Genomic DNA, 98,476 nt, shown 5'->3' on the forward strand with positions numbered 1-98,476 from the left:
AGGTGTCATTTGTGCGAGACGTTTCTCGCTTGCGGGTCGCAAAGATACGCTCCCAATCACCACCCTTGCAAGTGTTTCTCAACTTTGATTCAATCTTTTTTCAACTTTGATGAAAAGTTGCGCGATCACCGATTTTCGCCAAACTTTTACAAGGTGTTTCGACTGGTTTACAGAACCGCTCAAACCAACTGATTCAGATTCATTGCAGAAAGCAGGCTTTGGTCGCTTCAGAAAACTCTCGGAGCTACCCAAATCAGAGCAATATCCGGGTAAAGCAGATGATTCTTTGACTTGATACCATATATACAGGTGTATTACTTCACGAAGTCATGGAATTGAAGACCCTGTACTTAGCTCTTTCTGCATAGGGTATACTTACGCCAACGCCTAATCCAGTCGCTACTATTGGTTTTCGCTCTTACTATCCGCTAAGTTTTCGCATTACGTTGTGCACGCCTACGGCTTAGCAAGGAGAAACCAGGAGGGCCCCGGCATGATGGCTAATGGCTCAACAGAGCTCTTCGGGGCTTTATGGATATTTATAGTACACGAGAAAAGGAAAGCCCCTACCCTGCTTACAGTAGAGGGAGGATAGGTAAGAGATCATCCCGGGTTACGCTCAACCTTCTTTGCACCTGCGTCCGCGCCGCTGCCTTATGTTACGCTATCCTGATGATTATTGGAATATTAATGGTTGCCAGCAGATATGGCGTTATGGGTGTCTGATTCTGGCTCCCTGGCCGCGCGAAATCGTATACCATATATATAAGGTCTCTCAGAAAACAAAAAACCGGGCCGCCAATTAAGGCGACCCGGGCAAATCCATGTCCCGCGGACCGCGCGGAACCTGAGCTGATTTAACCTTCTTACATACTTTGCAGGAAGCTTAAATCCTCTTTCATGGGATTGCAGGAGTTGCAAAGTCTGCAACTCCTGCAACACATTTATACAGAAACCGGCTTAACGGTTTTCACGATCCGTGCAGCAACCTTGTAGGGGTCTGCAGCGGAGTTAGGGCGACGGTCTTCCAACCAACCTTTCCAGCCGCGCTCAACGGTAGCAACCGGAATACGGATGGAGGCACCACGGTCAGAGATACCGTAGCTGAACTCGTGAATGCTCTGTGTCTCGTGAAGACCAGTGAGACGGAGGTGGTTATCGTGGCCGTAAACCTCGATGTGTTCCTTAGTGACAGGGCGGAATGCTTCACATACCTTCTCATAGTCTTCCTTCTTTCCACTTTCGCGGAGGAAAGAGTTGGAGAAGTTAGCGTGCATACCGGAACCGTTCCAATCACCGGGTACAGGCTTACATTCGTAGTTGATGACGACACCGTACTGCTCGGCCACGCGGTCGAGAAGGAAACGTGCGAGCCAGATCTGGTCACCTGCTTCTTTTGCGCCTTTGGCGAAGGTCTGGAATTCCCACTGACCAGGAGCAACTTCGCAGTTGATACCTTCTACGGTCAGGCCTGCGTCGAGACAAGCATCAAGGTGCTCCTCGATGATCTCGCGGCCGTATGCGTTGGCTGCGCCAACGGAACAGTAGTACTGGCCCTGGGGAGCGGGGTCGCTGCCGTCTGCGGGGAAGCCGAGAGGCTTATTGGTCTCGGGGTCCCAGAGGAAGTATTCCTGCTCGAATCCAAACCAGAAGTCTTTGTCCTCATCCTCGATGGTAGCACGAGCGTTGGATGGGTGCGGGGTGCCGTCGGCACTGAGCACCTCGGTAAGAACGATGTAGCCGTTCTTGCGCTGAGGGTCGGTGATGATGGCAACGGGCTTGAGCAGACAGTCGGAGCTGCCGCCGGAAGCCTGTTGGGTAGAAGATCCGTCGAAGGACCACATCGGACAGTCTTCGAGCTTACCGCTGAAGTCTTCGATGATCTGGGTTTTGCAGCGCATCTGCTGCATGGGCTCGGAACCGTCGAGCCAAACGTACTGTAGCTTATGTTTAGTAGCCATAGTTAGAAAGGAGTTTGTGAGGTTAAATCAGAAATAAATGAAATTTGGGCGAGGCCGCAGGTGCAAGGTGAGTTTTGAGAGGAGAATAGTCATTAAGGGAAGTTTCCTTTGCTGAGTTCTGCCTTAAACCGTTGCCTTGCACCCGCATCCGTGCCCGCTATTGTCGTTTTTAGAAAGTGTACACAGCAGCGAGGATGAAAGCAGCTACGCTGTTATCATCTGCGGAAGGGAAAATGCCACTGGGCTGAGAATCAAATACGACCTGATCGTTACCAGAGTCGAAGCGTACTTCAGGGATGATGGTGAGGGGACCAACCTTATAGTTGCCACTGAGAGTGAAAGCAGTGACAGAAGGAGCGTCTCCCGTAACTCCTTCGGCTAGTTTACCCGTGAAGTACTCACCGCGGAAACCGAGGTCGAAGCCATCAGAAATTCCAACGGTTGCGTAAAGTGCAGCTCCGGTGAAACCGTCAACAGTGCTGCCATCAACACTGCTTGTTTTGTCGGATACGTTCAGGCCGAGCATGAACGTTTCGCTGACTTCGTAAGTTGCGGTCAGGTCAACCTGGAAACCAGACTGATCGAGATCGTCGGTTTCACCTTCAGCCTCCTTGCCGGCAAGGAAATTGAGGTAAGCTGCGAGGTTACCCGTTTCGGCGCTGAGCTGAGCACCAATGTGCTTACCTTCTACGTCGTCGAACTTGCTATCGGTGTCATTAAAAACACCAACCATTGCACCAAAGCCCTCAGCGATGGCGAAATCAGCTTTGATACCCGTGTGGAAGAAAGGGCCGTTGCTGAAAAGGTAGCTCGTAGAGTAGTTTACATTGATCGGGTCAATGACTTCGTATCCGACGAAGGTACCAAAGTTACCGAGGGTGAAGGTAACGAAATCGGAAGGTGCGTAAGTTACGAACAACTGCTGAACTGCAGGAACGTCTCCGTTGGCTGCCTCTGCACGGGGCCCGAAACCAAGCTGAGCGACGAAGCTCACCTTTTCGAATTCCTGAGCGAGGGTAACATTAGCCATACCGATGGTGAACTCGTTAGCCCGGTCAGTGAAACTGGTTGGGAAAACGAGTGGTAGTTCGCTATCAGCTCCTTCGGTGAAGTTTTGCTGGTAGTAAACGTCAGCAAATCCACTGATTTGGAGACCTGGCGTTTCTTCTTCCTCTTTTTCTTCGTCAGCGGGTGCAGTCACCGGGTCTGCTGCGGGCAGATCGGCGCTCACCTGAGCGAAGAGAGTAGTGGAAGAAAGGAGCATGAATGCGAGCGTAAATTTGAAAATTGTTTTCATCGTTGGAGTAAAGTTTAATATCCGTGGTGATAGTGAGGTGATATTTCATTCCGGATATGGACTTAACCCCTGGGTAATTGGCAAATTGAATTCGCTGTCATACCTTTGATTCTTTACCAGTTCTCCCTTCCGGATAAGAAGAGAGAATTGATAAGAGAAAGATCCTTAGTTGGGGGCGGTTCAGTCCGTTTCCGGCGGGCCCGTTTGACGTTGCAGCGTCGGCGGGCCTTTTTTGTAGTGATGGTTTCGGCCCGTTAGCAGATCGAGGCATTTACCTCTGCTGGCTAACGGGCCAAAATCACATTTTATCCTTCAGTAAGTTGGAAGATTCCGTCCTCTTTACCGTCGGTGTAGGCGTGCATATCGTGCTCGCCGATGTCGAGTCCTTTGAGTTCCTCTTCTTCGTCTACCCGGATGCCCATGATTGCTTTGAGTGCACCCATGATGCCGAAGCTGGCGAGGAAAGAGAAAGCACCTACAGCAAGGGTACCGATAAGCTGGGTAACGAAACTGTGCTCTGGGTTAGTAGAGAAAATTCCTACCGCAAGGGTACCCCAGATACCACATACACCGTGAACGGAAGTTGCACCAACGGGATCGTCGAGCTTGAGGGTTTTATCGAAGAAGACAATGCTAAGGGGAATGATGATACCAGCGATGGCACCCACCAGGATAGCGCTGCCACCGGTGAAGCTGTCGGCACCGGCAGTTACACCTACGAGACCACCGAGGATACCGTTGAGTACCATGGAGAGATCGTAAGACTTGAACATGAAGTAAGCCACGAAGAAGGCGGCAACACCACCAGCTGCAGCAGCGAGTGAAGTGGTTACGAATACGAGTGAAACGCCGTTGGGGTCAGCACTCAGGACAGATCCGCCGTTGAAGCCGTACCAGCCGAACCAAAGGAGGAAAACACCGATAGCTGCCAAGGGCATGCTGTGGCCGGGGATCGCGGTAATGCGGCCATCACTTTTGTACTTGCCCTTGCGCGCACCGAGCAGGATGATTGCAGCGAGAGCGGCAAAGCCACCAGCCGCGTGAACCAGAGTAGAACCGGCAAAATCGTAAAAGCCCATTTCGGCGAGCCAGCCACCACCCCAGTGCCACATACCTGTGATTGGGTAGCTGATGCCAACGAAGAGCGTAGCGAAAAGCAGGAAAGGAACAAGTTTGATTCGCTCAGCTACGGCACCGGATACGATGGTGGCACAGGTAGCGGCAAACATTGCCTGAAAGATGAAGTCGGAGTAGCCCGTGTAAGCTGAGCCACCTTCAGCAGCGGCGGCGTAATCGGCTACGGCGCTTCCGGCCCAGTCGAGAGGGACGAAGAACTTCCCTACGAATCCTCCTTCGTAGCCCTCACCGGGGTACATAAGGTTAAATCCAATCACGAAGTAGGTCAGCAGACCGATACAGATGATCATCGAGTTTTTGAAAAGGATATTGACTACGTTCTTCTTCTGAACGAAGCCAGCCTCCAGGCTGGCAAAGCCTAGGTGCATAAGGAAGACGAAACAAGTCGCCACCAGGATCCAGAGGTTATTTACAGTGAATAATGCTTCCATAGCAAAAAAAGGTATTTTGTAAGAGTGTGTTAGTTGAAAAAGTCGGGCCTGGAGCCGGTTAGCTAGCGGAGAAGGAAAAGAGGTTCCATCCGCTGCCTGGCATGCTGGCTCGGTTACAATCTGGTCTTACAAGGTTGGGGCTGGGGGGGGATGGAGGGCCGGCAACGGCTCGTCCTGTGGCGAAGGTGGTTAAATCTCGCTCTTAAGTGAAAGTCTGAAAAGTAAAAATTAGATAGCGCTCTCGTTTTCTTCTCCGGTGCGGATACGTACTACGCGTTCGATGTCGAAGATGGAAATTTTTCCATCCCCAACCTTGCCGGTGCGGCCTGCGGACGTGATGGCGCCGATAATGGCGTCTACTTTGTCGGTGGGAGCAAGCAGATCGAGTTGAAGGCGCGCGATGTAATCAGCGTCGTATACACTACCCCGGTAAGTGAGTTGTTCGCCACGCTGGAGGCCAAAGCCCTTTACTTCGGAAAGAGTAAAGAACTTGACGTCGATTTCAGCCAAAGCATCACGGACGGCCTCGAATCTTGAAAGGCGAATAATAGCTTCGATTTTCTTCATTAGAATCTTTTTGTTCGATATCTCCTTGGTCAGTGGAAAAATAAACGTACAGTGAATTAAAAAGTCTAAATGGTTCGGGGGTTGGAAAAAGCGAAAATTAATCTTCCCGCTTTGTTGAAAGCAAATATGCATTGGCTTGGAGGTCCCAGTGTAGTCAGTTAAATTTACTTATCGTTACAACCAACCAAGCACTTAATCACCTTACAAGCTGATTATCAAAGACTTAAAACTTTCGATCTGCTCATGGCCACCGCAATAAAAAATCAGGTATTTAGGCTTGTCAAATCTTTGACCAAGGCTGAAAAGCGCAATTTCAAGCTTTTTGCCACCAGAGCAGGAGCGACAACAGACAATAAATTCATCCGCTTATTTGATGCGATCGATAAGTCTCCAGCTCCGGAAGACAGCCTTCTCGTGAAGCAACTCAGCATCACATCCGGCAAGTTGAGCAACCTCAAACGCCACCTTTACCAACAAGTCCTGACCAGCCTGCGGCTCATCTATATCAATAAAGAAATAGACATTGAACTCCGGCAACAAATTGACTTCACCCGAATCCTCTACGGCAAGGGACATTACCTCGACTCGCTGAGGCTCCTGGAGCGGGCTAAACTCACGGCAGTAAAGCACAATCAGGATTTGCTGCATCTCGAGATCCTCGAATTTCAGAAACTTATCGAGGCGCGGCACGTGACCCTCTCACGTCAGGTCGACAACAAAATGGACCTTTTGCTCAAAGAATCTACCGAGTGCAACCAGAGTGTTCTTAACAACAGCGAGTTGTTCAACATCAACATCCAGGTACACGGCCTTTATATAGAACACGGTCACAGCCGGACAGCAGAAGAGCTGGCAGAGAACGAAGAATTCTGGACCAACACACAGAAGCGGATGGCTCGCAAAGGCCCATCGGACTATACTTTCCACCAAAAAATCAACCGGTCTCAGGCGACAATGTGGTTTCACTACATACAGCTGGACTTCAGAGAAGCCCTGGACGACGCCGTGGAAGCCTCCAACATGTTTTACCTCAACCCTCAAATGATGGTTAAGGACCCCGATCTTTACCTGCGTTGTCTTTATTACGTTTCTATGCTGGGTTACCTCACCAAAGATGAAACGACCGTAAGGCGAAATGTAACTAAGATGGACAAGTTTCTGAACGGAGATGATGTTCTCCTGAATGGCAACTCCCGTCAGTTGGGTGAGACCTACCTCAATCTCTCCCGCTTCAATCACCTTTTTATGACCGGCGATCATGAAGAAGCATACCAACTCAGTCAGAAAATTCTTGCGCAGCACACCCTCGGGGAGTTCCTACCCTCTTCTCACCGCTGGGCGCTGTTTCTTTTCAAGTTTGCGGCAGCCTGCTTTCTGGTAAAGCGCTTCGACGAAGCGCTCGATTACCTCAACGAAATAATAAACATGCGCAGCGGAATTTTCCGTGAAGATCTGCTCATCAACACCCGTTTGCTGCACGCGCTCTGCAATTTTGAACTAACCAATTACTCCCTCGTCGATTATCACCTCAATTCTGTAAGCCGGTTACTGAACCGCAGTAAAGAGACCGCCCAGGTACATAAGCTATCCGTTTCGGGGCTGCGCCGATTGCTGAAAACACCGATTGCGGAGCACCAACAGGTTTACACCGTGTTGCAGGAAGAGATCAATAGTGTTGCCGACCAGGCTTTTGAACGTAAAGCATTGATCTACCTCGACCTGAATTGGTGGTTAAACAGCAAACAATAATATCTGGTGTTATCTTTAAGCATATACTACTGGACATTTTTGATTTTCTACCTCACCCTCCGCCCCCTCCAGCAAGCTTCGCTTTAAGGCTCAGCGGAGAGGGAACCAAAAATGTCCAGTAGTATGCTTTAAGCATTAACCTCTGATCAACTAAAGCATGAGTCTTTCTAAGTCCCGCCACCTGATGGCGCTGTTACCTTTAATTGTAGCAACCTTCTTCCTTGGTAATTCCGGTGGTCCGGCGTCCAACGGAAACTTCTATACCGGAGCGCCAAAATTCGGTGGCGGAACCGAAAGAACCTGCAGTGTTTGCCACAGCACCGGCGACTTCGGCCAACCGGAGATCAACGTATCCTTCGCGCTGGACGGTGTTCCAACAGACCTGACAACCTACACTCCGGGCGCCACTTACCGGGTTACCGTAGCAGTTGGCTACGGGGCCGCGGCTCCGGCAGCTTACGGATTCAGCTCTCAGTTTCTGACCACAACCGCCCCGGCTCCTGAAGTGGCAGGTGCCGCGGCCAATCCGGATGCGGCAACCCAAGTCATCACCGGCGACGGCGGACGCGTGTACATTGAGCAAAATGCAGCGAATCAGGACAGTACGTTTTCGTTCGACTGGACGGCTCCTGAAGCCGGGGCAGGCCCGGTGGAATACTACGTGGTGGGTAATCTGGTCAACGGTGCTTCCGGTACACTTGGCGACAACGGCAGCACCGAGCCTACTGTAATCACACTGGCAGAAGGTTCTCCCTCTGGCCTGCGCGACATTGCGGTTATTCCACACAAGTTATATCCCAACCCAACCGCAGGAGTGGCGAACCTTACCTTCGATGCTCCCGGTACCGGAGCGTACCAACTCAGCATCCTCGGCCTGGACGGCAAAGTGCTGCGCGACCAACAACTTTCGCTTTCAGCCGGGGCCAATAGCTTGCCCTTGCCGGTGGCTACGTTGAAACCAGGCGTGTACATTGTGCAGCTCAGCGGTACCGACGGCCGTCTCACGTCGCGCCTCGCCGTGCGTTGATCAGCTAACCGATTCAGGGCGCTGACGCAGGTGCAGGCAAGGTTCTCAAAAAACGTTCTTTGCACCTGCGGCCCCGCCCTGATGAACCAGCCGGGCCAAAGTATCGTTGAGTCAGAAAAACAATAACATGCCAGGATTTACCCTCACCAGCAAAGAATTTACCGGACAGGTTCCAATTGAAAACGTATACGATGATTTTGGCGCCGGCGGCGGCAACCGCAGCCCCCAACTCAGTTGGGAGAACGCTCCCGAAGGCACCAAAAGCTTCATCATCACCTGCTACGATGCCGATGCCCCCGGCCCCGGCTGGTGGCACTGGTGTGCCTTCAACATCCCCGCCGGAACGCGTGACCTGAGCACGGGAGACAGCAAAGCTTCGATGCCCGGTGCTACCGTACAAACAAAAAACAGCTACGGTAGTATTGGCTACGGTGGTGCCTGCCCTCCTCCCGGAGATACCGCCCATGCTTATCATATCACCATTTATGCACTAGATACCGAAGCTTTAGAGCTCGACGAAAACGCCAGTCCCGCCATGGTGATGTTCATGGCTGATTCCCATATTATCGGCAAAGCCGGCATTACTGCTTACTACGCTCGCTAAGCACCATGATCAACGGCGCGATGGTTTTTACCAACCATTCCGTTTAAATATACAGCTGCTTAACCTTCAGGTAAACTTTACATTCGGATCGCGAATTTTCGCTTACATGTAATTAACTTTGTGAGCAACTTAATCAACCAGGTCTTCTTCAGATCGTGGTATACGCGGTCGTTGGGATCAACATCACTAGTTTACATGAAGCTTTCTACTTTTTTTGCGCTGCTGCTCATATGCTGCGCTACGTCTGGTCTTTCGGCCCAGGCAACTACTTCGGCATTGACCGGCAGGATTACGGATTCCGACGGTACCGGGCTCATTGGTGCCACAATCAAAGCCATTCACACCCCAACAGGTACAGTTTATGGCAGTGCGGCACAAAACGACGGCTATTACACCATTTCTAATATGCGCATTGGTGGCCCGTACACCGTTACGGTAAGCTACCTTGGTTTTACCTCAAACACCACAGAAGGTATCATCCTGAAGCTGGGTGAGAAACTCACCTTCGACGTAGCCATGCTGGAAGATGGTGAGACACTGGACGAAGTTGTCGTCAGCGCCCGTAAAAACAGCGTCATCAATAGTGACCGGACCGGAGCGGCTACTCAGATTAGTTCTGATGACCTTCAGCGTTTGCCGACCATCAGCCGTTCGGCATCAGATTTCACGCGTCTGACGCCGAGTTCTGATGGCAACAGCTTTGGCGGTCGTAACGACCAGTACAACAGCTTTACACTAGACGGGTCGATCTTCAACAACCCATTCGGTCTCGATGAAGCAACTGCTGGTGGTCAGTCCAATGCTCAACCTATTTCATTGGATGCCATCGAGCAAATTCAGGTTAGCCTGGCACCTTACGATGTGACCCAGGCTGGCTTTACCGGCGCCGCAGTAAACGCTGTGACCAAGAGCGGAACCAACGAATTCAGCGGAACAGTTTACGGTTTCTACCGTAATGAAGGCCTTACCGGAGGTAAGGTAGCAGGAGATGAAATCTTCCAGCCCGAACTCAACCAGCTTCAGACCGGAATCAGCATTGGCGGTCCTATCATCAAGGATAAACTTTTCTTCTTTGCCAACTTCGAAGCAGAACGCCGTGATGATCTGGGCAGTGAGTTTTTGGCCAACCGCGCCGGTCTTTCCGGCGATCAGGTCAGCCGGGTAGAAGCCAGCGACCTCGATGCCATCTCATCTGCGCTTAACAGCCGCTTCGGTTACGAAACAGGCGCGTACGAAGGCTACACCCACGAAACCGACAATGAGAAAGGGCTCTTCAAACTGGACTGGAACATTGCCCCCGGAAATACCCTGACGGCAACTTATAACTTCCTGGACGCCAGCCGCGACCTCAACGCCAACCGCTTTGCTCTTGGCCGTCGTGGCCCGGACGCACAGACGCTTCAGTACGCGAATTCCGGCTACACGATCAACAACAAGATTCAGTCGGGCATTGTGGAATGGAACAGCCTCTTCGCCGACAAATTCAGCAATAAGCTACAGGTGGGCTACACCGACTACGAAGACTTCCGTGAGCCGGACAGCAGCCCCTTCCCCAGCCTGATCATTCAGCGCGATGGTACCAACTACATTGTAGTGGGTCACGAGCCCTTCTCGATCAACAACCGTCTTGATCAGAACGTACTTCAGTTTACCAACAACCTGCAGTACTTTGCGGGTAAACACACCTGGACCGCAGGTGTCAGCTTCGAGAAATTCCAGTTCGACAACAGTTTCAACCTCGGTGCTTACCCTGGTGTGTTCGGCCCCGTAAACGGTGCTGCTCAAAGCAGCCCTCAGGCTTTCCTCGACTCACTTAATGCTGGTGCGTTTGACGCGGCAGTTCAGGCCGCTCAGGATGCATTTGCCAACGGCAATGGTTCCGGAACGGGGTACAACGGTTCCAACTGGGCCCTGGCCGAAACAAACGTTGGCCAGCTCGGACTTTACCTGCAAGATGAGATTGCCCTCACCCCTGACCTTACGGTTACCCTCGGTCTTCGCCTCGATAAGCCGCTGTACTTTGACACCGACGAGAAGATTCAGGAGAACATTGACCGCAACTGCTGTTACGACCCGTCCATCGTTTACTACAATGAGGACAATGAGGCCGTAACCTTCAATCACACCGATCTTCCCGAAAGCAAATTCCTGTTCAGCCCACGTTTGGGTTTCAACTGGGATGTGAAAGGAGACCAGACGATGCAGCTCCGGGGCGGGTCCGGTCTGTTTACCGGCCGTTTCCCCTTCGTATGGATCGGCAACCAGGTTGCCAACCCTAACTTCTTCTTCTATAACATGACCGCACGGAACTTTGAGTTCCCACAGGTTTGGAGAACCAACCTCGGTGGCGATTTTGCCGTAGGCAATGGCTGGACGATCACTTCTGACTTTGTTTACACCAAAGACGTCAACTCCGTCCTTGTACGTAACTACGGACTGCGTACTCCCGAAGGAACCCTCCCCGGCCCCGACGACCGCCCTGTCTACCGGTCAGAGGAAGACCGCGCTCTGGTATTCGGTGCTCCGACCAACGCTTACGTATTCACCAATACCGACATTGGCCGCAGCATCAACGCCAGCGTTGAGTTGAAGCGCAACTGGACCAACGGATTGTTTACGAGCATTGCTTACAACTTCAACGACACCCGCGAGGCATCCTCCATTGAAGCAGAGATCAGTTCCGATGCTTACGAACGTAACCCGGCCCTCGGCAACATCAACCAGGCGGTACTTTCTCCAAGTCTTTACGGCAACCGCCACCGGGTAGTTGGTAGCGCTTACCGCGCCTTCAACTACGGCAGCGCTGACCAGTGGACAACAACTATCGCTGTCTTCTTCCAGTACGCTCAGGGCAACCGCTTCAGCTACACTTACAACGGCGACATCAACAACGACGGTTCCGGGCTGAACGACCTCCTTTACATTCCGACCAGCAGCGAACTTGCTGGAATCGCCTTCGTTGGCGGCGAAGAGCAGCGGAATGCATTCAATGCATTCATCGAGCAGGACGAATACCTCAACGAGCGCCGCGGCGACTACGTGGAGCGCTACGCGATCCTCAGCCCCTGGTACTCTAACTGGGATCTTCGCCTGGCACAGAAGATCAACCTGAGTGGTAAGAAGCAGATTGAATTTACGTTCGACATCCTCAACGTAGGCAATCTGCTGAACAGCAACTGGGGTGTACGTGAACTTCCGTCTACTACTCAGCCAGTAGGTGTAAGCATCCAGGAAGACGGCACCCCGCTGTACTCCTTCGATCCGACGCTGACCAGTACCTTCACCAACGACTTCAGCCTGCTGAGTCGCTGGCAGGGACAGATGGGCCTGCGCTTCCGCTTCTAAAAGAGCGTATTTTGAGCAGGATCCCGAATAATCGGGCCCTGAAACAAGAATCCCCCGGTTGCCATCAGGCAGCCGGGGGATTTCTTTTCAGTCGAGGTAACGTTGGGTGAGCCCTTGGTAGGCATCGATTCTTCGATCCCGGAAGAAAGGCCAGATGCGGCGGACATCTGCGGTCCGGCCGCGATCGATGGTGACAACGGTGGTCACCTCTTCGTCTTGTAGAGCCTGCCAGAGGTATTCTCCCTGCGGGCCGGCCACGAAGGAAGAGCCCCAGAACTGGATTCCGTTAGTAACGCTGCTCGGGTCGTCTTCGAATCCGGTTCGGTTGACGGAGACGACAGGAAGTCCGTTCGCAACGGCATGAGCGCGCTGAGAGATCAGCCATGCATCCCGCTGCCGAGCCTGCTCCTCCTTGCTGTCGGTAGTTTCATAGCCAATAGCAGTCGGGTAAATCAGCAGTTCGGCCCCGGCCAGTGCCATCAGGCGGGCTGCTTCGGGGTACCACTGGTCCCAGCAGACCAAAACTCCGAGCTTACCGACACTGGTCTGGACCGGCTTAAAGCCCATATCACCCGGCGTGAAGTAGAATTTCTCGTAGTACGCCGGATCATCCGGGATGTGCATCTTGCGATACTTACCGGCAATCGAGCCATCTTTTTCAATCACTACTGCGGTGTTGTGACAAAGGCCGGGAGCTCTCTGTTCGAACAGAGAAAGCACTAAGACGCAATCGATTTCCCGGGCGAGCTCACCGAAGTAGTCGGTGCTGGGGCCAGGGATGGTTTCCGCCTGATCAAACACGGTGGTATCTTCCGTTTGGCAGAAATACAAACCCGTGTGAAGTTCCTGAAACACGATCAGTTCTGCACCATCGGCTTTGCACTTACGAGCTTCTTCGGCCGACTTAGTAATGTTGGTGGCGCGGTCGCCGGTGTTGGATTGTTGGACTATGCCTACGTTAAGAAGGTTGGGCATAAGGCACTGAATTTTACACAAATAGTCAGGCAGTAACCTGTACTACCTGACTATTCGTATGATTAACTATTTGAGGGAACGACTTACTCTTCCCCGTCGTAATCGTAAGGTAGTCGCTTCGAATCCTTCACCGTAGAAAGTGTCATCAGCGTCTTCAGCCGCTCGATCTCGTCGATCTGCTGAAGGGTTTTGAAGAGCAGGCGTTCGTAGGTTGGGATGTCTTTACAGACAATCTTAATCAGGAAATCCGCTTCTCCGGTGATGATGTAGCACTCAGTGATTTCATCGATGGTTTCCACCTGAGAAAGAAAGCTTTCTCTGGCCTGGTTCTTCCTCCAGTCGAGAGAGACGAGGACAAAAGTTTTGACCATCAGGCCAATCGCTTCGGGAGTAACCTGAGCGTGATAGCTATTAATGACGTCGTTCTGCTCCAGCTTTTTCACCCGCTCGAGAGTAGGTGCAGGGCTGAGGCCAATCCGCTTGGAGAGGTCGAGGTTGGTGATCTTGCTATTGTCCTGAAGAATTTTCAGAATGTGAAGATCGATCTTATCTAATTTATCAGACATAACTTATGTTAGGGAAGGTTGGTGCGGCGAAGATAGCCGCACCAACTATTATTTCATAATTTCGCTTGAAAAAGTATAAAATTTCCCAAACTGCACACTATGGCCAAATTCCGAGTGCGATGTAATCGCTTGATATCTTACTGATTGCCAGTGCAAAAGCGGCCGTGCGAAGATCTTTGATCTCTGCGTTGTCGGCATACATTTTATACACCTGCTGGAAGCCGGTGATCATTGTTTCTTCAAGTCCTGAACGCACCAGGTCGATTTCATCGGCTCCGCGGACAATCATATCGCGGTCTCTGTCGCTGATTGTTTTGCCCGTTGTGGCTTCAATTTGATCAACAATCCGTCGGTAAGCGCGCTCATCAAAGCGCTTTTCCAACCGGCCGAAGCGCATGTGGCTAAGGTTTTTGAGCCATTCGAAGTAGCTCACGGTAACACCACCGGCGTTGAGGTAAATATCGGGAATTACGATTATGCCACGATCAGCCAGGATGGCAGCGCCGTCGGCAGTTACGGGGCCGTTGGCTGCTTCGGCGATAATTTTGGCGCGGACGTTGGGAGCATTCTCAGCGTCGATCTGATTTTCAAGAGCGGCAGGAACGAGGATATCACAGTCGAATTCCATCACGGCCCGGCGCTTGTCTTTGCCATAAATGCGGGCGTCCGGATAGCTCAGGATGCTTCCGTGGTGAGCACGGTGACGCAGCAGCGCGTGGATATCGATGCCGTCGGGGTTATAGATGGCACCTTCAACTTCGGATACGCCGATGATTTTGACGCCACCTTCATCCTGGCTGATGGTTGCGGTATGAGAGCCCACATTACCAAGACCCTGGATAACCATGGTTTTACCTTCGATGCCTGGCTCGAGCCCGAGCTTGTCCATCAAATCTTTGTTGTTGCACGCTTCGCGGATACCGTAGAATACACCACGGCCGGTTGCTTCCGTACGGCCACGAACACCGTTCTGGTTAACGGGCTTACCGGTTACACAACCTGCAGCGTTAATATCATCCGGGTGAAAAGAGCGATAAGTATCGTAGATCCAGGCCATTTCGCGGCTGCCGGTTCCGTAGTCAGGAGCGGGTACATCAACGGCGGGGCCGATGAATTTGCGACGAATCAATTCGGTGGTATAGCGGCGGGTGATTTTTTCCAGATCCTGTTCGCTGTACTCCCAGGGGTTGATCTTTACTCCGCCTTTCGCTCCGCCAAAGGGCACATCAACGATGGCACATTTGTAAGACATGAGCGTTGCCAGGGCAACAACTTCGTCCTGATTTACGTGGTTCGAATACCGGATACCACCTTTGGTGGGGCTCCGGTGGTGGCTGTGCTGGGCACGGTAGGCTTCCAGCACCTCCACTTTTCCGTTAATCTTTACCGGGAAGTGGATTTGGTAGACACCATTGCAAACTTTGATTTGCTTAAGAAGGCCTTCGTCCAGGCCGGTGTGCGGCGCGGCGGCGTCAAAATAGCGATTTACGCTATCAAGAAATGAAACATTTTTAGGCATGATTATCAATTTGGTTTTCTAAATCATTCAGGCGGCGGTCCAGCCGCCAGAGGTAAAAGGCAATACCCAGGAACACCACGACGATTACCGCCACTACAACGTAGAGTTTACCGATGCTGCGCAGAAAGTCCGCCGGTGGTTCAGCGGCGGATTGAGCACAGATGGTGGCAACGGCAAAGCAAAGTAATATGGTGGAAGTAATACGGGCCATAAGGTTCCGGACAAATTGGTTAGGTTAGCAAAGGTAGGTATTACCAGCGGGGCTAAATGTAGCTGTTTGACACGGAATTAAGATTGTTTACGCGAAAATGATTTTCAGCGCCCCCTTACTTCTTTTTCCGGGCGCGGCCGCAGGTGCAGAGAAAGGTAATGGCTTCGGACTGCCCTACTTACCGTTTCGCGGATGATTTCGGAGCGATCATGACCTGCAAATCCTGCCTGATCACTGCTGCTTCACGTTACCGAACGGACAGCCTGAGGCTGGCCACCGCTGCTCAATTGTAATACTGTTTGAGACTTGCTTAAGTTCAGGGATGATCCTTTCATCGAAAAGCCATCCAGGTTCATCGAATTGGTTTCGGCCAACGATCAGTTACAACGACATTAGTGACAACGAATCAAAAACACGAACTATGAAAATCGCAAGCATCAGTATCGGCAACAACGTCATCGAAACCTACAACAGCATGTGGACCGGAGTAGAAACGGTTTTCTTCAATGGTGTTCAGGTGAGCAAGCAGTTCAACTGGTTCGTTGGGATCCATGAGTTTGAGGTCGTTGCCGATGACGGCGTCAACACGGATTATTACCGCGTGGAGTTCCGGACCGATTTCAGCTCAGCTCAGTACATCAAGACCGATATTTTCAGGAACGGAGAGTGCATTCTCGATCAAACCGGCAAACACTACCGTTACGCCGCTAACGCACTGCCCGCCATTCCTAATCATCAGAAAAGACACGACGCACGCGGACGCGAGCGGGTGCCCGCTCCGCTATACCGGGAGGAGGACCTGGTTTGATCAGTCTGAGCGAAGAGCCCTATCCAATTAAGCATCAGGCCAGCAGCCCGAGCAGAAACGCCAGTGTATCGACTCCGTCTGCATAATCGGCAAGAGCTGGCTGCTGCGCCTGTCCGTAGCTGAATACGGGCAGGTCTACATTGAGAAAATCAGGAAAAGTAACCACGAGTTGAATTTCATCGCGTTGCTCTTCCAGTTTCGTGACGAGTGCCGCTACATCCGGATAGTATTCAAAGTGTAGCGTTCCGATTCGTGACGGGATGGCTTCGGCTTCGAGTACCATCAATGGCCCGGTCAGGTGAAAGCTCTCCTTGTTGAGGGTAGTAAGCGCGTAGTTGTAGTCGAAGTTATTCTTCCATTTGGTGTGGTTCTGCAGGTTCTTCCATTCGTGGAAGACGTGCAACAGCGGATCAAAATCGTATCCTTCCGGCACGTAAAGTTTACTTACGTTGCGGCACCCCAGGCCAAAATACTGAAAGACGTCGTTGCCCAGTGCCCGCATCTGTTCTTCGGTTTCCTCGCCGGAGAGCACCGCAACCGCGTTGCGGTTCTTACGGATGATGTGAGGGACTTTAGCAAAGTAAGTCTCGAAGTAGCGCGCGGAGTTGTTAGACCCCGTAGCGATTACGGCATCGTAGCCCCCGAGATTATCGACAATGTCGAAGTAGCCGGTGGCGCGTTCATCGGATTGGGCCAACAACTTGATCAGGTAAGGCAGGACGTACTCGTCTTTACTGCTCAGTTTGATCTGGGCTTTGTGCCCGGCAACGTAAACGCAGAGTATGTCGTGAAAGCCGACCAGTGGTATATTTCCGGCCAAAACCAGTCCTACTGTTTTACTTCCCTCACCGTTTGGCCCGGGTTGTGGCACAAAGCCTTCTCCGGCAATGGGGATGATCTTGTAGCCGTTCAACCAATTGTTAAGCTTTTCTTCGGAGAGGAATTCTTCGGCAATTGCTTTTACGGAAGCTTGCTGGTTTTCCAGCGTAAACCAGGCGTTGTTGAACAACGTCCGCTTTTGCAGGGCGGTCAGAAATTCGTCCTCCGGTCCGGTGAGATGAGCAGCCAATTGGTGCAGGGTGCTCAGGCGTTCTTGTAGGGTCATTGTCATTGCGCCGCAAAGATAACATGGTCGGCTTTAATCTATTCAGGGGAGCTACTGCTGTGTATATCAATGGTCCGCTATAGTTTGTAGCTAATAAGATAACTTCACTTCCGTGCTGCCAGTCTTTGCAGGGGCGTAACAGCGTCATATCTCGTCATACATCTTGTCTAACATGCCTGCCGGCGACTTTCTTTCGCTTCGCGTCTACTCCGTGGTGACGGGGCAAAGAAGCAAACCCCTCAGGCTGTGTCTCCGGCTGATCACTAATTCGGTCACTGCTGGCCTAAAAAGCAAAAACTCGCCATCAAATTTGCCCTTCGAAGTCTTGGGACCGTTGGGTTTAATAGCCTTTCGGAAATGCAGCCGCTCCGTTTTGGCTCATACAGTTTGCTTTTTTGACGGCCATCAGCAACCGAATTAGTGGCCGGAGCCAAAGCCGAAGTCGCTTCACAATGAAAATAGTCGAAAGTGTCGGTGGAGGAGTTTTACTCCGATTAAACTTCTATGTACCAATTACGCGGCCAGAGGCCGCTCATCCCCGCTGTTCACCGGAGGTGAAGGCGGCCGGGGACTATAACTTTTCCTGGATGCTCCAAGCTCCGTAACAGAAAGCAACGCACATAGCTGCGACACTCCGATTCGGCCTTGGCACCAATTTCAACGATCAGCCGGTGATACACACCTTATTCCTCCATCGTTCCTTAGGGCTGTTCTCCGAACAGTTCCCGCATCCGGGCGACGTTGCGCTCCGGAATTGCATCCACATCCGGGTAAGCCGCTACGGCATCTGCAACACTGCCCGTGCGTAGCAATTGCAGAACGGGATATGGTGCGCGGTTGGTGAGGTTACCGGGATCGTCTTGGGCTACGCCCTCGAAGCAATAATCGGGATGGAAGTGCGCCAGCTGGACCAGTTCAATAGCACCGCTGTTAGCAAGCGCGTCTTCGAAGGTGTAGACGAAATCGAGGAAGGTTTCAAAATCGGCGAGTAGCTCGCCGGGAAAAACAAGGAGACTGGTCTCCAGGGTATCCGGCTCTTTGTCCAACAAACTCTGCACCTGCGCCAGCGCCGCATAGAAAGCCTCCTCGAAATCATTCGATTTGATTTCCTTTGCTCCTACCCTGCCCTCGTTGAACGGCAATGCCGCAAAGGGGCACAGCGCGTGGCGAATGACGAAATCTTTTACCCAATCAAGGGTTTCTGCGGTTGGCCTCATGGGTGTGGATCGCTTTGCTTGCGGTTTTCGATGTAGTTGCGCCAGCGGTCAATCATCTGCTGCATATCGTCGGGCAAATCACTGTCAAACGACATCCGCTCTCCGGTTACGGGGTGCGTGAAGGCAATGCTTTTGGCGTGCAGTGCCTGACGCGGACAGAGGTCAAAACAGCGCTCCGCGAAAATCCGGAATTTGCTGTAAACGGTTCCTTTCAGGATGCGGTCTCCGCCGTAACGGGCGTCGTTGAAGAGCGGATGGCCGATCGATTTCATGTGCACCCGAATCTGGTGGGTCCGGCCGGTTTCAAGCTTAAGCTCGAGTAGCGAAACGTAGTACAATCCTTCCAGAACCTTGTAATGGGTAATGGCGTGTTTGTGGCCTTCTTCGGGCTCATCGTATACCCGGTATTTCTGCCGGTTCTTGGCATCACGGCCGATGTAGGCATCGATTGTAGCTGCCATTTCTTCCGGTTCTCCCCAGCAGACGGCCTGGTATGTCCGTTCGATGCTGTGGTCGAAAAACTGCTTGGCCAGGTGGGTCATTGCCTCGTTGGTCTTGGCAATTACGAGCAGGCCCGAAGTATCCTTATCGATGCGGTGAACCAGGCCAACCCGACTATCGTCGTTGCCGGCCAGTGTCGGTAAATCTTCCTGCCCGAGATAAAAAGTAAGTGCATTAACCAAGGTACCATCGCGGTGGCCGTTGGCGGGGTGTACCACCATGCCCGGCGGCTTATGAACGATCATTACGTGATCGTCTTCGTAGCGGATGTCGAGCGGAATATCCTGAGGCGTCGGGGTTCTGCTTTCGTCCTCCGGGCGGTAGCGGGGAATTTCGATGGTGATCAACTCTCCGGGGCTGAGTTTATGGTTGACTTTCACTTCTTTGCCATCGACCCTAATGGTTCCGCCTTTGATACCATTCTGTATCCGGTTACGGCTGACCTTGGGCAGCTTGTCGGTCAGGAACTTATCGATACGGGTCGGCTGCTGGCCGGGGTCGACGAGAATCTCCTGGGTTTCAATGTGGTCTACGGGATACTTACTTTGCATTCCGCAAAGGTACTTATAAGTGGTTTGGGAATTTATTACTTGTTGTTATCAGTGCTGGCCACGTTGAGAAGTCCCTCCGAAATATTGGTTTCGCCTGGTTTTTTCACCTGTCCGCCATGAATAGAAACTGCCAACAGACACTAATTACCGCCTTTGCACAAGACTATTTATAAACAGACCGGCAGAGCGTTTCACCCCATTCATTAAGTGTAAACACTACTTTACCTCCTCCGGCCAGAGGGACCCGCCGGAACTCCAGCTTTCGGGCGGCGACCGGTCCTGTACAGTGCAGCACTCCGACAACCTGATTGTCGTGCACCTGAACCGAAAAAGAGACGGGCTCAGCGAAGTTGTTCCTGATCAGGAGGTCGCGGTAGCCGTACACGACGGTGGCGTCTGCCCCCAACGGCGTGAAGCGCTCGTCGTCTTGGTAAATATCGGCAGAATGGTTGTGTCGTTCCAGAATTTCCAGCCCGGAAAGAAGCGACAGGTGGTATAATAAGCCGGAGAGCTGGCAGAGTCCGCCCCCGAAATCTTCTCTTAGTTCTCCTCCGATCAGGTTACGGCCGGGCAAAAAGCCACGGCGGGCCGTAGGCGGGCCAACGGCCCGCCAGAAAGAGAAAGTCTCCCCCGGCCGAACAACGTACCGCCCTACCCTCTCGCCCCCAAGGCGAAGGTTGGCCAGTTTGTTTTCGTAGAGGTAACTGCGCCGGACCGGCTGACTTAAAACAACCCGCTGCGGCACGAAAGAAGGGGCCGCAGGCTTCGCAAAGCGTATATTTTCGTTGCCCCACCGGTACTGTACAAACCTTTTGAGCAATTGCCAGCTTATTTTAACCCGGCGGGGAGTCATCTGACGCAGTGTCATCTCTTTTCGATTACGTAGACCCGGTAAGAAGCCACTGTTTTCAGCGGTGTACGGCAAAGCAGGTTATCGATACCCACGAGCGCGCCGCGTAGCCGTTTCGGGACCCGGTGAACGGGGAAAGCAGCCACCCCACGAACGGCTTTCAGCTTCCAGGTAGTCCCGAGCAACACCCGGACATCATGATCCGTGAAGGCGTTTGCGCCGTGCCAGTTGTTTTGCTCACGCCCCAGCAAAGAGCGGCGCTCCTCCGAGGGAACGTCGAAGATCAACTTGCCGCCTGGTTTAACAATGCGGGCGGCTTCCCAGAGGAGGGTTTCCAGATCAGACCATTCCAGGTGCATCATGAGGTGAAAGCAAATCACCGCGTCGAAACTCCCCCGTGCGAACCTGGTCTTGAGGGCGTTTTCCACCGCAAACTGCTTGTCCGGGTTATTGGCCCTCGCTACGGAGATCATTTGCGGACTGAGGTCGGCCCCTACGGTACAATACTCCATGAAACGCCCGGTTCCGCAGGCGAGGTTGAGCACCGACCGATCTTCGGGAGGGCCGAGATAGCGGTCTAAGACCGCAGTCTCCTGCTGGTGGATGTAACGTCCGTAGGAGTTACCGAAGCGGTCGTGATCGTAGTTAGGAGCAAGTTGATCGTAGTAAGTTTTTACGGCAGCGTTCATGAGTGGGAGTGTTTTTGTTTACTCCAAAGTTAGCCCCTCAACGAGCCGGTTTTTGGGCTGTTTAGCAAGTGTCCGTCTTTCGTGCGTATGCGCAGCCATACGCAGAATATTCGTCGGGGCGGCATTCCGGTCAGTCGTAGAAATAAGCGGCAACATAGCCTGCTCCGATCAGGAAGTTAGTGTACAACCAGTAGTTTCCAGGGGCGAATACGACGGCGGCTATTCCTAACAGAAAGAACAGTGCGGCAAAAATCAGGTAGTTCCGTTTATTGGTTTTTTCCTTTCTTGAATTCATTTGGTCAGCTTACTGAAGTCATTTCCCGTGAGGAGTTTCACGTTGTCCGTTATCCAATCAAGTGGCTGGTCCCACCATTTCAGTTCGAGGAGTTTTTCGATGGTTTCATCATCGAAGCGCTGCTTGATCTCCCGGGCGGGGTTTCCGCCTACGATGGTGTAAGGAGCTACGTCTTTCACTACGGTTGCATTGGCGGCAATGATGGCGCCGTCCCCGATAGTAACACCGCTCATGATGGTGGCGTTGTAGCCAATCCACACGTCGTTGCCGATAACCGTGTCCCCTTTTTTGGGGTAATTCCGGTCTTCCATGGCCTTTTCCCAGCCATCGCCGAAGATGGCAAAGGGGTAAGTGGATACCGCTTCGGTGAGGTGATTTGCTCCACTCATGATGAAGGTTACGTCGGAGGCGATCATACAGAACTTACCGATGATCAACTTGTCGCCTACGAAGTCGAAGTGATACTTCACATTTTTCTCAAAGTTCATCACGTCTTCAAAATCGTCGTAGTACGTAAAGTCTCCGACGATGATGTTGGGGTTGGTGATGATGTTTTTCAGGAAGCAAAGGCGATCGTAGTGCGCGAGCGGAAACTTTGTGGTAGGATTCGGCATTTTCCTTGATTTTATTTTGGCGGGAACGCAGGTGCAAAACAGGTTAAGCAGGATCCAGCCGGAAATCCGGGACCGGGCTCACGGCCCGTCCGGATCAGATTAAGAGATTTTCCTCGCTGTTTAATTCAGAGCGCCCGGACCACAGCAAAACCACCGGCAATATATCCCTCCTCAGGAGAACTAAAGGCAAGTATGATCAGAAATCCATCTTATAAAAAAGGCAATGGCGTATGTTTGCGCCGCCGGCGAGGTGCAACTTACTCTGATCAACAAGCATTTTATGCACGCAACCAACGGTAAAACCTCTTCGGCTCCTAAACTGAAACAGTCATGAGTAAAAGAATATTAACAGGTATCCAGAGTAGCGGAACCCCCCATTTGGGTAACATCCTCGGTGCCATCGGCCCTGCTATTGAAATGTCTGAACGCGCAACCGAAAAGTGCTTTTATTTCATCGCAGACATGCACTCCCTGACTTCCCTCAAAGATGCTCAGACCCGAATTGATAACACTTACTCTGTAGCCGCAACCTGGCTGGCACTGGGTCTCGACATCGAGAAGCACCTCCTCTACCGCCAGTCCAAGATTCCTCAGGTGAGCGAGCTGTCCTGGTACCTGGGCTGTTTCATGCCCTTTTCCCGGCTTTCGCTGGCGCACTCCTTCAAGGATAAATCGGACAACCTCGAAGACGTAAACGCCGGCCTTTTCACCTACCCGGTATTGATGTGTGCCGATATTCTTCTGTACGACGCAGCTTTTGTGCCCGTAGGGAAAGACCAACTGCAGCACGTAGAGTTTGCGCGCGACGTTGCGCGCAGGATCAACAGTCATTACAAGAAAGAGGTCTTTGTGATACCAGAAAGCAAAACAAGTGAAGACGTGATGATCGTTCCCGGCATCGATGGCCGGAAGATGAGCAAATCATACAACAACTTCATCAATATCTTTCTGCCGGAGAAGAAGCTCAAAAAGCGCATCAACAGCATCGTAACTTCCTCTACCCCCGTCGAAGAGCCCAAAGATCCCGACACCTGCAACGTATTCAACATCTACAAGCTGATGGGAGCTGCGGAGCAAACCGAAGCCCTGCGCGCCAACTACCTTGCCGGAGGTTTTGGCTACGGAGCCGCTAAAAAGGAGTTGTTCGAACTGGTCATGGATCGCTATGCGAAGCCACGTGCCGAATACGACAAGTACCTCAACGACCTGACGGAACTCGAAAGGCTTTTGCAGAAATCCGAGCAGCAGGCTACAGAACTTGCCGACCGGAAGCTCCTCGAAGTCCGGGAAGTTCTGGGCTTTAAGTAGGCTCAGGTACGTTTTACAAGTCGGTTTACCCTAAAAGCATGGCCCAACAGATGATCTGTTGGGCCAACTCTTTATGCTTCCACCTCTTTTAGTGGTACATTCCCATCCTGATGTCTCCACTAGCCGTGGCCTTCCTGGCCACCACTTTTCTTACCATCTTTCTTTTTGTCCGGTCGCACCGCGATCCCGGGCCGCTGGCTTTTTATTTGTCGGGTTATGCTGCGCTGCAGTACGGAATTGCTACCACTGGCTTTTACGAAAACACCGAAGTTCTGCCGCCGCCTTTCCTGCTCAACGTGGTGCCAGCCATAGTATTTGTTATCTGGTTGTTTGTTGCGCAGCGGGGAAAAGCCTTCGCGGCAGGTTTTATGCCTGATCGTTTACTATGGGTCCATTTCGTTCGCATGCCGGTAGAACTCATCTTATTTGGGCTTTTCACCGCCGGCCTGGTCCCTGAAGTGATGACCTTCGCTGGCAGCAACTTCGACATTCTGGCCGGCCTTTCCGCCCCCGTTGTCTGGTATTTGGCTTACTACCGAAAGCTGATGTCACCAGCGTTGCTGCGGGCATGGCACATTGCAGCATCCCTTCTTCTGCTTAACATCGTGGCTTCGGCTGTTCTATCCGTTCCACTTCCCATCCAGCAGTTTGGTCTCGAGCAGCCTAACCTGGCGTTGCTGATGGCTCCGTACAATTTATTGCCTGCAGTAGTGGTTCCACTTGTTATTGTCGGGCACATTGCGGGATTCCGGACAGAGCGTGGAGAAGTAGCCCAAAAACCGGCCTAAGCTTGACCCAATTCTGACCATGCCCGAGGGCGGGTAGCGTACCTTCGCAGAACGTTACGCAAACTGTATTTTATTCGCACTTTGCTTTCGTAAAACTTTCCCCTGCACCCTGCGTGCGCGCCCAAAAGATTCTTGCCATGAAAAAGACATATATCATCGCCATCGTAATGGTTGCAATTGCCGCCTTTATTGCCAGCAATGCTTTTGCAGAAGGTGGAGTTGCGCCCTACGCCAATTTCAGTAAGGCTGCCGAAACCGGAGAATCCGTGAAACTTGTCGGCACCCTCGTGAAAGACAAGCCGATGGTGTTCGAGCCCCTCAAAGATCCCAACAAATTCAGCTTCTTCCTCGAAGATCAGGATGGTACTGAACGTGAAGTCATCCTGCTTAAAGGGAAACCCCAGGACTTCGAAATGTCTGAATCCATCGTCCTCACCGGTCGGATGGAAGGCAGCCAGTTCATCGCCAAAGACATCCAGCTGAAGTGCCCCAGCAAGTATAAAGACGAAGAATCTATGATCAAAGGATTGGTAGAGTAATTCTACTGCTCCCGGGCTTGCAGTCAGTCAGTGCGCAGCCCGTTTGGTTACCTGACTATTTGAATACCTGATCGTTCGACTTTTTTGACTTTAGACTAATGGAGGAAATTACATACATCAACGAGCACCTCGGCCCGCGCCATATTGGCCATTTTGCCCTGCTGCTCGCGTTTTTTGCCGCGATTCTCGGTATGGTCAGCTACTTTATGGCCACCCACCACCGGGCCGAAAAGCTCCGTAGTGGCAAGTGGCAGCGCCTGGGGCAGTTGAGTTTCCTCTTCCACGGCGCAGCCGTGTTTACCGTAATTGGTTGCATCTTTTACGCGATGCTCAACCAGTATTACGAGTACCAGTACGTAAGCGCTCACGTAAGTGCAGACCTTCAGCAACGGTATATTTTCAGTGCATTCTGGGAAGGGCAGGAAGGTTCCTTTCTGCTGTGGATGTTCTGGCACGTCATTTTAGGCTACGTACTCATGGTTACGGCGCGCCGCTGGGAAAGCCCGGTAATGACCACGCTTTGTGCCGTTCAGGTAGTGATCGTCTCCATGGTACTGGGGGTTCATTTTGGTTTTGGTGACTGGGTGATCAAACTCGGTTCCAGCCCAATGCTACTGCTGCGCGAAACAATCAATGCCCCCATTTTCCAGCAAGCCGACTACGTTGCGCTACTGAAGGGTAACGGGCTCAACCCCAGCCTTCAGAACTACTGGATGACCATCCACCCTCCTACCCTTTTCCTGGGTTTTGCGAGCACCGTGGTACCTTTCTGCTTCGCCGTTGCCGGGCTGTGGACGGGCGAGCACAAAGCCTGGCTAAAGCCAGCTTTACGCTGGTCTTTGTTCAGCGCGGGCATCCTTGGTATCGGCATCCTGATGGGTGCAGCCTGGGCCTACGAGGCGCTCAACTTTGGCGGTTACTGGGCGTGGGATCCGGTTGAGAACACAAGCCTTGTACCGTGGCTTCTGCTCGTTGCCGGCCTGCACACCAACCTTGTCAGCCGGGCCACCGGCCAGGGAATCCGGGCAACCTACCTGTTCTACCTCTTCACTTTCGTGATGATCGTTTACAGTACTTTCCTCACCCGTTCGGGTATTTTGGGAGACACCTCTGTACACGCCTTCACCGAGATGGGCCTCGAAGCACAGTTGCTCTTCTTCCTCGGGTTCTTCGGGATCGGCAGTGCTGCACTCATGGTTTGGCGCTGGCGGAGCATTCCCGTTCCGGAAAAAGAAGAAAGCCTCAGCAGCCGCGAGTTCTGGATGTTCATCGGTAGCCTGGTGCTGTTGATGTCAGCCGTACTTATCACGGCTTCAACGTCGCTTCCGGTGTACAACGAAATCCGGGAATACCTCAACCCCGTTTTCGACGGCGTTACCCTCACTGACCCCGAAGCGCACCACAACCGCTTCCAGATCTGGATCGGTATCTTCGTCGGTATTCTTTCCGGAATTGCTCACTTTTTGCGGTGGCGCGAGAAAGACTTCTCGAAGCACTCACGGTCTTTCCTGTTGCACACACTGGGCGCGGTCGCAGGTGCAGTGGTTTGTTCATGGCTAACCCTCCTCTGGATCGATGCCGGCCCGTGGCAGTTCAAGCTTATGCTCTTCAGCGGCTGGTTTGCCATCTGGACGAATGTGGACTACCTCATTCGGTTTGCTTTCAAAGACGTCAAGGTTTTCGGTTCCGGACTGAGCCACATCGGCTTCGGTCTGATGCTGCTCGGCATTCTTGCCTCCGGAGCAAACAAGCGTGTTATCTCCCAGAATCAGTTCCTGATGGAAGGCCTCAGCGACGACGAAGAACTCGAGCGTACCACCGTCATCCTGATCAAGGACGAGCCCATGGTGATGGAAAACTACGAACTCACCCTGCGGGGAGACACCATCGATGGCTTTAACCGCACCTATTTCGTAGACTATAAGCGCAAAGACGCCGCCGGGCGGGTTGTCGAAGAATTCCAACTCGAGCCAAACCTCCTTTACGACAAGACTTTCGAGAAGATCGCAATCACCAACCCCAGTACCAAACACTATTGGGACAAAGACATCTTCACCGTAATCATGAGTCTTCCGCTGGAAGAGCAAAGCCTCGAGGAAAAACGCAAAAAAGAAGACAGCCTGAAGTACCACGTCGTTTCACTCACGCCCGGTGAAATGATCGACTTCAAGGACACCCTGAAGATCAGTCAGCCAGACACCTTCATGGTACGTGACTATCGGGTATCGCTCGAGAATTTCGCGAGAGTACCTGTCCACCCTGATTATGAGCCCGAACCGAAAGACATCGGCGTGAGCGCTACGGTGGCCATCTCCCGCGGAAAAGCAGACACGGTTTACCGCGAGCAAATCGCTCTGGTTCTGCGCGAGGGTCTTCTTTACCACTACCCCGCTCAGATCAACGAAATCAGCACACGCCTGAAGATCGACGAGGACATCTTTGAGCAACTCCTTACTCCCGAGGACCAGCTCGACTACAAAGAGTTCGTTGTTAAGCCCGGAAGTTCGTTCAGGCTGGGCGACAAGGAACTTACCTTCCGCAACTTCAAGCCTCAGCCTGAGGTAGACCACTATTTGCCGCAGGAAGGCGACATTGCGGTAAGCGCCCAGCTGGACATCACCGACGCAGCGGGTAATACCGGAACGATGGAGCCTGTCTTCATTATTCGCGACAAAACCCCCAGCCGCATTCGCGACGAGCACCGCGAGTTCGGCCTGTTCTCTAATCTGGTGAACCTCAACCCCGAGACGAGCGAAGCGACGTTGCTTATCGCTCAAGCACCTCCGCGTGATGCTGTTCGGGTTCCTATTGCTGTTGCGACCAAGAGCTCCCGCTCCGATTGGCTGGCCCTTCAGGCCATTGAGTTTCCGGGTATCAACCTGTTCTGGATTGGCTGCATCTCAATGATGATGGGGCTGCTGATTTCGATGGTGCTGCGGTTGCGGATGCGGTAGCTCAGGTTTGTCGCAGCCACCAGACCCGAAGGCAGCCTTCGCCCGCCCCACGTACGTCGCAGCCGGAGGCTGCTCTTACCGCTCGCGCTCGGAGAGCGTACTGACCAAGTTCAGCACCACTTTGGCTTTGCCGCAATCACCCGCGCGTACACCGGACACTCAGGGTCGTGCGCCCCTGGCAAGTACCCCGTGCTCATCAGGAACTCATTCGTGATCTCCCCTCCGGTAAATTTGAAGTTTTTTTTGAACAGCTTTACCCACTCGTCTTTCTTCAGCGGGTGCTGGTGGTCCAGCCAGGCTTTGAAGCTACCGAATTCCGCCTGAAGGCCAAGAATAACGTTAGCGTTATGAATGGCCGCATTCACCTTTAGCTTGTTACGGATGATGCCTGCATCAGACAAGAGGCGCTGACGGTCTTCCTCCGTGAAGTTAGCAACGGCTTTAATGTCGTAGCCAGCGTAAGCTACCCTGAAGTTATCCTGTTTGTTGAGGATGGTGAGCCAGCTTAGTCCTGCTTGGTTGATTTCCAGGAGGAGCCTGCCGAAGAGTTCGTTATCATCTTCGATGGGGAAGCCATACTCAAAGTCGTGGTATTTGCGGTGAACGTGGTCATCCGCCAGGGCTGGCATTAAAGCGCAGTAGCTGTTTTCCATAGTGCCGTAAAAGTAAGAAGCCCCGCTGACCAGGTGGTCAGCGGGGCTTCAACGTTATGTTGTTAGCCGGAGAACTAAGCTTCCTTTTCTTCAGCGGGAGCTTCTCCTTCTCCTTTAGCCTCAGCCATAGCGGCATCAAGCTCAGAAGTAGCGGATGGCTCAGCGGGAGCTTCAGCTTCAGCACCTTCAGCAGCAGCTTCTTCAGCTACTGGCTCGGGCTCCGGAGCTTTGATTTCAGGAACTTTACCGGAAAGATCACGGTGGAACTTAGCGGTTTTCTGCGCCTCTGCCTCACGGCGAGCGGCTACTTTACCCTCTTTAGCTTCGATCCACTCCTCAAACTTCTTGGAAGCTTCTTCGCGGCTCAGGGCGCCCTTCTCAACACCACGCATGAGGTGCTTGAAGTACATTACACCCTTGAAACGGAGGATGGCGCGAACGGTATCAGAAGGCTGCGCGCCTTTCACGATCCATTTGTAAGCGGCCATGCGGTCCAGCTCGATAGTGGCGGGTACGGTCATTGGGTTGTAAGTACCGAGTTTCTCGATGAACTTACCATCGCGGGGAGCGCGCGCATCGGCGGCTACGATGTGGTAAAAAGGGCGTTTGCGCCGACCGTGGCGCTGAAGACGAAGACGTACTGGCATAATGACAAATTATCTTGGTTAGTTAAGTACCGACTTACTCCCAAAAGTATGGGGCGGCCGGTTTTGTCGATTTGAGCACGCAAAGATAAGGCTTTTTTATTTACTGGAGAAGTTTTTACAGTCCAATGAAAACTTGAGCTAAAGCGATCTCCTTTATTTCGGAGCAAAGTGCCTCCCTAGTTGAAACCCGATTATCATGAACATCAAAGCTCCAACGACAATACAGGCCCTCCAGAATTCGATGTGGTTAGTTATCCCTGTTGTAGGATCTAATGGGGTGGCCCCGAAATAGAACGCGGCTCCTCCGGCAAATAATAAGGGAGCTATAAAACCTAAATTCTTTTTTGCCCTTGACATCTCCATAGTTCGCTTTCCTGGCAATTTACAACACTTTTCTTGCTAATCCAACAACTCACTTACCACCGCCCCACCAATTGCTAAGCTAGCCGTAGCCGCCGGGCTCGGCGCATTCGCCACGTTCACCAGCCGGTCGCCTTTATAGAACAGAAAGTCGTCGATCATTTCACCTTTAGGGCCGACGGCCATGGCGCGGACACCCGCGCCGCCGGTGGTAAGGTCAGATAATTGAAGGTCCGGCATAAGTGGCAAAAGACTATCCAGAAAAGCTTGTTTGCTGAAGCTACGGTGTAACTCCTTCGCGCCCTTGCGCCAGTATTTGCGCGCCAGGGCCTGAAAGCCGGAGTACTTGACCGTCTCCGCCAGCTCGCGAAGGTTTACGGTCTTATTATTATAGCCTTCGCGGGCGAAGGCGAGTACGGCGTTGGGGCCGGCCTCTACCCTACCGTCAATCATCGGCGTCAGGTGGACGCCAAGGAAGGGGAAAGCGGGGTCCGGAACGGGGTAAATCAGGTGGTTTACTTTACTGGCCGCAGCAGAACCCAATTCATAGTACTCTCCGCGAAAGGGAAGGATTTGCACTGCTGGTTGGTGACCGGTCATCTTCGTCAGCAGGTCGGATTGCAGGCCGCCGCAGTTGACAAGGTGGGTGGCGCGGAGTTCCCCGGCGGAAGTCCTTAATATATAGGTTTTGCCCTCTTGTTGGCAGCCGAGGACTTCGGTACGGAGCTGTACTACCCCGCCCCGGCTTTCGATACGGGCGCGGTAAGCTTCGCTAACGGCGGAGTAACCGATAATGCCGGCCTGCGGCACCCAAAGGGCGGCGATGCCCCCGGTGTGGGGACTGCGTTCGCGCATTTCGGCGCCGCTCATCCACTGCAAATTGGTGAGACCGTTGGCGGTGCCGCGTTCGTGAATTTTCCTGAGGCCGGGTAGCTCGGCTTCGTTGGTGGCGACGATGAACTTGCCGGTGAGTTTATAAGGGATGTTCTCTTCGTCGCAAAAATCCAGCAGCTCGCGGTAGCCCTGTACGCAAAGCCGGGCGCGCGTGCCGCCGGGCGGATAGTAAACACCAGAATGAATTACACCAGAGTTGTGCCCGGTCTGATGCGCAGCGGCGCGGTCAGCTTTATCGACAACGATGATCTTCCAGTCGGGGCGGCGTTCCTGAAGCTTAAGAGCGGTGGCAAGGCCGACGGCTCCGGCTCCGGTAATGAGGGCATCGTAGGTCATGACAGTTTTTTGGGGCGGCGGCGCGCGGGTGCAGGGAAAGGTTTCAACTCGGTCTCTAAACTCGACAGGCGAACTTTTTTGCTTCTCAGGTTGAGTAAATGACTCGTGCGGCAGTATCTAAACAGGCACTGACAATTTATCCAAATCTTCATAAGCAAAAAAGAATTCGACTGGCGAGGTTAACACAAAGAAAACCTCGACCAGAGCATCAAAGGTACAACGTCCCTAAAACCTCCCCTTGCACCTGCGGTCGCGCCAAAATTGCACCACCTGAATGCCACGCCGACATATTGTCAGCCCGGCACAAATGGCACGACCTTCGCACCTACCAACTCCGGAAGGAGGCATTAGTCCACTTTCTCATGGTTTTCGGATACTGGAAGCCAATCCAAGTCTAATTAACCAAACTTAAATATTCATCATATGAAGCCGACCAGCGATCGTGTCGTAATTAAATCAGCCCCCGCCGAAGAGAAAACAAGCGGCGGCATCATCATCCCTGATACCGCAAAAGAGAAGCCTCAACGCGGTGAAGTAATTGCCGTAGGCCCCGGTAAGAAAGACAACCCAATGACCGTATCCGTAGGTGACACCGTACTGTACGGAAAGTACGCCGGCCAGGAAGTCACCATCGATGGAAAAGACTACCTCATCATGCGTGAAGACGACATCCTCGTCGTCATCTAGTGACCGAGATTGGGCAGGCTGCTGAACCATTGCCGTTGCGCACAATACGTAAGGCACTAATTCAGCCGATCGCCAACTCAGCAACGCACTATCAACTCAACCAATAAAAAATATATAATATGTCTAAGGAAATCAGCTTTGACAGAATCGCGCGGGAGAAACTCCACGCCGGTGTAGACGCTCTCGCTAACGCAGTGAAAGTAACCCTCGGCCCTAAAGGTCGTAACGTAGTTATCCAGAAATCCTTCGGTGCCCCACAGGTAACCAAAGATGGTGTAACCGTTGCAAAAGAGATCGAACTCGAAGATCCGGTTGCCAACATGGGCGCTCAGATGGTGAAAGAGGTAGCCTCTAAAACCGCTGACATCGCAGGTGACGGAACAACTACCGCCACCGTTCTGGCTCAGGCTATGATCCAGGCCGGACTCAAAAACGTAACCGCCGGTGCCAACCCAATGGACCTCAAGCGCGGTATCGATAAAGCCACCAAGCTGGTCATCGAGCACCTCAAAAGCCAGAGCGAAGTAGTTGGAAACGACTTCGGTAAAATCGAGCAGGTTGCTTCTATTTCTGCCAACAACGACAACGAAATCGGTGCCCTCATCGCCGACGCGATGAAGCGTGTTTCTAAAGACGGTGTAATCACCGTTGAAGAAGCTAAAGGAACCGATACTTACGTTGAGGAAGTGATGGGTATGCAGTTCGACCGTGGCTACCTCAGCCCTTACTTTGTGACCGATGCCGAAAGCATGACCACCGAGTACGAGAACCCGTACATCCTGATCCACGACAAGAAGATCAGCAACATGCAGGACATTCTGCCGATCCTCGAGCAGGTAATCCAGAGCGGTCGCCCTCTGCTCATCATCGCTGAAGACATCGAAAGCCAGGCCCTCGGCGTACTGGTGGTAAACCGCCTGCGCGCCCAGCTGAAAGTAGTTGCCGTTAAGGCTCCTGGTTTCGGTGACCGCCGTAAAGCGATGCTCGAAGACATCGCCATCCTTACCGGTGGTACTGTAATCAGCGAAGAGAAAGGCTACAAACTCGACCAGACCACCATGGACCTCCTCGGTACCGCCGAGAAGATCACCGTTGACAAAGACAACACCACCATCGTAAACGGTGCCGGTGCTGACGAAACCATCAATGGCCGCATTGGTCAGATCAAGCAACAGATCGAAACCACCACCAGCGACTACGACCGTGAGAAGCTGCAGGAGCGTCTGGCCAAGCTGGCCGGCGGTGTTGCCGTACTCTACGTTGGTGCTGCTACCGAGGTGGAAATGAAAGAGAAGAAGGACCGCGTTGATGACGCCCTCCACGCTACCCGTGCCGCCGTTGAGGAAGGCATCGTAGCCGGTGGTGGTGTTGCGCTCGTGCGCGCCATCGAAGCGCTCAAAGACGTAAAAGGTGAGAACGAGGACCAGACCATCGGTATCCAGATCGTACGCAAGGCAATGGAAGCTCCGATCCGGACCATCTCCGACAACGCCGGCGTTGAAGGCTCTATCGTACTGGACAAAGTAATCAACGGTGAAGGCCATAGCTTCGGCTACAACGCCCGTACCGATGTTTACGAAGACCTCAAGAAGGCTGGTGTCATTGACCCAACCAAGGTAACCCGCATTGCGCTCGAGAACGCAGCGTCTATCTCCGGCATGGTATTGACGACCGAATGTGTCATCAACGATAAGCCCGAAGCTGAAGCTCCGATGGGTGGCCACAGCCACGGTGGCGGCATGCCCGGCGGCATGGGCGGCATGATGTAAACGACTCCGTTCGTTAGCAATATGGTCTGGTTCTTCGGAGCCGGCACCGTTCAGGGAGCACCCCGGTCAGCAGTTGTTGGCCGGGGTGTTCTGCCTTGGGCTGATGTTACACCCCAAAAATTTCACCGATCCGTAACTTTCCGCCCTAAAATCTAAACACTCTACCCACTTTCAGTCTTTAGTGAAAGCTATGCAATTACAAGAAGGAAAAGAACGATTCATTGAAGCCTGGGGCACACTTGGCAGCAGTTGGGGGGTAACCCGCACAATGGCCCAGATTCATGCGCTTTTGCTCGTCTCTACCACTCCCCTCAGTTCTGATGACGTAATGGAGAAACTGCAAATCAGCAGGGGTAACGTGAACACCAATATGCGGATGCTGGTAGACTGGACGCTGGCACACAAGAAGCTCATCCCCGGTGAACGCAAAGAATTCTTCGTTGCCGAGAAAGACATGTCTAAAGTTGTGAAGAGCATCGTCATCGCCCGTAAAAAACGGGAGCTTGAACCGATGCTTCGTTTGCTGGACGACCTCACCGAAGTTGAAGGCAAAGACGAGGAAGCCGAAGGCTTCCGTCACGTAGTCAAGGACCTCAAACTCTACAGCGACAAAGCCGACAGCGCGCTCGACGCGCTGATTAAAGTGGACAGCAACTGGTTCTTTTCTACCTTTTTGAAGATGTTGAAATAGCTACTTCCAGCCCATGTGACTAACAAAAGCTTTCCTTCTGCTACGAGCCAACGGGATTTCATCCCCGTTTCTGAGAATTACGCAGTAATTCCCTTGCTGGTCGCGTGCACGTACCCCGGCAACGTACTTCGAGTTGACGAGGTAACTCTGGTGGATGCGGTAAAAAGAGGGGGAATCGAGCAGGCGTTCGTAGTGCGCAAGGTTTCGGGACACCAGCACATTTTCTTTCCCGTAGTAAAAGGTGGTATAGTTCCTGTCTCCGGCCATGTATCTTATCTCATCGTGGTGAAGAACGATCATCTTCTCCTTCGTAGTTAGAAAAATACGATTATCGAATTCGGATGGGGCATCGAACTGGAGATTCGATCTTCGGATGGCTTGCTGGAGCAATTCCGGATCAACAGGCTTGAGCAGGTAATGAATCGCTTCGGTCTGGAATGCTTCGACGGCGTATTTATCGTACGCCGTTACAAAGATTATGTTGGGGCAGTAGCGGCTAATCTGCTTTGCTACGTCGATCCCGCTTTCACCGTTCAACTGAATATCCACGAAGGCGAAGTCGAACTTTCGGCTGCTCACCATTTTGAGGGCTTCCTCGCCATCTTCGGCCTCCAACATCAGGGAAATTTCCGGGCAAAAAAGCTCCAGCAATTTCCGCATCACGTTGCGGGCATCGGCTTCATCATCAATTACCAGTGCATTATACATTGTGTTTCAATTTTAAACTCCTCCCCTGTTTGGGGTGACACAATTGTGCCTTTCTGTAATTTGGTGTTTCAGCGATCCGGCTTCCTCATTGTTTCCAGCGGCGCGGACGCAGGTGCAGTGGTGGTTAATGGGCAAATGAACAGCGTAACCCGGGTACCCTGCAGGCTCCCATCTTCCGACAGGAGTGACTCTATCTCCATACCGGAGGTATGGCTTCGCCCCCGGCCCAGCATTTTAAGACGCCGGCGGGTTATGTCCATTCCTAAAGATTCAGCCTTATCGGCTTCAGCGGGCTCATAGCCCTTGCCATTGTCCTCGATTACTACCATTAGTTGTTCTGCTGTCCCGGTGAAATGTACCGATATTTTGCCACCTTCCTTTTTGCCCTGAAGGCCATGAATGATCGCGTTCTCCACAAAAGGCTGGATTAGTAGCGGTGGCAGCACGATGTTCTCCTTGGGCAACGATGGATCTATCTCCAGGGTATACGTGAACCCTTCCTTGAAGCGTAGCTTCTCGAGGCCCAGATAGGTTTCCAGCATCATCTGCTCTTCACCAAGGTGGTGCCGCCCGTCGACCGAGGAGCGCAACGTCTGCCGGATCACCCGCGCAAAACGCGACAGGTAAGTGGCGGCCTGCTTTGCGTCGTTTTCAAGGACAAAGTTTTGGATAGAATTCAAAGCGTTGAATACGAAGTGGGGATTCATTTGGGCATGAAGTGCAGCATGCTCCAGTTTCGTGATCTGAAAAAGCAGGTCTTGCTCTCTTCTCCTACGCTGCTCCCGGAACAGAAAGTATGCGCTCAACCCTGCACCCGCCAGCAGAATAGCCCCCAAAATAGCCCAGGTCGTCTCATACCACGGAGTAGCAACCCTGATGTCCCTGATCACGCCGGGGCTCCAGATGCCGTCCTGGTTCCGGCTTTGTACTTCGAAACGATAAGTGCCGGGACTCAGGTTGGGATAATTCACGGTTCTTTCATTGCTGTACTGCCAGTTCGCAGCGTCATTCAAACGGTACCGGTACAGCACTTCATCGCCCAGTACGAAGTTGATGGTTCCAAAACTGATGCTCACATCCTGGGGCCCCGAGGGCAGGTCATATACGTTAGTGTCCGGCAGAGGCTTCCCGTTAAGCATAACGGTACGGATCACGGGCCGGGAAGACTGACTTATCAGCGGAGGCTCGTTGAACCGCACTACCCCGGCGCTGGTTGCCAGCCACACTTCTTCCCCGTAGGTATCTGTTTGGTACACCTCGTTAGTGGGTAATCCGTGTTCCGGCCGGAAGGTACGAAGCTGATACTTGCCCCCATCTTCCGGAATGTAGAGTTTGCTCAGTCCGTTCAGAGAGCTTACCCATATAACGCCCGAATCATCTATGTGAACATGACGAATCATATCCGAAGCTAATCCGTTACTTTCCCTAATGAAGTAGGTCGTATCAGGGCTGACATAAATCAGCCCGTCTCCTCTGGTGCCGAACAACAAATCGTCGTTGCCCAGCCCTTTAATGGCTACCACCCGTTTAGACAGTTCGGGAATCCCCAGATTATTCGGAACGAGGCTACCGTCCTCTCTTTGTTCCATAAGTCCGCTTAAGGTCCCAACTAACGGTCTTCCGTCAGGATGCAGACCGTATACATGAGCGTTGCCGGGCAACACTCCGAATTCTGATTGCTCTTCGATGATTTCCTCCAGGTCCATATTGAGCACTACGAGGCCGGAAATATTAGAGCCAAAAATTTTGCGTGTATTTCCACCGCCTGGCTCATTAAAATTCTTGATCAGTAAAGGTCTTCCGGATTTGAAGTAAAACTTCTTGACGTCAGCCGCCCTCAGCTTCCTCCCTTCAGCCACAGGATGCTCAAATGCATAGTATGGTGTCAGCATCAGGGAGCTTATCGGATCGTAATGTAAATCAAAGAGGCGCCCCGGGGCGGTAAGCTCAGCATCCTCTACCCGAGCGAGCTGCTCGTCATTCTTGCTGTAGTGGAAAAAGCCTCCGTTGCTATAACCGACGTAAAAATCTTCGGGGCCGGTTGCTGCGATGGCTATAGCCTTATTATTGTCGGTTGCATCTTCTCTTTTGTACAGTAATTGTTTAGGATACGGACAGTAGAAAATGCCAGCATCAAGGCTGGTGACCCAGAATCCTCCGTTTTTGTCTATAATAGCCGACGACAAAGACCGCCCCACCAGCTGCTGAGAAAAACGGGGAGACGCTCCTCCTTTTCGGAAGTCGATTCCCAACAGTCCGCCACCCCGATCCAGAAGCCCCCAATAAGTGTCAGGATAAAAACCAGGCATGAAATAATTCAACCCGTTTGAAGAAATGACGAATTCATGCTTTGTCTTTCCAGCAGCATCCAGTGCGTACAATTTCCGAACACACGAAATCAGGTATTCCTTGCGCCCTCCTTCATCTACGAATGCTCCGGAGAAGTAACTTCTGTGAGCGTGTAGCTTTTCAGACTGAATGGTCCCGATCCGTTTACTTGCGTATGGATCGATTATACTCACGCGGGTACTGTCACGGACCCTTGAAACAGGGCTCTGGTAGAAAGCATGGGGTGGTGAGGTAGTGTTTTGGTTTTTTTTCCCTTCGCGTTCGTACAGATAAACATCATTGCTTTCAGGGGTTACCAGCCATTCTGTAGTCCCGGAAGAATCCAGCTTGAGGAGGCCGGCATTTTTGAAGCTGACAATAAATTTTTTCTCCGGGGTTACATCAACCAGCACTCCGAGATGCTTAGACTTTTTGATGTGCTCAAGAACATTGTTGTGCTCAAAGGGATGGAAAGCACCGTGCTCGAAGAAGTAAATACCTCCGGAGTAAGTAGATATCCAGATTTTGCCGTCATCGGCTTCAACGATGCCAAAAATCACCATGTCTTCAAGGCCATCATCGGCGTCGAAAACTTCGAATTCGTAGCCATCAAAACGTGCGACGCCGTTGTCTGTCCCGATCCAGAGGTAACCAGACCGGTCTTCGAGGATAGTATAGGTTTCGGAGCTTGGTAAGCCCTGGTCTGTATTATACTGTCTGAAAACAAGTTGGGCGGGTTGTGCACTAAGGCACCTTCCCGCCCAACAAAAAGTGAGAGACAACATGAACAAGACAAATGAGCGTTCGTAGAAAGTCATAATGGTTCGTATCCGTTATTCATCTGTTACGAACAAAAGTAGTTGTTAATAAGGCTAAGGTAGAACACAGCCGCAGGGCTAATACTAAAGGCTTTTAGGCGTTCCCCCGAACACCTGAGGCAGATGTTCGGGAAGAAATTCGGGTTTAATATTTGAGTCGTAATAATTCTTAAGCTAAAATGTAAATATGCCTGATGTTGGCAGTTAATAGGGTTCTGGGTACAAATATGTCCCTTCCACTTACCCTACACAACGCCAATTGAAATTCGGCAGAAGTGAATGCAGATTCGACAGAGAAATCTTCCTGATGAAGACAAAGAGCTCCCAGAAACGATATTACAGGAGTGTCCGTCCTGCTTTTTCAACTTCACCCTGCACCTGCGACCGCGCCCTGGCAACTGCCAACGATAAAAAACTTTCGGCTGGTTGCTGATTCTCATTTTGAGGGAAAATCCGAATAAAATACGCCACCCGCTAACTAGACGAAATCTAAACAAAGAATTACAAACTTTCCCTTCTAAACCCTTTAGTTAGTCTGCGCTTTAACTGTTAAGTTTGCCCCGATTAGTAAAAACTTCACTATATGAATACTTGGTTAGGCCGATTTCTCACTTCCAGTATCGGCAAGAAAGTGGTAATGGCCCTCACGGGGTTGTTTCTGATCAGCTTTCTGGCTGTTCACCTGGTAGGTAACCTTCAGCTTTTGGCGAGCGATGGAGGCCAGGCCTTTAATGAATACGCCTATTTTATGACGCACAATCCGTTGATTAAGTTCACCAGTTACGGGTTGTACGCCTTCATTCTCATTCACGCGATTCAGGGTATTGCCCTGTGGCTAAAGAACAGAGCCGCGCGTGGCAGCCAGGGTTATGCCGTAAAGGTTAACCGTACGGCAGGTGCCAGCAAGGCATCGGTACGAATGGGTGCATTAGGCACGATCATTCTTCTCTTCATCCTCCTCCACATGTACCAGTTCTGGCTTCAGATGAAGCTTGGAAACACGGCAATGGTCGGTTACGATGGCGGAGAGCAGGTAAAAGATCTCTACACGCTCGTAATGGGCGTTTACGCGAACCCCGTTTTTGTCGGTATTTACGTGATCAGCATGATCGTCATCGGCTTCCACCTATGGCACGGCTTTGAGTCGGCTTTCCAGACGCTGGGCCTTAACCACCCGAAGTGGACGCCCCTGATCAAGCTTGTAGGCCGGGCATACAGTGTCCTTGTTCCGCTTGGCTTTGCGATCATTCCGATCTGGATGTACCTCGCGCAACAGTAACCCATCACTTCCATTTAAAAGCAAAATCATGCCATTCCAATCCAACGTACCGCCCGGAGAACTCGGCGAAAAGTGGACCAAATACCGGTCGTCGATGCCGCTGGTGGCGCCTAACAACAAGCGCCGCATTGAAGTGATCATCGTAGGTACCGGCCTGGCCGGCGGCGCTGCCGCTGCCACCCTTGGCGAGCTGGGCTATAAAGTAAAGGTTTTCACCTTTCACGACAGCCCCCGCCGCGCGCACTCAATTGCCGCTCAGGGCGGAATCAACGCCGCTAAAAACTACCAAAACGACGGTGACTCTGTCTACCGTCTCTTTTACGATACCATTAAAGGCGGCGATTACCGCAGCCGGGAAGCCAACGTTCACCGTTTGGCCGAGGTATCGGTTAATATCATCGACCAGGCTGTTGCCCAGGGTGTTCCTTTCGCCCGTGAGTACGGTGGCCTGCTCGCCAACCGCTCCTTCGGTGGTGTACAGGTAAGCCGGACGTTCTACGCCCGTGGCCAAACCGGACAGCAGCTGCTGCTCGGTGCCTACCAGAGCCTCAGCCGCCAGGTAAGTCTCGGTAACGTAGAGATGTTTAACCGCCACGAAATGGTGGATGTGGTGAAGATCGACGGCAAAGCCCGTGGCATCATCGCCCGGAACCTGCTTACCGGTGAACTCGAACGCCACGGTGCACATGCAGTAGTACTCGGTACCGGTGGTTACGGTAACGTATTCTACCTGAGTACGAACGCCATGAACTCCAACTGTTCGGCTGCCTGGCGCTCCGTAAAGAAGGGAGCTTACATGGCCAACCCTTGTTTCACACAGATTCACCCCACCTGTATCCCGGTTTCCGGCGAGTACCAGTCTAAGCTTACCCTTATGTCTGAGTCACTCCGTAACGATGGTCGGGTTTGGGTTCCCAAATCGGTCGCTGACGCTGAAGCCATCCGTGCCGGTAAAAAGACCGGTCGTGACCTTCCCGAAGAGGCACGTGACTACTACCTCGAGCGCCGCTACCCTGCTTTCGGTAACCTCGTACCACGCGACGTGGCCAGCCGGGCCGCTAAAACAGCCTGCGACGAAGGTAAAGGCGTAAGCCCTACCGGCCTTGCGGTTTACCTCGACTTCGCCGACGCCATCCAGCGTTACGGCCGCAGCCGCGCTACTACCCTCAACGAGCACAACGCTTCTGATGCACGCATCAAAGAGTTGGGTACCGCCGTTATCGAAGAAAAGTACGGTAACCTCTTCGAGATGTACGAAAAGATCACGGGCGAAAACCCGTACGTGATGCCGATGAAGATTTACCCTGCCGTTCACTACACAATGGGTGGCCTCTGGGTAGATTACAACCTGCAAACCAACATCCCCGGTCTCTTCGCCGCAGGCGAAGCCAACTTCTCTGATCACGGAGCCAACCGTCTCGGTGCCTCCGCCCTGATGCAGGGTCTGGCCGACGGGTACTTCGTTCTTCCCTACACCATCGGTACTTTCCTGGCCAACGAAATTCGTACGCCGACGATCGACCCCAACGGTGCAGAATTCATGAAAGCTGAGAAAGAGGTTGCTGACCGGATTTCGATGATCATGAACGTGAAAGGCAAGCAATCCGTGGAAAGCTTCCACCGTCGCCTCGGTAAGCTGATGTGGGAATACTGTGGCATGGCCCGTAACGCAGAAGGCCTTACCAAAGGACGCGCCGGCATCCGTGCGCTCCGCGAAGAATTCTACAAGGACGTATTTGTTCCGGGAACCGCCGACGAGTACAACCCTGAACTGGAGAAGGCTCTGCGCGTTGCAGACTTCCTTGAACTGGGTGAACTGATGATGCTAGACGCTAAGGACCGCGAAGAATCCTGTGGTGGCCACTTCCGTGAGGAGTACCAGACAGAAGATGGCGAGGCACTTCGTCGCGACAAAGAGTTCGCCTACGTTTCTGCATGGGAATGGGACGACAACGATCCGAAACTTCACAAAGAAGAACTCAACTTCGAGAACGTGGAACTCAAGACCCGTTCGTACAAATAATTCACCGCCGGTTCGATACCGGATCTGACACCTGCGTCGGGCAATATGGCGCGAACGCAGGTGCAAAACAAGGTCCGGTGGAGAGCAGGGTTCAAAAAACCAAGAAATTATGAGCGCTGACAACATGAAGCTCACCCTTAAAATCTGGCGGCAGAAAAGTGCAAACGCCAAAGGTCACTTCGACACCCACACGCTCGAGGGCGTTACCTCTCACATGTCCTTCCTGGAGATGCTGGATGTTCTCAACGAGCAGATCATCAACGAGCAAAAGGAGCCCGTTGCTTTCGAGCACGATTGCCGCGAGGGCATTTGCGGTACCTGTAGCCTCGTGATCAATGGCTACCCCCACGGCCCACAACAAGGAACCACCACTTGCCAATTGCACATGCGGCACTTCAACGACGGTGATACCATCACCATCGAGCCCTGGCGCTCTTCGGCTTTCCCCGTCGTGAAGGACCTCGTTGTAAACCGTGATGCATTCGATCGTATCATCCAGGCTGGTGGTTACATTTCCGCCAATACTGGCCAGGCACAGGATGGGAATGCTATTCCGATCGAGAAAGACCAGGCTAACGAAGCAATGGACGCAGCGACCTGTATCGGCTGTGGTGCATGTGTTGCTGCCTGCCCTAACGCATCGGCAATGCTGTTCACTTCCGCAAAAGTGAGCCATCTTGCTCTTATGCCACAAGGTGAAGTAGAGGCCAGCCAGCGGGCTATCCGGATGGTGGAACAACACGACGCCGAAGGTTTTGGCCGTTGCTCCAACATCACTGCCTGTGAAGCTGAATGTCCGAAAGAAATTTCCGTCGAGCACATCGCCCGCCTGAACCGGGAATACCTTTCTGCTTCCGTTGGATCAAAAAAATAATCAGTTCTAAACCACTGGTTGTTTATACGGAAAGACTTTTCCTTTTCAAGAGTCATTCCTGCCTTTCGTTGGCGGGAATGACTCTTGTCGTTTTTTACGGGCCTGTAGTCTGTTTCAGGCATACCGGGTAGTATCGCTTATACCAATCGAACCACTTCATTAACTTCTGACAACACACCTTTGCCCAGGTAAGAGTATCCCCGGACATATATCTCGGGCACGCGCAGCGTGCCTCCTCTGCGGTCTGTCCTGCGGCGGTAGCGTAGCTCCCCGCGGATGAGCAGACGGTCTCCAGGGTTAAGATGCTCGTGGAGGTCCAGCGCCGCCGGGCCCCATGCCGTACAGTGATGTGCCTCCTGCCGGTCGCCGGAGGTAGTCCGGAGTTCAAAGCGGGTGAGGTCCAATCCTTTGTGCGTGCAATGATACGTGGGTGAAAAGGCCAACTGGCCAATAAGCGTAATCTCGTTCATGATGGTATAGTTAAGTCGATGTAGTAAGTAATAGTATCGGGAAATCAGGAAACCTGTCATTCCGGCGGTGCTACTCCCGGTTCACTGCCAGTTTCTTCCAGGAGAGCATGCCCCGGATTAGAAACCCGTTGTAAAAGCAAGTAACTACCAAGGTGAATCTCGGGACGCACGTGGTTTATGCCCTCCTGCTTCCAGGTTCGTATCCGGAGCTGACCGGTAACGAAGAGGTTATCTCCCCGCCTGACTTTACGGTGTAATGACTCCGCCATGCTCCCCCATGCTACAATAGAGAAAGCTGTGGATGATCGTTCACCGGAACGATTGGTAGCCGATTGATACAGGCGTAGGCGCGCCATCATCGTTCCGTCCGTCATCGTGAAAACTTCTGGCGAGTGACCCGCCCGGCCTGTCAGTTGAATCTGATTGTGAGGGTTTGGCATAGTTGGTGGTTTGTTTCTACCAGCCAAGGTGCGGAACGGCTACTCAACTAATCGTCTTTTATACGCATACTTACGTATATAAACGTTTAAAAACGACTATAAAACCATAACAACCTGACTACAAGTCAACTATAAAAAATGAAGGTTGCAAATTTATTTGGTTTTGGCTCCGGCAAAATCCATTAGGTCTTCACCGGTCATCACTATATCCGTTGATATTTAACTCAGGGGTAATCAACCTGACAATACGGGTAACTGAATTCCTTGTAATTTTGCACTCCTTAATGTCTCTTCTTATTGATTACGGGGCCTTACATCATAACCTATCTTCACACTATGCGCATCCTCTTTTCTTTTTTGGCAATATGCCTTTCGTTCACCCTTTGTGCCCAGCAGGCTATCCTGACGGGTATCCTTGACGGAGACCTCTTCAACTCAGGCGGACAAGGTGGCAACCCAAAGGTTATCGAACTGTACGTAAACGGCAGCCTTGACATTAGTGGCTACCAGCTCAGCCGTACGAACGCCACCAATGTTTTCACCTTCCCGGCGGGCAGCACTTACTCCGACGAGTTCGTGTACGTTGTTAATCCTTCAGGAGAGGACCAATACATCGCCGCTTTCGGCACTTCCGGAGATTTCGCCAACTACCTGCTCAGCAATAACGTGGCGGGTAATGGTGACGACCCTTACCAATTGCTCAACGCCAGCGGAGTAGTACTCGATCAAACCGGCGGACCAGACGGCTCCTCCTACACCTACCGCGATGGTCACTTCTACCGCGTAGACAATACCGGCCCGGACGGTGCATGGGTTGCCGCCAACTGGACCGGTGGCAACGGCACCGTAGACAACCAGCCCGTCAGCTCTTACGCTGCCCTCACAATGTTCGGAACCTACTCGGTCACTCCTCCCGGCCCAAACGTAAGTGCCTCAGCGAATGGCAACCTTACCGAGCCTTCAACCGATGGTGGCTTTCTGGTTACGCTTTCCGAAGTCGCAGCCGCAAACGTAACCGTAACGTACACCCTGGCAGGTACGGCAGTTGCCGGAGCAGACTACGTTGCCCCCTCCGGAAGCATCCAGATCCTGGCGGGTGATTTATCGGCGGTCCTTCCTATTGAAGTACTCGACGATGCCGACTCCGAGCTTTCGGAGACAATCGAAATAACCCTCACTTCTGTTTCCGATGCAACCTACTCTCTTGGTTCCGGCGCAACCATCAACGTATTTGACGACGAACCCGTAGCGGCCATTCTTATCAGTGCAATTCAGGGTACAGGTACTACAAGCCCGGCTGTTGGCCAGACTCTCACCATCGAAGGAATTGTAGTGGGCGACTTCCAGGGAGGTACCGGAGTTGGTCTCGGTGGTTTCTTCGTGCAGGAAGAAGATAATGACGCCGATGCAAACCCAATGACCTCCGAAGGAATCTGGGTCTACGACAATACCGGAGGGGTTGATGTTTCTGTCGGCGACAAAGTCGCCGTTACCGGTCTCGTGGAAGAGAGCAGTAACCTTACCCAAATGAATGTAACCGGTGGCGGTTCAAGCGTCTCCATCGTTAGCACCTCTAACACCCTCCCAACCGCGGCAAACCTTGCACTTCCCGTGGCTAACGATGCAGACTACGAACCATTCGAAGGTATGCTGACCACTATCACCTCTCCGGTATTCGTTACCGAAACATTCGGTGTGGGTCGCTACGGCGAATTCGTCGTTTCCGAAGGCGAACGCCTTGTTCAGTACACTGAGTGCAATGAGCCCGACCCCGCAGGTCTCGCGGCCTACAACGCGCAGCAAAGCCTGCGCAAACTGACGGTAGACGATGGTCGCAGCGGCGAAAACGTGTACCCGATCGTACTCGGTAACGGCCAGCAGGTTACTGCTACCAACAGCCTGCGGTCCGGTTCTTCCATTACGGGTCTTACCGGAATCATCGACGAGCGTTTCTCGGCCTATCGCATGCAGGCTACCGACTTCACCGTTGGCGCTGAAAATGCACGCCCTACTTCTGCTCCGGCACTTGGAGGCGACATCACTGTCGTTGGCATGAACGTTCTGAACTACTTCACTACTCTCAACAGCCGTGGTGCGAACAACCAGGCAGAATTTGACCGTCAGGAGATCAAGATCGTAAAGGCTATCTGTGAACTGGACGCGGATATCATCGGCCTTGTCGAAATCGAGAACAATGGCTACGGAGCAAACGGAGCGTTGCAATCACTCATCGACGCAATTGCAGCAGAGTGTGGAACTCAGTACAGTTTCGTAACATCCCCCAACACGGGCGGAGATGAAATTCAGGTTGCCCTTATTTACAAACCCAACGTTGTAATGGAGTCCGGCACAGCTGCCGCACTTTCTACCCCGGCAAATGTATTCAGCCGTAACCGCATCCCCGTAGCTCAGACTTTCAAAGTGATTGATGCCGGTAACCCAAGTCTCGACGGTGAGCTGACCGTATGTGTCAACCACTGGAAAAGCAAAGGGAGCTCCTGCGGTTCTGGTGATGACGACACCGGAGGTGCCGGCAACTGTGACGGCTCACGTACCGCGGCTGCACAAGCTATTTACGACTGGCTGGAAACCAACCCAACCGGAACAACCGACACCGACAACCTTGTAATTGGTGACCTCAATGCCTACAGCCAGGAAGCACCGATCACCCTTTTCACCGATGCAGGTTACGTAAACGCAGTCCGCGAAGCAGCGGGTGCCGGCAGTTTCCCCTGTGGTGGAAACCCTTCCTACGTTTTCAGCGGTGAATGGGGTAGCCTCGATCAGGCACTGGCCAGCGCCTCCCTGGCAAGTCAGGTAACCGGAGCAATTCCGTGGCCGGTCAACGCTCCGGAACCCATCGCTCTCGATTACGATACACAGTACAACGATCCCGCACTGTGGGCCGCCGATTACTACCGCTTCAGTGATCACGACCCGGTTGTAATCGGCCTGAAGCTTGACTCACCTTTGCCCGTAGAGCTCCTTTCCTTCACCGGCCAGGAACAGGAAGGCGATGTTCTTCTCAACTGGTCTACCGCAAGCGAGCAGATGACCGAGCGCTTTGATGTGCAACGCCGTGATGTGAACAGTACTTTCGCTACCATCGGGACCCTGCCGGCAACGGGCAACAGCTCGGAGCAGCAAGACTATAGCTTCCTCGACACCGATCCTGTGAACGGTACCAATGAGTACCGTCTTCGCATCGTAGATGTCGACGGCAGCGAGGCGTTCAGCGACATTGTTAGTATTGAAATCGAAGGCACCAACTCTCTCGAAATCCGTCAGGTCAGTCCTCGCCAGTTCCGTCTCTTCGGCGGCACCTCCGGTGCAGAATACCTGTTCACTAACGCAGCAGGAGCGGTGCTACGTAAGGGTACCATCACCAACGAGCTTACCGACATCGACGGCTCTGGCCTGCCCGCAGGAATCTACTTCCTCGTTATTCAGTCGCGTAACGTGGGCGGACAAACCTTCAAAATTGTGCTTCGCTAATACCGACCCCTGACGAAAGCACGAGTCACTCCAGACGCTTGCCGCAACGTCAGGACACTACGCAGAAGAGCATCCATCGTTCCGCATTCAAGCCATCGTTAATAAGGCCTGAATGCGAAGCGGTGGATGCTTTTTTTTGCCTCAAACTGACCGTCGTAATTCATCTTCTTTCCTCTTTCTGTAAAGTCAGAACAGCTCCCGTTTTTACGGTCTTTCCTTCCGTTGGTTTCTGGCGGGACCGCAGGTGCAAGGCAAGTTATAAGCGAGTGGTTCTCCGGCTCAACAGCCTGTTCAACGGAGGTCCGGAGACTTCCCCTCTGTCTCTACCCTCTCCCAAAAAGGAGGTGTCCCTGGCTGTCACCGACGGCAGTTTTGTCAAATGACATAACAAATGGTCAATATGGTAACAGCGGTCGCTCGGAATGAAGCCGACGGACTAAATATGAATAAATTGCGGAATAATCTTCCACGTCATGCAAACTGTATTCCTCGCCGACTTCGGCTTGTTCCTTGGCCGTTTCCATCCCTTGCTGGTTCATCTGCCTATTGGCTTTTTGCTCCTGGCGGTATTATTGGAATGGTGGCCCGGCGATAAGGTCCGGCCCGCCATCCGCGTAAGCTGGGCGGTTGGTGCTCTCTCTGCGATTGCAGCTGCGTTTTGCGGTTGGTTACTTTCGGGTGAGAGCGGCGGCGGCGACGCGCTGTTCTGGCACAAATGGCTCGGAATAAGCGTAGCGGTTCTGGCCGTTGCGGGCACCTACCTCACCTGGAACGGCGGTAAAATCGCTAAAGGCATTGGCTTTGTGGTGGCCGGTTTGCTATCCGTAGCTGGTCACCAGGGAGGCAACCTGACCCACGGAGAAGACTACCTCTTCGAACATGCTCCTGCAGTGGTCCAAACGATTGCCGGTCACGAGCCCAAAGCATCCGCCAGCCAAGACTGGAGCACCGTGAACGTCGACAGCATCAACATTTATTCTTCCTTCCTGCAACCGGCACTAAACAAATCCTGCACCAAATGCCACAACGCCGGAAAACAGAACGGAGGTCTGCGCCTCGACGCGCCTTCTTACGCCTTCGCCGGTGGCGACGGTGGGGAAATCATTCATCCCGGCGACCCGTTGGGGAGCTCCTGGTATAAGCGCATCACCCTGCCGCGCAACAACGTAAAAGCCATGCCTCCGCAAGGAACTCCTCTCGATTTTTCTCAGGTGAGACTACTTGAATTCTGGATTGCCACAGGAGCAGACACCCTGGCGTTACTTGACCCGAAAACCACACCAGAGGACATCAAAATGCTGCTGGCCCGAGACTACGGCCTTGACCTCAGTCCGAAGTTGTTCGTAGAAAAGATCATTGCACCCGCGCTCAGCGCCCAAGACATCGAAGCCCTTTCCGCAATAAACTGGTCCATTACCCCACTTGTTCCCGGTGGTCCGGCGCTGGAAGTAAAGCCCAAACCCGGAAAATCCATCGATGCCGCCTCGCTGGCAAAACTCGCCGAACTGGCCCCCACTCAGGTCGCCTACCTTAGCCTCGATCAACTTCCGCTGACCGACAACGACCTCACGCCGTTGGCCAACTTCAAAAACCTGAACCGCCTGCGCCTGAACGGGACGAAAGTCACCGCCAAGACCGTCGGGATACTCAGTAAATTGCCCCACCTGGAAAGCCTGAATCTCTACGGTACAGAGGTCGACGACGAAGTGTTTGCCCATCTCCAACTTTTCCCTTCTTTGAAGCGTCTATACCTATGGCAGACAAAAGTAACTCCCGAAGCTACTGAGGCTTACGCTTCGGCAAACCCCACCGTTAGTGTAGATACGGGATTCACTTTTGCGCCGGTTTCCGAGCAAAAGAGTAAATAAATGTCTTCCCACCAACGACGAGATTTCCTGAAACAAGCGGGCCTCTTCAGCGCTGCCGCCCTGACATCCCCGCTGGCCGCGAGCCCCTTTGCACAGGAAAATTACAAAGCGATCGTTGGTCATGGAGACTTCAAATACAAGGTCGACAAAAACTGGGGCCAGCTCGATCCCCTGAACCAGTCCGTTATGCACTGCCACGAGATGGTAATCGATAGCCGGCAACGGCTCCTCTGCACTACGGTGAGTAAGCATTTCGACGTACTGGCCTACAACAAAAGAGGGAAACTCGAGAATGCCTGGAAACTCCGCATGACCGAACCCCACGGCCTCAGTAAAGCCGGCGAAGGCAACGCCCAGACCCTTTGGATAACCGATCCGAGCGATGGCCGCGTCGTTAACCTCGACCTCGAGGGCCGCATCATCCGTGAGTTAAAGGTTCCTGCGGATCAAATACCCGCCGGGAAACAGTTTAAGCCAACCGAAACAGCCATCGGCAGTAATGGGGACATTTACGTAGCCGACGGCTACGGGACTAACCTCATTTTTCATTTCGACTCCAAAGGGCAACTCCACAACGTGTTCGGAGGCCCCGACCACTTCAACTGTTGTCACGGTATCGTAGCAGACAACCGCCGGGGTAAAGAAGAACTTCTGATTACCAGCAGAGCAAACCAGGAATTTCAGCGCTGGAGTACGAACGGCAAACACCTTGCCACCCGCAAACTCCCCGGCCTTCAAATCTGCCGGCCCGTCATTAGTGGCGACGAAACACTCTTTGCCGTTATCGCCTCGAAATCATGGTGGGACTACGACGGGATGGTTGCCGTTCTGGATAAGAATTTCGATGTGGTTTCTTTACCCGGAGGTTCTGCCCCCCAAAACCAGGAGGACTTCACGGGCATAAAGCACGATAATACGACGTTCATGAACCCACATGATGTCTGCCCGGACGAAGACGGCAACCTGTACGTCCCGCAGTGGTACAGCGGGCGAACTTATCCGATACGACTTAAGAGGGTATGAGGCCATTGATGCTTTGATTCTCCGGGGTCTTACTCATCGCATACCCGGTAATACGGGCGCGGAGCGCAGGTGCAAAGCGAGTTGACCGAAACCATCCGTTCCCGGAACACTGCTCTTAATCCCTCATTTGTTCCGCCATCCTGAAGGTATTGGCATGTGCTTCGATGATGGTCGCAAGGCGTTCGGAGTAGCCCCCGCCCATGCTTACAGCCACCGGCAAATTTCGGTCTTTACACATCTGAAAGACGAACCGGTCCCGCTCTTTGCAGCCATCCAGGCTAAGCGACAACCGACCGAGTTTATCGGACGCCAGCACGTCTACGCCGCTCAGGTAAAATACAAGGTCTGGCTTAACACGATCCATAACTCCTGGCAGTACTTCGTAGAGTTCACGGAGGTAAACATCATCGCCGGTTCCGTCCGGGAAACCGACATCTAAATCAGAAGGCGGCTTACGGTTTGGGTAGTTCTTCGCGCCATGAAAGCTCAGCGTAAACACCCGGGGTTCACCCGCAAATATGCTGGCGGTTCCGTTGCCTTGATGCACGTCGAGATCGACCACCAGAGCGCGGCTAATCTCACCGGTGTGCAGCAGTTCGTTGGCAGCGATGGCGATGTCGTTGAAGACACAAAAGCCTTCTCCCCGATCCGCAAAAGAGTGGTGCGTCCCCCCCGCGATGTTAAGAGCCACACCATCGCCGCTCATGGCAAACCGGGCACAGTCCAGAGTTCCCTGGGCGATGACCCGTCCGCGGGCAATCAGCTCCGGCCGCATGGGGAACCCGATGGCCCGGGCTTCCTTGCGGGTAAGGGTGTTTGTTTTCAGTTTGTGCCAGTACCCGGCGGTATGGGTCCGCAGTATGGCTTCCTCGGAGAGCGGAGCAGCAGTAAAGAATGCCGCTTCGGTGATGGTTCCCTCGTAGAGCAATTGTTCCGGCAAAAGGGTGTACTTCTCCATCGGAAAGCGGTGCTTTGCCGGCAATTCGTAACGGTAGATCGGGGAGAAGGCGATCCTCACATTTATGCTTTTTTAACCAGTGCGTAGCAACAGGTCGCGAAAAAGTCTTTAAACCACGGAATTCCTCCAATCAACGATGGCAATGGTCTGGGCGTGAGGCCGAATTTGATTTCGTAATTGGGGTTGATGAACCAGAGGTCTTTTTGCTCGAAGCGGAAGCCTGCCTGCTCAATCGCCCGGGTAAAGCGGGCGATGCTGATGCCGGTATCTTTGATTTCGAGCAGGTCATCAATACGCCGGTCCGGTTCTCCTGCCATCTTCAGAACGCTTTTGTACAGTGGTGTCGGCAGCAGATGGTACCAGGGCAACTTGCTGAGAATCTTGCTCTCGCATATCTGCTGATGACCACCGAAGGGCATCCTCCATGGCGGAAACCCAAAAAAGATACGCCCCTCCGGCTTCAGAAATTTGTGGACAAAAGCCAGGAATCGCTCCTGGTTATGGATATGCTCGATCACATCACGTAGAATGATGAGATCAAACGTACCGAGGCTATTAGCGCTACTGTCGTAGATATCCTGAACGATCATTGTCACATCAGCATCGGGCACAACTTCGGCCAGGTATTCTTTGCCAAGGTCAATTTTTGCCTGGCTGAGGTCTACCCCTACGCCCTGGCAGCCGAGTTCAAGAAACGGGACCAAATTGCCACCTTCTCCGCAACCGATCTCGAAAACGCGGGTTGCGGCCGTTACCGGCATCGTTTTACTGATGTAGGGCAAGACGTGCTTCCGGGTGGTGAGCACTTGTTCGTCGAAGTATTGTTTGCGGTTTCTGTGCCGTTCTTGCATGGCGCGAAGGTACTGAGTTAGCGGCTAAATTGCGTGAGCATCTTCCGGCCGAGGTAGAAAGTCATCAGGTTGGCCCGGTCTCTTCCGGCCGGATGGGTTTGTGTCGCACCACTAAACGCCAACGCTCCGCCATCCGCCAGGATAAAGCGCGATGCCTGGTTTATTTCAGCGATGGAGTACCCGGCCAGCACCATCAGGTCGGCCGCCCGGTGGTCGGCCGCAATTTCCTCCAACTGGCGGAGAGTGAGTTGGCCGAGGAGGTGGCGCTCGGCGTCGGTCATCGGGTCATTCTTCAGGAGAGCCGGGTTTCGGTGATCTGCATGGGCAAGTTCGTGGGCCAGCAGCAGAGCGAGAGCCGGCTCGTTGTCGCTCAGGCGATCCCACGCGGTAACACTGAGCCAGATCACCCGGCTGGCGGTGCAGGTCATTGCGTTGATGGCGCGGTAACCGCGCCGGTCCTGCATCAACTCGATGGAATAGGAATCCGGATCGTTGCCGGCCGCAAGAGCCAGGTCATGAAACACCCATTGCACCTGCCCCCGGGCCGTATGAAACACCGGCTCGAAGTTGGGGTCCAGCGCACAACCGGATGAAGTGGAGGCCAGGTCGGAAACCGCAGCGTAGGCACTAATTCCCCTGGCAGGAACATTCGGGGGAGGATGACGGTCCGACAAACGAAAAAACGACAGGTAAGCCGCCGCAAGAACGGAAAGAAGACGAAGGAAGGTTTTCATGTTATGGTTTTTGGTAAATACACATCAGCGAATTGCGTTCGCTGCTCAAAGCATTCTCTAAACCCACGGCTTCGTCTTAAAAATTGCGAGTCGTTCGTTAAGCATACGATAAAACCTAAAGTGTCAGGCCCGCCACGCATTAATTCTCTAAGGGGTTCTTAAACTATCCAACCCTACCAACTCTCGGGCCGGTACAATTGTCTTTAATTCATGCAAAGATTACTTATAACGCTACTCCTTCTCAGCTTCCTGACGGCTCTGTCGGCACAGACCCCGATGCTGATCAACAATCTCGAGAAGAGCTGGGAACAGCAAGCCCGGTGGGAAGAACGCAACGACGTGGATGGTCGCTTCAAACTGCTCGCCCCAGCGGCTCTGACCCATAATATCGACACGGTGGAAACTGGCATCGGCCAGCAGGCATACCACACTTTTTTCCTGCAAGCACCGGATAAAGACGAAGCTGAAAACATCATCTACGCCATCAGTTACGTTGACTATCCCGAAGGTACCCTTCACCACGACAGCCTCGAACTGGTGAACGAGTTCCTGACCGGCACCGAAGAAGAAGCTGCCAAGGCAGTTGGTGGCGAAGTGATTTACTCTTCCGACAAGCAGATTTCCGGCTTTCCGGCACGCCAGTGGCGCATTGATTACCCCAGCAAAGGCGGAACCGCCAGTGCACGTACCCTCGCGGGCGTAGCCAATAACCGGTACTATGAGTTGAAGGTTTTCAGTCTCCAGGCCTCAGGCCTGAATAAGAGTGCGGATCGGTTTTTTGACTCGGTCCGGTTGTTCAGCAACTGAAAGCTGTGAACCAAACAGCGTCAGGGCTGTAATATGGTGGTGTGGCGGATAGATCGCCACGCAATCATTTATCCATACAACTATGTCTAAGCAACTCTACCTGATCGCTAAATTCGAACTTGACGACGCCGATAATTTCGCGCCAATCTTTGCGAAACACGCCAAAGACAGCCGCCGCAAAGAAGGCTGTTTGTTTTTCTACCTGATCAGAGACCGGGAAGACCCCAGCAAATTTGCCACCATGGAATGCTGGGATACCTACGCCGACTTCGAAGCGCACGTCGCGGACGAGGAGCATGCCGCCTTCTTCAAACAGATTAAGCCACTTTTCCGCAAAGACCCGGTAGTGACCGAGGCGGACCTCGTAATGGGGATGGAATAATGTGACTGGCCCGGCCACCTTTGGTTAATTCCCGGCGGCCGGGCCAGGTTCAGTCTGATTCTCTTCTTTTTAAGTCGTTGCAACCGGGCATCCGGTACGGGCATAAAGGCACTCCGTAGAGAGCGATTGAACCAATAATTCCTGCTAAGATGCTTTTTCAATAAGACTATCTGACGGCAAGACTACAAGACTATCTGACGACTTAACTATCTTCGCGCCAATATGGCAAATGAAGTATTCAACCGCGTAGCGGCCCTCATCACTGAAATAGAAAACGCTACGGCGGAGACTCCCGAAGCGGTGGAAGCTTTCCGTATCAGGTACCTTGGCAGCAAGAACATCCTCAAGCCCCTCATGGGCGAGATGCGCAACATCCCCAACGAGCAAAAGCGCGACTTCGGTCAGTTGGTCAATAAAGCGAAGGAAACAGCCCAGTCCAAATTCGATGCCCTGCAGGCAGCGACACAGGACAATGCGGGCGCGGACGCAGGTGCAAAGTTTGACCTGACGGCCCCGGCAGAACCCATGCCACTGGGTTCGCGCCACCCTATCGCCCTGACGATGCGGCGCATCATCTCGATCTTCGAGCGTATCGGCTTCACCGTAGCAGAAGGCCCCGAAGTGGAAGACGACTGGCACAACTTTACCGCCATGAACACCCCGGAGGATCACCCCGCCCGGGACATGCAGGATACCTTCTACGTCGCCACCGGTATGCCCGCCGGGCCAGACAACGCAGACATGCTGCTGCGGACCCACACCAGTTCCGTTCAGGCCCGTACGATGGAAACCTCTAAACCGCCGATCCGCATCATCGCCCCGGGCCGTGTTTACCGCAACGAAACCATCAGCGCCCGCAGCCACGCCCAATTCCACCAGGTCGAAGGGCTCTACATCGCCGAAAAATGCAGCTTTGCGGACATGAAAGCCACGCTCCTTCACTTCGCCCGCGAGATGTACGGCGACAAGACGAAAATCCGCCTCCGCCCCAGCTACTTCCCTTTCACCGAGCCCAGCGCCGAAATGGACATCTGGTGGGGCCTGGAGTCTGAGCACGACTACCGCATCACAAAAGGTACCGGCTGGCTGGAAATCCTCGGTTGTGGTATGGTTGACCCCGAAGTACTCAAAAACTGTGGTATCGACCCTGAAAAGTATACCGGTTATGCATTCGGAATGGGCATCGAGCGCCAGGCAATGCTTCTTTATAACATCACCGACATCCGGCTGATGTTCGAGAACGACGTACGGTTCCTCAAGCAATTCTCCGGAGTGATCTGATCGTGGGTCCACCAGCTGGTTGATGGCTGGGAAGAGCAATACTTGAAGACAATTCGGATTCACCGAAAACAGGACCGGAAACAAGTGGCAGGTTGCCAGAAGAAACCCTTTGGCATGGTGGAACATTGCTAATAATAAGCTTTCTTTGCACCTGCGTACCGCGCCCGTATCCCTGATCAAAGGCCGGCACGGATTATTGAAGAACCAAACCATCTCCCTATGATCAGCTACTACGCCTCCCGCAATGGCCGCCTGGAAGAGATGGACTCCCTCGTTGAAGAAGGTTGCTGGATCTCCCTGACGCCGCCTTTCGAGGCCGACGAACTGGCCAGGGTTGCCAATGATTTCGACCTACCGCCCGATTTCCTCACCGACCCGCTGGATACCGACGAACGTTCGCGCTACGAGCGCGAAGACGATGCCCGGCTGATCGTTCTCAACACCCCGCTCCTTTCGGCCGGAGACGGGGACAACGACGGTATTTACATTACCGCTCCGATTGGTCTTATCCTAGTAGAAGATCACCTCATCACCGTCACCTCCTCGGCCAGCCACCCGGTGCTGAAACTCTTCACGGAAAATAAGGTACGCAATGTAGACACCGCCCGCCGGCAGCACTTCGTGCTGCGTATTTTTGAACAGACGGTGTACCGCTACCTCACCTGCCTCAAGCGCCTCAACGTGAAGCGCAACATGATCGAACAGGAACTCTACGAAAGCAGTCAGAACAAAGAGCTGAAGCAGCTGCTCAGCATTGAGAAATCACTGGTTTACTTCATCAATGCGCTCAACGGTAACGAACTGCTGAAAATGAAGATGAAGCGGACCGATTTCCTCGCCATTCGCCACGATGAGGATTTGGCAGATTTGTTCGAAGACATCATCATCGACAATGGCCAGGCCCTGGAGATGGCAAACATCTACACCAATATCCTCAACGGAACGATGTCGGCTTTCGGCTCGATCATTTCCAACAACCTCAACATCACGATCCAGCGCCTGACCCTCATCACCATCATCCTTACCGTCCCGATGGTGATCGCCAGCTTCTTCGGCATGAACGTCACGGTCCCCTACCAGTCTGGTAGCGTCTGGGCCTTCTTCGGCATCATCCTCATCTCCGTTCTCATGAGCGTGGCTGTCATCGCCTACTTCCGGCGAAAACGGATGTTTTAGGGCGCGGCCGCAGGTGTAGATTCCGGGTTTTAAGCGCAAGGAGGCTAAACACCCACCTATTCTCCTAGAAATTTTATCTGAGATACATGGTCCGAATACCACGACATCTCGATAAGATCGTTCTCGTAAGCCTTACAACTGTTGTTTTCTGTACTCTTACTGCTGAGTATGATTTGAGTTGGTACGGCGACCCTGTCAGGCCCGGCAGAGGATTCCCGTTTCCCTTCATCAAGGATGGTTCCTGGACGTCGATGAGTTTTGAGCTTGCTCCGCTTTGGCTAATTGCTGACTTCCTGATTTATCTGGGCCTCAGTTTCCTGTTGCTTCGCCGGCTTTCCTCCTTTATCAGTAGTCGATGGTACCTGGCAATTCCTCTGCTTGTGATCGCCGCCATTCTGGTACTCACCTGCATATTTATTCTAACCGGTTTTGAAACCATACTTTCGCTGTTCGACTACCAACCGCAGTGGCAAACCATCCGCTTTAAGTTTTTCTGGCTGTAATAAAAAACCGCCGGCCCCCAAATTGGGAACCGGCGGTAATTGAACGTAGTAGTTCGGGCTTAACGCAGAATGGTAATGTTACCCTGCTTGACGAATGGCTCACCGGTCGGGCAGGTAAGCCGCAGCCAGTAGCCGTAAACGTCTGGCTCCAGGTCATCACCTTCGATGGTACCGTCCCAACTATCGTTGATGTCGTCCGAGGTGTAAACCTCTTGTCCCCAACGGTTGTAGATGATCCAGCGGAAGTCCGTAATCTGATCCGCAAAGTTCGAGCGGACACGCATGACTTCGTTCCGACCGTCCTGGTTAGGAGTGAATGCGTTAGGGATGTACACGTGGTCGAAGTCACAGAGTGGGTCTTCTACGCGGAGTGTAATGGTAACGATTTCGGTACATCCGTTCTGGGTAACGACTACTTCGTAGGTCACATCACCGGCTTCGTCCGGGGTAACGGTTACGGTCTGGCCGGTATTCGGAACGATGGTTCCGTTGCCTCCCATCCATTCGTAAGTACAACCAACACATTCTCCTTCTACGGAGAGGTCAGAAGTTTCACCGATAAAGATGGTGTCAGGCTCAGCTGTTCCGAAGAGTCCGCCCAGGTCGGTAACATTGATGACAACATCGTTAGTGCTGCTACAACCAGTAGCCGGGTCAACGGTAGTAACGGTAATAGTAGAGCTCGATGTGCCGACAAATACCGGATTGGTGGGATCGGAATCATCGATCAGGTCTGATGGTTCATACGTATAGTCCAGAACACCGTTCACTCCACCCGGAGCGAAGATAGATGGCTGGTCTCCGGCACAGGCATCAACATTCTCGAGGGGCAGGCCAGCAGTAATATCAGAAACGGTTACCGTTACCGGCACGACCTGAGAACAACCGGTGTTCGGGTCAGTAGCCTCACCGTATACGGTATAGGTCTGGCCTACTTCTGCAGCTTCTACTGTGTAGGTTGGTCCGGTACCGATTTCGTTGTTGAGGTCCTCATCGTCGTACCAAACAATCACAACATCATCGTTAACGGAAGTGCCACCAACGGTGATATCAGCAGGTTCACAGATCACAGTATCCACAGGGCTGGCCATGAAACTGATCTCAGGAGCCACGTCGACATTGATTGTTTGAGTTTCAGAACAACCGGTAAGCGGGTCGGTGATCGTTACCGTCAGCGTACCATCTTCATCGAAGGTGCCAACGGGGTTCGCGGGGTCGGTAAGGTCGAGATCATCGGAAGGGACCCATTCGTAATTGTATCCGTCAACCTGTGGGCCTCCGTCAATAACAAAGCCTTCGTTAAAACATGGCTGAATCACATCGACATACATATTTGGCGTGAAAGGAGTAACGGTAACCGGAACTGTAATCACGGTATCGCAACCAAACTGATTGGTAACAGTGACCATGAGGTCAACCGTGCCTTCAGCAGGAGCAGTGATGTCAACGAACTCACCATCGAGAGGTCCGTTGATGATATCGTTGGGCTCCCAGGAATAAGTCAGCGTATCATTAGGGTCGTTGTTAACAACGGCTACCATGGTATCCATAGCTGCACAGAGGTTGACACCGCTGGCACCGACATTAATTCCTGCATCTACCTGATTGTTGATGATCACTACTGTGTCTCTTTCGATACAGCCGAATTCGTTTGTTGCTGTGATAACTATTGTATCCCGACCGCTTGGGTTAACCGTAAACTCGCTTCCTGATCCCAATACGTTGCCGTCGAGGTCAGTGTAAACGATATTTACATCGTCGTTGGTAGTAAGGTTAACGTCAAGATCGATAGGATTTCCACAGGTTTGAACTGTGGGGAGAATCACTTCTCCGTTGTTACCACCGTTGCCTCCGTTACCGTTGCCGCCGTCATCGCCGGTCAATGGTCCGTCTGGTCCGTTGACTACCAGGCCAATGCTGTCAGCAATGACAACCGTAACGGTGTCGGTATTTGCGCAATTGAAGTCGGCAGAAGTTGCCGTTACGGATACTACATAAGTGCCAGCAATACTGGTAGTCGGGTTAGAATCGTTGGCATCGAAATCAGTTGCGGGAGACCAGTTGTAGGTCAGTCCTTCATCGGCTCCGGGATTAAGTTCAGTAGAGTCTCCCGGGCAGATAACGATTTCTTCCTCGAGGTCGATTACCGCCAGGTTAACAGTAAAAGTGGTATCGAGCGTAGAAGTACAATCGTCTTCGGAAGTCACTTCTAAAGTAGCAGTAACCGTACCGGATTCAGAGATAACCACAGATGGGTTTTGGTCCGTGCTTGTAGTTGGCACTACTCCGGTGAAGGTCCACTCGTAATCGAGGCCTGAGCCCGTAGCATTAATACTTTCATCGGTGAACGTCAAAGTAGCGGTACCGTTGTCACAGTCGTCGAGACCGATGCTGAAACCGGCATCGAGAACGAGTGGGAAGGTTGTCACTTCCTGGGTAAAGCTAGTTACACAGTTCTGATCGTAGACGAGATCAAGAGTAACGGTGTAGGTTCCGGGAGAATCGTATACGTGAACCGGGTTAGCATCAGTAGAAGTAGTTCCGTCGCCAAAGTCGTAGACATAACCGAAAGAGACAGTGCTACTGTTGGTGAAAGTTACAGTAGAGCCGTCACAGTCGACCATTGAGGAGAACGATAAAGCGCCACTGTCATCAATCACGATGATCTGTACATCCTCTGTCTCCATACAGCCGTACTGGTTGGTTACGGTAACAGTTGCAGCGTAATCACCCGGATCTCCCACAAATGTTGGGTTAGCAGTGCTTACGGTTGCTGGGTCGAACAGTTCAGCCGGAGCCCACAGGTAAGTAAGAGCGTCGTTCTCGTCGAGGTTAGTTACCGCAAGGTTGACTCCGTCACTAAGGCAGCTGAGGACAGTGTCTGGAACTGCGATGTCAACAGGGCCACCGCTTACGGTGAAAGTGATGCTGTCCGTGCAACCTTGGGGATCGGTAGCAACGATGAGGTATTCAGACTCGCCGCTTACGTCGAGTGTAAAAGTGTTTCCTGCCCCAACCTGAACTCCGAGTGGGTTGAATAAAACTACATCAGCAGCAACCGCAGTAGTTGCGGTGATGGTTGTGGTAGGATCACAGATTGGCCCTCCTCCAATAACCTGAAGGTCAATATCGGGAGATACCGTAATGGTTACTTCTTCGGTAGTGGTACATACAGAGCCTGTAGCACTGTTATTCGTGATAACCACAGAGTACGTTGTAGTCACACCCGGGTTAAACGTTGGCTGATTGGAATTCACATCATCAATTCCGGTAGCCGGACTCCATAAGTAATCGTAAGAGGAGTTACCCGCAACTGGAAGTTGAACAGACTCTCCAAAACAAATGCTTAGAGCGGAAGGGAATGGACTTGCATCGAAATCGGCAACAGTAACATCCGTACAGGTACGGTTTACACACCCAGTAGGGTCGGTAACGAGAACGCAGTAAGTTCCTGCTTCGCTGATTCGAACTGTATCGGTGGTAATTCCGTCCACGCCTGGGCCTTCCCACAAGAAGGCAGGTGAGCCAACAACTCCGGCATCGACCGCTCTGAGAAGAGAGGTTTCACCTTCACAGATATCAGTCGGGCCGACAATGTTAGCGCTGATGACCGGAACTCTTGCCCGGAATTCGGACTGACTGCTTGCAAACCAGTATGTATTGAGGGTGCTTTTATCGCCATAGCCTACTGTCTCATCGTCATCGAAGGTGTCACATGTACCTCCGGGGTTGAGCGCGAAGTTGTTCCAGGTTCGGCAACCGTCTCCACAATCACAGCCATCGCGTCCGTCTTTGGACACTCCGGTTCCCGGGTCTTCAGGGATGTCACGATCATCGTAGAACAGACGGTTAGAAGTAAGTTGCCCCTGGTTACACGTAGGACGAACGGTTTCAACACAGAAGCCATTCTTCAGAAACTCCACATCGTAAGCAGAGTAGTGCTGTACACCTTGAGCATAGTTGATGATTACATCGACAGTATCCGTAAAGCTTACGGGAGTGCTGTCAGCAAGTAAGCCGTTCCATGGGATACAGGCAGTAAGGCTGTCAGCGGGGAAGTCATAGACGAGAGCAACGTCCATGCCATTGTCATCAAGTAATCCGTTTCCATCAAAATCGAGGATGATTTCTACCTGGCCCTGACGGGTAACTTCAACTTCGAGGCAGTAAGGATCGACTCCGCCACAAATGAAAGATTCACCTGCGTTTACCTCACCACAAATACCGTCGGGGAAAATTTCAATGTCCGGTAGTGACAGGAATATCCGGTGCTGCCGTGCCATAGCGGTCTCATTGAGCCCCGCAACGGACTTACGGTCTTCGGCTAAGTTGCCGGAAGTACCCGGGCCGGTTTCGTTGAAAGCAATGTTGAAGGACAATCCCTGAAAGCCAGAGTCCTGAAAATCAATTTTTGAGACGAACCCATCTTCGGTATAGCTGAAGAGTGTGCCATTGAATTCTCTGTCCCAAACACAATCAGGGGGATTGGTTCCGGTAACCTGTGGAGTACGGAAAGCCCAACCCCGGGACCAAACCCGTCCTTCCCGAACGTCTCCGTCACGAACGACGGTAAAGTCCCAGAATGGGATATTGACCCGACGACTGCTGACTGTTGCGTCATCAAATTCGATGTAGTAATCACCAGTTTCACCCGGCCGGAATACGTACATAGAATCTCCACTAACTAACTGGTCAACAGAATATACGCCATACTCGGCTTCTGCGTAAGAATTGACGTTAGCGTTCAGGTTGGTGACCGTAAATGGTCCGTGAACGATATCGTCAGGGCCATCAACGTTAACCTTTTTGATTTGGAACCTGTACCGACTACGGGTAACGTTCGTGTAAGGATTTCCGTTATTGTCGTAACCCGGAGCAAGTCCCAGGTAAAGGACTTCGTCGGCTCTGCCGAAGGAAACGACTAATCGTCCTTCCGGGGCGCCATCGAAATCGGCAAAGTTATTAAAGCCAATGCGGCCAGTTTCAAGCATAACGGGAGAATCCGCTTCTGTTGGAGCGATATCCTTGATCCCCGCAGCGTGGAGCGAGATCCCGGTAAACAGGCTGAACAGGATGATCAACCATGCACCGGCAAGATGGGAAAAATGTATGTTCTGGAATAATTTCACGGTTACAATACTTTAATATAAATGCTGGTGATGGTTTTACTTCTTCTTGGTGGAGACTCCGTTGCGCAGTACTACCCGGCGCTCGAGGGAAGCGATGGTAGAGTACACGGATTCCCGCTCACGGTCGATAAGTTCGTAGATCTTATCCAGGTTCGCGGTAGTTTCCCCAAGTGCAGCTTCTGAGAAACTCAGTTGCTTTCCGTCGATGTATTTAGCGAGTACACCTCCTTTGTAGTCCCTGAAGAAGTGTTTTAGGGACATGTTCCGGCGAGAGCTCAAACGACGGTTGTATTCCGTTGGTGCACGAGGGCTGGCGTATCCCTGCAGTTCAACTGTGAAGGTTCCTCCACTCTGCAGATGAAGAATAAGTGCGTCCGAGAAGCGGCGGAGTTGCTCCCAACCAGCTTCTACTTCCTGATCGAAGAATTGATCAATATCTCCCCGGGTAAGGAAAGATTTTTCCTGGTCCATTCCTTCGCTGGATTCCTTTTTGAAGGCTTCACGGCGGTTAGCATAAGGGATGTAAGTTTCTTCGTAATTGAGTTTAGTTCTAACGCTGTAAGAGTCCGGATCCGGATGATCGTTATCGAAGTAAACTTCAAACGGCAGGAAGTCATTCAGGTCATTACTGAAAAGTGGCACGTAGTAAACAAGCGTTCCGTCACCATCGATAAGGTCCTGTTCGGAGAAGCGAAGGGTATCAGTACGGGGGAAGTAACCCGCTCTTTTCGTGTCGAGAATGAAGGGTTCGTTGAGGTTGACTGTGTAGTAGAAATCATTACCTGTAGAATTGGTAGACTCTCCTACCAATTTTCCGCTGGCTTTGATAAGTTTCAGGGTTGCATTGAAGAGCGGCTCATCCGTACGGCCGTCAATTACGTATACTTCCAGAGACTGACCAAGGTAAAGATCACGGCGAATTGAGGTACTTCCTTCATTTGCGTCGTATTCAGTGAGGTCAACTTCTGTTTCGGCCTTACCAAATCCAGGGCGGGTAGCTGTTACGATGTAACGCTTTCCAATTTCCAGTTCGTAGTGAGAATCGTTACCAGTAGGGTTGGTGATTTCTTCCACCAGGTTAAGTGAACCATCTTCGAGTACTTCTGAAAGACTGACGGTTACGTTGGACAGCTCGGACTCATCGGCGTTGTTGTAAGTGAATACATCAAGATCAACTTTCGGGTTAAGCTCGAGGACTCGCTCAATAAAGGGCAGGTCACGCAGTTCAGGGCTGGAAAGGTCAAATCTGTCGAGGGCTGTTGTGAAACCATCCTTATCTGCAATCAATTCGTACTCCATCCCCGGTTCAACCTTGAAGTTGAACTCGTTACCTTCGAGGTTGGTCACCTCGTCCATCAGCTCAGGTCCGTTAGGAGTGATCTTGAACAGTTTAACGGTAGCACCAGTCAGGTCTTCTCCCGTGAGCTTATTGAGGGTAATAGCCTGCAGGTCAATACGGTTGTCGGGGGTAAATTCGTAGAGATCGTAACAACAAACGTCACGAGCTTCGGAGTAAAACAGAGCTTCGCCGCTTGGCCGGCGACTGCCGACGTACGCCTGATCGGGGTCATCGAAGCGTGTGTAGTACGCTTCATCGGCTGCTGAGTTTACCGGAGCGCCCATGTTAACGGGGTTGCGGAAGTTACCATCGATGAGGTAAGACTTATAGACGTCCATGCCGCCAAATGTGAAGCGACCGTTGGTTGCGAAGTACAGGGTTTTACGCGGCGCGTAAAAGAACGGAGAAGCTTCATCTCCTGCTGTATTCAGTTCGGTAAGGTTCTCAGATGCTCCAAGTGATCCGTCTGCTGAAATCATAGAACGGTACAGGTCTAGTCCTCCCTGCCCACCCGGACGATCGGATGCGAAGTAGAGGTACTCGTTGCCTGACTCATCGAAGCCGACACTCGGCTGAGTAGTACTGAACCCTGTTTGATTAATACTTGTCTTTTGTGGGTTTGTCCAGTTGCCGTCAGCAGATACATCTGCGCGGTAAACATCACAAATCAGTTCATCGTAGTTACGAAACTCACAAACGGAGTAGTAAACCTTGGTCATCTCCTTATTGAAGGCGGTATGGGCCACGTTTTTACCAGGCAGGTTAATACTTGCGGGCAGGGGCTCAGCGGTTGTTTCGCCCGTTTGCTTCATGATGCGGCTCAGACTGCGCTTGGGTTTAAGAGTGTCGTTTTTAAACTCGAATGTATTGGAGGAGAAATAGCGATCGGCTCCTTTACCTCGAACATACATGATATCGGAATCCTGCGTGTTGATGCCTTCAGGTAGGTGATTCAACTGAATATCTTCAGCGCGGGTAAGAGCGTCAATAGCCCAGTCTGCATCATTAATTTGTGACAGAGCAATAGCACGATAAGCTTCAGGTGCTCGTGGCTGGTCGTCCAGAAATTGCTGAAAGTGAGCAACAGCCTGATCGTACCGGCCTTGCCGGAAAACTGCTTGCCCCATATAGTACTGAGACAGTGGGTACTTGTCGACAGCGGGAAGGCTTTGAAGCTTCACCAGGTATTTTTCGGCTTCGGTGTAGGCAGTTGCGCGATAAGCAGCAGTGCCAGCTTTGTAGTAAGCTTCACCGATTCGGGCTTCATAAGCCTGATCATCGCTCCATTCGTCTTCAGCGGCGATAGCATAAAGGCGATAAGCGTTGTAGTGGTCGTCTCTCTGGGCAGCCTTATCGGCTGCACTGAGGTATCCTTCGAAGGATTGGTTTTGTGCAAAGAGCCCTGATACAGCCAGAGCAAAAAAGGCAGTAAGTAAGTAGATTCTAGTCATCAGAAATTGGGATTGGGCGAGATTTAGAGTAGTGGACAAACCTTGAATTCAGGAAGAGGTCTCACCTTGCGTATAATGTACCGAACAGAAAGTTCCATTCCGCCCCTGTTTTCAGTTGCGATATCGAATTGGCTCGTGTTGAAGTCATAGTTGAGGCCAACCATCAGGTTGTTGTAAGAAATTTCAAACGTCGGCCAGTAGGCGTCCTGGATCTTGTCCCGGCGTAGTCCCATACCTGCCATGAGGCTGATTTGCTTGTTAAGGGTATTCTTTACCCACACGCGCCCACCTAGCATCATAACCAGCTCGTCGTAGAAAGAGCCCTGATTTTGATAAGTGATTCCAGCGACGGCATCGACGATAGGCAGAACCTGAAGGACTCCGGTAGCGTAGGGGGAAAGGCGGCGCTCGAGTTTAACGCTGACGTCGTCGTAGAACGCCTGGTCGGGAGCAGTAAGGTGATGAAGTGCAACACCTACGTCGAGTTTGGTCCGACGGTTATTGCGAACGACGAGTTCGTCGGTCTGCTTCGCCTGCAGGCGCAGGTTGATGCCCAGACCGAAGTCAGGGAAGATGTGGCCATCCTGGCTGTAAGACTCACCCGATGGAAGGTTAGGGTTGTACTCTCCCCGGACAGGGTCGAACTGACCATCGTAACGAAGGCCTGAATCATCAAATGATCTTTGGATGATGGCAGCCTTACCACCAACAGATACAATCACCTGCGGAGAGAAGACCTTAGTGTAAGACAGGTTCAGGTCGAGGTTTGCCCAGGTCAATTTACTATCACCGGCCCGGTCATAGTTAAAGGCGACTCCTCCGGAGAAGAAACCATCATCGCTCGACACGTCAAGAAACTTCTTGTCTACAGCCAGTGTAACGGTTTTGTAATCAACCGGGACATCAACCCACTGAGATTTGTAGTTCCCCATTGCACGGATGTCTCCGCGAAAGATTCCCGTCAGAGCGGGATTGAGGTGAAGAGGCGCATTGTAAAATTGCGAGTAGTGGAAATCCTGTGCAAAGGACGTACCTGAGAACAATGACATGGTCATTGCCACCAGGAGGAAGCGCAAGGTTGACATGGGCAGCTTTGAGTAGTGAGGTAAGATTATGTTCATTTCAGACGAGGGATATGAAAAAAGTAACAATTGGATGAAAATCTATTTCGGTTATATGTAGATTTTAGCACTTTGATAGCGAGGCTCAAAACCTCTTCCTCCCAATTTCAGTCCGAATACGCTGCAATGTACAACGCTTTAAAGAAAAACACATAATACCGTTCCATATAATTATGCTACCGCTCCCTAAATAATTAAACATTTAGGCTCAACCATAGTAAATAGGCAGGTTTAACAACCTACTTTAGCGTTCAAATCAGCAATGATTTTGTTTGACACAACTTTAAGCACCCAATTTTCTATTGACACCTTCGGATTTTAGCGACCGTCTTGACAGCGGTTTAGCTTAGTGAAGAGCTCCCCCTCTTTGCTGAATTTTCTCTGTGTTTTTCCATATCGCTTTCTACTTGACCGGCTGTTGCACTATACGTGCCTGCTGTCATCTTATTTTCTGGGATCATCGAAACGGACTAAACGTGAAATCTTTTCTACTTCTACTGTGCCTCTCCTTCTCCATTACCTGCATGGCGCAACGTATCTACGTATCACCCAATGGAACTGCTTCAGCTTCAGGCTCTTCCTGGAGCGAGGCGCTCAACATGGACGCTGCACTCAAGCAAGCTATGAGCGGCATGGAGATCTGGGTTCGTGAGGGCATTTACAAACCCAACGCTACCGCAGGCCGCAAGGCTACTTTTGTTTTCCCTGCAGGAGTTAAAGTCTACGGCGGGTTCGCTGGCACTGAAAGCAGTCTTACCGATCGCCAACTCGGCACCTTTTCTGTACTTTCCGGAGAGATCGGCAAACCCGACGTTACTGCAGACAATGCTTACACTGTTGTTACCCTGAAGTCTGAGGGGCAGGACATCACTACTCTCGACGGTTTCATGATTTCAGGCGGTAACAGCCGCAACTTCCGCGAAGGCTTAACCACAGGCAGTGCGGGTGGCGGGCTTTACATCATGGCGGGCAAAGACAATATGTCTTCACACATGATCACTAACTGTATCTTCGAAAAGAACATGGCACACAACGGAGGAGCTGTACTTGTCGACAGCGGCCGCCCATCCTTCATCAACTGTGTTTTCCGGGCAAACAAGGCAGACTTCAACGGAGGTGCCGTTTACAATAAAGGTACTGCTTCACTGGCCAGCCCGATCTTCCGCGACTGCACCTTCGAAGCAAACAGCAGCAACTCCGGTGCAGGGATGACCAACAACGGAACCAACGGAGAATCCAGCCCGCTGCTCATCGGTTGTGACTTCATCAACAACACTTCTCTTCTCAACGGTGCTGCTATTTACAACATCTTCAACGACAACGGCGAGACGCAAACCATTCTGGAAGATTGCAACTTTGTAGGCAACGATTCAATTCTGGGCGACGATGTTTCCGACAACGGAGTATCTAAAGCAATTGCCGCAAAAGCAAAACAAAACGGTGGAGGAAGCCTCCGCCCCACGACTGTTCGTAAATAATAATCTTCAGAAATATATCTCACGTTTTTTCAGGGAGTCGGCAGCTATGCCGGCTCTTTTTTTGTCCGGACAGGCCAGTTCTAACCGTGCCCTTCAACCGCTCATGGCACCTGCGTGAGCGCCCCGAATACCATAGAGCAGGAAAACAGCACTCTAAAGACCGGAGGTAGCATGTGCCCTAAGAAAACATAAGTTTTGCCGAAACGGCGGCTTAGCGGCCCCTCCTGGGCAATATATCCGCAACCGGGATACGTACCGTGACTCTCGTACCTGCGGGCGTTTTATCATCATGAAGAAGGTCTTCGATCAGGACCCGATTATGGGGGTCGTCGGTGAGCAGCTCGAGCCGGGACCTGGTAATTTCCGTACCCCGCGACTGGTGATAGGGCCTCGTGACGTCATTGGCCTGCATTTCAGCCACCCTGGCCCGACCGATGCCATCGTCGGTAACGATGGCGATGATGTTGTCCTCATCGTCGGGGATTGGACGGAACGTAACGCTGATGTGCCCCTGGGGGCGGGTGCGAAGCCCGTGTTCAATCGCGTTTTCCACGTAGGGCTGCAGGATCATAGTTGGCACCCCGATAATATCCTCTTCCAGCTCTCCGATCACCTCCACCTTATGGGTTAATTTTCCATCGAAGCGGAGGTGGCAATTGATGTCCAGGTAGTCCTTGAGAAACTCCATTTCATCCTCCAGCGTAATGTATTCACGATTCGTGTACTCCAGGCTACGCCGCATCAACATCGCAAATTTAGCGAGGTACTTAGATGCCGTACTGGCTTCGTTGGTCGTGATGAACGATTGGATGCTGTTGAGCGCATTGTAAAGGAAATGGGGATTCATCTGCGCCCTCAGGGCGCGCAACTGCAGCTGGCTGGCCCGAAGGTGCAGGCTTTCCCGTTCTTTTTCGCGTGCTTCGGTTTCAAAGCGGGCGGCGAACTCTTCCTGTCGCTTGGCGTCCTGAAGTTCATAGTAACGATCCAGGTAATAGTCGGCATTGCGCTGGCTGTAATAGGCCAGGTCATACGCTTCGATTTCCGCGTAAGACTTGGCCAGCAGTTGGCACAGCTCAGCGGCATGGCCATTAAGGACAAGGTTGTCCGGATCTTCTGCTTTTTCGACAATCTCGAGGGTGTCCTGCAACTTCTGGATAGCGCCGGCGTAGTCTTTCTCTTCCAGGAAGAGCTGTGCCCGCGTCATCTCGATGGAGACCAGTGTTTCTTTTTTGGGGCTTGGGATTGTCCGGTAAATTGCTTCCGCCTCGTTGAGGAGGGGTTTTATCTCGGCTGCCGATTTGTCTGTTTCGTTCAGATAGGTCCCCAGGTTAGTGTAGGCTGCCAGCATAGCGGCTTTGCTGCCGTTGGCTCCGCTATCGATGATTGACCGAAAGATCGTTTCAGCTTCCTCTCCGTATTCTTCTACGTTGGCCAGAACGTTGGCGAGGTTGAGTTTTATCCAGGGGATACGAGCCTGCATCCCGATGGTTTCGCAGCGGGCAATGGCCAGGCGAAAAGCATTGGCAGCCTTTTCTTCGCTATCCGGTCTGGTCCAGAGCGTACCAAGCCCCGTTTGTGCCAGGGTATAGAAATAATGGTCCTTTGTATTGAGGTCGAAGGATGCTCCATTCAGCAAACCCAGTGATTCAAGAAACTTAGGCGTTGCTTTGGCCAAACTATGATCGTGAAGGTAAAAGTACCCTAAACGGCAAAGTGCTCGTGCACGCAGGCGGTCGGATGAATAAGATTCCAGAAGACGCAGGCTCAGGTCGTAATACTCCCGGGCAAGTTCCATTTTTTCCAGGTTGATCAGCACGCCGAGGTAGTCCAGGTAGACTTCTATTTTCTCAGCGATGTCTCCATGTTCATCCACCCGGAGTACAGCCTTTTCGAAGTACGTCAGGGCTTTGAGGTCATCGTATTCCTGGTTTTCGAGATTCCCCAGGTGTAGCCAGTATGAAAAATCGGATTCCCGTGAGGAGGTGGCACAGAAGATTTCTTCCAGTTGGGCCAACAGAAGCCTTGCGCGGTCGGGGCGTGTGTAGACATAATCGGCAATGAGCTCATTGAGAAGCCGGATCCGCCGAAAGTCATCAGATGTATGGGCTAGTTTTTCCTCCAACGCAACAGAAGCGGCGGTGGTCGAGTAGGTTTCAGTCATGGGTGTTGCGTCCTGGGAAGTGTGTAGTAAAGGACGCAAACGTACGACGGTTTATTGTGGCATTATACCTCCGCACATACGGCGTAACCAGCTACCACGGCGTTTTTTACCACCGACAACCTTATCCATGCTTTTACGATCCAGAATTTTGTCTTTCTGATCACGCTTTAGCTCTTCAATTGTTTTTTTCCCGTTGTTAGACATAGAGAGATCCTTAAACACGTTTGAGAAATGACCGTTGACCTAGCAGGGAATGCCGATCATGGTCATTATAATACCGCTCCAAAAATAGTGCTAATTCTTGGAACATCCTAAAGAACGTCTTGGAGAACGCGAAGTTGCGTCATGAAGGCTGGTCTTCTTCTTCGGCTGACCTCTATTTTTACATCGTCATCCATAATAAGGTAACCTCCGTCACCTTTTACAAATTTTTTCATGTAGTTCATGTTGATGACGTGTCGTTTATGCACTCTGTAGAAGTTAAACGGCACCAGCATATCTTCGTAAGCTTTGATCGTCTTAGACGCAGTAATCCGGTTGCCACCGTGCAGGAAAATGTGGGTATAATTATCTTCTGCCTCGAAGCGGACAATATCCCTTATTTTGACAAAGTGGATGCCATCGAGTGCTGCGATCGACATTTTCTCGAAAGAGTTCGGATGGCTGGCAAACTGCTGCATCACCTGCAGGCGCTCTCCCGTTTTGCCTTGCTGGCGTGGCCTTACGCGAGCTACTGCTTCGACCAGTTTATCGGGGTCGATTGGTTTGAGGATGTACCCGATGCTGGAGTATTCGCAGGCTTTCATCGCAAACTGATCATACGCGGTAACGAAGATCACATCGAAAGGGATTTCAGGCAACTGATTCAGCAGCTGGAAGACCTTCCCGTCCTGCAGATTGATGTCGAGAAACGCCACATCAGGTTTAATTCCGTCCTGGTTGAATAAAGCCAGTCCGCTTTCTACCCCGTCGGCGTCTCCGATCACCTCGACGTCTTCGCAGTGTTCGGCCAGCAGGTGCTTGAGGTTGATCAAACCATTACGTTCATCCTCGATAATAACGGCATTCAGTAACATACGGCTTCTTTTATCAGTGTAGTTGGGAAGAACAAATGTACTATTTTTATATTAGATGCATCCGCAGGGCGTTCCTGTCATTTGTCCGGTAATTTGCTATCATGAAGATTAGTTCTGTCCGATTAAACGCAACAGCCAGGAAGAACCAGCGAGCTCTGTTCGGTTCTGAATTGTAGAAAAACGTTTCCGGGTGTCCCGGAGTAAAGCCATGTAAAGTCATATCTTTAGCCCAAATTTTTCCATCCCTATGGCCAATCGCCGGATCCGAGACCGAGTTCACGAGATTGTTTTTGAAGCAGACACCCCTACGGGTAAGTGGTTTGACATCGGTTTGCTCGTCCTTATTGTGCTCTCGGTGGTTGTTGTAATGATAGAGAGTTCAGATGACTGGTATAGTCATTACGGGAGAATATTCATCGTACTGGAATGGATGTTCACGATCATTTTCACCTTCGAGTATATACTGCGTTTATGGGTTACTATTCGCCCCTGGAAGTACGCCCTCAGTTTTTATGGAATCATTGACCTGATTGCAATCCTGCCCAGTTACCTCAGCTTTTTCCTCGTCGGGACCCAGTATTTCGTCATCATCCGGATTTTCCGATTACTCCGCGTATTCAGGATCTTTAAGCTCGGCAAGTTCCTTACCGAGGGCGACCAATTGCGTAGTGCGCTGATTGCCAGCCGTAACAAGATCATGGTTTTCCTTTTTACCGTCACCCTGCTCGTAGTAATAATCGGATCTGTCATGTACCTCGTGGAAGGAGGTACAAATGCAGGTTTCAGTTCTATTCCCCGTTCGGTGTACTGGGCGATCGTTACCCTCACCACCGTTGGGTACGGAGACATAACACCTCAGACATCCGTTGGTCAGTTCCTTTCCGCAGCGGTCATGATTATGGGTTACGCGATCATCGCCGTACCCACTGGTATTGTTACCAACGAAATGATCGCTGGCGCAAGCGGCAGATCAAGATTCACTAATACTCAGGTTTGCCGGTACTGTGCCCGCGAAGGGCATGCCGACGACGCGATTTACTGCAAGTACTGCGGAGGGCGCCTGAACGAGCACAAATAATCGTCTGGTGGTATAATTCGTCGAACCTTTCCGGCGGGAATTTACGGGCGCGGACGCAGGTGCAGGGCAAGTAAAAAATCGTTCCTCTGGACCTGACGACCTCTTACCTGTTTATTGTTTAATGATCCGCTTTGTAATCGTTCCTCCCGATCGACCAACGTCGATCCGCAACAGATACATCCCCTGCGGCAGGTTGCTCAGGTCAAGTTCTGCGGACGAAAGTTGAGCAAATTTCACGCTCTGCACCCGTTTCCCGGCGGCAGTCCATACACTCACCCGCGCACCGGAAGCAATGCTGCTACGCAGCTGGATCAGTCCAAGGACCGGATTCGGAAAAACGTCTACGCTGTGGCTTGCGGCGGCTTCTGCCGCCGTGCTTACGGTAGTACGGCATTCAGGAGGAGCCATGTTTTCCAGGATAGCCTGGTATTTTGGCGCGGGTACATTGGAGGTGTCCTGATCCATAGTTTCCAGCATGCCCCAGCTTCCGTACTGGGCATTCCGGCTCGACACGAAAGAAAAGTGCATAATCCTCAGCGGTTCAGTGCCCGTTTGCAACGTGCGCAATGAATCGAACCAGGCGGTGTACAAATCATACATGCCCGGGCTGCGCTGCGCGTCCACAAGAGCTTCTCCGTAGGATGGATAAACACCGAAGGGGTTGGGAGTGAGGTGCTGGCCACCTTCATAAAAAACCAGCGGCAGCCCCAACGGGTCGGCAACCTCGGTCTTCTGCTCACTCACATAACCAAAGCTGGTAGACATAGAGATCGTCGCCTGCTCGATAATGTCGGCAGCAGTAGCCGATTCGCCCAGCTGGTCCAGTGTAGTTTCCGCAGCATCAGTGAACCCGAAGTAGCAGGTAGGCGTAATGGCGTCAAAACTACCTTCCCTGAGGTTGTTTGCGATGCGCTGGCTGACGTCCACCCAGGATAGCTGAGTTCCCACTACCCTGGTGATCCGGTTTGTCTGCCCGGCAAAAGCGGTGGTGAATGCGTCAAGACAACGCTGGATGTAGGGAACCAGCCCTTCGGGCCAGCTTGTTCCGGTTTGTTCACAGCCGTAGTAATTCAGCCACTGGGCCTGACCGAAAATCCAGTTCCAAAGCTCGTTGCTGTATTCAACGTAGAGGTGGCGTTCGGGCTCGAGGCTGTCCCGCATGAACTCAGCCAGTGACTGGCTGTATTCGGGGCTGGCCCGGTGAGGAACGCAGATCCAACCGTCGAGGTCGTAATCATTGAGCAGTTTCACCATCATTTCGTAGGGAATCCCTTTTTCGTAGGCCCAGGTGTAATGGTCCATTTGGGAGCGCTCAGCCCAGTCGAATTCATTGGGGTTGTTCCAGCCTTCGCTACGTTTCTCCCCCCAGTTGTTGGTTTGGCCCCAGTCCATGAACCGTACGGTTTGAAAGGATTGGAGTTTATCGATAAAAACGGGATTAAACGGCTGTTCTTCGTAGGTTGCTTCAGCCCCCGGCATAAGCAAGCGGATGTTACGAATGGGGTCGTTGATGTCAGAGGTTTCAATGGCCAGTTCAACGATGCCCTGCTCCTGCGGGACGAGGTCGAACGTCATCCGGTGTGGCCCGGTGGTCGTCAGGTTACTGAAGCTACCGAACAACCTGAAACTACCGGTTCCTTCCCACAACACTACATATTCCCCGGCGGGCCAGCCGCGGGTGTCTCCCCAAATCGTAACTACTTCCTGCGGATAGACGGACTCTGGTATATTTTGGGGCACGTGGGTCGGATAGCCATCCGGGCGGTAACTGAGGTTGGTGGCCTGCTCACTGTTAAAGGCTGCCTGCGGGTTACCAACATCTTTGGTGTACCATTCCCGGGCGTTTCTCATCAGGTTAACGAAGGGCAATTCGGTACCGAAATCGGCCAATCCGCCGAGGTTCACTCCAATGTCGAGTTGACAGTCAGCGTCTGACTGAGCATGTGAAAGTGAACACGCAAACAAAAGAAGGAGGACAACAATCGTTTTTCTCATAATGAAGGCTTTACGCAAAGCCTGGCTTCTGATCTCCGAGGAAGAAGCCTGGGCTCATGGTATACTTAGCTTCGGGTGGTAGCCGAAGGTATAAAGATAGGCACGCCCTTCGGATGTCCGCCCCACCCTCCTGTATATACCTGAACCGAATCTCTCCTTCGTGAAAACCAAATCGCTTATCGCATATCCTTTGTCTGTTTTCTGATAAGCCTCCGGCTGAAGCCGGGGCTACTGTATAAGAAGAAAGGAACGGTTACCGTTCGGACAACTTAACTTGAATCAATGGTGGCCGTGACGTCAGCCACAAATGCGAAGGAAACAGCCGAAGTTTACGCTATCTACCGATCTTACCACGGTCGAAAACTGACATAAAAACCCTCTTTGCACCTGCGTACGCGCCTTAAAATCGTTGCGGGACTAAACCCGCCCCCTGCGCGACATAAGTACCGCCAACGGCCTGGTTGATTTGAACTGCGCCAGAAAAGTGATGATTGCAAACGTAATGGGTACACACAGCAGCATGCCGACTATTCCCCATAACAACCCCCACAGGATGAGGGAAAAGATTATTACGAAGGGACTGATATTCAACGCATCACCGTATAGTTTCGGTTCCAGCAGCCCCCCGATACAAAGTTGAATGATTCCCACTCCCACCACTACGATTATGAACGGCGAAAGGTAATCGAACTGAACAAGGGCCATGGTGCTGGGCAAAATTGTGGCAACGATGGAACCGATGGTGGGAATGAAATTGAGGGCAAAAATGGAGAAAGCCCAGAAAATGGCGAAGTCGACCCCGGCATAAGCGATAACGAAGTAGCTCAGAAAACCGGTAGCGAAAGAGGCTGCGAACTTTACACCAACGTAGGTCCGAATGGCCTTATTCAGTTTGTTGAGCACTCCCAACAACCTCGCCTTCCGGTGAGAGCTAAGTTCCAAAGCGGCCAGTTTCCGCGGAAAAGTGTGTTGCTCGACCAGGAGGAAAAGCGTGTAAAGTAAAACGAGCAAAAACTGCCGGGTAGCCGTGGTGAAAGTGGCCAGTAAACCCAGCAGGTAGTCATCGACGTTAAGTTCCTGGGTAAGCGTTTTCAGGGTCAGGTTTTCGTCGTAGCCAAAACCGGCGAGTATGTGCGCGAACTGCCGTTCCAGATTGACCCAATATTCAGGGGCAGTATCGATCATCTCGTGAATTTGCGATCCGATCAGGCTGCCCGCCAGTACGATGACACCCAACACGAGGATGGCAGCAACGGAAAGACTGGCACCGCGGGCACTTCGTATACCAAGAACAGGCACCTTTCTGACGAGCTGATCTACGGCATTAATAAGGTACCAAAGCACAAAGCCCATCACGACGGGAACGAGCAAAACCTTACCAAAAATCATCAGACAGACGAACAGGCAAGCCAGGGCGAGGGAGTAGGTTATTTTCTGAAGTGGTAGCATTAGGGTGAAAACCCGGATTGACGCTAAAAGGTCACCGGAAATAGCAAATTTTTACTTTGCTTTTCCGTAGCCAAATCCCAATAATGTCGGGCCTCCTTTCTTGCCCTCATTAGAAATGTACATATCACCATTTTTCAGAAAGGTAATTCCCTCTGGCTGAGCAAAATGCTTTTTGTCCAGCGGGTGAACACCTTCTACTTCACCAGCTTTGCTCATGACGTAAAGCAGGTGATCCTGAGAAGATAAAATATATACCTGGCCTGTGATCGGGTGAATTGCAATTCCCGAAGGATTGATCCCAGCCTCCTTTCCTTTTTTCTTGCCACTCTTCGTTGCACCGTAAGACTTGAGCGCGCGTGCGATCTGGTCTTCACTGAAAGTGAATACGGGTGCGGGCAAGACTTCCTTTTTCGTCAGGTCAAAGCCATAGACCACTTTCATGTTTTCATAATGGTCGTCCTTCGATTTTGATTTCCCGGCGATCAGTAGCCGGTTATTACCGGCATCGAAACTGAGTCCTTCACTTTCTTTGACCGGCACATCGGTGTTGAAGGAGGTTACCTCAAATTTATCCGCGCGGTAATCATCAATTTCGAAAATTTTACCGTCGCTGCGCAGTACGTACAGGCTATTATTGGCCCGGGCAATTCCCTCGTAGTCGCCGGGGCCAGCGAATTCGATCTCCCGGATTACCTTCTTTTGGGTCAGGTCGTAGATGAACACGATGCCATCCTCGTCCTGTACACTGGCGAGGGTATTTCCATCAAGATTGGTCAGGCCGGAGACTTCCAGCAACTCGTCCGGCAATTCATTCGATGAATGCGGATGCAGGAAGTCGTACTCGCCGGAGGAGCGTTTGACTGCGGTCGTTACCTTGCCGTAGCGATCTTTATTGAACGGTTGATGCTCGACGACATACGTGAACGCCGTTACGGAGATGGCAAAGAAGCCGAAGGCAACAGCAAGTAGTGGTTTCATGTAGTAACTCATGGTTGAAATTTTAGGATTAAAAAGCAAGGGTGGCCGACAGAATTATCGGCCAGCCACCCCGAACGAATCATTCCGGATTATCAGGAACTTTACGGCTTAGCAGTTTCAGTCTTTTACTTTGGCGAGCACTTTTCCGTCGGCGCTGAATACGACTTCCCAGTCTTTTTTCAACAATGCCTCCAGCTCAACCTCGTAGGTGGTGCCTTGTGGTGTTGTAATCATGTCGACATCATCAATGGTGTAGCCCTCAAACTGGGCGTTGATGGTGTTAACGATGGCCCGGGGCAGTTCACTGGGAAGGATCTCGGCTTCCTTGCGCACAACGTTACTGCCACTGTCGTACCAGATTTTGTAGTCAGCATCGGTACCGGTTTCAAATTCTACACGGTAAAACTCGCCCTCCCGTTTCCACTCTACGTCTACAGACTGCGGGTGGTTGGAGGAGAAATGATTTTTGACCACCGAGGGGACTTCCCCGTAGGAGGTTGATTGCCCGTAGGCGTTACAGGCAAACAAAATTGTAAAAGCGACAAAGGCAAAAAATTGCTTATTCATGGTATAAAATTTGGGGCCTGACCGCCCATAAGGCCGGTTGTCCCGGTGATTGATACCACAAAGTTCAGGGGCGATTCTGTAAAGAATTGGTAATGCAATTCCTGATTTGAATTCAAGCAGAGTTTATCTGCATCAAAAAGGGCAGATTGATAGCATTTCGGGCAGAAACAAACTATGTCTACTACCCGCAGGCTAGGGACTTTTACTGGTCAACCTGATCCAGGACGCGAGTCAGCAGAGGGGAAACCAGAGGTTTCCAGGCATGGCAATTTCTACATTTAGATTTACGCCCGGGCAAGGCGTTAAAAATCCACCCGGAACGAGTGAGAGTCTTCGTAGGAGTAAGAGACTTTATAGCCATAAAGGTCACAGATAGCGTGCACGATGGCCAGTCCCAGGCCCGTGCTTTTTCGTGCTCCGTCTGCTTTGTAGAACCGTTTAAAGACCATACTCCCGTTCAATTCGCCGGTGGACGAAGTGTTGTTTACGGTCATTGACCGGTCGCCGAAGGCGACCCTGACGGTTCCCCCTTCAATGTTATGAAAGATGGCGTTTCGTATCAGATTGGCAACCAGGACGTACGCCAGGTGAGCATCCATATTGGCAACCACTTCTTCTGCTTCCTCGAAGCTGATTTCGATATTCCGGTAAAGAAACAGCTCCTCCAGTTCGTCCTCCACACGCCGCATCACCTGGTTGATGGATACGGGATGGTTATCGAAAAACTGCTTGTTTTCGATCTTACTCAGCAGCAATAAAGAGCGGTTGAGCTGAATCAGGCGGGCGGTTGTATCCATCACCTGGCTAACGACTGCGGCGTTTTCGGGCATCAGGCGGCTGTCTTCCAGCAGCAATTCAAGTTTGTTGGTGATTACCGCCAGGGGTGTTTGCAGCTCGTGGGCCGCGTTTTCGTTGAATTGTTTCTGGTTGCGGTAGGCTTCGCGGCTGTGCAGGATCAGGATGTCGGCCGACTTCTTAAGTTCCAGAAACTCTTTGGTGTCGGTTTCAATGGGATTCATTTCTTCATCTCTGTCTATCCGGTAGCGCTTCAACTGCTCTAGGTAATCGTAGAAGGGTTGCCACAACTTCTTGAGGGCCAGATTATTGATGAGTGCAATACTCCCCAGCAGCAACAGGTAGAGCCAAAGCACGGACCAGAGCAAATTGGCAATTTGGTCGTCTTCTTCCACCATCGAATTGATGACCTTGAGCTCGTAATACTTCCCGCCCCGTTCGAAAGCTGTTGTGAGTAAGCGGACGGGCTCCATCTCTTCTTCGTTGAGCATGTACATGAGCGTGTCCTGATAAAGGTCTTTTCTGGCCAGTGCGTTCCGCTGGCCAATCTCCCGGATCGAGTAATTACCTTCCGCGAATTCTCTGCGCGAAAGCACCGTGCTGTCTTCGGCAGACTTCCTGATGATCAGCAACTTGGAGTTATCTAATCCGTCGTCGATACTGTCGTAAACCTCATCGAGCATATTCACGTAGAACACCACCGCCCAGACACTGACGATGACAAACAGCGGCACGAATAAATAGAGCAAAGACTGGTTCAGCAACTTCATATCCGGACCAGTTTGTAGCCAAGCCCGTACACCGTTTCGATTTCGATTTCGGCAGCCGATTCCTTAAGTTTTTTGCGGATGTTCTTTATTTGTGAGTAAATAAAATCGAAGTTATCCGCTTGGTCCATATGATCTCCCCAAACGTATTCGGCCAGAGCAACGCGGGTGACAAGGCGCTGTTGGTTGAGGAGGAAATAATTGAGGATATCGAATTCTTTGCGGTTGAGTTGTACCTCCTGGTTGTTTACGAAGAGCTGGCGATCGTTTAGGTCCAGGCGGACGTTTTTCCATTCCACGACTTCTTTCCCGTCCAGTTTATTGCGGCGGAGAACGGCCTTTACGCGGGCGTTCAGTTCTGCGAGGTGAAAGGGCTTGGTCAGGTAGTCGTCTGCGCCCAGTTCCAGGCCCTTCAGCTTGTCGTCGAGGGTATTTTTTGCGGAGATGATGATAACGTTTTCCGACTTGCCTTGCTTTTTGAGTTCTGCCAACAGCTCCAGGCCGTTCCCGTCGGGCAGCATGATGTCCAGCAGGATGCAATCGTACTCGTAGAGGAATATTTTTTCGGACGCCGTGTCAAAATCAGACGCCGTTTCTATCCGGTAGCTTTCTTTTTCGAGAGAGCTTCCGATAGCTTCCCTCAGGCCAACCTCGTCTTCTACAATTAGAATTTTCATGGGGTAAAATAATGACTGAAATACGTAAAGATTCTGGAAAGACCCGGCGGCGCGAACGCAGGTGCACAGAAAGGATGAAAGAGATGCAGGCGTTTGTCCCCGTCTTCTTAAACCCGGTCATTGCACCTGCGTCAGCGCCCTCCGGTCGTTCAGTAGTACCTCTTCGTGTCAGTTAATCCTGATTCCCCGTGTGGTGAAGGATATACCCTGCTGCCCGTAAACAGAAATGAAGATCCCCTCGAAGAAAGGATCGTGGCTCCCAACGGGCTTACGCCAGCGGAACACAAAGTTGTCTCCCGTCCCACCCTCCAGGTCTCCTTCGGTAATGATGATCGAAACCGTTTCGAGGGGCGCCAGGTAGATAGGCGTATCAAAATAACTCCTGATCTGCTCACCGTCCGTCTTGTGGTAATCAGCCCCTTCAATGTAGACGGTGTCTTTCAGATTGATATTCCGCAAGCTGATGGTTCCCGTAAGGCTGAAAGTATGGGTCTCAGATTTGGTGTATATCTCGGAATAACTTGAGAGGTAAGTACTCCCCGTTTCCATAGAATCAGTCGCAAAAACTTCGGCCTGCCGCCTCGTCCAATCTTCCGCGGGGATGGAAGTAATCTCACGGGCGGGCGGCGAAGGGTCACAGCTGACCACCAAAAGCGCTAGTAACAGCATAATTGGTCCGGTAAATGAAAAATCACGCATTGGCTTTTGGTTTTATGAGGGAAATACCGCTTATAACAAACGGAATCATCGGCAATATCGGCTATTTCCATCTGGAAATAAGCCGGGTAGACCGCTTTTTGATCCGTCGGTTTTTGTAACGAGGTCCCGCTACCCACCGGTGTGACCGTACGGGCGCGACTCTCTTACTGCTTCTGAAGGATCGTTCCCGGCTGTTTTTGTAAGCAGGCCCAGCAGGCGAAGAACGCGCTTCTGCCTTTGCAGCTGGAGCAGCTGGTTTCCGGGTAACCGTGAAGCGGCCGGCGGCATTGGGGTTCTTATAATGGGGGGAGATGGTTGAAAGCTTTTCCATACGCTGTAACCGCTCGATCCTCTTACTCCATGGTATAGAGTCGACGGAAGAGAGCTCCGCATCATTCGCTGTTGCGCTTAACACGGGTAGTAGAAACAAGATGAAAAAGCAAAAGCTTTTGGTTTGCATGATCTGAAAAATTAAAAAATGAATAGAGTCTAAAGAACTTCTGAAACTATAATATGAAGCCCTGAAGAAAAGCAGAGATGCTGCTTCTTCAAAGCCCGAATAAGGGTAATATTTTCTTTTCGCTATGCTGTTAGTCAAACAAAAGATAAGGAATGTATGCCTGAAATCAGGGCAACGGTGGTGACACACCACCAGCCGGTTCTTTGGCTGCGCTTAAGGCCCGGCTCTTCCTCCGAGGAAAGATTTCCTGCCGTTTTAATCGTTGGCGATCACTTCCCAGATTTCCTCCTCACTGTTCAGAGCAGCTTTGAGCTCGTCCACATCCTGAACGCCAATGAAGTAATGGCTACCGTCTTTGGTTTTGATCATTAGCCCGTTGCGGCCATCCAGAGAGTAGAATTTTTCGTCGGTCATTGTCACTTTAGGACGGTCGAATTTGGTCAGAGATGGCGTCTTGACAATGGTACAGGATTCGATATCGTCCCAGGCAATTTTCTTGGAGGAAGCGATTGGTCCTTTGATCTTGAGTTTAATTTTCTCGTCGGTAATCGTCAGTTTGTACCTCAGGCTGGTGAGCCAGTAAATAGCATATCCCAAGCCAAGAGCCAGCAACAAACTGGCGATGCTGTATACAATATCAGTTTCGGGCCTCCAGAAATAGGAGGACGCCCCGTAGAGCAGTCCGGCAGTTGCCAGAACGAGCAAAACGAGAATGAACCAGTCGTGAAACCGTTGCTTTTCCTGATATATTTTATTGGCCATGGCGTTTGGGGTGTATTTTGTTATTGAACCGGTACAAAGTACCGGGGTTCGGGTACGATCAAACTAATTATGTCTGCTGCAAAAGATTTAACATGGGGGACAGCGCTGGTTTACCCGGCCGGGGATTTTGCAGGAATCGACCGCAATAAACCTGGCGTTTCTCCAGAAATGGAAAAGCATTTGGCCTTCGGCATCCTACTTAATAGGGATCAATCCGGGGAATCCGTCAAAATCCGTGATTCTATCTGTCCCGCGTTCTATCTTTGCCCGTCCAAAATAAGAACTTCATGTTTCGCACCCACAACTGCGGCGAACTCCGCCTTTCCGACGCCGGCAAAAAAGTTTCAATCTCTGGCTGGGTCCAGATCGGCCGTGATTTCGGCGGCCTTACTTTCGTTGACCTCCGTGACCGCTACGGCATCACCCAGGTTGTTTTTGACCAGGACGACAACGCCGAACTGGCCGAAAAAGCCCGTAAACTCGGCCGTGAGTGGGTAATCCAGGTAAACGGAACTGTACGTGAGCGTACCAATAAAAACCCCAACCGTTCTACCGGAGACGTAGAGATCGTTGCCGACGAGATGATCGTCCTCAACAGCGCCAAAACGCCTCCCTTCACCATCGAAGACGAGTCGGACGGAGGAGATGACCTACGGATGCAATACCGCTACCTCGATCTCCGTCGTGGTCCGCTACAGAAAAACATCATGTTCCGCTCCAAGCTTGCGCTGGCGGTTCGCGCCTACCTCGGCGATCAGGACTTTGTGGAAGTGGAAACTCCCTTCCTCATCAAGTCTACGCCCGAAGGAGCGCGTGACTTCGTGGTCCCCAGTCGCCTCAACGAAGGTCAGTTCTACGCCCTGCCACAGAGCCCCCAGACCTTTAAGCAATTGCTGATGGTAGCCGGTTACGACCGCTACTTCCAGATCGTGAAGTGCTTCCGCGACGAAGACCTCCGCGCTGACCGTCAACCGGAATTCACGCAGATCGACTGCGAAATGGCCTTCGTTACCCAAGAGCAGATCCTCAACACCTTCGAAGGGCTTACCCGCCACGTTTTCAAAAAGCTGAAGGACGTTGAACTGCCCGAATTCCCCCGGATGCAGTACGACGACGCAATGCGTCTCTACGGCTCCGACAAGCCAGACCTGCGGTTTGGCATGCCCCTCGTTGAACTCAACGACGTGGCCCAAAATAAAGGCTTTGGTGTTTTCGACAGCGCCGAGCTCGTCGTCGGCATCTGCGTACCCGGCAAAGCAGACCTCACCCGCAAAAACCTCGATAACCTGACCAAATGGGTTAAGCGTCCGCAAATTGGAGCCAAAGGTTTGGTGTATGTGAAGTGCAACGAAGACGGCACCTTCAAGAGCTCCGTAGATAAATTCTTTGATCAGGAAGCTTTAGCAGCATGGGGCGAGGCCGCAGGTGCAAAGCCGGGCGATCTGATGCTCGTCATCTCCGGCGAAGACGAGAAAAGCCGCGCGCAACTCGGTAACCTCCGCCTGCACGTAGCCAAAGAGTACGATATGATCCCCGAAGGAGCCTTCGCTCCGCTGTGGGTCGTCGACTTCCCCCTGCTTGAATGGGACGAAGACTCCGAGCGTTTCCACGCCATGCACCACCCCTTCACCAGCCCTAAGCGCGAAGAAGTGGAACGGATGCTGACCGGCGATCACGAGACCATGAAATCGCTCAAAGCCGATGCTTACGACCTCGTCATCAACGGCGCTGAGATTGGCGGTGGCTCCGTTCGTATCTACGACAGGGCCCTCCAGGAGAAAAACTTCAAACTCCTCGGCTTCACCGAAGAAGAAGCCGAAGAGCAGTTCGGTTTCCTGATGGGTGCCTTCGAGTACGGCGCCCCACCCCACGCCGGTATCGCTTTCGGTTTCGACCGTCTCTGCGCAGTAATGAACGGACAGTCTTCCATCCGCGACTTCATCGCTTTCCCGAAGAACAACCAGGGCCGCGACGTAATGATCGATGCCCCCGCTTCTATCGACGAGACCCAGTGCAAAGAGTTGAACCTGAAAATCACGGTACCCGCTAAGAGCGAATAACCTTCAAGCCTGACAGCTTTTCAACCTGAGCGATGATTAGATCACATGATTTAATCATCGCTTTTTTTATGCCTCTTCCAACAACATAAAACTTAGTTTGTAGCGTAACACTTTGCGCTCTTGATTTTCGACTTAGCTGCCGCTGCTAAGAGCCCATTCACAGTAGACACGGCTTCAGCCGTGATCTTAATTGTTCAAGGCTCCGGCTAAAGCGCGGGCCTACCGGAGAGCGGATAAGGGAAAAGCGAAGGGATTGGCTGCCGCTACCAGGAGCCTGTCCACAGTAGACACGGCTTCAGCCGTGATCTTAATTGTTCAAGGCTCCGGCTAAAGCGCGGGCCTGCCGGAGGGCGGATAAGGGAAAAGCGATAAGGGATTGGCTGCCGCTGCTAAGAGCCCGTTCACAGTAGACACAGCTTCAGCCGTGATCTTAATTGTTCAAGGCTCCGGCTAAAGCGCGGGCCTATCGGAGAGCGGATAAGGGAAAAGCGATAAGCGATTGGCTGCCGCTGCTAAGAGCCCATTCACAGTAGACACGGCTTCAGCCGTGATCTTAATTGTTCAAGGCTCCGGCTAAAGCGCGGGCCTGCCGGAGGGCGGATAAGGGAAAAGCGATAAGCGATTGGCTGCCGCTGCTAAGAGCCCGTTCACAGTAGACACGGCTTCAGCCGTGATCTTAATTGTTCAAGGCTCCGGCTAAAGCTCGGGCCTACCGGAGGGCGGATAAGGGAAAAGCGATAAGGGATTGGCTGCCATCCTCCAGGAAATATTTACCCTCCGTTTTTGTCATAGTGCAACACACATTTTAGGGTAAATGCACATTTTCTGCCCCTTCTTTGCTTCGCAGATACTGCTGCGGCAGTCACGATCAGATGATACTATTTACCTTCAGCACTCCAAACCAACATTTAGAATGAACGTAAACGATCTGTTAGCGAAACTACACGCTAACCTTCCGGCAGAGAACACGGGCGTAGTGGCCAGTTACATTCCGGAATTGGCGCATGTCGACCCAACCAAATTCGGCGTCCATGCCGTAACGGTTGACCAACGCGAATTCTGTTTCGGAGATTCGGACGAAGGCTTCAGCATTCAGAGTATCGCCAAGGTCTTAAGTCTGACGATGGCCTATCAGCGGGAGAACCAAAAGCTTTGGAAACGCGTCGATGTAGAGCCTTCCGGCACCCCATTCAACTCCCTTATTCAGTTGGAACAAGACAAAGGCATCCCCCGTAACCCTATGATAAACGCGGGAGCACTTGTGGTTTGCGATGTGTTGTTAGACTACCTGGCGGAGCCTAGAAAGGACCTCCTTGCCTTCGTACACTCGCTGAGTGGCGATGATTCCATCGGGGTAAACGAGCGCGTAGCCGCCTCGGAGCGGGAAACCAGCGCCCGCAACCGTGCCCTGATCGAGTTCATGCGCTCCTTCGGAAACATTCGCAACGATACCGAACGCATCCTAGACTTTTACTGCTCGCTTTGCGCGATAGAAATGACCTGCAGCCAGTTATCACGTACCTTCCTCTTTCTTGCCAATCAGGGCGTAAGCCCGTTCACAGGAGAACGGATCGTCAGCACCAGCATGACAAAGCGCCTAAATGCGATCATGCAACTCTGCGGTTTGTACGACGAAGCCGGAGAGTTTGCTTTCCGGGTAGGCCTGCCCGGTAAAAGCGGTGTTGGAGGTGGTATAGTTGCGCTGCGCCCCCGGGATTACTGCGTAGCGGTTTGGAGTCCTCCCCTGAACTATAAAGGAAACTCTCACTTCGGGATGGCCTTTTTAGAGGGCTTTACTTCTGAAGTAGGCGACAGTATCTATTAAGCCTGAAAAATGATTATTCCCCTACCGGATTTTCGGTAGGCATTACTTCAGGAAGCACCCATTGTTTACTACCGAACCATTGCCACTGCACCGAAGCGAGGTCTGTTTCCGGGTCAATGAACGGCTGTAGTTTTCGTCCGTTGAGGCGGACGCGGAAGCGGCCATAAACCGCAACGTCTTTGCCTTCCCGTAACCGGAGTTCGTGCAGGTAGTGCGCGTACTGGAGGATCATATCAGGATGAGTTACCATTTTTCGATACTGCCGGGATGAGAGACTGTCGCGCAGGTTGATCACTTCGTCTTCGCCAGTAGCGTTGTCGACAAGCCGGTAATTACCGGAGCCCTGCTTACTGCGCAGCATCATTCGCCAGCTGTAACGGTGCCCCTCTTCGCTCCAGGCTACATCGGAGTTAAAACCCCAGTGTCGAAGCGGAAGCAATATGTGTACACCAATGATGAGGACAATGCCGGCAAGAATCGGCTTCATCATCCGAGCCTGGTACTGCCAGTAAGCGTTGGTACCACCGGAGGAGCGAGACACCACGCTTTGCCACCCTTCAACCCAACGCTGCACCTGCGACCGCGCCCCCGCCAGAAGGCCGCTCCGACCTCCTGAATTGTCCCTTGATCCTGCGATCCACCTCACGAACCTCTTTGGCCAGTCGGGTGCAAAAAACATGCTGGTGAGCACCATGGACAGGTAGGGAAAAATACCGATATTGAACAACAGGTGATTGGTAGCATGAAAACCGAACAATAACGCCAGCGCGACCCACCGCAGGCGCTTGTGCAGGAGCAAAAACGGTACACTAAAATCGAGCAACATCCCGGCCCATGACATGAAATAAGCCGTGAACTCCTGCGCCCAGAGCGGGCCGAGCACCGGCATTTCCGAACGGGCCTGCAACCACATTTTCATCGGCATTGCCGCTATGAGCCAATCGTAGTTCATCTTGGCAATTCCCCCGAAAAAATAAACGATGCCCATCAAAGCCGGGAAAATCCAGACCGACCAGGCTGGAACCTGAGGTGACCAATCCTGCGGATTGCGCCGTACATCGAGCGAAAACTCCCGCCAGGCCGGCGTGAGCGCCAGCAGCCAGGCCAGCCACGTAAAAAGGTAAGCATGGTTAAGGTAGTGGGCTTTTTCTAACAGAAAAAGGTAGGTGAACGCCAAAGCAAAAAGTGGCGCAGTCACCCGGAAACGCCACCCCAGGGCCACCGCTATGCCCAACAGAAAACCACCGACGAAGAAGAGCGAAAGAAAAGGCTCCGGCAACGGGCCTACCCACTCAAAGCCGTAATAACTGAAGGTGAACCCGCTGAATTCATCGAGGTACCAATGGTAATAAATACCATTACCCAAAATATCGCCCCCCCCGAGAAGCCCCAACGCGATGCGCAGAAAAACAAGGGAGGAAGCATTGGTGGGAGTAAATAATCTGGACTGTTCGATTGCTTGCAGTTTAGTTCACCGGTCATCAACCTGCCGGATAAGGGCAAAGTTCCGCATTTACCGGCAGCTGGCTAAATTCCGGCAGATAAAATTATGTCTTCTTAGTTCCTAACTTCTACCTTCGCGGCATGCTACGATTTCTTCTCCCACTCCTTCTCTTTGTTACCGTTTCGCTTAACCTTTCCGCTCAGGAGGTCAAAACCGTCTCTGCCCACTCCGAGTGGCTGGAGAAGTGGAGCAACTCCAAGGCGTATACTATGGAAGCTCTCGCTACGATCCCCGACGATAAACTCAGCTACCGGCCAACGGAGAATCAAATGAGTGTTCAGGAGCAGATTCAACACATTGCAGGAAATATTTACGGCCTCAGCCGTCGTTTTCTTGATCATCAGCCTCCGGGTTTCGATGAGGAAAAACTCGGAGCAAAACTATCTGCTCAAACCCTGAACCGCAAGGAATTAACCAACCTGCTCAGCGATGCTTACGCCTTCGGCGCAGCTGCCGTGCAGAACCTCCCCGAGGAGCGGTGGAACGAACCAGTAAGCAATTTCTTTGCCGGCCCTAAAAGCCGGAGAGTGGTCATTTACCTGCTGCAGGATCACGCCACACATCACCGGGCACAGTTGCTCATCTACATGAGACTGCTCGAACTCACTCCACCCCGCTACCGGGGCTGGTAAATACCAAACGTAATTAGCCTGCTCCTCCGGGAGTCAGCGACAACAGGACATTCCCATAAACCAGTTAAAAACAAGCCTTTGTTTACCCCCACCCCAATAGCAGGACTTCAGGTCTTCACCCCTCGCATCTTCGGCGACGAAAGGGGATACTTTTTCGAGTCGTGGAACGAACAGACCTTTGCCGCTGCCGGTATCGACACCAGGTTCGTTCAGGACAATCAGGCCCGCAGCTCCCGTGGCGTTTTACGGGGCCTGCACTTCCAGACCGGTGAGCACGCACAGGCTAAACTTGTACGGGTCATCGAGGGAGAGGTCTTCGATGTCGCAGTAGATATGCGCCCAGGCTCCCCCACCCTGCACGAATGGTTCGGTATCCGCCTCAGCGGAGAGAACCAAAAGCAATTGTTCGTCCCCAGAGGATTTGCTCACGGTTACCTTGTCTTGTCTGAATCCGCCGTTTTCGCGTATAAATGCGACAACTTTTACGCCAAGCATGCGGAGGGAGGCGTCCGGTACGACGACCCGGCCATCGGTATTGAATGGCCGAAAGTAGATGCAGAACTGGTGGTCGCTGAACGCGATCTTACGTGGGACAGCATAGCCCGCTAATCAATTTATAGCCTGACAGTTATACCCCATTACTTCTGGTAAACGCGGACGTAATCGAGGTACATGCTTGCCGGGAATATTCCGGTGTTGATTTGTGCGGTTTCCGGACCGCGAAGCCCACCGACCGAAACATTAGCTACGAGGTAGAAAGGCCACGCGAACGGGTACCCCATCTGAGCACGGCCGGGAAGCGGTTCGTAAGTCCAGTACTCCTCTCCGTCTACGGCAAAAGTTAATCGTTCTTTCGTCCATTCACAACTGTAAACGTGGAACTCCGTAGTGGCGGACTTTACGATTCGGGAGCCTCCCTTTTGTCCTTTACCGCTCCAGAAAAAGTCGGGAGTTTGCACCGCTGCACCGACTACCGTCGGGAACTTACCGTAATGCTCAACCAGGTCGATTTCTCCGGCTTTTGGCCAGCCAATTTTGCTTACTGTGTCGCCAACCATCCAGAATGCGGAACGCAGACCGTCGCCTTCGGGGAACTTTGCGCGGATTTCGAAGTAGCCTTCTTCAAAAGTAGCCTTGTACTTCGTAACCAGGCGCGTGCTGGAGAAAGGGTTTCTGCGGTTTTCCGCCGTCAGTTGGGCCGTAATGCTTAGCATACCGTCCTGTACCCGTACGTTGTCGGGGTTTGCCTCGGTGTAAAGCTGGCGTTCTTTGGCTGTCCATCCGTGTCCTCCCGTCTGGTATCCCCAGCGCGTGGTGTCCGGCAGACCGGGCGTTTCAAACTCATCGGCCCAAACCAGTTTGTAGCCGTCGGGTACATATTCACCTCCTCCCGCAGGTTCACTTATACTGGATACGGGGGCTGGCCCGGAGCCATCGCTTTTACAGCTGGTAACCACACAACAAGTAAGGCAAAAGAGGAAAACGATGATGAGATTGCGCATAGTTTAATTATTTGGGCAGCAAAGGTACTCAGGCCTGAACCTCAATGCAAACACCAGAGCCATATTCGTCAGCAGGGCGCTGCCGCAGGTGCAGGGAAAGTTAGAAAAGCAAAGAGCGCCAAAGCAGGTACATGTTGCGACAATAAGTTTTTTCTACCGACATTGCGAAGCAAAATTCCCCCATCCAAAAACTCAAGTCCCTTGACCTTAGATTCTATCGCCATCCGCGACCCCCAGGTACCCAGTTTCAATCCTCCGCATCAGGTTCCGCTGGTAGCGGCCTCCAGTTTTGTTTTCGATACTATTGAAGAAGGCATGGCTATTTTCTCTGGCGAGCAGCCAGGCCACGTTTACGGCCGGTTCGGCAACCCCACTATTGATGCCGCAGCCAATAAAATTGCCGCACTGGAAGGGTTCGGCCTGGACGAACAAGCCGCAGGAATGTTCTGCTCCAGCGGCATGAGTGCCATCGCTACTGTTTTTCTCGGCGTCTGCGAAGCAGACGAGGTGGTGCTTACCCAAGCCGACCTCTACGGCGGCACCACCGGTCTGCTGCAGCAACTCGGCAAGCGCGGCATCGGGATGGAAACGGTGGATTTGCGCGACGCAGCAGCAGTAGAGGCAGCTCTCAAGGCCAACCCCGCCATTCGCATCGTTTATGTCGAAACGCCCTCCAACCCTACCCTGCGGGTAACGGACCTGACCAAACTGGCAGAACTTGCTCACGCCCATGGTGCACTGCTGGTAGCCGACAATACATTTGCGACGCCCTTCGTGCAACGTCCGCTTTCATTCGGGGCCGACATCGTGGTACACTCCACCACCAAATTCCTGAACGGGCACGGAACGGGTATTGCGGGGGCGATTGTTTGCCGCGACGCAGAACTGATGGCCGAAAAACTCATTCCCGTTTACCGGCTCTACGGCGGCAGCGGCAACCCCTGGGACGCCTGGCTGGTGCTGAACGGACTCAAAACCCTGCCCCTGCGGATGGAACGTCACAGCCAGAACGCACAGGCCGTTGCGGAATGGCTGGTGGCCCACCCAAAAGTCACCCGCGTCAACTATCCCGGTTTGCCGGGCCACCCGGACGAGGCGACCGTCAAAAAGCAAATGGTCCAGTGCGGCGGTATGCTCAGCTTTGAGCTCTCCGGCGGTACCGAAGCCGGGATGGCCTTCATGAACCGGATCAAATTCTGTACCCTCACGCCGACCCTCGGCGATGTGGACACGCTGGTTCTCCACCCCGCCACCATGAGCCACCGGGGTGTAGACCCCGCCGTGCGCGCAGCGCACGGTATCCCGGACGGGTTGGTGCGCCTGTCCGTCGGTGTTGAAGCCGTGGCGGATATAATTGCGGACCTGGAGCAAGCCATTGGGTAGTTTAATTGAAGCAGGTTGCAGTGCGTTTCGGGTACGAACAAAACATTCACGTTCTCCTACCGAAAGCTTGAATGTTGGTACCCGGAGCGTGCTGTGACCGGACTGATCAACTTAACCGAGCCATTTACCCTGAAACTCCGCTCCTTCTTTGCTCATCACGACGTCGAGCAATGCACCTGCGTCCGCGCCCGTATGCATCAGTTCCGCGTGGGCATCCTTGAGGAATCTCTCCGCGACCATGTGGCCGAGTAAAGCGGAAAGGTGATCATAGTAGCCATTTACGTTGTAAAGCCCGCAGTGTTTTTGATGGATACCAAGCTGCGTCCAGGTAAAGACCTCGATGATCTCTTCCAGAGTTCCGATGCCGCCGGGCATCGCGATGAAAGCGTCGGATGCCTCGGCCATCGCCAGTTTGCGTTCGTGCATCGTCTCGGTGACGATCAATTCCGTCAGGCCGGTGTGGCCTACTTCCATATCGACAAGAAACTGAGGAATCACGCCGAGTACGGTGCCGCCCAGGCGCAGCACTTCGTCGGCTACCGTTCCCATCAGGCCGACGGAGCCGGCCCCGTAAACCAGGCGTAAATTCCGCTCAACAATGGCGGCAGCCATGGCCTTAGCGGCTTCGGCATAAACGGGATCGGCACCAGACGAGGAACCACAAAATATAGCTACAGATTGCATAGGTCGTTTTTTGGCCGGCAAGGTAGGAACATCGGGCAGAACTCAGGAAGTTACTCCCCAAACTCAAGTTCCTGGTAAGACGCATATAACTCTTCTGCTCCGGCAAGGTCACCTGACGGCGGTAGCGTACGAATGGGCGCAGTATTGCCCTCCAGCAATTCAGTAATCAATGCCTGACAGCACCTTGCCTCGGCAGCGTAGCCGAACGTAAAATGATCACTGAGTTCTGCGGTCATTACCTCAAGAATTTCACACAGGCTCTCCGCAGGCCGGCGCCCGCCGTAAGAAGCCCGAACGCTGCGCAAATAGGCGGACAGCGGCCAGTAGAGGATGCCATCGTACCCATTGGGAGAAAGAAAGAAAAGAGCCTCCCCCATCCGTAAAATATCGGTCTCATTTGCGTAGGGACGGCGCTCCAGCAACTGGCGCAGAAGGTCCGACACCACCTCGTAAAAATCGAAGTCGAACCGGTCACGTTCCTGGCTCAGCTGACCAATTACGAACATCGTAAAGTTGTGGATCTCAGTCCGGGGCAGATGCTCAAGGGCCAGGGCCAGCTCCGGTACATCCTCAATGCGGCAACGGGTAAAACGACTGTTGAACCGCCCGGTGTAAGCAGAAAACAGCCGGTGGCAGAGGCGCAATCCGACTGCATCCGTATTGATGGCAAACGTATAGCCAACCTGCGGTTGGCGCCAGAAAGTGAACCGATCAACCCGCCTTGAAAGGCGGTCGACCCGCCGGGCCAGGAAAGCAGAAAAGACTGCGGAAAAACGGTCAGAGGAAAGTGTACTAATGGGTAAAAGAGGCATTCCAGCAAAGTGTTTGGTGTTTACTCAAAGATACAACATTACAAACAAAAATGAAACTTAAATGTGCATTTTATTTGCAATGAAACTTATTTGATTACACAAAACACGTTCTCAACTCCCTCATTCTCATTTTAGTCTTATACTCCTTGCCGGCCGGTCACAAAAACCTCTCTATTTTACGCCCACCATTGCCCCGCTGACTACACCTGAGTCAGAGGCATTTGAGTTTGAACAAACCAAACAATTCTCCAACTATCGATACGCTGTACCTTCCTTCTCCTTCAGACTTTCTTACGGCCCTCTTCAATGAATTGGAACGATCCCCAGGCCTTCTGGACCACCTTCAACTCGATCACCTGTGCTACCGCGTGGAAACCACAGAGCGCTACGAAGAACTCAAATCCGCGCTGCTGCAAGACAACGAGCTGTTAGTCGAATCCCCAATCAAAGGCCGTCAGATTTCCACCTTCCGTATGGCGGAGCCCTTTCAGTTTCGGGGCAGAGATATCTGGCTGTTAGAATTGCCGGAACCCAAGCCAGGCAGCCCCTACCCGGAAGGTTGGGAACACGTTGAGTTTGTTACCGACCGGCCACTGGCAGCGTTCTCCGACTGGATCACAGAACATCTGGGCATTCAGGAGACCGATATCGACCGCTCAGGCGTAAACAAGCCCCTGAACGCAGACCTGCGGCTGCGGTTGAAAGGAGGTCTCAGCGTTAAATTTCACGAACTGCCATTGGATGAGGTAATCCGGATAGAGCTGGGAGGTTAACAACCTCTGGCAACTATGTTAAGCCCTGAACAATTATAACATTTTGGGAAAATTCCGGATGAGTAAAAATGAATTCCACGCGTTTACAACTCGTAATCCTTTGGTTTTTATCTGGTTTGCTGTACAACAAATGGCTGCGACCTGACCTTCTATTCTTACAACCTCTATTTGCCCATGAATCGCCGTAACTTCCTCACCACCACTGCCATTACTGCTCTGTCCGCCGCGCCAATGACCCGCCTGTTCACCAGGGGGTACCGGCCTGCGGCCGATCCAAAACTCACGATGCTGCGTGGCAACGTTGGATACTACACCAACCGGGGTGGCACCATCGGTGTGTACCTTCCCGGTGGTATGCCTGAGGGTGGAGTTATTGTCGACACCCAGTTTCCGGATGCTGCCAATACACTTTTGGCAATGCTGAAGGAAAAAGGCAAACTCACTCAATTCGGTGTATTGGCCAACACCCACCACCACGGAGACCATACTTCTGGCAATACCGTTTTTGCGGGCCTCGCCGGAACGCACGTCAGCCACGAGCGGGCTAAACAAAACCTGATCGACAGCCTCGCCCAAAAAGGAGAAGAAGGGTCTGTTGCGCTGCCCTCCACCACTTTCGATGGCAGCTGGAGTACCAACCTGCCCGACGGCAAAGAATCCATCAGTCTCAATTACTTCGGTAAAGCCCACACCGGTGGCGACGCGGTGGTACATTTCGAAAACGCAAACGTTGCTCACCTGGGCGATCTGCTCTTCAACCGGCGCTTCCCCTACATTGATCCGGAGGCGGGCGGCAACATCGTGAACTGGCCCAACGTACTTAAAGACATTCGTAAAGCCTATAACAAAGACACCCTCTTCATTTTTGGCCATGCCGCCGATGACTACCCGGTAGTAGGTACCTCTGCCGACATCAAGGCTTTTGAGCTGTACCTGAAATCGCTGCGCAGATACGTGAAGAAGGAAACGAAAAGAGGTACCAGCCTTGAAGAATTGAAGAAGAAAACCACTATCATCCCCGGAGCTCCCGAGTGGAAATTCGGAGAAAAACTCCGGGATGTAAACCTGGAAGTGATGTACAAGCAACTCAAGCGATAGCCAGGTTGACCTCTGGTTAAATCACTGCGATGTTCCCTGGCTGATACCGCTGAACAACGCAGAGGTTGCTTTACCAACTCACCGCTTCGCCGTCGCGGAAGAAGCCACCGTTGGGGCCATCTTTGGGGATGAGCGCAGCCCAAACGATGGAAGCAGCGCCTTCGGAAACATCGCGGGGGGCATCCTGCCCGCCCATCGCTGTACGCACCCAGCCGGGGCAAACGGAGTTCACCTTCACTTTTGTGCCTTCAAGGTCAGCGGCCATCTTCAGGGTTACCATGTTGAGGGCACATTTCGACATGGAGTACGCCGGCGTACCGGGCCATGAATCCTTGAACGACCCCGAGCTGCTGGAAACATTGACGATTCGTCCTGCGTCACTCTTTTCCAGCAGCGGCATCAGTGCTTTGCTCACCCGCCAGGGCCCGAGGGTGTTAACGCGGAAGGCTTCTTCGACGATGCTGAAATCAGCGTTCAGGGTATTCTGGTAGGTATCGTAATGAATGCCGGCGTTATTGACGAGAACATCCAGGTGATCGTATTTCTCCAGAAGGTATTCGGTTAATTCGGCTATGCTTTGGCCGTCGGCGACGTCGAGTTGGTGAAAGTCGACGTCGAGGCCTTCAGCACGAAATTCTTCGGCTACGGATCGGCCTGCTTCCGAGCGGCTGGTCAGGATCACTTTGAAGCTTTTTTTGGCGAGTTGGCGGGCGGTTTCTTTGCCGAGGCCCCGGTTCGCGCCGGTTACTAGTGCGGTTTGCATATTGGTTCTTTGGTTGGTTGGAATTTTGGTTCGTTTGGGTTTCGTACGCAGGGAGTTCGTTGTCAGTCCGCTCACTGAAAGAGCTTCAGGACGGACGCTAAGACAGCGCCTGCGACACCAGCTCGTGGAAGCGGTGTACGCCCGTTTCCCGCGTCGGCGAGAAGCGCCCTGTATCGTAGAAGCGGGATTTGAGGCCGCGCTGTACGGCTTCCACCACAAACTCATCCTCCCGTTCCGTCTTCTCGGCAAGTTGTGCTCCGTTCATGAGACCGAAAGTTTCCATATCGTGGATATAGTAAAGGAACTCTACCTTGGTGAACGTGGAAGTTACCGGCCGCACAACGTTGAACTGGATGCCCCAGGGGTAAACGTTGAGCATGAAGTTCGGATAAGCCCAAATATAGTAAGCCGTAACGTCGCGGCCGTAATCAGGATGTCCTTCGGGTAGGTCGAAGGTAAAGTCGGTCCCGCTGGCGTAGCCGATCTGCGTCACGACCTGTTCGTAGCATTCGGTGGTATAACTGCCGTAATCGAGAAGCGCGCCAAGGTCGTTGTGGACGAAAGGGACGTGGAAACCTTCCATGTAATTATCGATGTACAAAGCCCAGTGGGCGCTTACGTTGTACACCTTCGTCAGCTCGGGGCGGAAGGTGAAGGATTCGATGTCGAGGAAGTAAAGCCGTTCGTCCAGCCGGCGGGTGATGGCGTCAAAATCAATGCGCGGGTCGGGGCTCGTGAAGAGGAATTGCCGCCATTTCCTGAGGGGTAATTCGTGGAGGTGATCGCAGGGGCGGGGGAAGTCTTCGGCTTCTTTGAACTCGGGCATGTACTCGAACTTTCCGTCGAGCGAGAAGCGGCGACCGTGGTACTTGCAGGTGATTTTGCGCGCCTGCGTTGGGTGCTGGGCCAGCAGCATCCCCCGGTGGGTGCAGACGTTGGAGAGGCACTTCACCCCATCATCGGTTTTAGACAGCAGCAGCGGTTCGTCGAGGTAATTCTCCAGCAGCCAGACGGGGTGAATGTTTTCTGGCCCGGCGAAGAGGCGTTGTTCGTCGCCCAGGAACTGCCAGCTGCGGGCGAAGATTTTTTCCTTCGCAGCCTCCCAGGGCGCAGGGTTGGTATAAAAATCAGCAGGCAGAGTCTCGGCTTTCCGGATATCGGGGTTAATCGAATTGTTCATGGGCTAAAGTTATGGTTTTACCCGGCTCCCACCCTGCTCTTCAAAAGCGTTTTTTGCATCCTGCGTTCGCGCCAAAAAGCCATTTGGCGCGAGCGCAGGATGCAAGGAAAGTTGACCGGCACAGCTCGTTGCAAAAAGGGTTAAGCTATCCGCTTATTCCTGTTTGTCCACCGCCGCCAAAGGGCTGCGGCCGACACCAAAAACCACACTCCTTCCAATAAAACGAAAGGCAGGTACTCCATGAGCACCGACGCGAGGCATGCCAGGAACGCCCCGGTGAAGTTGAGCAGCACGTAGGTCAGGTCATCGGTGTCGAGCCACTTGCGGAGGTTGAAGAAGTAGGCCAGCAAAATCAGGGAAACGCCGGCAAAGCCCAAATAATCTGTTGGTGTCATGATCGGTATATTTTAGCTTGGTCAAATCAAAATGTCCGGAAATTACCCCGGTTGCAAATGCTACGGTCTGGCGAGGCACTATTGGATATAAATGGACCCCACCGATAAATATCGATAATTTACCGCCCATCGCTGCGCCAGGCGTCCTGGCGGAACAAAAAAAGCCTCCCGGATATTCCGGGAGGCCGTGGTCATATTCATTATCGGAAACGCGCCAATGATTAGACGGTTGTCAGGTCCTCTTTTAAAATTTCGACATTGCTTTGGTAAGCGGTTGCTTTGGTGAGTTCTTCCCAGGTTTCGAGTTGCTTGCGCTCGCGCTGCATTTGTTTGTCGATGTTGTCGTAAGCATCCAAGCCGAGGGCGAGGAAGAGCGGCGGATTTTCCACTTCGGTGATTTTGAGCATGGCTTTGGCGGCTTTGGCCGGGTCGCCCTGTTCATCGTCGAACTCTTCGTACTGTCCGCCGAGGTTTTCCATCACTTTTTCACGGATGGGCTTATAGGCTTCGATCTTGTTCTTCGCTTCAGCCAGGGAGCGGCCACCGAAGTCGGTACGGAACACGCCCGGTTCGACCAGGATTACTTTGATGCCGAACGGAGCGACTTCCTGCGCAAGTCCTTTACTTAGTCCTTCCAGTGCGTGCTTAGTGGAGGAATAGAGGCCGAAAGCGGGGAAAGATATGCGTCCTGCTACGGACGACATGTTCAGGATAGTACCAGATTGCTGCTCGCGCATGATCGGGAGTACCTCCTGCGTGAGACGGATCAACCCAAAGATATTGACGTTGAATTGCGCCATTATTTCTTTAGTGGAAAATTCCTCCAGTGCGCCGAAAGTGCCGTAACCAGCGTTGTTGTGCAGCACGTCGATGCGGCCGAATTTATCCGTTGCCTGCTTCACTGCGCTAACAATCTGATCCTCTTCGAGGACGTCGAGTGGCAATGACAGTGCGGTTTCAGGATAATCTTTTTCGAAATGCTTCACGTCGTCGACGTTACGACTGGTAGCTACCACTTTGTAGCCTTTTTCCAGAAGGAGCTTGGCTTGTTCTTCGCCGAAGCCTGAAGAAGCACCGGTTATGAACCACACTGTTTCGGATGGATTTGATTTGAAGTCAGACATAATCTTAATATTTGGTTAGGCTACTGTAACGGCCACAGAGAGCTGGCTGTTCGAACACCTTAACTTCTTCGCCAACTGCAACGCAGTATTCGGTTCGGTGCAATTTGTTTGAAAGATTTTTCTACTTATCTTACCATACCGTAACGAACTCACATTCAGTGTAATCTATGGGTAAGTACTATTTCACACAAGCACACCCTACATGACACGGAAGACACTATTCGCTACCCTCCTTTTTCTATTTTGCTGTCAGTTTCTGGCCGCCCAGTCTTGTCCGCCGGGGACTTTCTTAGGTGATACCGGTTGCCAGACGTGCCCTCCCGGCACCGTTCAGCCTAACGATGGCCAATCCAGTTGCTTCAGTTGCGCTGCGGGGAGTGTACCCAACTCCGCTAAAACCGCTTGTGTGTTATGCCACGCCGGAACATACAGCAACGGACAAACATGCGTCTCCTGCCCAGCCGGAATGATTTCGCCCGGGCCCGGAGCAACTGAGTGTACTTCGTGCGGACCAGGCTCGATACCTAACGGTAGCCAAACCGACTGCATATTATGTCCCGCCGGCACCTACGACAACGGGCAAGGTTGCGTACCCTGCTCCCCAGGAACAGTATCCACCGGCCCCGGAGCAACTGAATGTACTTCGTGCGGACCGGGATCGATACCTAACGGTAGCCAAACCGACTGCATACTATGTCCCGTTGGAACCTATGACAACGGACAAGGCTGCGTATCCTGCCCCGCCGGAACCGTTTCTTCAATAGAGGGTGCCACAGAATGCACCTCCTGCGGTCCGGGCTCCGTCCCTAACGCAGACCAATCAGCTTGTGAACTTTGTCCTGCCGGCACCTACCAAAGTGGCCCGGAATGCTTCACTTGTCCGCCGGGAACCATTTCTCCCGGAAACGGCGCCGAGGTCTGTACTTCCTGCCCAGCAGGATCAATCCCTAACGCAAACCAAACCGCCTGTGAGCAATGCCCCGCAGGAACTTATCAAAGTGGTCAGAGTTGCATCCCCTGCTCCCCGGGAACCGTATCCACCGGCCCAGGAGCAACTGAATGTACTTCGTGCGGACCGGGATCGATACCTAACGGTAGCCAAACCGACTGCATACGATGTCCCGTTGGAACCTACGACAACGGACAAGGCTGCGTATCCTGCCCCGCCGGAACCGTTTCTTCAATAGAGGGTGCCACAGAATGCACCTCCTGCGGACCGGGCTCCGTCCCTAACGCAGACCAATCAGCTTGTGAACTTTGTCCTGCCGGCACCTATCAGGCCAACGGACAGTGTATCACTTGTCCTGACGGGACCGGTTCTGATCCTGGATCAGAATCCTGTACCGTACTCCCCGTTGAGCTTATCCGTTTCACAGGTTCTGTCTCCGGCAAAAACCTGGTTTTGGAGTGGGCAACCGCTCGGGAGGAAGACTTCAGTCACTTTTCCTTGGAGATGTCTGCCTCAGATGACTTTTCAGAACTGGCAAACATTCCGGGTACGGGTAGTGAGACCGCCGGGGCTAATTACCGGTACTCCTACAGTGCTGACCAGGTCGGCGTACATTACTTCCGCCTTCGGCAGGTAGACCTGGATGGAAGCGAGGTACTGTCTTCGGTGGTAGTACTGAACGCTACCGATCCTGGCGCAACCAGGGTCTTCCCTAATCCGGTGGATGATCGATTGTTTGTTGAACAGAGTAACCCGGACCAACCGTTCATCGTAACGGTTTATTCGGTAGATGGCCAGCGAGTGTCTCAGCGCAATTACTCGGCCGGAGCAAATGTTTCGATACCAACTTCCGATTGGGTTGCCGGAGTGTATCTCGTGGTGGTTGCCCAAGGAAGCCGGTCTGAACACTTCAGGATAGTACGGCGATAACCGATACTGGCTGGCGTAACTCTCGACCTACTGTTTTACCAGCTTTACCGTACTGCTGCGCATCCCGCTGGTAAACGTTGCCAGGTAAACTCCTGGCGCGAGGTCACCTGTTGTCCATTGCAAGCCATTTCCCAGATCGTCCTCTTTGAGCAAGCGCCCGGCCAGGTCGCGCAGGCTGACCGTTATGGTCTCACCAGGGTGGTTTTCTGACGGCGTGAAATTCAGTTGGGTTTTGAAGGGGTTGGGGTGGGATTTGATGGTGAGGTCTCGGTGCAGTTCAGTCACAGGGGTAAGCCAGATATTACAGTCAGACAAATCGCCTACACAGTATTCAACGATGCTATTTATACAGCAGCCAATGAGAAGAGCTGACCCACCTGAGGTCGGACCATACTTCGAGCCGATTCCTTCGATGTAGCTGCCGTCATCCGCTCTCTGGACGCGGCGCACCTGACCGAAACTGAACTCTTCACCTACTTCGTAGATGACCGGAGCACCTGCATTGGGGTCAAAACCCGCTCCCCGCAGCGTATCACCTACTTCCAGTTTGTAGTCATGCAGCAGTACATCCTCCGAAAATTCAGCCGCGCCACTGAAAGTACTTCTCACCTTCCCGTACACCCTCCGCTCTGCAATATCGTCCCGTAGAAGGGCAATCAATTCCCGTTCGGGAAACACGTTGTACGGCCGTGCCAGCGGTGGATCGGTGTGTTCATCCATAATGTGATCAATCACCTGTTGGTAAAGCTTCTTGTAATCACGTCCATCCACCGTAGTATCCCCTTCAATTCTTCGAACGAAGGATAGATATGGGAAGTGTGGTGTTTCACTATCTTCAATTACCCAATTCGCTCCTTCTACGGCGGTGGGGAGGTAAGGAGCGTCCTGCGCATGTAAACCTGATATTGCTGCGCAAAGTACTAAGAGTAATAGGATAAAATATTTCATGGTTAATGATGATTAAGAGCTTGTTGGGGAATTTCGTGAGCGACCAAAAGTGGTTGTTAGCCTGTTTTAAAAAGTGATCAAACAAACTAAAACAGGCAAAGGCGATACACCCCGCTGACTAACAACCAATGGAAAGTTATAAAAAAAATTTCTGAACTGGAAGAGAAAACGCAAACTAAACTTACGAGTAGTATTTAATGCCATTCTCTATGTTACCCGAACCGGAGTTCAATGGCGTAATTTATCACAGACTAGATTTCCCGCTTGGG

General features: G+C 52.3%; 82 protein-coding genes. 34 read left to right on the forward strand and 48 right to left on the reverse strand.

The window, feature by feature from the left end:
• Positions 1-944: 944 nt before the first annotated feature.
• The 4 genes from FUA23_RS15800 to FUA23_RS15815 all read right to left on the reverse strand — a co-directional run bounded on the left by FUA23_RS15800 (position 945) and on the right by FUA23_RS15815 (position 5,393).
• Positions 945-1,961, reverse strand: coding sequence for a glutamine synthetase beta-grasp domain-containing protein (locus FUA23_RS15800; RefSeq protein WP_147931729.1), 1,017 nt, complete (start codon positions 1,959-1,961; stop codon positions 945-947).
• 169 nt (positions 1,962-2,130) lie between these two features.
• Complete coding sequence (locus FUA23_RS15805; protein ID WP_147931730.1) at positions 2,131-3,258, reverse strand: outer membrane beta-barrel protein; 1,128 nt, start codon at positions 3,256-3,258, stop codon at positions 2,131-2,133.
• A gap of 305 nt (positions 3,259-3,563) precedes the next feature.
• Complete coding sequence (locus tag FUA23_RS15810; RefSeq protein WP_147931731.1) at positions 3,564-4,826, reverse strand: ammonium transporter; 1,263 nt, start codon at positions 4,824-4,826, stop codon at positions 3,564-3,566.
• Positions 4,827-5,054: 228 nt separating this feature from the next.
• Positions 5,055-5,393, reverse strand: a complete 339-nt coding sequence (locus FUA23_RS15815) for a P-II family nitrogen regulator (protein WP_147931732.1) — start codon at positions 5,391-5,393, stop codon at positions 5,055-5,057.
• A 288-nt stretch (positions 5,394-5,681) separates the two neighbouring features.
• Between FUA23_RS15815 and FUA23_RS15820 the strand changes: the two genes are divergently transcribed.
• The 4 genes from FUA23_RS15820 (at position 5,682) to FUA23_RS15835 (ending at position 12,118) form a co-directional block, all read left to right on the forward strand.
• A complete protein-coding gene (locus FUA23_RS15820; protein WP_147931733.1) occupies positions 5,682-7,142 on the forward strand; it encodes a hypothetical protein in 1,461 nt (486 codons plus the stop codon).
• Between the two features lie 157 nt (positions 7,143-7,299).
• Positions 7,300-8,169: a T9SS type A sorting domain-containing protein gene (locus tag FUA23_RS15825; RefSeq protein ID WP_147931734.1), complete on the forward strand. Its 870-nt coding sequence runs from the start codon at positions 7,300-7,302 to the stop codon at positions 8,167-8,169.
• A gap of 127 nt (positions 8,170-8,296) precedes the next feature.
• Entirely contained in the window at positions 8,297-8,773 is a 477-nt protein-coding gene (locus FUA23_RS15830) for a YbhB/YbcL family Raf kinase inhibitor-like protein (RefSeq protein WP_147931735.1), read from the forward strand.
• A 195-nt stretch (positions 8,774-8,968) separates the two neighbouring features.
• On the forward strand, positions 8,969-12,118 hold the full coding sequence (locus tag FUA23_RS15835; protein ID WP_147931736.1) for a TonB-dependent receptor: 3,150 nt from the start codon (positions 8,969-8,971) through the stop codon (positions 12,116-12,118).
• Between the two features lie 87 nt (positions 12,119-12,205).
• Here FUA23_RS15835 and FUA23_RS15840 read toward each other — a convergent pair whose 3' ends face one another.
• The 4 genes from FUA23_RS15840 to FUA23_RS15855 form a co-directional block, all read right to left on the reverse strand.
• Positions 12,206-13,093, reverse strand: a complete 888-nt coding sequence (locus FUA23_RS15840) for a carbon-nitrogen hydrolase (protein ID WP_147931737.1) — start codon at positions 13,091-13,093, stop codon at positions 12,206-12,208.
• A gap of 83 nt (positions 13,094-13,176) precedes the next feature.
• Entirely contained in the window at positions 13,177-13,659 is a 483-nt protein-coding gene (locus tag FUA23_RS15845; protein ID WP_147931738.1) for an Lrp/AsnC family transcriptional regulator, read from the reverse strand.
• A 97-nt stretch (positions 13,660-13,756) separates the two neighbouring features.
• Entirely contained in the window at positions 13,757-15,178 is a 1,422-nt protein-coding gene (locus FUA23_RS15850; protein WP_187271088.1) for a Glu/Leu/Phe/Val family dehydrogenase, read from the reverse strand.
• On the reverse strand, positions 15,171-15,389 hold the full coding sequence (locus tag FUA23_RS15855) for a CcmD family protein (RefSeq protein ID WP_147931739.1): 219 nt from the start codon (positions 15,387-15,389) through the stop codon (positions 15,171-15,173). Before FUA23_RS15855 ends, FUA23_RS15850 begins: the two co-directional genes overlap by 8 nt.
• Before the next feature lie 421 nt (positions 15,390-15,810).
• Between FUA23_RS15855 and FUA23_RS15860 the strand changes: the two genes are divergently transcribed.
• Complete coding sequence (locus tag FUA23_RS15860; RefSeq protein WP_147931740.1) at positions 15,811-16,197, forward strand: hypothetical protein; 387 nt, start codon at positions 15,811-15,813, stop codon at positions 16,195-16,197.
• Positions 16,198-16,231: 34 nt separating this feature from the next.
• On the opposite strand, the gene FUA23_RS15865 is transcribed toward FUA23_RS15860, so the two are convergent.
• The 7 genes from FUA23_RS15865 to FUA23_RS15890 all read right to left on the reverse strand — a co-directional run bounded on the left by FUA23_RS15865 (position 16,232) and on the right by FUA23_RS15890 (position 22,019).
• Positions 16,232-17,308, reverse strand: a complete 1,077-nt coding sequence (locus FUA23_RS15865) for an acyl-CoA reductase (protein ID WP_246144287.1) — start codon at positions 17,306-17,308, stop codon at positions 16,232-16,234.
• Between the two features lie 695 nt (positions 17,309-18,003).
• Positions 18,004-18,519 (reverse strand): DUF1415 family protein, encoded by a 516-nt coding sequence (locus tag FUA23_RS15870; RefSeq protein ID WP_147931741.1) that lies wholly within the window; start codon positions 18,517-18,519, stop codon positions 18,004-18,006.
• Positions 18,516-19,571 carry an RluA family pseudouridine synthase gene (locus tag FUA23_RS15875; protein WP_147931742.1) on the reverse strand — a complete coding sequence of 352 codons (1,056 nt, stop codon included), beginning with the start codon at positions 19,569-19,571 and terminating at the stop codon, positions 18,516-18,518. The genes FUA23_RS15870 and FUA23_RS15875 overlap by 4 nt, the downstream gene beginning before the upstream one ends.
• A gap of 163 nt (positions 19,572-19,734) precedes the next feature.
• The gene (locus FUA23_RS15880) at positions 19,735-20,439 is read right to left on the reverse strand and encodes a VanW family protein (protein WP_147931743.1); all 705 of its coding nucleotides are present in this window, start codon (positions 20,437-20,439) and stop codon (positions 19,735-19,737) included.
• A complete protein-coding gene (locus FUA23_RS15885) occupies positions 20,436-21,110 on the reverse strand; it encodes a class I SAM-dependent DNA methyltransferase (RefSeq protein WP_147931744.1) in 675 nt (224 codons plus the stop codon). Before FUA23_RS15885 ends, FUA23_RS15880 begins: the two co-directional genes overlap by 4 nt.
• Before the next feature lie 130 nt (positions 21,111-21,240).
• The gene (locus FUA23_RS22395; RefSeq protein ID WP_187271090.1) at positions 21,241-21,405 is read right to left on the reverse strand and encodes a hypothetical protein; all 165 of its coding nucleotides are present in this window, start codon (positions 21,403-21,405) and stop codon (positions 21,241-21,243) included.
• On the reverse strand, positions 21,402-22,019 hold the full coding sequence (locus FUA23_RS15890; RefSeq protein WP_147931745.1) for a CatB-related O-acetyltransferase: 618 nt from the start codon (positions 22,017-22,019) through the stop codon (positions 21,402-21,404). Before FUA23_RS15890 ends, FUA23_RS22395 begins: the two co-directional genes overlap by 4 nt.
• A 330-nt stretch (positions 22,020-22,349) precedes the next feature.
• Here FUA23_RS15890 and trpS point away from each other — a divergent pair, with 330 nt between their 5' ends.
• The 4 genes from trpS to ccsA all read left to right on the forward strand — a co-directional run bounded on the left by trpS (position 22,350) and on the right by ccsA (position 27,608).
• Entirely contained in the window at positions 22,350-23,327 is a 978-nt protein-coding gene (trpS, locus tag FUA23_RS15895) for a tryptophan--tRNA ligase (RefSeq protein ID WP_147931746.1), read from the forward strand.
• Between the two features lie 110 nt (positions 23,328-23,437).
• Positions 23,438-24,115: a hypothetical protein gene (locus FUA23_RS15900; protein WP_147931747.1), complete on the forward strand. Its 678-nt coding sequence runs from the start codon at positions 23,438-23,440 to the stop codon at positions 24,113-24,115.
• Positions 24,116-24,252: 137 nt separating this feature from the next.
• Positions 24,253-24,654, forward strand: coding sequence for a cytochrome c maturation protein CcmE domain-containing protein (locus tag FUA23_RS15905; RefSeq protein WP_147931748.1), 402 nt, complete (start codon positions 24,253-24,255; stop codon positions 24,652-24,654).
• A gap of 98 nt (positions 24,655-24,752) precedes the next feature.
• Positions 24,753-27,608, forward strand: a complete 2,856-nt coding sequence (gene ccsA, locus FUA23_RS15910; protein ID WP_147931749.1) for a cytochrome c biogenesis protein CcsA — start codon at positions 24,753-24,755, stop codon at positions 27,606-27,608.
• Between the two features lie 110 nt (positions 27,609-27,718).
• Here the strand turns inward: ccsA and FUA23_RS15915 are convergent, their stop codons facing one another.
• From FUA23_RS15915 to lhgO, 3 genes are all read right to left on the reverse strand, one after another.
• Positions 27,719-28,261, reverse strand: a complete 543-nt coding sequence (locus FUA23_RS15915; RefSeq protein WP_147931750.1) for a DNA-3-methyladenine glycosylase I — start codon at positions 28,259-28,261, stop codon at positions 27,719-27,721.
• Positions 28,262-28,335: 74 nt separating this feature from the next.
• Positions 28,336-28,908, reverse strand: coding sequence for a 30S ribosomal protein S16 (gene rpsP, locus FUA23_RS23155; RefSeq protein WP_147931751.1), 573 nt, complete (start codon positions 28,906-28,908; stop codon positions 28,336-28,338).
• A 399-nt stretch (positions 28,909-29,307) separates the two neighbouring features.
• Positions 29,308-30,498, reverse strand: a complete 1,191-nt coding sequence (lhgO, locus tag FUA23_RS15925; RefSeq protein ID WP_147931752.1) for an L-2-hydroxyglutarate oxidase — start codon at positions 30,496-30,498, stop codon at positions 29,308-29,310.
• A gap of 423 nt (positions 30,499-30,921) precedes the next feature.
• Between lhgO and FUA23_RS15930 the strand changes: the two genes are divergently transcribed.
• The 3 genes from FUA23_RS15930 (at position 30,922) to FUA23_RS15940 (ending at position 33,645) form a co-directional block, all read left to right on the forward strand.
• Positions 30,922-31,185 (forward strand): co-chaperone GroES, encoded by a 264-nt coding sequence (locus tag FUA23_RS15930; protein ID WP_147931753.1) that lies wholly within the window; start codon positions 30,922-30,924, stop codon positions 31,183-31,185.
• 119 nt (positions 31,186-31,304) lie between these two features.
• Positions 31,305-32,954 carry a chaperonin GroEL gene (gene groL / locus FUA23_RS15935; protein ID WP_147931754.1) on the forward strand — a complete coding sequence of 550 codons (1,650 nt, stop codon included), beginning with the start codon at positions 31,305-31,307 and terminating at the stop codon, positions 32,952-32,954.
• A gap of 190 nt (positions 32,955-33,144) precedes the next feature.
• On the forward strand, positions 33,145-33,645 hold the full coding sequence (locus tag FUA23_RS15940) for a GbsR/MarR family transcriptional regulator (protein WP_147931755.1): 501 nt from the start codon (positions 33,145-33,147) through the stop codon (positions 33,643-33,645).
• Here FUA23_RS15940 and FUA23_RS15945 read toward each other — a convergent pair whose 3' ends face one another.
• The gene (locus FUA23_RS15945) at positions 33,646-34,353 is read right to left on the reverse strand and encodes a LytR/AlgR family response regulator transcription factor (RefSeq protein WP_147931756.1); all 708 of its coding nucleotides are present in this window, start codon (positions 34,351-34,353) and stop codon (positions 33,646-33,648) included. It lies immediately after the preceding gene.
• A 68-nt stretch (positions 34,354-34,421) separates the two neighbouring features.
• On the reverse strand, positions 34,422-37,499 hold the full coding sequence (locus FUA23_RS15950) for a sensor histidine kinase (protein ID WP_147931757.1): 3,078 nt from the start codon (positions 37,497-37,499) through the stop codon (positions 34,422-34,424).
• 583 nt (positions 37,500-38,082) lie between these two features.
• On the opposite strand from FUA23_RS15950, the gene FUA23_RS15955 reads away from it, so the two are divergent.
• From FUA23_RS15955 to FUA23_RS15965, 3 genes are all read left to right on the forward strand, one after another.
• Entirely contained in the window at positions 38,083-38,778 is a 696-nt protein-coding gene (locus FUA23_RS15955; RefSeq protein WP_147931758.1) for a succinate dehydrogenase cytochrome b subunit, read from the forward strand.
• 28 nt (positions 38,779-38,806) lie between these two features.
• Complete coding sequence (locus tag FUA23_RS15960) at positions 38,807-40,801, forward strand: fumarate reductase/succinate dehydrogenase flavoprotein subunit (RefSeq protein ID WP_147931759.1); 1,995 nt, start codon at positions 38,807-38,809, stop codon at positions 40,799-40,801.
• 109 nt (positions 40,802-40,910) lie between these two features.
• Positions 40,911-41,675, forward strand: coding sequence for a succinate dehydrogenase/fumarate reductase iron-sulfur subunit (locus FUA23_RS15965; RefSeq protein WP_147931760.1), 765 nt, complete (start codon positions 40,911-40,913; stop codon positions 41,673-41,675).
• 137 nt (positions 41,676-41,812) lie between these two features.
• Here the strand turns inward: FUA23_RS15965 and FUA23_RS15970 are convergent, their stop codons facing one another.
• Together FUA23_RS15970 and FUA23_RS15975 are read right to left on the reverse strand one after the other, a co-directional pair.
• Positions 41,813-42,145: a single-stranded DNA-binding protein gene (locus tag FUA23_RS15970; RefSeq protein ID WP_187271091.1), complete on the reverse strand. Its 333-nt coding sequence runs from the start codon at positions 42,143-42,145 to the stop codon at positions 41,813-41,815.
• Positions 42,146-42,201: 56 nt separating this feature from the next.
• Positions 42,202-42,585, reverse strand: a complete 384-nt coding sequence (locus FUA23_RS15975; RefSeq protein ID WP_147931762.1) for a single-stranded DNA-binding protein — start codon at positions 42,583-42,585, stop codon at positions 42,202-42,204.
• A gap of 336 nt (positions 42,586-42,921) precedes the next feature.
• Between FUA23_RS15975 and FUA23_RS15980 the strand changes: the two genes are divergently transcribed.
• From FUA23_RS15980 to FUA23_RS15990, 3 genes are all read left to right on the forward strand, one after another.
• A complete protein-coding gene (locus FUA23_RS15980; RefSeq protein ID WP_147931763.1) occupies positions 42,922-46,080 on the forward strand; it encodes an ExeM/NucH family extracellular endonuclease in 3,159 nt (1,052 codons plus the stop codon).
• A gap of 473 nt (positions 46,081-46,553) precedes the next feature.
• Positions 46,554-47,948, forward strand: coding sequence for a c-type cytochrome domain-containing protein (locus tag FUA23_RS15985; protein ID WP_147931764.1), 1,395 nt, complete (start codon positions 46,554-46,556; stop codon positions 47,946-47,948).
• Positions 47,949-48,971, forward strand: a complete 1,023-nt coding sequence (locus FUA23_RS15990; RefSeq protein WP_147931765.1) for an NHL repeat-containing protein — start codon at positions 47,949-47,951, stop codon at positions 48,969-48,971.
• A 115-nt stretch (positions 48,972-49,086) separates the two neighbouring features.
• Here FUA23_RS15990 and FUA23_RS15995 read toward each other — a convergent pair whose 3' ends face one another.
• The 3 genes from FUA23_RS15995 to FUA23_RS16005 form a co-directional block, all read right to left on the reverse strand.
• Positions 49,087-49,929, reverse strand: a complete 843-nt coding sequence (locus FUA23_RS15995; RefSeq protein WP_147931807.1) for a histone deacetylase family protein — start codon at positions 49,927-49,929, stop codon at positions 49,087-49,089.
• A 62-nt stretch (positions 49,930-49,991) separates the two neighbouring features.
• Entirely contained in the window at positions 49,992-50,780 is a 789-nt protein-coding gene (locus tag FUA23_RS16000; RefSeq protein ID WP_147931766.1) for a class I SAM-dependent methyltransferase, read from the reverse strand.
• A 17-nt stretch (positions 50,781-50,797) separates the two neighbouring features.
• Positions 50,798-51,514, reverse strand: coding sequence for a hypothetical protein (locus tag FUA23_RS16005; protein WP_147931767.1), 717 nt, complete (start codon positions 51,512-51,514; stop codon positions 50,798-50,800).
• Between the two features lie 210 nt (positions 51,515-51,724).
• On the opposite strand from FUA23_RS16005, the gene FUA23_RS16010 reads away from it, so the two are divergent.
• From FUA23_RS16010 to FUA23_RS16030, 5 genes are all read left to right on the forward strand, one after another.
• On the forward strand, positions 51,725-52,321 hold the full coding sequence (locus FUA23_RS16010) for a hypothetical protein (protein WP_147931768.1): 597 nt from the start codon (positions 51,725-51,727) through the stop codon (positions 52,319-52,321).
• An 82-nt stretch (positions 52,322-52,403) separates the two neighbouring features.
• Positions 52,404-52,703 carry a putative quinol monooxygenase gene (locus FUA23_RS16015; protein ID WP_147931769.1) on the forward strand — a complete coding sequence of 100 codons (300 nt, stop codon included), beginning with the start codon at positions 52,404-52,406 and terminating at the stop codon, positions 52,701-52,703.
• A gap of 222 nt (positions 52,704-52,925) precedes the next feature.
• Entirely contained in the window at positions 52,926-53,984 is a 1,059-nt protein-coding gene (gene pheS, locus FUA23_RS16020; RefSeq protein WP_147931770.1) for a phenylalanine--tRNA ligase subunit alpha, read from the forward strand.
• 219 nt (positions 53,985-54,203) lie between these two features.
• The gene (locus FUA23_RS16025; protein ID WP_147931771.1) at positions 54,204-55,160 is read left to right on the forward strand and encodes a magnesium transporter CorA family protein; all 957 of its coding nucleotides are present in this window, start codon (positions 54,204-54,206) and stop codon (positions 55,158-55,160) included.
• A gap of 86 nt (positions 55,161-55,246) precedes the next feature.
• Positions 55,247-55,663, forward strand: coding sequence for a hypothetical protein (locus FUA23_RS16030; protein ID WP_147931772.1), 417 nt, complete (start codon positions 55,247-55,249; stop codon positions 55,661-55,663).
• A 59-nt stretch (positions 55,664-55,722) separates the two neighbouring features.
• On the opposite strand, the gene FUA23_RS16035 is transcribed toward FUA23_RS16030, so the two are convergent.
• From FUA23_RS16035 to FUA23_RS16045, 3 genes are read right to left on the reverse strand one after another with little or no spacing between them, the layout of a single operon-like run.
• Positions 55,723-60,792, reverse strand: a complete 5,070-nt coding sequence (locus tag FUA23_RS16035; protein WP_147931773.1) for a PKD domain-containing protein — start codon at positions 60,790-60,792, stop codon at positions 55,723-55,725.
• Between the two features lie 36 nt (positions 60,793-60,828).
• Positions 60,829-63,582, reverse strand: coding sequence for a tol-pal system YbgF family protein (locus FUA23_RS16040; protein ID WP_147931774.1), 2,754 nt, complete (start codon positions 63,580-63,582; stop codon positions 60,829-60,831).
• Between the two features lie 23 nt (positions 63,583-63,605).
• Positions 63,606-64,667 carry a PorP/SprF family type IX secretion system membrane protein gene (locus tag FUA23_RS16045; RefSeq protein WP_187271092.1) on the reverse strand — a complete coding sequence of 354 codons (1,062 nt, stop codon included), beginning with the start codon at positions 64,665-64,667 and terminating at the stop codon, positions 63,606-63,608.
• Positions 64,668-65,179: 512 nt separating this feature from the next.
• Between FUA23_RS16045 and FUA23_RS16050 the strand changes: the two genes are divergently transcribed.
• Positions 65,180-66,181: a hypothetical protein gene (locus tag FUA23_RS16050; protein ID WP_147931776.1), complete on the forward strand. Its 1,002-nt coding sequence runs from the start codon at positions 65,180-65,182 to the stop codon at positions 66,179-66,181.
• 211 nt (positions 66,182-66,392) lie between these two features.
• On the opposite strand, the gene FUA23_RS16055 is transcribed toward FUA23_RS16050, so the two are convergent.
• The 3 genes from FUA23_RS16055 to FUA23_RS16060 form a co-directional block, all read right to left on the reverse strand.
• Positions 66,393-68,381: a histidine kinase gene (locus tag FUA23_RS16055; protein ID WP_147931777.1), complete on the reverse strand. Its 1,989-nt coding sequence runs from the start codon at positions 68,379-68,381 to the stop codon at positions 66,393-66,395.
• Positions 68,382-68,393: 12 nt separating this feature from the next.
• Positions 68,394-68,546, reverse strand: coding sequence for a hypothetical protein (locus tag FUA23_RS22400; protein ID WP_187271093.1), 153 nt, complete (start codon positions 68,544-68,546; stop codon positions 68,394-68,396).
• Positions 68,547-68,653: 107 nt separating this feature from the next.
• Entirely contained in the window at positions 68,654-69,418 is a 765-nt protein-coding gene (locus tag FUA23_RS16060) for a LytR/AlgR family response regulator transcription factor (protein WP_147931778.1), read from the reverse strand.
• Between the two features lie 247 nt (positions 69,419-69,665).
• Between FUA23_RS16060 and FUA23_RS16065 the strand changes: the two genes are divergently transcribed.
• Positions 69,666-70,496, forward strand: a complete 831-nt coding sequence (locus FUA23_RS16065; RefSeq protein ID WP_147931779.1) for an ion transporter — start codon at positions 69,666-69,668, stop codon at positions 70,494-70,496.
• 111 nt (positions 70,497-70,607) lie between these two features.
• Here the strand turns inward: FUA23_RS16065 and FUA23_RS16070 are convergent, their stop codons facing one another.
• The 8 genes from FUA23_RS16070 to FUA23_RS16105 form a co-directional block, all read right to left on the reverse strand.
• Entirely contained in the window at positions 70,608-72,491 is a 1,884-nt protein-coding gene (locus FUA23_RS16070; protein WP_147931780.1) for a T9SS type A sorting domain-containing protein, read from the reverse strand.
• Positions 72,492-72,908: 417 nt separating this feature from the next.
• Entirely contained in the window at positions 72,909-73,940 is a 1,032-nt protein-coding gene (locus tag FUA23_RS16075) for an AI-2E family transporter (protein ID WP_147931781.1), read from the reverse strand.
• A gap of 51 nt (positions 73,941-73,991) precedes the next feature.
• The gene (locus FUA23_RS16080; RefSeq protein ID WP_187271094.1) at positions 73,992-74,918 is read right to left on the reverse strand and encodes an SdiA-regulated domain-containing protein; all 927 of its coding nucleotides are present in this window, start codon (positions 74,916-74,918) and stop codon (positions 73,992-73,994) included.
• Positions 74,919-75,035: 117 nt separating this feature from the next.
• Complete coding sequence (locus FUA23_RS16085) at positions 75,036-75,485, reverse strand: PepSY-like domain-containing protein (protein ID WP_147931783.1); 450 nt, start codon at positions 75,483-75,485, stop codon at positions 75,036-75,038.
• 302 nt (positions 75,486-75,787) lie between these two features.
• Positions 75,788-77,050, reverse strand: coding sequence for a sensor histidine kinase (locus FUA23_RS16090; protein WP_147931784.1), 1,263 nt, complete (start codon positions 77,048-77,050; stop codon positions 75,788-75,790).
• Complete coding sequence (locus FUA23_RS16095; protein ID WP_147931785.1) at positions 77,047-77,724, reverse strand: response regulator transcription factor; 678 nt, start codon at positions 77,722-77,724, stop codon at positions 77,047-77,049. The genes FUA23_RS16090 and FUA23_RS16095 overlap by 4 nt, the downstream gene beginning before the upstream one ends.
• A gap of 168 nt (positions 77,725-77,892) precedes the next feature.
• Complete coding sequence (locus FUA23_RS16100; protein WP_147931786.1) at positions 77,893-78,423, reverse strand: DUF3124 domain-containing protein; 531 nt, start codon at positions 78,421-78,423, stop codon at positions 77,893-77,895.
• 715 nt (positions 78,424-79,138) lie between these two features.
• A complete protein-coding gene (locus FUA23_RS16105) occupies positions 79,139-79,645 on the reverse strand; it encodes a hypothetical protein (RefSeq protein ID WP_147931787.1) in 507 nt (168 codons plus the stop codon).
• 287 nt (positions 79,646-79,932) lie between these two features.
• Here FUA23_RS16105 and aspS point away from each other — a divergent pair, with 287 nt between their 5' ends.
• Positions 79,933-81,705, forward strand: a complete 1,773-nt coding sequence (gene aspS / locus FUA23_RS16110; RefSeq protein ID WP_147931788.1) for an aspartate--tRNA ligase — start codon at positions 79,933-79,935, stop codon at positions 81,703-81,705.
• Positions 81,706-82,618: 913 nt separating this feature from the next.
• The gene (locus FUA23_RS16115) at positions 82,619-83,530 is read left to right on the forward strand and encodes a glutaminase (protein ID WP_147931789.1); all 912 of its coding nucleotides are present in this window, start codon (positions 82,619-82,621) and stop codon (positions 83,528-83,530) included.
• Between the two features lie 13 nt (positions 83,531-83,543).
• Here the strand turns inward: FUA23_RS16115 and FUA23_RS16120 are convergent, their stop codons facing one another.
• Positions 83,544-84,995, reverse strand: coding sequence for an HTTM domain-containing protein (locus FUA23_RS16120; protein ID WP_406603409.1), 1,452 nt, complete (start codon positions 84,993-84,995; stop codon positions 83,544-83,546).
• A 119-nt stretch (positions 84,996-85,114) separates the two neighbouring features.
• Between FUA23_RS16120 and FUA23_RS16125 the strand changes: the two genes are divergently transcribed.
• Positions 85,115-85,666, forward strand: a complete 552-nt coding sequence (locus FUA23_RS16125; RefSeq protein ID WP_147931791.1) for a DinB family protein — start codon at positions 85,115-85,117, stop codon at positions 85,664-85,666.
• 78 nt (positions 85,667-85,744) lie between these two features.
• A complete protein-coding gene (gene rfbC, locus FUA23_RS16130; protein WP_147931792.1) occupies positions 85,745-86,275 on the forward strand; it encodes a dTDP-4-dehydrorhamnose 3,5-epimerase in 531 nt (176 codons plus the stop codon).
• A gap of 29 nt (positions 86,276-86,304) precedes the next feature.
• Here the strand turns inward: rfbC and FUA23_RS16135 are convergent, their stop codons facing one another.
• Positions 86,305-87,168, reverse strand: a complete 864-nt coding sequence (locus FUA23_RS16135) for a glycoside hydrolase family 16 protein (protein WP_147931793.1) — start codon at positions 87,166-87,168, stop codon at positions 86,305-86,307.
• Between the two features lie 201 nt (positions 87,169-87,369).
• Between FUA23_RS16135 and FUA23_RS16140 the strand changes: the two genes are divergently transcribed.
• Positions 87,370-88,551: a trans-sulfuration enzyme family protein gene (locus FUA23_RS16140; protein ID WP_147931794.1), complete on the forward strand. Its 1,182-nt coding sequence runs from the start codon at positions 87,370-87,372 to the stop codon at positions 88,549-88,551.
• A 111-nt stretch (positions 88,552-88,662) separates the two neighbouring features.
• On the opposite strand, the gene FUA23_RS16145 is transcribed toward FUA23_RS16140, so the two are convergent.
• Together FUA23_RS16145 and FUA23_RS16150 are read right to left on the reverse strand one after the other, a co-directional pair.
• The gene (locus FUA23_RS16145; protein ID WP_147931795.1) at positions 88,663-89,235 is read right to left on the reverse strand and encodes an LOG family protein; all 573 of its coding nucleotides are present in this window, start codon (positions 89,233-89,235) and stop codon (positions 88,663-88,665) included.
• A gap of 50 nt (positions 89,236-89,285) precedes the next feature.
• A complete protein-coding gene (locus tag FUA23_RS16150; RefSeq protein WP_147931796.1) occupies positions 89,286-90,047 on the reverse strand; it encodes a hypothetical protein in 762 nt (253 codons plus the stop codon).
• Positions 90,048-90,274: 227 nt separating this feature from the next.
• On the opposite strand from FUA23_RS16150, the gene FUA23_RS16155 reads away from it, so the two are divergent.
• The gene (locus FUA23_RS16155) at positions 90,275-90,820 is read left to right on the forward strand and encodes a VOC family protein (RefSeq protein WP_187271095.1); all 546 of its coding nucleotides are present in this window, start codon (positions 90,275-90,277) and stop codon (positions 90,818-90,820) included.
• A gap of 174 nt (positions 90,821-90,994) precedes the next feature.
• Positions 90,995-91,918 (forward strand): MBL fold metallo-hydrolase, encoded by a 924-nt coding sequence (locus FUA23_RS16160; RefSeq protein WP_147931798.1) that lies wholly within the window; start codon positions 90,995-90,997, stop codon positions 91,916-91,918.
• Positions 91,919-91,988: 70 nt separating this feature from the next.
• Here the strand turns inward: FUA23_RS16160 and FUA23_RS16165 are convergent, their stop codons facing one another.
• From FUA23_RS16165 to FUA23_RS16180, 4 genes are all read right to left on the reverse strand, one after another.
• Positions 91,989-92,681: an SDR family oxidoreductase gene (locus FUA23_RS16165; protein WP_147931799.1), complete on the reverse strand. Its 693-nt coding sequence runs from the start codon at positions 92,679-92,681 to the stop codon at positions 91,989-91,991.
• Between the two features lie 97 nt (positions 92,682-92,778).
• Positions 92,779-93,861 carry an aromatic ring-hydroxylating oxygenase subunit alpha gene (locus FUA23_RS16170; protein WP_147931800.1) on the reverse strand — a complete coding sequence of 361 codons (1,083 nt, stop codon included), beginning with the start codon at positions 93,859-93,861 and terminating at the stop codon, positions 92,779-92,781.
• Between the two features lie 140 nt (positions 93,862-94,001).
• The gene (locus FUA23_RS16175; RefSeq protein WP_147931801.1) at positions 94,002-94,256 is read right to left on the reverse strand and encodes a CBU_0592 family membrane protein; all 255 of its coding nucleotides are present in this window, start codon (positions 94,254-94,256) and stop codon (positions 94,002-94,004) included.
• Between the two features lie 221 nt (positions 94,257-94,477).
• Positions 94,478-95,380: an oxidoreductase gene (locus FUA23_RS16180; protein WP_147931802.1), complete on the reverse strand. Its 903-nt coding sequence runs from the start codon at positions 95,378-95,380 to the stop codon at positions 94,478-94,480.
• A gap of 202 nt (positions 95,381-95,582) precedes the next feature.
• Here FUA23_RS16180 and FUA23_RS22590 point away from each other — a divergent pair, with 202 nt between their 5' ends.
• On the forward strand, positions 95,583-97,259 hold the full coding sequence (locus FUA23_RS22590) for a T9SS type A sorting domain-containing protein (protein ID WP_147931803.1): 1,677 nt from the start codon (positions 95,583-95,585) through the stop codon (positions 97,257-97,259).
• Positions 97,260-97,286: 27 nt separating this feature from the next.
• Here FUA23_RS22590 and FUA23_RS16190 read toward each other — a convergent pair whose 3' ends face one another.
• Positions 97,287-98,207, reverse strand: coding sequence for a T9SS type A sorting domain-containing protein (locus FUA23_RS16190; RefSeq protein WP_147931804.1), 921 nt, complete (start codon positions 98,205-98,207; stop codon positions 97,287-97,289).
• Positions 98,208-98,358: 151 nt separating this feature from the next.
• Between FUA23_RS16190 and FUA23_RS23160 the strand changes: the two genes are divergently transcribed.
• The coding region (locus FUA23_RS23160) for a transposase (RefSeq protein WP_147931808.1) at positions 98,359-98,476 on the forward strand (118 nt) is incomplete at its 3' end.

It is taken from the genome of Neolewinella aurantiaca (assembly GCF_008014675.1).
Classification (GTDB): Bacteria; Bacteroidota; Bacteroidia; order Chitinophagales; family Saprospiraceae; genus Neolewinella; species Neolewinella aurantiaca.

Bases quoted from the DNA above. Each gene is read 5' to 3' on its own strand.
- FUA23_RS15800 (WP_147931729.1), bottom strand. From the start codon at position 1,961: ATGGCTACTAAACATAAGCTACAGTACGTTTGGCTCGACGGTTCCGAG.
- FUA23_RS15805 (WP_147931730.1), bottom strand. From the start codon at position 3,258: ATGAAAACAATTTTCAAATTTACGCTCGCATTCATGCTCCTTTCTTCC.
- FUA23_RS15810 (WP_147931731.1), bottom strand. From the start codon at position 4,826: ATGGAAGCATTATTCACTGTAAATAACCTCTGGATCCTGGTGGCGACT.
- FUA23_RS15815 (WP_147931732.1), bottom strand. From the start codon at position 5,393: ATGAAGAAAATCGAAGCTATTATTCGCCTTTCAAGATTCGAGGCCGTC.
- FUA23_RS15825 (WP_147931734.1), top strand. From the start codon at position 7,300: ATGAGTCTTTCTAAGTCCCGCCACCTGATGGCGCTGTTACCTTTAATT.
- FUA23_RS15830 (WP_147931735.1), top strand. From the start codon at position 8,297: ATGCCAGGATTTACCCTCACCAGCAAAGAATTTACCGGACAGGTTCCA.
- FUA23_RS15835 (WP_147931736.1), top strand. From the start codon at position 8,969: ATGAAGCTTTCTACTTTTTTTGCGCTGCTGCTCATATGCTGCGCTACG.
- FUA23_RS15840 (WP_147931737.1), bottom strand. From the start codon at position 13,093: ATGCCCAACCTTCTTAACGTAGGCATAGTCCAACAATCCAACACCGGC.
- FUA23_RS15845 (WP_147931738.1), bottom strand. From the start codon at position 13,659: ATGTCTGATAAATTAGATAAGATCGATCTTCACATTCTGAAAATTCTT.
- FUA23_RS15850 (WP_187271088.1), bottom strand. From the start codon at position 15,178: ATGCCTAAAAATGTTTCATTTCTTGATAGCGTAAATCGCTATTTTGAC.
- FUA23_RS15855 (WP_147931739.1), bottom strand. From the start codon at position 15,389: ATGGCCCGTATTACTTCCACCATATTACTTTGCTTTGCCGTTGCCACC.
- FUA23_RS15860 (WP_147931740.1), top strand. From the start codon at position 15,811: ATGAAAATCGCAAGCATCAGTATCGGCAACAACGTCATCGAAACCTAC.
- FUA23_RS15865 (WP_246144287.1), bottom strand. From the start codon at position 17,308: ATGACAATGACCCTACAAGAACGCCTGAGCACCCTGCACCAATTGGCT.
- FUA23_RS15870 (WP_147931741.1), bottom strand. From the start codon at position 18,519: ATGAGGCCAACCGCAGAAACCCTTGATTGGGTAAAAGATTTCGTCATT.
- FUA23_RS15875 (WP_147931742.1), bottom strand. From the start codon at position 19,571: ATGCAAAGTAAGTATCCCGTAGACCACATTGAAACCCAGGAGATTCTC.
- FUA23_RS15880 (WP_147931743.1), bottom strand. From the start codon at position 20,439: ATGACACTGCGTCAGATGACTCCCCGCCGGGTTAAAATAAGCTGGCAA.
- FUA23_RS15885 (WP_147931744.1), bottom strand. From the start codon at position 21,110: ATGAACGCTGCCGTAAAAACTTACTACGATCAACTTGCTCCTAACTAC.
- FUA23_RS22395 (WP_187271090.1), bottom strand. From the start codon at position 21,405: ATGAATTCAAGAAAGGAAAAAACCAATAAACGGAACTACCTGATTTTT.
- FUA23_RS15890 (WP_147931745.1), bottom strand. From the start codon at position 22,019: ATGCCGAATCCTACCACAAAGTTTCCGCTCGCGCACTACGATCGCCTT.
- trpS (WP_147931746.1), top strand. From the start codon at position 22,350: ATGAGTAAAAGAATATTAACAGGTATCCAGAGTAGCGGAACCCCCCAT.
- FUA23_RS15900 (WP_147931747.1), top strand. From the start codon at position 23,438: ATGTCTCCACTAGCCGTGGCCTTCCTGGCCACCACTTTTCTTACCATC.
- FUA23_RS15905 (WP_147931748.1), top strand. From the start codon at position 24,253: ATGAAAAAGACATATATCATCGCCATCGTAATGGTTGCAATTGCCGCC.
- ccsA (WP_147931749.1), top strand. From the start codon at position 24,753: ATGGAGGAAATTACATACATCAACGAGCACCTCGGCCCGCGCCATATT.
- FUA23_RS15915 (WP_147931750.1), bottom strand. From the start codon at position 28,261: ATGGAAAACAGCTACTGCGCTTTAATGCCAGCCCTGGCGGATGACCAC.
- rpsP (WP_147931751.1), bottom strand. From the start codon at position 28,908: ATGCCAGTACGTCTTCGTCTTCAGCGCCACGGTCGGCGCAAACGCCCT.
- lhgO (WP_147931752.1), bottom strand. From the start codon at position 30,498: ATGACCTACGATGCCCTCATTACCGGAGCCGGAGCCGTCGGCCTTGCC.
- FUA23_RS15930 (WP_147931753.1), top strand. From the start codon at position 30,922: ATGAAGCCGACCAGCGATCGTGTCGTAATTAAATCAGCCCCCGCCGAA.
- groL (WP_147931754.1), top strand. From the start codon at position 31,305: ATGTCTAAGGAAATCAGCTTTGACAGAATCGCGCGGGAGAAACTCCAC.
- FUA23_RS15940 (WP_147931755.1), top strand. From the start codon at position 33,145: ATGCAATTACAAGAAGGAAAAGAACGATTCATTGAAGCCTGGGGCACA.
- FUA23_RS15945 (WP_147931756.1), bottom strand. From the start codon at position 34,353: ATGTATAATGCACTGGTAATTGATGATGAAGCCGATGCCCGCAACGTG.
- FUA23_RS15950 (WP_147931757.1), bottom strand. From the start codon at position 37,499: ATGACTTTCTACGAACGCTCATTTGTCTTGTTCATGTTGTCTCTCACT.
- FUA23_RS15955 (WP_147931758.1), top strand. From the start codon at position 38,083: ATGAATACTTGGTTAGGCCGATTTCTCACTTCCAGTATCGGCAAGAAA.
- FUA23_RS15960 (WP_147931759.1), top strand. From the start codon at position 38,807: ATGCCATTCCAATCCAACGTACCGCCCGGAGAACTCGGCGAAAAGTGG.
- FUA23_RS15965 (WP_147931760.1), top strand. From the start codon at position 40,911: ATGAGCGCTGACAACATGAAGCTCACCCTTAAAATCTGGCGGCAGAAA.
- FUA23_RS15970 (WP_187271091.1), bottom strand. From the start codon at position 42,145: ATGAACGAGATTACGCTTATTGGCCAGTTGGCCTTTTCACCCACGTAT.
- FUA23_RS15975 (WP_147931762.1), bottom strand. From the start codon at position 42,585: ATGCCAAACCCTCACAATCAGATTCAACTGACAGGCCGGGCGGGTCAC.
- FUA23_RS15980 (WP_147931763.1), top strand. From the start codon at position 42,922: ATGCGCATCCTCTTTTCTTTTTTGGCAATATGCCTTTCGTTCACCCTT.
- FUA23_RS15985 (WP_147931764.1), top strand. From the start codon at position 46,554: ATGCAAACTGTATTCCTCGCCGACTTCGGCTTGTTCCTTGGCCGTTTC.
- FUA23_RS15990 (WP_147931765.1), top strand. From the start codon at position 47,949: ATGTCTTCCCACCAACGACGAGATTTCCTGAAACAAGCGGGCCTCTTC.
- FUA23_RS15995 (WP_147931807.1), bottom strand. From the start codon at position 49,929: ATGGAGAAGTACACCCTTTTGCCGGAACAATTGCTCTACGAGGGAACC.
- FUA23_RS16000 (WP_147931766.1), bottom strand. From the start codon at position 50,780: ATGCAAGAACGGCACAGAAACCGCAAACAATACTTCGACGAACAAGTG.
- FUA23_RS16005 (WP_147931767.1), bottom strand. From the start codon at position 51,514: ATGAAAACCTTCCTTCGTCTTCTTTCCGTTCTTGCGGCGGCTTACCTG.
- FUA23_RS16010 (WP_147931768.1), top strand. From the start codon at position 51,725: ATGCAAAGATTACTTATAACGCTACTCCTTCTCAGCTTCCTGACGGCT.
- FUA23_RS16015 (WP_147931769.1), top strand. From the start codon at position 52,404: ATGTCTAAGCAACTCTACCTGATCGCTAAATTCGAACTTGACGACGCC.
- pheS (WP_147931770.1), top strand. From the start codon at position 52,926: ATGGCAAATGAAGTATTCAACCGCGTAGCGGCCCTCATCACTGAAATA.
- FUA23_RS16025 (WP_147931771.1), top strand. From the start codon at position 54,204: ATGATCAGCTACTACGCCTCCCGCAATGGCCGCCTGGAAGAGATGGAC.
- FUA23_RS16030 (WP_147931772.1), top strand. From the start codon at position 55,247: ATGGTCCGAATACCACGACATCTCGATAAGATCGTTCTCGTAAGCCTT.
- FUA23_RS16040 (WP_147931774.1), bottom strand. From the start codon at position 63,582: ATGACTAGAATCTACTTACTTACTGCCTTTTTTGCTCTGGCTGTATCA.
- FUA23_RS16045 (WP_187271092.1), bottom strand. From the start codon at position 64,667: ATGTCAACCTTGCGCTTCCTCCTGGTGGCAATGACCATGTCATTGTTC.
- FUA23_RS22400 (WP_187271093.1), bottom strand. From the start codon at position 68,546: ATGTCTAACAACGGGAAAAAAACAATTGAAGAGCTAAAGCGTGATCAG.
- FUA23_RS16060 (WP_147931778.1), bottom strand. From the start codon at position 69,418: ATGTTACTGAATGCCGTTATTATCGAGGATGAACGTAATGGTTTGATC.
- FUA23_RS16065 (WP_147931779.1), top strand. From the start codon at position 69,666: ATGGCCAATCGCCGGATCCGAGACCGAGTTCACGAGATTGTTTTTGAA.
- FUA23_RS16070 (WP_147931780.1), bottom strand. From the start codon at position 72,491: ATGAGAAAAACGATTGTTGTCCTCCTTCTTTTGTTTGCGTGTTCACTT.
- FUA23_RS16075 (WP_147931781.1), bottom strand. From the start codon at position 73,940: ATGCTACCACTTCAGAAAATAACCTACTCCCTCGCCCTGGCTTGCCTG.
- FUA23_RS16080 (WP_187271094.1), bottom strand. From the start codon at position 74,918: ATGAAACCACTACTTGCTGTTGCCTTCGGCTTCTTTGCCATCTCCGTA.
- FUA23_RS16085 (WP_147931783.1), bottom strand. From the start codon at position 75,485: ATGAATAAGCAATTTTTTGCCTTTGTCGCTTTTACAATTTTGTTTGCC.
- FUA23_RS16090 (WP_147931784.1), bottom strand. From the start codon at position 77,050: ATGAAGTTGCTGAACCAGTCTTTGCTCTATTTATTCGTGCCGCTGTTT.
- FUA23_RS16095 (WP_147931785.1), bottom strand. From the start codon at position 77,724: ATGAAAATTCTAATTGTAGAAGACGAGGTTGGCCTGAGGGAAGCTATC.
- FUA23_RS16100 (WP_147931786.1), bottom strand. From the start codon at position 78,423: ATGCGTGATTTTTCATTTACCGGACCAATTATGCTGTTACTAGCGCTT.
- FUA23_RS16105 (WP_147931787.1), bottom strand. From the start codon at position 79,645: ATGGCCAATAAAATATATCAGGAAAAGCAACGGTTTCACGACTGGTTC.
- aspS (WP_147931788.1), top strand. From the start codon at position 79,933: ATGTTTCGCACCCACAACTGCGGCGAACTCCGCCTTTCCGACGCCGGC.
- FUA23_RS16115 (WP_147931789.1), top strand. From the start codon at position 82,619: ATGAACGTAAACGATCTGTTAGCGAAACTACACGCTAACCTTCCGGCA.
- FUA23_RS16125 (WP_147931791.1), top strand. From the start codon at position 85,115: ATGCTACGATTTCTTCTCCCACTCCTTCTCTTTGTTACCGTTTCGCTT.
- FUA23_RS16135 (WP_147931793.1), bottom strand. From the start codon at position 87,168: ATGCGCAATCTCATCATCGTTTTCCTCTTTTGCCTTACTTGTTGTGTG.
- FUA23_RS16145 (WP_147931795.1), bottom strand. From the start codon at position 89,235: ATGCAATCTGTAGCTATATTTTGTGGTTCCTCGTCTGGTGCCGATCCC.
- FUA23_RS16150 (WP_147931796.1), bottom strand. From the start codon at position 90,047: ATGCCTCTTTTACCCATTAGTACACTTTCCTCTGACCGTTTTTCCGCA.
- FUA23_RS16160 (WP_147931798.1), top strand. From the start codon at position 90,995: ATGAATCGCCGTAACTTCCTCACCACCACTGCCATTACTGCTCTGTCC.
- FUA23_RS16165 (WP_147931799.1), bottom strand. From the start codon at position 92,681: ATGCAAACCGCACTAGTAACCGGCGCGAACCGGGGCCTCGGCAAAGAA.
- FUA23_RS16170 (WP_147931800.1), bottom strand. From the start codon at position 93,861: ATGAACAATTCGATTAACCCCGATATCCGGAAAGCCGAGACTCTGCCT.
- FUA23_RS16175 (WP_147931801.1), bottom strand. From the start codon at position 94,256: ATGACACCAACAGATTATTTGGGCTTTGCCGGCGTTTCCCTGATTTTG.
- FUA23_RS16180 (WP_147931802.1), bottom strand. From the start codon at position 95,380: ATGTCTGACTTCAAATCAAATCCATCCGAAACAGTGTGGTTCATAACC.
- FUA23_RS22590 (WP_147931803.1), top strand. From the start codon at position 95,583: ATGACACGGAAGACACTATTCGCTACCCTCCTTTTTCTATTTTGCTGT.
- FUA23_RS16190 (WP_147931804.1), bottom strand. From the start codon at position 98,207: ATGAAATATTTTATCCTATTACTCTTAGTACTTTGCGCAGCAATATCA.